This window comes from Acinetobacter rudis (assembly GCF_000829675.1).
In the GTDB taxonomy this organism is placed as follows: Bacteria; Pseudomonadota; Gammaproteobacteria; order Pseudomonadales; family Moraxellaceae; genus Acinetobacter; species Acinetobacter rudis.
Map to the genome: position 1 here is coordinate 1 of NZ_BBRX01000023.1, position 115,343 is coordinate 115,343.

At 40.4% G+C, this 115,343-nt stretch carries 114 protein-coding genes, 4 tRNA genes and 3 pseudogenes; 48 read left to right on the plus strand and 73 right to left on the minus strand.

What is annotated here, in order from left to right:
• On the plus strand, positions 1 to 329 hold a 329-nt coding region (locus tag Aru01_RS06040), incomplete at its 5' end, for a ClbS/DfsB family four-helix bundle protein (protein ID WP_042111220.1).
• Here Aru01_RS06040 and Aru01_RS06045 read toward each other — a convergent pair.
• From Aru01_RS06045 to Aru01_RS06055, 3 genes are all read right to left on the minus strand, one after another.
• A complete protein-coding gene (locus tag Aru01_RS06045; RefSeq protein WP_016654919.1) occupies positions 326 to 661 on the minus strand; it encodes a hypothetical protein in 336 nt (111 codons plus the stop codon). The two genes, Aru01_RS06040 and Aru01_RS06045, sit on opposite strands and share 4 nt — an antisense overlap.
• 114 nt (positions 662 to 775) lie before the next feature.
• The gene (gene purU, locus Aru01_RS06050; RefSeq protein ID WP_016654918.1) at positions 776 to 1,642 is read right to left on the minus strand and encodes a formyltetrahydrofolate deformylase; all 867 of its coding nucleotides are present in this window, start codon (positions 1,640 to 1,642) and stop codon (positions 776 to 778) included.
• 78 nt (positions 1,643 to 1,720) lie between these two features.
• Positions 1,721 to 2,413, minus strand: a complete 693-nt coding sequence (locus tag Aru01_RS06055; RefSeq protein WP_016654917.1) for a TetR/AcrR family transcriptional regulator — start codon at positions 2,411 to 2,413, stop codon at positions 1,721 to 1,723.
• A gap of 109 nt (positions 2,414 to 2,522) precedes the next feature.
• Between Aru01_RS06055 and Aru01_RS06060 the strand changes: the two genes are divergently transcribed.
• The 4 genes from Aru01_RS06060 (at position 2,523) to Aru01_RS06075 (ending at position 6,429) form a co-directional block, all read left to right on the plus strand.
• Complete coding sequence (locus Aru01_RS06060) at positions 2,523 to 3,971, plus strand: coniferyl aldehyde dehydrogenase (protein WP_040330974.1); 1,449 nt, start codon at positions 2,523 to 2,525, stop codon at positions 3,969 to 3,971.
• 163 nt (positions 3,972 to 4,134) lie between these two features.
• A complete protein-coding gene (gene rpmB / locus Aru01_RS06065; RefSeq protein WP_000048256.1) occupies positions 4,135 to 4,371 on the plus strand; it encodes a 50S ribosomal protein L28 in 237 nt (78 codons plus the stop codon).
• Between the two features lie 12 nt (positions 4,372 to 4,383).
• The gene (gene rpmG, locus Aru01_RS06070; RefSeq protein ID WP_001205031.1) at positions 4,384 to 4,539 is read left to right on the plus strand and encodes a 50S ribosomal protein L33; all 156 of its coding nucleotides are present in this window, start codon (positions 4,384 to 4,386) and stop codon (positions 4,537 to 4,539) included.
• Positions 4,540 to 4,716: 177 nt separating this feature from the next.
• Entirely contained in the window at positions 4,717 to 6,429 is a 1,713-nt protein-coding gene (locus tag Aru01_RS06075; RefSeq protein WP_016654915.1) for a cation:proton antiporter, read from the plus strand.
• A gap of 184 nt (positions 6,430 to 6,613) precedes the next feature.
• Here the strand turns inward: Aru01_RS06075 and Aru01_RS06080 are convergent, their stop codons facing one another.
• The 3 genes from Aru01_RS06080 to Aru01_RS06090 form a co-directional block, all read right to left on the minus strand.
• Positions 6,614 to 7,261 (minus strand): fumarylacetoacetate hydrolase family protein, encoded by a 648-nt coding sequence (locus tag Aru01_RS06080; RefSeq protein WP_016654914.1) that lies wholly within the window; start codon positions 7,259 to 7,261, stop codon positions 6,614 to 6,616.
• A 47-nt stretch (positions 7,262 to 7,308) separates the two neighbouring features.
• Entirely contained in the window at positions 7,309 to 7,809 is a 501-nt protein-coding gene (locus tag Aru01_RS06085; RefSeq protein WP_016654913.1) for a YcxB family protein, read from the minus strand.
• Positions 7,810 to 7,981: 172 nt separating this feature from the next.
• Positions 7,982 to 8,058: transfer RNA gene (locus Aru01_RS06090), tRNA-Arg, on the minus strand.
• A 201-nt stretch (positions 8,059 to 8,259) separates the two neighbouring features.
• On the opposite strand from Aru01_RS06090, the gene Aru01_RS06095 reads away from it, so the two are divergent.
• The gene (locus Aru01_RS06095) at positions 8,260 to 8,922 is read left to right on the plus strand and encodes a hypothetical protein (RefSeq protein ID WP_016654912.1); all 663 of its coding nucleotides are present in this window, start codon (positions 8,260 to 8,262) and stop codon (positions 8,920 to 8,922) included.
• Positions 8,923 to 8,995: 73 nt separating this feature from the next.
• On the opposite strand, the gene Aru01_RS06100 is transcribed toward Aru01_RS06095, so the two are convergent.
• From Aru01_RS06100 to Aru01_RS06110, 3 genes are all read right to left on the minus strand, one after another.
• Positions 8,996 to 9,072: transfer RNA gene (locus Aru01_RS06100), tRNA-Arg, on the minus strand.
• A 45-nt stretch (positions 9,073 to 9,117) separates the two neighbouring features.
• Positions 9,118 to 9,194 (minus strand) — tRNA-Arg (locus tag Aru01_RS06105).
• A gap of 13 nt (positions 9,195 to 9,207) precedes the next feature.
• A tRNA-Ser gene (locus Aru01_RS06110) sits at positions 9,208 to 9,297 on the minus strand.
• A 264-nt stretch (positions 9,298 to 9,561) separates the two neighbouring features.
• Here Aru01_RS06110 and rnr point away from each other — a divergent pair.
• From rnr to Aru01_RS06125, 3 genes are all read left to right on the plus strand, one after another.
• Positions 9,562 to 12,078: a ribonuclease R gene (gene rnr, locus Aru01_RS06115; RefSeq protein ID WP_016654911.1), complete on the plus strand. Its 2,517-nt coding sequence runs from the start codon at positions 9,562 to 9,564 to the stop codon at positions 12,076 to 12,078.
• 178 nt (positions 12,079 to 12,256) lie between these two features.
• Entirely contained in the window at positions 12,257 to 14,287 is a 2,031-nt protein-coding gene (locus Aru01_RS06120; protein ID WP_016654910.1) for a M3 family metallopeptidase, read from the plus strand.
• A gap of 48 nt (positions 14,288 to 14,335) precedes the next feature.
• Complete coding sequence (locus Aru01_RS06125; protein WP_370736880.1) at positions 14,336 to 14,545, plus strand: YheV family putative zinc ribbon protein; 210 nt, start codon at positions 14,336 to 14,338, stop codon at positions 14,543 to 14,545.
• A gap of 64 nt (positions 14,546 to 14,609) precedes the next feature.
• Here the strand turns inward: Aru01_RS06125 and Aru01_RS06130 are convergent, their stop codons facing one another.
• Positions 14,610 to 15,524, minus strand: a complete 915-nt coding sequence (locus Aru01_RS06130) for a DMT family transporter (protein WP_016654908.1) — start codon at positions 15,522 to 15,524, stop codon at positions 14,610 to 14,612.
• Between the two features lie 113 nt (positions 15,525 to 15,637).
• Here Aru01_RS06130 and Aru01_RS06135 point away from each other — a divergent pair, with 113 nt between their 5' ends.
• Positions 15,638 to 16,426, plus strand: a complete 789-nt coding sequence (locus Aru01_RS06135; RefSeq protein WP_016654907.1) for an AraC family transcriptional regulator — start codon at positions 15,638 to 15,640, stop codon at positions 16,424 to 16,426.
• On the opposite strand, the gene rrtA is transcribed toward Aru01_RS06135, so the two are convergent.
• The 3 genes from rrtA to Aru01_RS06150 all read right to left on the minus strand — a co-directional run bounded on the left by rrtA (position 16,423) and on the right by Aru01_RS06150 (position 18,153).
• Entirely contained in the window at positions 16,423 to 17,022 is a 600-nt protein-coding gene (rrtA, locus tag Aru01_RS06140) for a rhombosortase (protein WP_016654906.1), read from the minus strand. The two genes, Aru01_RS06135 and rrtA, sit on opposite strands and share 4 nt — an antisense overlap.
• A gap of 473 nt (positions 17,023 to 17,495) precedes the next feature.
• A complete protein-coding gene (locus tag Aru01_RS06145; RefSeq protein ID WP_155757916.1) occupies positions 17,496 to 17,909 on the minus strand; it encodes a hypothetical protein in 414 nt (137 codons plus the stop codon).
• Positions 17,893 to 18,153, minus strand: coding sequence for an FAD assembly factor SdhE (locus tag Aru01_RS06150; RefSeq protein WP_016654904.1), 261 nt, complete (start codon positions 18,151 to 18,153; stop codon positions 17,893 to 17,895). Before Aru01_RS06150 ends, Aru01_RS06145 begins: the two co-directional genes overlap by 17 nt.
• A gap of 186 nt (positions 18,154 to 18,339) precedes the next feature.
• Here Aru01_RS06150 and Aru01_RS06155 point away from each other — a divergent pair, with 186 nt between their 5' ends.
• The gene (locus Aru01_RS06155) at positions 18,340 to 19,512 is read left to right on the plus strand and encodes an acyl-CoA dehydrogenase family protein (protein WP_016654903.1); all 1,173 of its coding nucleotides are present in this window, start codon (positions 18,340 to 18,342) and stop codon (positions 19,510 to 19,512) included.
• Positions 19,513 to 19,552: 40 nt separating this feature from the next.
• Here the strand turns inward: Aru01_RS06155 and Aru01_RS06160 are convergent, their stop codons facing one another.
• The 31 genes and pseudogenes from Aru01_RS06160 to Aru01_RS06310 all read right to left on the minus strand — a co-directional run bounded on the left by Aru01_RS06160 (position 19,553) and on the right by Aru01_RS06310 (position 36,741).
• Complete coding sequence (locus Aru01_RS06160; protein WP_016654902.1) at positions 19,553 to 20,362, minus strand: alpha/beta fold hydrolase; 810 nt, start codon at positions 20,360 to 20,362, stop codon at positions 19,553 to 19,555.
• Positions 20,363 to 20,504: 142 nt separating this feature from the next.
• Positions 20,505 to 22,001: a flavin-containing monooxygenase gene (locus tag Aru01_RS06165; protein ID WP_016654901.1), complete on the minus strand. Its 1,497-nt coding sequence runs from the start codon at positions 21,999 to 22,001 to the stop codon at positions 20,505 to 20,507.
• Positions 22,002 to 22,185: 184 nt separating this feature from the next.
• On the minus strand, positions 22,186 to 22,563 hold the full coding sequence (gene rplQ / locus Aru01_RS06170) for a 50S ribosomal protein L17 (RefSeq protein ID WP_016654900.1): 378 nt from the start codon (positions 22,561 to 22,563) through the stop codon (positions 22,186 to 22,188).
• 18 nt (positions 22,564 to 22,581) lie between these two features.
• The gene (locus tag Aru01_RS06175; protein WP_016654899.1) at positions 22,582 to 23,589 is read right to left on the minus strand and encodes a DNA-directed RNA polymerase subunit alpha; all 1,008 of its coding nucleotides are present in this window, start codon (positions 23,587 to 23,589) and stop codon (positions 22,582 to 22,584) included.
• Positions 23,590 to 23,606: 17 nt separating this feature from the next.
• On the minus strand, positions 23,607 to 24,230 hold the full coding sequence (gene rpsD / locus Aru01_RS06180) for a 30S ribosomal protein S4 (protein ID WP_016654898.1): 624 nt from the start codon (positions 24,228 to 24,230) through the stop codon (positions 23,607 to 23,609).
• A 12-nt stretch (positions 24,231 to 24,242) separates the two neighbouring features.
• Positions 24,243 to 24,629, minus strand: coding sequence for a 30S ribosomal protein S11 (gene rpsK, locus Aru01_RS06185; RefSeq protein ID WP_001040166.1), 387 nt, complete (start codon positions 24,627 to 24,629; stop codon positions 24,243 to 24,245).
• Positions 24,630 to 24,648: 19 nt separating this feature from the next.
• Positions 24,649 to 25,005, minus strand: coding sequence for a 30S ribosomal protein S13 (rpsM, locus tag Aru01_RS06190; protein WP_016654897.1), 357 nt, complete (start codon positions 25,003 to 25,005; stop codon positions 24,649 to 24,651).
• Positions 25,006 to 25,110: 105 nt separating this feature from the next.
• The gene (gene rpmJ / locus Aru01_RS06195; protein WP_000867907.1) at positions 25,111 to 25,227 is read right to left on the minus strand and encodes a 50S ribosomal protein L36; all 117 of its coding nucleotides are present in this window, start codon (positions 25,225 to 25,227) and stop codon (positions 25,111 to 25,113) included.
• A 20-nt stretch (positions 25,228 to 25,247) separates the two neighbouring features.
• Positions 25,248 to 26,558, minus strand: a complete 1,311-nt coding sequence (secY, locus tag Aru01_RS06200) for a preprotein translocase subunit SecY (protein WP_171068151.1) — start codon at positions 26,556 to 26,558, stop codon at positions 25,248 to 25,250.
• Positions 26,559 to 26,603: 45 nt separating this feature from the next.
• A complete protein-coding gene (rplO, locus tag Aru01_RS06205; RefSeq protein ID WP_016654895.1) occupies positions 26,604 to 27,044 on the minus strand; it encodes a 50S ribosomal protein L15 in 441 nt (146 codons plus the stop codon).
• A 3-nt stretch (positions 27,045 to 27,047) separates the two neighbouring features.
• Positions 27,048 to 27,224 carry a 50S ribosomal protein L30 gene (gene rpmD / locus Aru01_RS06210; protein WP_016654894.1) on the minus strand — a complete coding sequence of 59 codons (177 nt, stop codon included), beginning with the start codon at positions 27,222 to 27,224 and terminating at the stop codon, positions 27,048 to 27,050.
• Positions 27,225 to 27,230: 6 nt separating this feature from the next.
• Positions 27,231 to 27,728 (minus strand): 30S ribosomal protein S5, encoded by a 498-nt coding sequence (gene rpsE, locus Aru01_RS06215; RefSeq protein ID WP_016654893.1) that lies wholly within the window; start codon positions 27,726 to 27,728, stop codon positions 27,231 to 27,233.
• Between the two features lie 2 nt (positions 27,729 to 27,730).
• Entirely contained in the window at positions 27,731 to 28,081 is a 351-nt protein-coding gene (gene rplR / locus Aru01_RS06220; RefSeq protein ID WP_016654892.1) for a 50S ribosomal protein L18, read from the minus strand.
• 14 nt (positions 28,082 to 28,095) lie between these two features.
• The gene (gene rplF / locus Aru01_RS06225; protein WP_016654891.1) at positions 28,096 to 28,629 is read right to left on the minus strand and encodes a 50S ribosomal protein L6; all 534 of its coding nucleotides are present in this window, start codon (positions 28,627 to 28,629) and stop codon (positions 28,096 to 28,098) included.
• Positions 28,630 to 28,642: 13 nt separating this feature from the next.
• Positions 28,643 to 29,038, minus strand: a complete 396-nt coding sequence (gene rpsH / locus Aru01_RS06230) for a 30S ribosomal protein S8 (RefSeq protein ID WP_016654890.1) — start codon at positions 29,036 to 29,038, stop codon at positions 28,643 to 28,645.
• A gap of 12 nt (positions 29,039 to 29,050) precedes the next feature.
• On the minus strand, positions 29,051 to 29,356 hold the full coding sequence (gene rpsN, locus Aru01_RS06235) for a 30S ribosomal protein S14 (protein ID WP_016654889.1): 306 nt from the start codon (positions 29,354 to 29,356) through the stop codon (positions 29,051 to 29,053).
• A 9-nt stretch (positions 29,357 to 29,365) separates the two neighbouring features.
• Positions 29,366 to 29,902 (minus strand): 50S ribosomal protein L5, encoded by a 537-nt coding sequence (gene rplE, locus Aru01_RS06240; protein ID WP_016654888.1) that lies wholly within the window; start codon positions 29,900 to 29,902, stop codon positions 29,366 to 29,368.
• Positions 29,903 to 29,917: 15 nt separating this feature from the next.
• Complete coding sequence (gene rplX, locus Aru01_RS06245; RefSeq protein WP_016654887.1) at positions 29,918 to 30,238, minus strand: 50S ribosomal protein L24; 321 nt, start codon at positions 30,236 to 30,238, stop codon at positions 29,918 to 29,920.
• Positions 30,239 to 30,249: 11 nt separating this feature from the next.
• The gene (gene rplN / locus Aru01_RS06250; protein ID WP_004725701.1) at positions 30,250 to 30,618 is read right to left on the minus strand and encodes a 50S ribosomal protein L14; all 369 of its coding nucleotides are present in this window, start codon (positions 30,616 to 30,618) and stop codon (positions 30,250 to 30,252) included.
• Positions 30,619 to 30,710: 92 nt separating this feature from the next.
• Positions 30,711 to 30,968 carry a 30S ribosomal protein S17 gene (gene rpsQ / locus Aru01_RS06255; RefSeq protein ID WP_016654886.1) on the minus strand — a complete coding sequence of 86 codons (258 nt, stop codon included), beginning with the start codon at positions 30,966 to 30,968 and terminating at the stop codon, positions 30,711 to 30,713.
• The gene (gene rpmC / locus Aru01_RS06260; RefSeq protein WP_016654885.1) at positions 30,965 to 31,162 is read right to left on the minus strand and encodes a 50S ribosomal protein L29; all 198 of its coding nucleotides are present in this window, start codon (positions 31,160 to 31,162) and stop codon (positions 30,965 to 30,967) included. The genes rpsQ and rpmC overlap by 4 nt, the downstream gene beginning before the upstream one ends.
• The gene (rplP, locus tag Aru01_RS06265; protein WP_016654884.1) at positions 31,162 to 31,575 is read right to left on the minus strand and encodes a 50S ribosomal protein L16; all 414 of its coding nucleotides are present in this window, start codon (positions 31,573 to 31,575) and stop codon (positions 31,162 to 31,164) included. Before rplP ends, rpmC begins: the two co-directional genes overlap by 1 nt.
• Positions 31,515 to 32,331, minus strand: a pseudogene (gene rpsC, locus Aru01_RS06270) (30S ribosomal protein S3). The gene rplP and the pseudogene rpsC overlap by 61 nt, the downstream one beginning before the upstream one ends.
• A gap of 1 nt (position 32,332) precedes the next feature.
• Positions 32,333 to 32,662 carry a 50S ribosomal protein L22 gene (gene rplV, locus Aru01_RS06275; protein ID WP_016654882.1) on the minus strand — a complete coding sequence of 110 codons (330 nt, stop codon included), beginning with the start codon at positions 32,660 to 32,662 and terminating at the stop codon, positions 32,333 to 32,335.
• A gap of 11 nt (positions 32,663 to 32,673) precedes the next feature.
• Positions 32,674 to 32,949, minus strand: coding sequence for a 30S ribosomal protein S19 (gene rpsS, locus Aru01_RS06280; RefSeq protein WP_004869548.1), 276 nt, complete (start codon positions 32,947 to 32,949; stop codon positions 32,674 to 32,676).
• A gap of 19 nt (positions 32,950 to 32,968) precedes the next feature.
• Positions 32,969 to 33,793: a 50S ribosomal protein L2 gene (rplB, locus tag Aru01_RS06285; protein ID WP_016654881.1), complete on the minus strand. Its 825-nt coding sequence runs from the start codon at positions 33,791 to 33,793 to the stop codon at positions 32,969 to 32,971.
• Between the two features lie 11 nt (positions 33,794 to 33,804).
• On the minus strand, positions 33,805 to 34,125 hold the full coding sequence (rplW, locus tag Aru01_RS06290) for a 50S ribosomal protein L23 (protein WP_016654880.1): 321 nt from the start codon (positions 34,123 to 34,125) through the stop codon (positions 33,805 to 33,807).
• On the minus strand, positions 34,122 to 34,724 hold the full coding sequence (rplD, locus tag Aru01_RS06295; RefSeq protein WP_016654879.1) for a 50S ribosomal protein L4: 603 nt from the start codon (positions 34,722 to 34,724) through the stop codon (positions 34,122 to 34,124). Before rplD ends, rplW begins: the two co-directional genes overlap by 4 nt.
• A gap of 11 nt (positions 34,725 to 34,735) precedes the next feature.
• Positions 34,736 to 35,374 (minus strand): 50S ribosomal protein L3, encoded by a 639-nt coding sequence (gene rplC / locus Aru01_RS06300; RefSeq protein WP_016654878.1) that lies wholly within the window; start codon positions 35,372 to 35,374, stop codon positions 34,736 to 34,738.
• 59 nt (positions 35,375 to 35,433) lie between these two features.
• Entirely contained in the window at positions 35,434 to 35,745 is a 312-nt protein-coding gene (gene rpsJ, locus Aru01_RS06305) for a 30S ribosomal protein S10 (RefSeq protein ID WP_004725677.1), read from the minus strand.
• A 264-nt stretch (positions 35,746 to 36,009) separates the two neighbouring features.
• On the minus strand, positions 36,010 to 36,741 hold the full coding sequence (locus tag Aru01_RS06310) for a type 1 glutamine amidotransferase (protein ID WP_016654877.1): 732 nt from the start codon (positions 36,739 to 36,741) through the stop codon (positions 36,010 to 36,012).
• A 233-nt stretch (positions 36,742 to 36,974) separates the two neighbouring features.
• Between Aru01_RS06310 and Aru01_RS06315 the strand changes: the two genes are divergently transcribed.
• The 5 genes from Aru01_RS06315 to yihA all read left to right on the plus strand — a co-directional run bounded on the left by Aru01_RS06315 (position 36,975) and on the right by yihA (position 42,511).
• The gene (locus Aru01_RS06315; RefSeq protein WP_040330973.1) at positions 36,975 to 38,159 is read left to right on the plus strand and encodes a PLP-dependent transferase; all 1,185 of its coding nucleotides are present in this window, start codon (positions 36,975 to 36,977) and stop codon (positions 38,157 to 38,159) included.
• A gap of 220 nt (positions 38,160 to 38,379) precedes the next feature.
• Positions 38,380 to 39,960: a helicase HerA-like domain-containing protein gene (locus Aru01_RS06320; RefSeq protein ID WP_016654875.1), complete on the plus strand. Its 1,581-nt coding sequence runs from the start codon at positions 38,380 to 38,382 to the stop codon at positions 39,958 to 39,960.
• Positions 39,961 to 40,229: 269 nt separating this feature from the next.
• The gene (locus tag Aru01_RS06325) at positions 40,230 to 40,991 is read left to right on the plus strand and encodes a globin domain-containing protein (RefSeq protein ID WP_040331029.1); all 762 of its coding nucleotides are present in this window, start codon (positions 40,230 to 40,232) and stop codon (positions 40,989 to 40,991) included.
• Between the two features lie 182 nt (positions 40,992 to 41,173).
• Positions 41,174 to 41,611, plus strand: coding sequence for an RrF2 family transcriptional regulator (locus tag Aru01_RS06330; RefSeq protein ID WP_016654873.1), 438 nt, complete (start codon positions 41,174 to 41,176; stop codon positions 41,609 to 41,611).
• A gap of 90 nt (positions 41,612 to 41,701) precedes the next feature.
• Positions 41,702 to 42,511, plus strand: a complete 810-nt coding sequence (gene yihA / locus Aru01_RS06335) for a ribosome biogenesis GTP-binding protein YihA/YsxC (RefSeq protein ID WP_016654872.1) — start codon at positions 41,702 to 41,704, stop codon at positions 42,509 to 42,511.
• Positions 42,512 to 42,704: 193 nt separating this feature from the next.
• Here yihA and Aru01_RS06340 read toward each other — a convergent pair whose 3' ends face one another.
• Positions 42,705 to 43,649, minus strand: coding sequence for a phosphatidate cytidylyltransferase (locus Aru01_RS06340; RefSeq protein WP_040330972.1), 945 nt, complete (start codon positions 43,647 to 43,649; stop codon positions 42,705 to 42,707).
• Complete coding sequence (locus Aru01_RS06345) at positions 43,646 to 44,329, minus strand: lysophospholipid acyltransferase family protein (protein WP_016654870.1); 684 nt, start codon at positions 44,327 to 44,329, stop codon at positions 43,646 to 43,648. The genes Aru01_RS06340 and Aru01_RS06345 overlap by 4 nt, the downstream gene beginning before the upstream one ends.
• Before the next feature lie 122 nt (positions 44,330 to 44,451).
• Here Aru01_RS06345 and Aru01_RS06350 point away from each other — a divergent pair, with 122 nt between their 5' ends.
• From Aru01_RS06350 to Aru01_RS06360, 3 genes are all read left to right on the plus strand, one after another.
• Complete coding sequence (locus tag Aru01_RS06350; RefSeq protein ID WP_016654869.1) at positions 44,452 to 44,850, plus strand: hypothetical protein; 399 nt, start codon at positions 44,452 to 44,454, stop codon at positions 44,848 to 44,850.
• 26 nt (positions 44,851 to 44,876) lie between these two features.
• Positions 44,877 to 45,572: a CDP-alcohol phosphatidyltransferase family protein gene (locus Aru01_RS06355; protein WP_016654868.1), complete on the plus strand. Its 696-nt coding sequence runs from the start codon at positions 44,877 to 44,879 to the stop codon at positions 45,570 to 45,572.
• A 226-nt stretch (positions 45,573 to 45,798) separates the two neighbouring features.
• Positions 45,799 to 46,749, plus strand: a complete 951-nt coding sequence (locus Aru01_RS06360) for a metal-dependent hydrolase (RefSeq protein ID WP_370736881.1) — start codon at positions 45,799 to 45,801, stop codon at positions 46,747 to 46,749.
• 61 nt (positions 46,750 to 46,810) lie between these two features.
• Here the strand turns inward: Aru01_RS06360 and Aru01_RS06365 are convergent, their stop codons facing one another.
• Positions 46,811 to 47,686 (minus strand): acyl-CoA thioesterase, encoded by an 876-nt coding sequence (locus Aru01_RS06365; RefSeq protein WP_016654866.1) that lies wholly within the window; start codon positions 47,684 to 47,686, stop codon positions 46,811 to 46,813.
• Positions 47,687 to 48,054: 368 nt separating this feature from the next.
• Between Aru01_RS06365 and plsB the strand changes: the two genes are divergently transcribed.
• Both plsB and Aru01_RS06375 read left to right on the plus strand, forming a co-directional pair.
• Positions 48,055 to 50,628: a glycerol-3-phosphate 1-O-acyltransferase PlsB gene (plsB, locus tag Aru01_RS06370; RefSeq protein ID WP_016654865.1), complete on the plus strand. Its 2,574-nt coding sequence runs from the start codon at positions 48,055 to 48,057 to the stop codon at positions 50,626 to 50,628.
• Positions 50,629 to 50,757: 129 nt separating this feature from the next.
• Complete coding sequence (locus tag Aru01_RS06375; RefSeq protein ID WP_016654864.1) at positions 50,758 to 51,666, plus strand: pyridoxal-phosphate dependent enzyme; 909 nt, start codon at positions 50,758 to 50,760, stop codon at positions 51,664 to 51,666.
• 39 nt (positions 51,667 to 51,705) lie between these two features.
• Here the strand turns inward: Aru01_RS06375 and Aru01_RS06380 are convergent, their stop codons facing one another.
• Genes Aru01_RS06380 through Aru01_RS06390 form a run of 3 tightly spaced genes read right to left on the minus strand, consistent with a single transcriptional unit; the run spans position 51,706 to position 54,705 of the window.
• Positions 51,706 to 53,373 carry a tetratricopeptide repeat protein gene (locus Aru01_RS06380; RefSeq protein WP_016654863.1) on the minus strand — a complete coding sequence of 556 codons (1,668 nt, stop codon included), beginning with the start codon at positions 53,371 to 53,373 and terminating at the stop codon, positions 51,706 to 51,708.
• Positions 53,374 to 53,799: a divergent PAP2 family protein gene (locus Aru01_RS06385; protein WP_016654862.1), complete on the minus strand. Its 426-nt coding sequence runs from the start codon at positions 53,797 to 53,799 to the stop codon at positions 53,374 to 53,376. It abuts the gene before it with no gap.
• A gap of 18 nt (positions 53,800 to 53,817) precedes the next feature.
• Positions 53,818 to 54,705, minus strand: coding sequence for a decaprenyl-phosphate phosphoribosyltransferase (locus tag Aru01_RS06390; RefSeq protein WP_016654861.1), 888 nt, complete (start codon positions 54,703 to 54,705; stop codon positions 53,818 to 53,820).
• A 19-nt stretch (positions 54,706 to 54,724) separates the two neighbouring features.
• Here Aru01_RS06390 and Aru01_RS06395 point away from each other — a divergent pair, with 19 nt between their 5' ends.
• The 3 genes from Aru01_RS06395 to Aru01_RS06405 are packed head-to-tail and all read left to right on the plus strand — an operon-like array spanning position 54,725 to position 57,194.
• Positions 54,725 to 55,144, plus strand: a complete 420-nt coding sequence (locus Aru01_RS06395; protein WP_016654860.1) for a GtrA family protein — start codon at positions 54,725 to 54,727, stop codon at positions 55,142 to 55,144.
• Positions 55,137 to 56,438, plus strand: coding sequence for an FAD-binding oxidoreductase (locus tag Aru01_RS06400; RefSeq protein WP_016654859.1), 1,302 nt, complete (start codon positions 55,137 to 55,139; stop codon positions 56,436 to 56,438). The genes Aru01_RS06395 and Aru01_RS06400 overlap by 8 nt, the downstream gene beginning before the upstream one ends.
• The gene (locus tag Aru01_RS06405) at positions 56,439 to 57,194 is read left to right on the plus strand and encodes an SDR family NAD(P)-dependent oxidoreductase (protein ID WP_016654858.1); all 756 of its coding nucleotides are present in this window, start codon (positions 56,439 to 56,441) and stop codon (positions 57,192 to 57,194) included.
• 95 nt (positions 57,195 to 57,289) lie between these two features.
• Here Aru01_RS06405 and Aru01_RS06410 read toward each other — a convergent pair whose 3' ends face one another.
• Positions 57,290 to 58,093 (minus strand): NAD-dependent epimerase/dehydratase family protein, encoded by an 804-nt coding sequence (locus Aru01_RS06410; RefSeq protein WP_016654857.1) that lies wholly within the window; start codon positions 58,091 to 58,093, stop codon positions 57,290 to 57,292.
• 35 nt (positions 58,094 to 58,128) lie between these two features.
• Between Aru01_RS06410 and recG the strand changes: the two genes are divergently transcribed.
• Positions 58,129 to 60,174 carry an ATP-dependent DNA helicase RecG gene (gene recG / locus Aru01_RS06415; RefSeq protein ID WP_016654856.1) on the plus strand — a complete coding sequence of 682 codons (2,046 nt, stop codon included), beginning with the start codon at positions 58,129 to 58,131 and terminating at the stop codon, positions 60,172 to 60,174.
• A 20-nt stretch (positions 60,175 to 60,194) separates the two neighbouring features.
• Here recG and Aru01_RS06420 read toward each other — a convergent pair whose 3' ends face one another.
• Together Aru01_RS06420 and Aru01_RS06425 are read right to left on the minus strand one after the other, a co-directional pair.
• The gene (locus tag Aru01_RS06420; RefSeq protein WP_016654855.1) at positions 60,195 to 60,626 is read right to left on the minus strand and encodes a bleomycin resistance protein; all 432 of its coding nucleotides are present in this window, start codon (positions 60,624 to 60,626) and stop codon (positions 60,195 to 60,197) included.
• 45 nt (positions 60,627 to 60,671) lie between these two features.
• Positions 60,672 to 61,508 carry a tetratricopeptide repeat protein gene (locus Aru01_RS06425; protein ID WP_016654854.1) on the minus strand — a complete coding sequence of 279 codons (837 nt, stop codon included), beginning with the start codon at positions 61,506 to 61,508 and terminating at the stop codon, positions 60,672 to 60,674.
• Between the two features lie 243 nt (positions 61,509 to 61,751).
• Here Aru01_RS06425 and Aru01_RS06430 point away from each other — a divergent pair, with 243 nt between their 5' ends.
• Positions 61,752 to 62,393 carry a ComF family protein gene (locus Aru01_RS06430; RefSeq protein WP_016654853.1) on the plus strand — a complete coding sequence of 214 codons (642 nt, stop codon included), beginning with the start codon at positions 61,752 to 61,754 and terminating at the stop codon, positions 62,391 to 62,393.
• Positions 62,394 to 62,466: 73 nt separating this feature from the next.
• Here the strand turns inward: Aru01_RS06430 and Aru01_RS06435 are convergent, their stop codons facing one another.
• Both Aru01_RS06435 and Aru01_RS06440 read right to left on the minus strand, forming a co-directional pair.
• Positions 62,467 to 62,865 carry an NUDIX hydrolase gene (locus tag Aru01_RS06435; protein ID WP_040330971.1) on the minus strand — a complete coding sequence of 133 codons (399 nt, stop codon included), beginning with the start codon at positions 62,863 to 62,865 and terminating at the stop codon, positions 62,467 to 62,469.
• Positions 62,865 to 63,461, minus strand: a complete 597-nt coding sequence (locus Aru01_RS06440; protein ID WP_016654851.1) for an LOG family protein — start codon at positions 63,459 to 63,461, stop codon at positions 62,865 to 62,867. The genes Aru01_RS06435 and Aru01_RS06440 overlap by 1 nt, the downstream gene beginning before the upstream one ends.
• 155 nt (positions 63,462 to 63,616) lie before the next feature.
• Here Aru01_RS06440 and Aru01_RS06445 point away from each other — a divergent pair, with 155 nt between their 5' ends.
• The 4 genes from Aru01_RS06445 to Aru01_RS06460 all read left to right on the plus strand — a co-directional run bounded on the left by Aru01_RS06445 (position 63,617) and on the right by Aru01_RS06460 (position 67,945).
• Positions 63,617 to 64,630, plus strand: a complete 1,014-nt coding sequence (locus Aru01_RS06445; RefSeq protein WP_016654850.1) for a CorA family divalent cation transporter — start codon at positions 63,617 to 63,619, stop codon at positions 64,628 to 64,630.
• A gap of 112 nt (positions 64,631 to 64,742) precedes the next feature.
• Positions 64,743 to 65,825 (plus strand): patatin-like phospholipase domain-containing protein, encoded by a 1,083-nt coding sequence (locus Aru01_RS06450; RefSeq protein ID WP_016654849.1) that lies wholly within the window; start codon positions 64,743 to 64,745, stop codon positions 65,823 to 65,825.
• A 102-nt stretch (positions 65,826 to 65,927) separates the two neighbouring features.
• On the plus strand, positions 65,928 to 66,710 hold the full coding sequence (gene hisIE / locus Aru01_RS06455) for a bifunctional phosphoribosyl-AMP cyclohydrolase/phosphoribosyl-ATP diphosphatase HisIE (protein WP_016654848.1): 783 nt from the start codon (positions 65,928 to 65,930) through the stop codon (positions 66,708 to 66,710).
• Between the two features lie 374 nt (positions 66,711 to 67,084).
• Positions 67,085 to 67,945 (plus strand): LysR family transcriptional regulator, encoded by an 861-nt coding sequence (locus Aru01_RS06460; RefSeq protein ID WP_016654847.1) that lies wholly within the window; start codon positions 67,085 to 67,087, stop codon positions 67,943 to 67,945.
• A gap of 38 nt (positions 67,946 to 67,983) precedes the next feature.
• Here the strand turns inward: Aru01_RS06460 and Aru01_RS06465 are convergent, their stop codons facing one another.
• The gene (locus tag Aru01_RS06465; RefSeq protein WP_016654846.1) at positions 67,984 to 69,981 is read right to left on the minus strand and encodes a PhoX family protein; all 1,998 of its coding nucleotides are present in this window, start codon (positions 69,979 to 69,981) and stop codon (positions 67,984 to 67,986) included.
• A gap of 257 nt (positions 69,982 to 70,238) precedes the next feature.
• Here Aru01_RS06465 and Aru01_RS06470 point away from each other — a divergent pair, with 257 nt between their 5' ends.
• The 8 genes from Aru01_RS06470 (at position 70,239) to Aru01_RS06505 (ending at position 79,648) form a co-directional block, all read left to right on the plus strand.
• Positions 70,239 to 71,747 (plus strand): UvrD-helicase domain-containing protein, encoded by a 1,509-nt coding sequence (locus Aru01_RS06470; protein WP_016654845.1) that lies wholly within the window; start codon positions 70,239 to 70,241, stop codon positions 71,745 to 71,747.
• 38 nt (positions 71,748 to 71,785) lie between these two features.
• Complete coding sequence (locus Aru01_RS06475; protein ID WP_016654844.1) at positions 71,786 to 73,153, plus strand: AAA family ATPase; 1,368 nt, start codon at positions 71,786 to 71,788, stop codon at positions 73,151 to 73,153.
• 299 nt (positions 73,154 to 73,452) lie between these two features.
• Positions 73,453 to 76,290, plus strand: coding sequence for a monovalent cation/H+ antiporter subunit A (locus tag Aru01_RS06480; RefSeq protein ID WP_040330970.1), 2,838 nt, complete (start codon positions 73,453 to 73,455; stop codon positions 76,288 to 76,290).
• 4 nt (positions 76,291 to 76,294) lie between these two features.
• A complete protein-coding gene (locus Aru01_RS06485; protein ID WP_016654842.1) occupies positions 76,295 to 76,660 on the plus strand; it encodes a Na+/H+ antiporter subunit C in 366 nt (121 codons plus the stop codon).
• A complete protein-coding gene (locus Aru01_RS06490; RefSeq protein ID WP_155757914.1) occupies positions 76,657 to 78,462 on the plus strand; it encodes a monovalent cation/H+ antiporter subunit D in 1,806 nt (601 codons plus the stop codon). The genes Aru01_RS06485 and Aru01_RS06490 overlap by 4 nt, the downstream gene beginning before the upstream one ends.
• Before the next feature lie 3 nt (positions 78,463 to 78,465).
• Positions 78,466 to 78,984, plus strand: coding sequence for a Na+/H+ antiporter subunit E (locus tag Aru01_RS06495; protein WP_016654840.1), 519 nt, complete (start codon positions 78,466 to 78,468; stop codon positions 78,982 to 78,984).
• Positions 78,981 to 79,256: a monovalent cation/H+ antiporter subunit F gene (locus tag Aru01_RS06500; protein WP_016654839.1), complete on the plus strand. Its 276-nt coding sequence runs from the start codon at positions 78,981 to 78,983 to the stop codon at positions 79,254 to 79,256. Before Aru01_RS06495 ends, Aru01_RS06500 begins: the two co-directional genes overlap by 4 nt.
• Positions 79,257 to 79,267: 11 nt before the next feature.
• Positions 79,268 to 79,648, plus strand: coding sequence for a Na+/H+ antiporter subunit G (locus Aru01_RS06505; RefSeq protein WP_016654838.1), 381 nt, complete (start codon positions 79,268 to 79,270; stop codon positions 79,646 to 79,648).
• A gap of 146 nt (positions 79,649 to 79,794) precedes the next feature.
• Here Aru01_RS06505 and Aru01_RS06510 read toward each other — a convergent pair whose 3' ends face one another.
• Together Aru01_RS06510 and Aru01_RS06515 are read right to left on the minus strand one after the other, a co-directional pair.
• Positions 79,795 to 80,298 carry a GNAT family N-acetyltransferase gene (locus Aru01_RS06510; RefSeq protein ID WP_016654837.1) on the minus strand — a complete coding sequence of 168 codons (504 nt, stop codon included), beginning with the start codon at positions 80,296 to 80,298 and terminating at the stop codon, positions 79,795 to 79,797.
• A gap of 126 nt (positions 80,299 to 80,424) precedes the next feature.
• Positions 80,425 to 80,778, minus strand: coding sequence for a winged helix-turn-helix transcriptional regulator (locus tag Aru01_RS06515; protein WP_016654836.1), 354 nt, complete (start codon positions 80,776 to 80,778; stop codon positions 80,425 to 80,427).
• A gap of 193 nt (positions 80,779 to 80,971) precedes the next feature.
• On the opposite strand from Aru01_RS06515, the gene Aru01_RS06520 reads away from it, so the two are divergent.
• From Aru01_RS06520 to Aru01_RS06530, 3 genes are all read left to right on the plus strand, one after another.
• A complete protein-coding gene (locus Aru01_RS06520) occupies positions 80,972 to 81,979 on the plus strand; it encodes a zinc-dependent alcohol dehydrogenase family protein (protein WP_016654835.1) in 1,008 nt (335 codons plus the stop codon).
• Between the two features lie 382 nt (positions 81,980 to 82,361).
• The gene (locus Aru01_RS06525) at positions 82,362 to 82,715 is read left to right on the plus strand and encodes a YcgJ family protein (protein WP_016654834.1); all 354 of its coding nucleotides are present in this window, start codon (positions 82,362 to 82,364) and stop codon (positions 82,713 to 82,715) included.
• Between the two features lie 51 nt (positions 82,716 to 82,766).
• Positions 82,767 to 84,092 (plus strand): flavin monoamine oxidase family protein, encoded by a 1,326-nt coding sequence (locus Aru01_RS06530; RefSeq protein ID WP_016654833.1) that lies wholly within the window; start codon positions 82,767 to 82,769, stop codon positions 84,090 to 84,092.
• A gap of 96 nt (positions 84,093 to 84,188) precedes the next feature.
• Here Aru01_RS06530 and Aru01_RS06535 read toward each other — a convergent pair whose 3' ends face one another.
• From Aru01_RS06535 to pilM, 11 genes and pseudogenes are all read right to left on the minus strand, one after another.
• On the minus strand, positions 84,189 to 85,610 hold the full coding sequence (locus Aru01_RS06535; protein WP_016654832.1) for a glutamate synthase small subunit GltD family protein: 1,422 nt from the start codon (positions 85,608 to 85,610) through the stop codon (positions 84,189 to 84,191).
• A gap of 71 nt (positions 85,611 to 85,681) precedes the next feature.
• Positions 85,682 to 90,154: a glutamate synthase large subunit gene (gltB, locus tag Aru01_RS06540; protein ID WP_171068150.1), complete on the minus strand. Its 4,473-nt coding sequence runs from the start codon at positions 90,152 to 90,154 to the stop codon at positions 85,682 to 85,684.
• A 438-nt stretch (positions 90,155 to 90,592) separates the two neighbouring features.
• Positions 90,593 to 91,447 carry a hypothetical protein gene (locus Aru01_RS06545; RefSeq protein WP_016654830.1) on the minus strand — a complete coding sequence of 285 codons (855 nt, stop codon included), beginning with the start codon at positions 91,445 to 91,447 and terminating at the stop codon, positions 90,593 to 90,595.
• Positions 91,448 to 91,460: 13 nt separating this feature from the next.
• Entirely contained in the window at positions 91,461 to 92,546 is a 1,086-nt protein-coding gene (gene aroB / locus Aru01_RS06550) for a 3-dehydroquinate synthase (RefSeq protein WP_040331021.1), read from the minus strand.
• Between the two features lie 83 nt (positions 92,547 to 92,629).
• Positions 92,630 to 93,172: a shikimate kinase AroK gene (gene aroK / locus Aru01_RS06555; protein ID WP_016654828.1), complete on the minus strand. Its 543-nt coding sequence runs from the start codon at positions 93,170 to 93,172 to the stop codon at positions 92,630 to 92,632.
• 36 nt (positions 93,173 to 93,208) lie between these two features.
• Positions 93,209 to 94,564: pseudogene (locus Aru01_RS06560) on the minus strand (type IV pilus secretin PilQ); the annotation flags it as partial.
• 314 nt (positions 94,565 to 94,878) lie between these two features.
• Entirely contained in the window at positions 94,879 to 95,433 is a 555-nt protein-coding gene (locus tag Aru01_RS06565; protein ID WP_016654826.1) for a pilus assembly protein PilP, read from the minus strand.
• A gap of 123 nt (positions 95,434 to 95,556) precedes the next feature.
• A pseudogene (pilO, locus tag Aru01_RS18950) lies at positions 95,557 to 95,724 on the minus strand (type 4a pilus biogenesis protein PilO); the annotation flags it as partial.
• A 12-nt stretch (positions 95,725 to 95,736) separates the two neighbouring features.
• Positions 95,737 to 96,159: a type IV pilus inner membrane component PilO gene (locus tag Aru01_RS18955; protein WP_016654825.1), complete on the minus strand. Its 423-nt coding sequence runs from the start codon at positions 96,157 to 96,159 to the stop codon at positions 95,737 to 95,739.
• A gap of 82 nt (positions 96,160 to 96,241) precedes the next feature.
• The gene (locus Aru01_RS06580; RefSeq protein WP_016654824.1) at positions 96,242 to 96,847 is read right to left on the minus strand and encodes a PilN domain-containing protein; all 606 of its coding nucleotides are present in this window, start codon (positions 96,845 to 96,847) and stop codon (positions 96,242 to 96,244) included.
• The gene (gene pilM, locus Aru01_RS06585; RefSeq protein WP_016654823.1) at positions 96,844 to 97,905 is read right to left on the minus strand and encodes a type IV pilus assembly protein PilM; all 1,062 of its coding nucleotides are present in this window, start codon (positions 97,903 to 97,905) and stop codon (positions 96,844 to 96,846) included. The genes Aru01_RS06580 and pilM overlap by 4 nt, the downstream gene beginning before the upstream one ends.
• A gap of 157 nt (positions 97,906 to 98,062) precedes the next feature.
• Here pilM and ponA point away from each other — a divergent pair, with 157 nt between their 5' ends.
• Positions 98,063 to 100,687, plus strand: coding sequence for a penicillin-binding protein PBP1a (gene ponA, locus Aru01_RS06590; RefSeq protein ID WP_016654822.1), 2,625 nt, complete (start codon positions 98,063 to 98,065; stop codon positions 100,685 to 100,687).
• A 481-nt stretch (positions 100,688 to 101,168) separates the two neighbouring features.
• On the opposite strand, the gene Aru01_RS06595 is transcribed toward ponA, so the two are convergent.
• The 4 genes from Aru01_RS06595 to Aru01_RS06610 all read right to left on the minus strand — a co-directional run bounded on the left by Aru01_RS06595 (position 101,169) and on the right by Aru01_RS06610 (position 104,188).
• Entirely contained in the window at positions 101,169 to 101,387 is a 219-nt protein-coding gene (locus Aru01_RS06595) for a DUF6500 family protein (protein WP_016654821.1), read from the minus strand.
• A 155-nt stretch (positions 101,388 to 101,542) separates the two neighbouring features.
• Positions 101,543 to 102,034: a flavin reductase gene (locus Aru01_RS06600; protein ID WP_016654820.1), complete on the minus strand. Its 492-nt coding sequence runs from the start codon at positions 102,032 to 102,034 to the stop codon at positions 101,543 to 101,545.
• Between the two features lie 119 nt (positions 102,035 to 102,153).
• The gene (locus Aru01_RS06605) at positions 102,154 to 103,182 is read right to left on the minus strand and encodes a methionine synthase (RefSeq protein ID WP_016654819.1); all 1,029 of its coding nucleotides are present in this window, start codon (positions 103,180 to 103,182) and stop codon (positions 102,154 to 102,156) included.
• Positions 103,183 to 103,210: 28 nt separating this feature from the next.
• Positions 103,211 to 104,188 carry a DUF1852 domain-containing protein gene (locus Aru01_RS06610; RefSeq protein WP_016654818.1) on the minus strand — a complete coding sequence of 326 codons (978 nt, stop codon included), beginning with the start codon at positions 104,186 to 104,188 and terminating at the stop codon, positions 103,211 to 103,213.
• Between the two features lie 592 nt (positions 104,189 to 104,780).
• Between Aru01_RS06610 and Aru01_RS06615 the strand changes: the two genes are divergently transcribed.
• From Aru01_RS06615 to Aru01_RS06635, 6 genes are all read left to right on the plus strand, one after another.
• Positions 104,781 to 106,388, plus strand: coding sequence for a purine-cytosine permease family protein (locus Aru01_RS06615; protein WP_016654817.1), 1,608 nt, complete (start codon positions 104,781 to 104,783; stop codon positions 106,386 to 106,388).
• A gap of 232 nt (positions 106,389 to 106,620) precedes the next feature.
• Positions 106,621 to 108,450: an allophanate hydrolase gene (gene atzF / locus Aru01_RS06620; protein ID WP_016654816.1), complete on the plus strand. Its 1,830-nt coding sequence runs from the start codon at positions 106,621 to 106,623 to the stop codon at positions 108,448 to 108,450.
• Positions 108,451 to 108,463: 13 nt separating this feature from the next.
• Positions 108,464 to 112,066: an urea carboxylase gene (gene uca, locus Aru01_RS06625; protein WP_016654815.1), complete on the plus strand. Its 3,603-nt coding sequence runs from the start codon at positions 108,464 to 108,466 to the stop codon at positions 112,064 to 112,066.
• 596 nt (positions 112,067 to 112,662) lie between these two features.
• Positions 112,663 to 112,788 (plus strand): hypothetical protein, encoded by a 126-nt coding sequence (locus tag Aru01_RS18625; protein WP_016654814.1) that lies wholly within the window; start codon positions 112,663 to 112,665, stop codon positions 112,786 to 112,788.
• Positions 112,789 to 112,863: 75 nt separating this feature from the next.
• Positions 112,864 to 113,769 (plus strand): aKG-HExxH-type peptide beta-hydroxylase, encoded by a 906-nt coding sequence (locus Aru01_RS06630; protein WP_016654813.1) that lies wholly within the window; start codon positions 112,864 to 112,866, stop codon positions 113,767 to 113,769.
• Positions 113,762 to 115,126 carry an ATP-binding cassette domain-containing protein gene (locus Aru01_RS06635; protein WP_016654812.1) on the plus strand — a complete coding sequence of 455 codons (1,365 nt, stop codon included), beginning with the start codon at positions 113,762 to 113,764 and terminating at the stop codon, positions 115,124 to 115,126. The genes Aru01_RS06630 and Aru01_RS06635 overlap by 8 nt, the downstream gene beginning before the upstream one ends.
• Positions 115,127 to 115,343: the final 217 nt, after the last annotated feature.

Sequence of the window (115,343 nt, forward strand, 5' to 3'; positions counted from 1 at the left end):
ATAAATGGAACAATCTAGGGGCACTTTATCAAGAGTTTTATCAGACATACGCTCTATTTACTCTCAATGAAATGATCACCTTGTTATCTTGTAAAGTAGATGAGCTTGTTGCTTGGATTGATCAGCTAACAGATGAAGAACTTTTTTTATTAGATCAGCGTAAGTGGGCAACAACTCCAGCTCAATGGCCAGTGTATAAATGGATTCACATCAATACCGTTGCACCTTTTAGCAGTTTTAAAGCAAAGATTAGAAAATGGAAAAAACTTCGAAACCAATCAATATCTCCTCAAAAACCTCAAGGTACGAATACTCAACTGAGTGATTAGGACACCATTAAATGGTATTCATTTAATGCATCTTGCCAAATATATGCTTGATTAAGTGCTATTAATTTAAATATAAGATGTTTTATATTCATCTGATTTAAAACATCTTTCTTAATTTCATGCAGGAATTTTTTTGACAACTCCACGTCTAAGCAATGTTCCTGATTTAAAATATTGCAGCAACCATACCCATCAAAGGATATTCTTTTTAAACAAATTCTACTTTCTTCTGTGCAATCAAAATCAAAAAATACAGCCCCGTCAAAACAACCTAAATAAAAATCAGCTTTTCTAGATTCAGGAAACATCGCTTTAAAAAAAATAAAGATCATCTTTCATATTCAAGAACTGTAAATACTGGCCATAAAAAAGCACTCTTCAAATTAAACCATAAATGTCTAACTTTAAGAGTGCAATTCACTTCGTAAGATTGACTTACTTAACGATTATTGAAAGACAACTGTTTTATTGCCATCAACAATAATACGATCTTCAAGATGCCATTTCACTGCACGTGCCAGTACATTACGCTCTACGTCTTGACCCAAATCACGTAACTGCTCAACAGTAAAGTCATGGTTGACGCGCTCAACGTCTTGCTCAATGATTGGCCCTTGATCGAGATCAGCTGTCACATAGTGTGCTGTAGCACCAATCAACTTCACGCCTTTTTCATACGCCTGTTTGTAAGGGTTTGCTCCCACAAAAGCAGGTAAAAACGAATGGTGAATATTGATAATTTGCATTGTCCACTTTGCTACAAAATCTTCACTCAAAATTTGCATATAGCGCGCGAGCACAAGTAAATCATTACCTTGCATGAGTTCATCAATTTTAGCGTAAGCTTCTACTTTATTGTCTTTGTTCACAGGTACAACTTCAAAAGGAATACCGAAGTTTTCAACCGATTCACGTAAGTCTTCATGATTAGAAATCACTTTGGTGATCTCACAGTCAAGTCCCCCACGAGCATGTCGCCAGAGTAACTCAAGCAGAGCATGGTCAACTTTAGAAACCAAAATACCGACTTTTTTACGATCACTGACCAGCGTTAAACGCCATTGCATGTCATAACGTTCCGCGACATTGACAGCAAACGTTTGCAATAAGCTTTCCTTACGTGTTTGTAAGTGCTCAAGTTCAAATTCAACACGCATGAAGTAACGCCCGCCTTGAGCTTCAGTCGCGTATTGATCAAGTGCGGTAATGTTGGCACCTTGATGATACAAAAAGCTCGATACAGCTTGCACGATACCTGGCTTGTCTTCACAAGTAATTAGTAGCCGTGCTGTGTTAGCGGTGGTCATATTCATGTTGAGAAAAATCACTTTTTGGTAGAAACAGCAGCATAGTTTAATGGTTTTTTTGTAGCTTTCAATCTTCTACCCATTTTATTGCGTTTTGACACTTGAAAGGCTAGCAAATAATTCGGAAGTTCCAAAACTTTCCAACAAGCGTTCATAGGTTTCTCGGCTCTCACCACGCAAATAAGGCCCTTCTAAAAACACCATCTGTCTTAAGGCTTGCCACACCCATTTTTCATCTAAATGATTAGAATCACTGAGATGGCCAGACATATATAAGAAGTTGGTCCAGTTGGTTAATACAATCCAAATGTTAATAATTAATGCCTCAATTTCAGAAGCAGTCATTTGCATCAATCCAGCATCAACAAATGCTTGATAGATTTTTTGCCCCTGCTGCATGACCTGACCGGCAAAATGTGGATAGACTTTTCGAAAATCGTGATTATTTTCAATTAAATGATAAACATCTCGATGCAAAAATCGAAATTCCCATAATTGACTGCTTAATACTTGAAAATAACGTATCTTATCATTTGCATTGACTGGCCGGTCATCTGGCAAAGCGAGCATTGCTAGCGTCTCACGCTGGTAGTGCTCCATTAGCTGTCTAATGATTTCTTGTTTATTTCTAAAGTGATAATACAAGTTGCCCGGACTAATACCTAACTCCGCTGCGATATGATTGGTGGTCACTGCACGCTCACCACGCTCATTAAACAACTGCAAACTAATCTGTAAAATCCGATCTTTTGTTTTAAGATTCTTTGTAACTACCATCCATACACCATCACTTTTCTCATCTTTACGCTGACGGAACCCGACTTGACTATCTAGAGTATTTACTCTAAAAATATGATTAAATTATTTTCCACTCATGGTGCGTATCATGAACAGCCAGACGAAAAACAATTCAATGACTCATTATCAACCAGAAGTGCAACATTTACAGCAATTGTTAGAACAACAGAAGTTTGCCTATCAACGCTACCCGATGCCAACAGCCAAGGAACGCATTGAACGTTTGGCACGCTTAAAAACCGTTCTAGTTAAATACCAAAATCAAATCGTTACTGCAATCTCTCAAGATTATGGCAACCGAGCAGCTGCAGAAACCAAGATTGGTGAGCTTCTCACTTGCCTTGAACAAATCAAATATTATAGTAAGCATTTAACACAGTGGATGAAACCCTCAAAACGTCATGTGAGTTTAATCCATCAACCTGCGAAAGCATGGGTACAATACCAGCCTTTAGGGGTAATTGGCATTATTGCGCCTTGGAACTATCCTTTATTACTCTCTGTTGGGCCACTTATTTGTGCTTTGGCAGCGGGGAACCACGCCATGATTAAAGTTTCAAGCGCATCATCTCATTTCGGTTTATTACTCAAAGATATGATGTCAGAGATTTTTCCTCGTGAATTGGTGGCTGTGGTCAATGGCGGTGGACCTATTTCCGATGCATTTAGTCACCTTGCCTTTGATAAAATCATTTTTACTGGCTCAACGACTATCGGTAAAACAGTCATGGCTGCTGCGTCTGAGAACTTAGTTCCTGTTATTTTAGAGCTTGGAGGCAAATCTCCAGCTGTTGTTCATCCATCGGTTGATTTATTTGATGTCGCACAGCGTGTTGCTTTCGGCAAACTTTGGAATGCTGGACAAACTTGTGTTGCACCTGACTATTTATTTTTACCACGCGGTAAAGTTGATGAGTTTGTTAGCCAATATCGACAAGTCGTCACAGCGATGTATCCAAGTCTTTCGCACAACCCAGACTATACCTCGATCGTAAATGACAAACAGTATCGACGCATCCAAGGTTACCTTGAAGATGCAATTCAACAAGGTGCAAACCTAATTGAGATCAATCCGAGCCATGAAGATGTTGATCACGTTCGAAAAATTGCACCAACATTGGTCTGTAATGTCACACCACAAATGCAAATCATGCAAAATGAAATTTTTGGACCTGTGCTTCCGATCATAGAATACGATCAAATTGATGATGTAATCGAGTTTATTAATCAGCGACCACGTCCACTTGCTTTATACTATTTCGACTTCGATCAAGCACGCGCTGACTATGTTGCGCAGCGCACTCATTCTGGACATTTTGGTCAAAATGCAGTGCTTACGCATGTCGCACAGGATGATCTCCCCTTCGGAGGCGTTGGTGCATCTGGCATGGGTAAATATCATGGACCTGAAGGCTTCTTCAACTTGTCTCATGAGCGTTCAGTCATGTCGATTCCAAAATTGTTTAATCTCAAATTTATTATGCCGCCTTTTAATAAAGCTGCACATAATCTGCTTGAGAAAACTTTCTTGCGCTAACTGATCAAGGCATGATCTTTTAGATAGATTCATGCTGTGTTTTATATATTTTCGCTTGTCTTTTAAGCGTATTTTTGATATAAAACGCCCCTTGAAAGAATTCATCGTTTTAATTTGACTGGCCAAACAGGTTTGCTGTTGGCTAAATCATTGGAGTTACACCATGTCTAAGGTTTGCCAAGTTACCGGCAAGCGTCCAGTCGTTGGTAACAACGTCTCGCACGCCAACAACAAAACTAAACGCCGGTTCGAGCCGAACCTGCACCACCACCGTTTCTGGTTAGAAAGCGAAAAACGTTTCGTACGTCTTCGTCTAACCACTAAAGGTATGCGTATTATCGATAAATTGGGCATCGAAAAGGTTGTAGCTGATCTTCGTGCTCAAGGTCAAAAGATCTAAGGAGACAGTACAATGCGTGATAAGATTCGCCTAGTTTCTTCAGCTGGTACAGGTTATTTCTATACTACGACTAAGAACAAACGCACAATGCCGGAAAAAATGGAAATCAAAAAATTTGATCCAAAAATCCGTCAACACGTGATTTTCAAAGAAGCTAAAATCAAATAATTTTAGCTTTAGAAAAAAAACGACTTCACACGGAGTCGTTTTTTTTTGTATTTTTTATACTAATAATTTAAAACTGAACGCTTTTAGTTATACCCTATAGCCTAATTTACAAACACACATCTTATATACCCCGATGCCACCCTCAATCAGCTCAACCTAACCCACAAGGAGCCTTGCGTGCCACATGATGTCGATCTAATTATCCTTCTTGCTGTAGGTTTTGGCTTCGCCCTAATTTTTGGCTACATTGCTGCACGACTGCGCCTCCCCCCCTTAATTGGTTATCTGATTGCAGGGATTATTATTAGCCCCAATACTCCAGGCATCACAGCAGATATCCACATTGCAAACCAACTCGCCGAACTGGGTATTATGTTTCTCATGTTTGGTGTAGGTATTCACTTCTCATTAAACGACCTTGTTCAAGTGAAGCGAATTGCAGTCCCTGGAGCGATCCTACAAATCGCTGTAGCCACTGTATTAGGGATGCTCGTTTCCATGCTCTGGGGATGGGACTTTGGCTCTGCACTGGTGTTTGGTCTAAGCCTTTCATGTGCCAGTACAGTTGTACTCTTAAAAGCACTGGGAGATCGCGGCCTTCTCGATTCCGTCAACGGAAAAATTGCTGTTGGCTGGCTTTTGGTTGAAGACTTGGTCATGGTCTTGGTTTTGGTGTTACTCCCTGCCACCGCAGTACTACTTGGCGGCACCACACCTGCTGAAATGAGCAGTGATCAAAGTATTGGCATGACGATATTGCTGACGCTGGTTAAGGTTGCTGGCTTTATTGCCTTTATGCTGATTATTGGTAAACGACTTGTACCCAAAATCATGCAGATTGTGGCACGTATAGGTTCTCGTGAATTATTTACACTCACTGTAGTTGCTTGTGCTGTATCTATTGCCTATGGTTCCTATGCGATTTTTGGCGTTTCTATGGCGCTTGGAGCTTTCTTCGCAGGTATGGTAGTACGTGAATCCGATTTTAGTCATCGCGCTGAACAAGAGACGTTACCACTTAAAGAAGTCTTCTCAATCCTATTCTTTGTTTCGGTAGGTATGCTGTTTGACCCTGCAATTATTGTTGAGCAACCCGTACATATCCTTGCTGTGATTGGCATCATTATGATTGGTAAAACCTTAGCTGCAATGGCGCTGGTTTTATTTTTCCGTTATCCACTCAACACAGCACTAACAGTTGGTGCAAGCTTGGCACAGATTGGTGAGTTTTCATTTATTTTAGCCACCATGGGACTCGCACTTGGTTTACTCGACAACGAAGCACAAAACTTGATTTTAGCGGGCGCTCTATTCTCCATTTCACTCAACTCGGTACTATTCTCAGCAATCGAGCCTGTACTGAACTGGATTCGTCAACGCTCACACTTGGCTCGCCTACTAGAACGTAGTAATGACCCACTCTCTATGCTGCCCGATGAGGTTGATCAAGACTACCTCAAAGATCAAGTGGTCATTATTGGTCATGGTGAAGTCGGTCGCCACATCACACAAACGCTGATGCAACAGGGCATTAAAGTGGTGATTGCCGAAGAAAATCGTGAAATCGTTGAAGCATTACGTGAAAAAGGTATTGCAGCAGTATCCGGCAGTGCTATTGAACCAGGCGTATTAATTCAGGCCCACATTCAACATGCCAGATTACTGGTGATTTCACCGATGGATCTCTTAGATATTCATAAGATTATTGATACAGCGAAGTTATTAAATCCATATATCCAAGTTTTAATTTGTGCCGAAACACGAGAACAAGCCAACTTAATTCGCCAAGAAAATTTAGGTGAAGTCTATTATGCAAAAGAGGAAATGGCGAAGAGTATGAGTGGACATATTTTAGGCCAAATCAAACTCGCCCACGATTCAAATCACTAAACCCACCTCAGATCAAGCGGGTCTCATCTTTTCAGGCCCGCCACATAATCAATTACTAAAGCAAACGGGTTTCAATCATATTATCACCCACACTTGGGTCTATTCCCCCATCAAATCACCAAGCTCAGGTAAAAAAAAGACCACAATGGGTCTTTTAATCGATCAGATCTCTACTGCGTGTACTTTAAGATACATACGTTTGCCAAACAAAATCCTGAGTCTTACCTTTTAGCGTCATTTTTAACTGATCACCGCTATGCAGTGCTGCCACTCCAGCAGGCGTACCCGTCATGATGACATCACCTTGCTCTAAGCTAAAAATATGACTAATTTCGACCAAAAGTGATGCAATATCAAAAATCATATTGGCACTATCACCGACTTGACGACGCTCATTATTTACATCAAATGTATATTCAACATGTTGCCAATCAGTAATCTCACTCACATCAACCCAATCAGCCAACACACAAGAACCATCAAAGGCTTTCGCACGCTCCCATGGCTGCCCCTTACCCTTGAGTTGATCTTGCAAGTCACGCAAAGTTAAATCTAGGCCCAAAGTCACCGCACCTACGGCAGCCAAAGCTTGTTCTTTAGAGGCAGCCTGACTCAATGGCTGATCAATACGCAGACTTAATTCACATTCATAATGACAATTCCCCCAAGCAGGATTCCAACGAATCGCTGTATTGAGGTCAATCAAACTACTTGGTGGCTTAATAAAGAGTACTGCTTGTTCTGGAATGGCATTACCAAGCTCTTTAGCGTGATCAGCATAATTACGGCCCACACAAATGATTTTTGATGGACGTTTAATTTCTTGAGTCATGTGTTTTCCTTAAACTTCTCTGGCAATATTATTTTTACAACATCAACTTAACGCTTAAAGGTATTTTCAAAAACAGTTTGATCCGCCTGACTTTCAAAGGCACGCTTAGGCACAATCACGACATAACGGTTTTTAAATTCAATCATATAGCTTAACTTGCCTACCGCAAAACGCTGTACATCACTATAAGGTGATTGTTGCTTCGCTCGACCACTACTAAAGAGCTCCACATAGTCTTGAAATAACTCAATCCCTTGCTCTGTTTGACCAAATTGATGCTTAACATATTGGCGCTTGAACATCATTGGTAAAAACCAATAACGCATCCCCAATTGCAAAGCGAGAAAAAATATACCCAGTGCCATGTAGTATTTACCAATACCATCCATGCCTAGATACACACCCCAAACAACGATAGCGACACTCACCAATGGTGTTAAAAAGCGGGTAAATTGACGTTTTCCCATGGTTGCAAGACTAAAACCATCTTGAGATTCTTCTAAATTTAAAAAATAACGCAACTTTAATGCAGGCTTACTGTCTGACATCAGGCTTCTATACCCTAGTTAATTTCAATAGCCCGATATTAGCAGAATAACAAACAATTATTTAAATGTTCTAACACTGTTTTTAATTCTCAATCACCCACAAAAGGACTCTGATTTGATCTTATTTTCAGACACAAAAAAACCGCAACATGTGCGGTTGATTTATTCAAGTTGGTGCGCTCAGAGAGATTCGAACTCCCGACCCCTTAGTTCGTAGCCAAGTGCTCTATCCAGCTGAGCTATGAGCGCTACACTTGATGGAGTCGCATTATACGCACTTTTGTAAAATTGATAAGTGCTAAATTGAAAATAATTTCCAACTGTTCGCTAATTGCACAGATTTTCTTAATTATTGAATCATTTCACAAAAATACCAAAACTTTAGACTTCTCTTAAAGAAAAAATCATCATAACCTCCACCTATCTATATTAACTATTCAAGTTCACACCATGAATAACCGTGATCATCCAACATCTAAGGCCGCTACTCGAATTGCAGCCGTAGGCTTTATGTTGATGATCACATATAGTGCACAGCAACAATTTGATCAAAAACTGGTAAAACTCAACGCACTCTCACTCGCCTCATGGAAAGTCGTGAAATTTGACTCACCCAATGAGCTCACTGCTGATGTTTTAGCATTTAGAACTGGCGAGCACCGACTCACCCTTTACGACCAGTATCGAAGAAGCCTAGAGTTTAAGTGTAGTGGCAATGGCTTGAGCGAGTTCTGTCGTGATCTAAACAACAAACAACTCACTCCGACTCAATTTGAGTTTTATGTTCGCTATAACCCTAAAAGCAATATTGAATACTATGATCAACACAAAATAAAACGTATTGATTTCTTAGATGCACAGCAACGTCCCCAATCTCTTGACGTTATGACAGTTGCTCCCAACTCCAGCCAATACATTGCAGCAGAACGCAAAAGCTTTCATCGCTTCTTTTTACTTTATGGCTTTTTATATGCAGCAATTTGCATTTCGCTTTTGATCTACGCTTTTAGTGAGCCACGTCAAAGCCACCCTATTCGCTTTTATACAGCGAACATTATTGCAGCAGCGATCATTCTGCATTATTTATATTTCATAGTCTTATTTCTGATCTAGAACCAAACCCAAAGTGATCCCACAAATTTCAGGCACAAAAAAACCGCGATATACGCGGTTAATTTATTCAAGTTGGTGCGCTCAGAGAGATTCGAACTCCCGACCCCTTAGTTCGTAGCCAAGTGCTCTATCCAGCTGAGCTATGAGCGCTAAACTTGTGTGTCATATTGACGTTTCGTTAATATCGTTTTAAATTGGTGCGCTCAGAGAGATTCGAACTCCCGACCCCTTAGTTCGTAGCCAAGTGCTCTATCCAGCTGAGCTATGAGCGCATCGTTTAAAACGTGGCGGTGAGAGAGGGATTCGAACCCTCGATACAGTTACCCGTATGCGTCCTTAGCAGGGACGTGGTTTCAGCCACTCACCCATCTCACCGTAACGAGCCGCCATAATACAAACTAAAACCCAATTCGGCAAGCGATCAACTAAAAAAAATCATGTTTTTTGCATCGATTAAATACTTTTTAAACAATTTTGCTGTTTTTGCCGATTATTTATACATAATTTCAAAAAAACCAATGCAACCAATTCAATAATTAGCCAGCAAACAACTTAAAAGTGGATTAATACAATCATTTTCGTGCAGTCTGACGCTGCATGTCTTATGCTAAAGCCATCGATTCATAAGAAAGTAAAGACATGATGAAAAACTGGGCTGATCCTGAAGCCAAATCTGAAGCGGAACGTTACGACAATCCGATTCCGAGTCGTACTCTAATTCTGGATACGATTGAGACAAAACAACAATCACTCTCTCATGCCGATTTGGTTGAACATTTCGGTATCGCTGATCAAAAAAGTATTGATGCACTTAGTCATCGCCTGATTGCCATGGTTCGTGATGGCCAACTCATGAAAGATGGTTTTAAATTTCAACCTATGCAAGATCAACCCATCTTAGATGCAACGGTTTATATCAACAACAAAGGTCTTGGTCTGGCGCAGATTGATGGTCAAGACAACATGCAACTGCCTGAGCGTGAACTACGCTTAGTGTTTAACGGCGACCGAATTAAAGTACAGCAAACTTCTGTAGACCGTCGCGGTAAAGCACTGGGTTATATCCGTGAAGTGACTCAACGTCGCGTTAAACAGATTATTGGTAAGCTTGAATGTTATGAGGGTGAATACTTTATTCAACCTGCAGCACCCAATGCACACCAACCGATTACTTTAGAAAAAGAACTCATCGAACACGCCAATGCCAAAACTGGCGAAATATTACGTGTTGCTTTAGATGATTATCCGACACGTGATGAATTTGCCAACGGACATATCGTGCAATCTATGGCAGATAAAGCAGATACCGAAGTCATTATTCCTCAAACTATTTTAGAGTTTGGTCTACCTTTTGAGTTTCCTCAAGAAGTTGTACAAGAAGCAGAAAGCTTTAAAGAGCCGACTGCTCGTGATCGTGCTGGTCGTATCGACTTAAGAGATTTGGCACTGGTTACCATCGATGGTGAAGATGCGCGAGATTTTGACGACGCTGTTTATGCAGAAAAACGTCCAGGCGGTGGTTATCGTGTAGTTGTCGCAATTGCAGATGTTAGCCACTATGTACGTCTAGGTAAACCTTTAGATGAAGAAGCGCAAGAACGCGGTACTTCTGTGTACTTCCCTCACTTTGTTTTACCGATGTTACCAGAAGCTCTGTCCAATGGCCTCTGCTCACTCAATCCAGATGTAGACCGTCTATGTATGGTCTGCGACTTAAATCTTTCTCGTGCTGGTCGTGTTACAGGTTTTCAGTTCTACCCATCTGTGATGCACTCACAAGCGCGTTTGACCTACGATCAAGTCTCAGAGTACTTCTCAGGAGACAGTGCTGCAATTACTGATAATCGTGCAGTACGCAAATCACTTAATACGCTATTCCAACTCTATCAAGTACTTAAAGAACTACGTCAACAACGCCATGCCATGGAGTTTGAGACTGTTGAAACATATATGACTTTTGATGAGTTAGGTGGCATTAAAGAAATCTTGCCTCGTACTCGTAATGATGCACACAAGCTTATTGAAGAATGTATGCTATTAGCAAACGTGGCAGCAGCTGAATATTCTCTTAAAAATGAAATTCCTATGCTGTACCGTGTACATGAGGCACCTGAGTTTTCTCGTATCCAAAAAGTACGCGATTTCGTTAAGCTACTCGGCTTAAGCTTCCCTGAACAACCAACGCAAGCGGATTATCAGCGTGTAATTGAAGCCACCAAAGACCGTATTGATGCGCCGAGTATTCATGCCGTATTACTTCGTTCGATGATGCAAGCATATTATGGCGCGAATAATTTAGGCCACTATGGTCTAGCTTATGAAGCCTATACTCACTTTACTTCACCAATTCGTCGTTATCCTGACTTGTTGTTGCATCGTGCAATCAAAGCGCAATTGGCGAAGAAAAGCTACCCTCTTTCTGGTGCGGCTTTGGACGATGCTGGTGAACACTTCTCAGCGACAGAACGTCGTGCTGATGAAGCTTCACGTTCAGTAACCACTTGGCTCAAATGCCACTATATGCAACAGCATTTGGGTGAAGAATTCCTCGGTACAATTTCCGCGACAACTGAATTTGGTTTATTCATCACCTTAAAAGATCTATATGTTGATGGTATGCTGCATATCAGCCAACTAGGTGATGACTACTTCGTTTATGATCAAGCCAGCCAAAGTTTGGTTGGACAAAATCGTGGTCAGGTTTTTGGCTTAGGTGATGAAGTTAAAATTAAAGTCGCTGCAGTGAATCTTGAAGAGCGTAAAATTGACTCTGAATTACTTCAACAGTTAACTCATGCAGGACGTGTCATTCGTAGTCGTGCTCCACGCGTCGCTAAAACTGAATCAACTGAGCAAGTTTTTAATCAGGAAAATAAACCGCGACGTGCTCCACGACGCCAAAATCCTGCACCTCAGGGTGAAAGAGTTCAAACTGAACAGAAAACAGCTCCAGTAAGTCAGGAAGTCGCAGCAGAACAGGCTGCTAAAGCTGCAGGTGAACGCCCACCGCGTAAAAAAAATGCGAAAGGCAAAGCCAGCTCTTATAGTAAAAAGTCTGAAAAAACTTCGAGCACTAAAAGCAAAACAAAAGATAAGGCCAAGAAAAAGGCCAAGTCAAAAAAAAGTAAGTCCAATGCAAAATCACGTAGCGAGTGATTAAACAAAGCCCTCTAAATTATAAGTTTAGAGGGCTTTTTTCTTATATCGATCACATAAAAATAAATAAAGTGCTCTTAAATACATTATTTCATGGAAAATTTGATGGTCTGACTTGATTTTGTGTCTGTTGAACCCGACATTTATTCACATCATATAAATAAAACGGCCAGTACACATGAATTTGGAACTTGCAACTTTACCTACGCCACAATTTGACCAAATCGAACTTGAAACACTCAAACAACAGATCAACCAAGCAATTCAAGATGGTCAAGCATTTCTAAAAGAGCTAAATAATGTTGTGCCAAATTTCCAGCAACAACTGACGGTACTTCAACGCATTGATCAATTAGAAAATCAAATGAGTGAATCTTGGGGAATCTTATCGCACCTCAATGCAGTCATGAATAACAGCGACACTCGTGAACTCTATCAAGCACTACTGCCTGCCCTCAGTGAATATTACACTGCGCTTGGTCAACATACAGTACTCTATCAACACTATCAGCATGTCCATGATGCCGCAGAGTTTAATCAATTAAGCCCAGCACAACAAAGTTCGATTAAACTAGCACTTCGTGATTTTCAATTGTCTGGAGTCGCTTTAATTGGTGCTGATAAACAGCGCTATGCAGAGATTTCTTCACGCTTATCTCAGCTTTCATCTGACTTTTCGAATCATGTCCTAGATGCTACCCAAGCTTTCTTCCAACCTTTAAGCGAAGCACAGCTACAAGGTCTACCACAAAGCAGTATTGAGCTACTCAAACAATATGGCCAACAACGTGAGCTTGAACAGGCAGTTGCAACCTTAGATATTCCTTCTTATCTTGCCATCATGACTTATGCTGATGACCGTGCACTGCGTGAACAGCTCTATCATGCCTATACGACACGTGCCTCTGAACAGTCAGCTCAACCAGAGTTCGATAACAGTGAAATTATGCAAGAAATCTTAGCCTTGCGACAAGAAATGGCTAGTTTGCTCGGCTTTAATAACTATGCTGAATATTCATTGGCCAGTAAAATGGCACCTGATGTTGCCACCGTTGAAAACTTTCTCATCGAACTGGCTGAACATGCACGTGGCCCTGCAGAACAAGAAATTGCGCAGTTGAAACAAATCGCTGCGGATGATGGTATTGACCAACTACAACCTTGGGACAGCAGCTACTATTCAGAAAAATTAAAGCAAAAGTTATTTAAACTTTCTCAAGAAGATTTAAAACCTTATTTCCCTGCACCTAAAGTAATTCAAGGCCTGTTCCAGGTGGTACAACGTTTGTATGATATTCAAATCATTCAACGCCAAGCCCCTGTTTGGCATGAGGATGTCAAATATTTTGAGATCGAGGATCAAGGTCAAGTCTTAGGTGGATTCTACTTCGACCTTTATGCGCGAAATGGTAAACGTGGTGGTGCGTGGATGAGTGGTTTCCGTTCACGTATGCAAACAGCGACTGGTTTACAAAAACCTATTTGCTATATGGTCGGTAACTTTACCCCACCAATTGGTGAACAACCTGCGCTACTCAGTCATGATGAAGTGAACACACTCTTTCATGAGTTTGGGCATGGTTTACACCATCTCCTGACCGAAGTGGACCAAATCTCTGTTGCAGGCACACACGGCGTGGCATGGGATGCTGTCGAGTTGCCAAGTCAATTTATGGAGTTTTGGACTTGGGACCAAGACAGCCTCAATAATTTAAGTGAACATATCGATACGAAAGAAAGCTTACCCGCTGATTTACTCAAAGCCCTACTCGATGCACGTTTCTTCCAATCTGGTATGCAGAGTCTGCGTCAAATCGAATTTGCACTTTTTGATCTTAATATTCACAGTGCAAACCCTGCACTCAGTATTGCTCAAATTCAAAGCACACTTGATGATATTCGCAATAAATACGCAGTACTCCCAAGCACACAGAGCAATCGCTTCCAAAACAGCTTTAGCCATATTTTTGCAGGTGGTTATGCTGCGGGCTACTACTCATATAAATGGGCTGAAGTCTTAGCCAGTGATGCTTTTGATCGCTTTGAACAAGAAGGAATATTCAATACTGCTACAGGTGCTGATTTCCGTAAAGCCATTTTGGCTGTTGGTGGTAAAGACAGTGCTTTACAAGCTTTTGTGAACTTTCGTGGTCGTGAACCTAAAATTGATGCGTTATTACGTCATCAAGGTTGGACGAATCACTCATAAAGCCTTTAAACTACCATGCAAATTGAATTAAATGGTGCGTATATGCAGATCAAACGTCGATTCATCGCCGGTGCGCGATGTCCAAAATGTGAAGCGATGGATCGTGTGGTCATGCTCAACAACGATACTGATGAGTGGATCGAATGTATTGAATGTGGTTACTCAGAAAACCGCCCTACTGAGGTTGAAGAACCACAAATACCAGAACCTGCCGATGAGGTTGGAGTGATTCAATTCAAACCACGTCCAGCCAAATAAATCACTCGGTGCTATCACATGTTAGCACCGAGTTTTTTTGACTCTATCAACAATACTCAATGTTCTAGTCTAAACTTGGATCTTGGCGCCAATTGAATCGAATTGGTTTTTGCAAGTTTTGTGCAAGTAAGATACCCAATAAAGTCAAACCACCACCCACCCAGTGGAAGGTATGAAGTTCTTCGCCCAACATAACAACAGCTATCAATGCTGTAAATATTGGCAATAAATTCATATACATGCTGTTTTTGTTTGGCCCCAAATGACGCACACCCTCCATCCATAAGTACGACAACAATACTGATGAAAAAATACTGGCATAAACAATCATCGGGATAGTCTGTTGATTCAACTGCATCTGAGAGGCAGGTAAGAATAGAAAAAATGGCAACACATAAATTAAAGCAAAAACACTTTGTACATAATTGGCTTGCCATGCAGGAATCGGCATTTTCCAGCGTTTAAGCAATACCCCATAAAGTGCGAAGCCAATTGCAGCAATCAGCATCAAGCCATCTCCGACATGAACCCCACCCTGTAATAACTGACTTGGCTGTCCTTGACTGAGCAAATACACAATACCAAAAAGTGATAAAAGACCACCGAATAGCATGCCATAACTTGCTTGATCTTTAAGCATTATACTGCTTAAAAACATGGTCAATAATGGAATCAAACATGTCACTATCGCCATATTGGTTGCACTGGTTGTTGCTGCCGCTTGATAAGACAACCATTGAAATAACGAAACAGATAAGAAGCCACCTAAAGCCAGATGTTTCCAATAAGGCTTAATCATTTCACGATTTTTCAGTAGAGGTATTAAGACAAATGTACTCATCACGACAAGCGCGAGGACAAGACGATAAAAAGTTATTGCGACTGGGGAAATTACACCACTTGCCATTTTTGACACGACGACATTACCCGCCCAAAACAAAATAGCCGTTAAAGGATAAAATGCTGCTTTTTGAAACATTGTCTGATACCTACACTTCAATCGAAACTTATGTTAAAAAATAATCAAACAGCACTTAGGCGACATATAGACATTCACTATCGCCAAATGGACAATTTTTTATTGAGGATGTCATGGCAACGTTATTAACACATGGATATGACGATTATGAGGTATTTGCATTCGCTCAATGCTATACACATGGTCATACTGAAACTTGGCATCAACACCCGTATATTCAATTAATTCATACATTAACTGGAGTTATTCGGGTTGAAACAACCGAGGGAACTTGGATCTGTCCCCCAGGCCGAGGACTGTGGATTCCAGCAGGAAAAAAACATGCTTTACATGTCAGCGGACAGGGAAATATACGTGGTGTTTGGATTAAAGCCAATGCGCGAAAAAACCTTGCAACGCACTGTTCTGTCGTCAATATCTCAGCTCTACTGCGCGAGTTAATTTGTGCTGCGTTAAACATTGACGAGCCCATCCAAACGAATAGCCGCAATGAACGGTTATTACAATTGATTCTAGATGAAGTCACTTTACTGCCAAGCCTAGCTTTTCATCTGCCTGAGGCGCGAAGTCCAGCCTTAATTCAACTTTGTCAGAAAATTCGTGACAACTTGGCTTTTGATTGGACCTTACATCATGCTGCAGCAACAGCTGCAATGAGCAGTAAGACATTGTCACGCCACTTCCAAAAAGAACTGAACATGAATTTTGCACAGTGGATTCGTCAAGCAAAACTACTTCAGGCCATGACTGAACTTAGCCAAAATAAGCCGATCTTACATATCGCTCTCGACCTTGGATATGACAGCCCTAGTGCATTTAGTGCAATGTTCAAACGTGAAACTGCGATGACGCCGAGCGAATACATGGCTCAATTCAGCCAACCACTAGATCATAAGCGTTAAAGTTTGGTCTTGTTCTGATGTGTAATGCGTTGTTTAAACCAAGTCCAAGACATAAACATGCCAGCAAAAACTGCACCCCAAACAGCACCTAATACATGTGCTTCAGTCAATACAGGACTACCAATCAAAGCTGCTGTCTGACTTGGGGCAAAAATGTTTTCTCCCACAAGCTTGATCAAAACCAATGCCAAAATCAGTAATGCAAACTTACGCTCTTTAGCAAACTGCAAATACAGCAATGCAACTGCGACATAAATTCCATGTAGCACTCCTGAAAAACCGGCATAGGCTTGAATTGATGGATAAATAAAATAAAAACTCAGGCTGATTGCCATCGGTAAAAATAAAATTAAGCTCAACAGATAACGATTTTTAAAACGAGGAAAAATAAAAGGTAAACATATGAATGCCAGCATGTTCAGTAGATAATGAATCCACCCAACATGCACCCAATGTGCCGTCCAGATACGCCAAGGCTCAACCCACAAATCATATCGCCAGTAAATAAAGTAAGGTTGAAACACCTGTAGTGATGCTGAAATCAACATACTACTTGCGATTAAGGCACTCTTCTTCTTTAATTCAATTTCTTGCATCTTCCCTTCCCTCTACACTGCGCTTAGAAGTTAAGTTTATTAATGAACAAACAAGTTTGTTCAAATAAAGATCAACACTTAGAATTATCCTTCTAATATTACTCAATTTTATTATTAAGCAGTACTTCTTATTACATAAATTTCAGACAAAAAAAAGTAGCACTGCGACGGTTCTGCACATGCTACTTGTAAAGCGGTAAATCCACGAGGGATAAATTTGATTTCAAACATTGGTGGCTTTTTATTGATGCTTCACAGCATATCTAACTAAAAAACCTAATTAATCCTATTAAGAACCAACTATGTGTTCGAATAGAAGTAATATACACCATAATTTAGTTCATATGTACTTTATTGTCTAACAATTGCATTAATTAATTAATTATTCTTAATTTTGAGATAAAAATCACACTATCTAGTTAATATGTAAAGTTTAATTTAATTTTTTTTATTTGAATGCAAAAAATCGCTTTTTAACTTAGCTTAGCTCGTGCTTTCATACTTTTTAAGGCAAGCCTTGATAACTGATCAACCCAAATGATCAGGTCTTTTTCCGATTTTTGTCGTGTCGTGATAATGAAGTACAACTGATAGTCTGTAATTTTTATAATTTCAATTGTTTGGATTGATTTTGTCCCAGCGTACTGAAGTGACCACAGCATTTGATCGAGGTGTGTTAATAGTACAAGTTGTTTTTCTTGAGAAAAATGTCGATATAAACAAAAAAAGCCAACCACAACAAAGAGCAAAAAGATGACACTATGCTGTAGTGCATAAAGTAAAACCAGTATTAGCAGTAGACATCCCCACCCAACAAGCTTAGCCAGACGACTAGGCTTGAGTGGGTAGTCAAAATGTACGTCAGATGGCTTATCCAGCATGGACATAGTGTTTTAACTTCAAAATTAACTGTTTTAGCTCTTCACGCGGAGGTTCCGTTACCTCCATAAACCAATCCAGTAAATCAGGATCTTCTTGTTCAACCAATTCTGCAAATAAAGCTTTTTCATGTGCATCGGCTTGTAAATAGTATGTCTTCACATAAGGATCGAAATAAACATCAATTTCTTTCAAACCGCGACGTGCACGATAAATCACTTTACGCTCTTCGATACTTAGATTCTCAAACATCTTTTATTTTCCTACACTAAACCAAGTTAAAGCACTGCATCAGCTCTGCTGCTCAATACATCACTCAAAATTGAACTGACCAAATCGATCAATATTGATAAAACAAATGAGCATTCATCATATTGAGCTCGCCGCATAATTTCCCTACTGTCATCACAACACAGAAAAAAATTTAGGATAAACAATATGCAAACCAGTCAAATTCGCCCCTTAGCCAATATGTTACCACGACAACTGTTTACAGCGGAACATGAGAGTTTCCGTGAAACTGTTCGGAAGTTTTATGCCAAAGAAGTTGTGCCCAATACTTCAAAATATGAGGCTCAACAACATGTAGACCGCGATCTTTGGTTAAAAGCAGGTGAACTTGGCTTACTGTGTTGTACTATGCCTGTCGAATACGGTGGTTCTGCTGTAGATCGGCTCTATAGTATGATTTTGATTGAGGAGCAAGCCTATGCGCTAGACTCAGCCACAGGTTTTTCGTTGCATTCCGATATCGTCGCAAACTACATCAACAACTTTGGTAATGAACAACAAAAGCAATACTGGTTACCACGTATGGCAACAGGTGAAACTGTGAGTGCCATAGCCATGACTGAACCAAGTACAGGATCAGATCTTCAAGCTATTCGAACAACTGCAGTACTACAAGATGACGAATATGTGATTAACGGATCAAAGATTTTTATTACCAATGGCTATCTTTGCGATCTTGCAATAGTTGTCTGTAAAACAGGGAATAACGAGAAAGGTTCTGCAAATTTATCATTATTGTTGGTAGAAGCAGATCGTCTAGGTTTTAGCAAAGGAAAGCCTCTACAGAAAATTGGAATGAAAGGTCAGGATACTTGCGAGCTTTTTTTTGACAATGTTCGTGTTCCTAAAGAAAACTTACTCGGAGCAGAAGGCTTAGGCTTTATGATGCTCATGAAAGAACTCGCATGGGAACGCCTAATTGTTGCCATTATCTGTCAATCTGGTGCAGAGGCTGCTCTAGCGCATACGCTTGAATACACCAAGCAACGTACTGCATTTGGTAAAGAAATCTCAAGCTTCCAAAATACACGTTTTAAACTTGCAGAAATGCGCACCGAAATAGATTTTTGCCGCGCCTACTTGGATCGTTGCATGGAACTTCAATTACAAGGAGAGTTGGCTGTCGATGCAGCTGCCGCAGCCAAATATAAAATATCAGAGATGTATTCCAAGGTGGTCGATGAATGCCTACAACTGCATGGTGGATATGGATATATGATGGAATACCCAATTGCACGCGCTTATATCGATAACCGCGCCAATCGAATTTATGCAGGAACCAATGAGATCATGAAAGAGCTTATTTCAAGAACAATGTAGTTTGAACGGCCTTACATGACTAAGCCAAGTGGCATAAAAATCACCCCAATTCATCTATAAAGTCCTGCACAAGTTCGATGACTTTTGCAGGTTTTTCTTGATGTGGAAAATGTCCATAATCCTCTAAAATGCATAGTTCAACAACACCCTGAACCTGTGTAGCGATTTGCTCAGGTTGAGCTTGTGTAGCATATTCATCTACCTTGCCGTGAATTACCTGCACAGGACAATTTACTTGTTTCAATACTTCAGATAAATCCCAAGTAGCAAAATGTGGTGCTAACCAAGTTTCAGTCCACGCGTTAAGCACCCATTTGGTTTTTTCGCCATGATATTTGGCTAAACGCTGAAAAAGTTTTTGGTCTTTAAAGTTTTCTTTTGCTGCCTCAATTCCATCTAAAGTCAGTTGTTCGACTTTGGCTTGAGCTGACATCGAAACTACCGCCAGACACTCGGTTTGATAGTTTGCTGCAATCGACAACGCCATCCCACCGCCAACACTATGTCCAAGAACAATAAATTTGTCTAAATCAAGTGCTTCAACCAGTGTAGCAAAAGCACCCTGTGCTTCAGCCCAAACAAAATCAGCGGGCAAAAAATCAAAGCGCTGACTCGAACGACCAAAACCCAAACGGTCATAAGCGATAACTTGACGCCCAGTTGCATTAGCCAATGCTTGAGGAAACTGTTTCCATAAAGCCACACTTCCCAAAGACTCATGTAATAAAACAATTACAGCTTTGCTCGATTGATGCTGTAGTGAGGCTGAATTTTCAGGTGAAAATTGCTGAAAATAGATTTGGCCTGATTGAAAATTGATATATTGTTCATTTTGTTCGAAAGCACGCAAAATATCATTCCTTGATCAATTATGTCTGTTCATTGAACAAGTTGAAGTAAATGAACTCAACTTACTAGCCTCATTGTAAATTCTACTGATATTAAAAAAGAGGGCTAGAAGCCCCCCCTTTTTTAAATCAACAAAAACAAACTTAAGAGACTAGTTTGATTTTACTTTGGCTTTTCGGCTGACTTTCTGCACGAGTAAATTGCAAAGTTGGGTCATCAAAACCTGCTTTCTTAAGATCTTTTTTATCTGCTAAATAGTTGTTGGTGATTTTCCAAGGTGCATGTTTACCTTGTTTAGGCATAACATTAACTGCACGTTGAATATAACCCGCAGATAAACTACCCATCACGGTATCTTCTAACATCTCACGCTCATCACCTTTAGCAACAACAACATCATAGTTATGTTGATCCATATGATTAAGCAAACGACAGATATAATCCGCTGCGATATCTACTTTTAGAGTCCATGATGCGTTGATATAACCAATAATCATTGCCATATTTGGAATATCACTGACCATAATGCCGTTATACAGCATGTGCTTAGAGGTATTTATTGCTTTACCATCCACACTCGCTTTAATCCCGCCCATAATTTGGATTTCTAAACCTGTTGCATATACAACAATGTCTGCATCTAGATGCTGACCTGATTTTAACTGAACACCAGTTTCGGTAAAGTGATCAATAGTATCCGTTGCAACACTCGCTTTTCCTTCACGTAATGCTTTAAATAAGTCACCGTCTGGCACTACACAAAGGCGTTGATCCCAAGGATTATAGTTCGGGGTAAAGTGCTTCATATCCACTTTACCTTGAAGCTGCATTTCTACAGCCTTTAATAATAATTTCCGCACCAGTTTAGGTTGTTTTTGTGCAATAGCATAAATCCCTCGTTGTACACCGATATTACGTGCACGCGTCAACTGATAAGCAACCTTCTCAGGCAAAATCTTACGCATCTTGTCATAAACTAAGTCTATAGATGGGATTGACGCAATATAGGTTGGTGAACGTTGTAACATGGTGACATGCCCTGCCCCTGTCTTGACCATTGCAGGCACTAGAGTAATCGCAGTCGCACCACTACCGATAATTACAACTTTCTTATCGCTATAATCCAAATTTTCAGGCCAATGCTGAGGATGAACAATCTGACCTTTAAATTGATCTTGCTGTGCAAACTCAGGCTGGAAACCTTGATCATGATTATAGTAACCCGTACAACCAACAATGAAGTTTGCCTGCCATGTTTGTTTCTTCTGATCACGATCAATCAGTTCAACAATCCATTTTTTGATTGAACTATCAAAGTTTGCAGAAACGACTTGATGACCGAAATGAATTTTTTCTTTGAGTTTATACTCATCGATCACTTCGCCAATATAGCCCTTAATTGCATTACCCGAAGCAAGAACACTGGTTTTTTGCCATGGCTTAAAGTTATAACCAAAAGTTGACATATCTGAGTCTGAACGAATCCCTGGGTATTTGAATAAATCCCAAGTACCACCATGAGCTTCACGACGTTCAATAATTTCAAATTGGCGACCCGGACAGTTTCTTAAAACATGCGCAGCAATCCCAATACCAGAAATACCAGCACCAACAATAAGAATATCTACATTTTTATCCATGTTGTTTTTATACCCTGTGTTTAACTATAACTTATTAAAACATAAAACTGACAATACACAATGTCAACTTCCAACTAATCAAGCTTAATTTATATCACTTAGGGACAAAACTGAATTTATATTTATTTTAGGCAAAGAAAAAGGCCAGTTTATTCAACTGACCTTCTTTTCAGAATAATAAAACTTATTCTGCTGAAGTTTTCACTTCACGATCTACAAGCTCAACATAAGCCATTGGTGCAGCATCACCTGCACGGAAGCCAGCTTTGAGCACGCGTAGATAGCCGCCGTTACGTTCTTTATAACGAGGGCCAAGTACGGTAAATAATTTACCAACGGTTGCAGCTGAACGGGTACGAGCAAATGCCAAGCGGCGATTTGCTACAGTGTCGTTCTTCGCTAGCGTGATTAAAGGCTCAGCAACACGACGTAATTCTTTAGCTTTAGGCACAGTCGTTTTAATCAACTCGTGTTCAAACAAAGAATTAGCCAAGTTTTGGAACATCGCTTTACGATGGCTGCTGGTACGGCCTAATTTCACACCACTATTACGATGACGCATGGTGATAGTCCTACTTAATTAACGGCTACGATAGGCGAAACGATCGTCCATACGGAGACTAGCCGGTGGCCAGTTCTCTAAACGCATGCCGAGTTGTAAGCCTTTAGAAGCCAGAACATCTTTAATCTCAGTCAACGATTTTTTACCGAGGTTAGGAGTTTTCAACAACTCAACTTCAGTACGTTGTACGAGATCACCGATGTAGTAAATATTTTCTGCTTTCAAACAGTTAGCAGAACGAACAGTTAGCTCTAGATCATCTACTGGACGAAGCAAGATAGGGTCAACTTCTTCACGAGGTTCTTGAGCAACAGGTGCTTGATCTTTCTGAAGATCAACAAAGATTGCAATTTGTTGTTGCAAGATTGTTGCCGCTTTACGGATAGCTTCTTCTGGATCAACAGTACCATTGGTTTCAAGATCAATAACCAGTTTATCAAGGTCAGTACGTTGTTCTACACGCGCATTTTCAACGGTGTAAGAAACACGTTTGATCGGGCTATAAGATGCATCTAACTGTAAACGTCCAACTGGGCGTGTTTCTCCTTCAGGAAAACGAGAGTCAGAAGTTTCATAGCCACGGCCTTGAGAAACTTTCAAGCGCATTTTAATTGCGCCTGAAGCACTTAGGGTGCCGATTAAATGTTCAGGGTTAACCACTTCAACATTATGCGGTAAACGAAGATCCGCAGCGGTAATATCGCCAGGACCTTGTTTTTCCAATGTCAAATATGCTTCGTTCTGATCGAACAGCTTAATAGACAACCCTTTAAGGTTCAGCAAGAGCTCGACGATGTCCTGCTGCAAGCCTTCTAAAGTACTGTACTCGTGTTCGACACCTTCAATCTCAACTTCAACCGCGGCAGCGCCTGGTAAAGAAGATAGAAGGATGCGACGTAAAGCATTACCTAAAGTATGACCGAAGCCACGCTCTAAAGGTTCCAGAATCACTTTTGCCGAGGTCCCGCTAGCCGCTTCGACCTTGATCGCTTGCGGTGTTAGAAACTCGTTTGCAGTACGCGTCATTATTGCTACCTCAAGGATTATTTAGAATACAATTCTACAATCAAGCTTTCGTTGATTTCAGCAGGTAAGTCAGAACGATCTGGTGCAGCTTTGAATGTACCTTCAAGTTTTGAATGGTCAATTTCCATCCAAGACGGAGTACCACGTTGAGCAGCTAATTCAATTGCGTTTTTAATACGTAATTGTTGTTTAGCGCCTTCGTGAACTGCAACTACGTCACCAGCTTTAACTTGAATTGACGCAATGTTAACACGACGACCATTCAATGTAATGCTACGGTGAGATACGAGCTGACGAGCTTCTGCACGTGTAGAACCAAAACCCATGCGATAAACAACGTTATCGAGGCGGCTTTCAAGCAATTTCAACAAGTTTTCACCAGTTGCGCCTTTAACACGAGCTGCTTCTTTATAGTAGTTACTAAATTGACGCTCTAACACACCGTACATACGACGTACTTTTTGTTTTTCACGTAATTGTAGCGAATACTCAGATTGTTTCGCGCGGCTTTGACCATGTTGGCCAGGAGCTTTCGCATGTTTTTTTGTTTTGACGTCAAATGGTTTAACGCCAGATTTAAGCTGCAGGTCTGTCCCTTCGCGACGAGAGAGTTTGCATTTTGGACCAATATAACGAGCCATGAATGTTTCTCCTTACACGCGACGTTTTTTAGGTGGACGGCAACCGTTGTGAGGAATCGGCGTCACATCGGTAATGCTGTTGATTTTATAACCCACTGCGCCTAATGCACGAACCGCAGATTCACGACCAGGACCAGGACCTTTTACAAGGACGTCCAAGTTTTTCAAACCGTAATCTAAAGCTGCTTTACCAGCAACTTCAGCAGCTACCTGAGCAGCAAACGGAGTTGATTTACGTGATCCACGGAAGCCTTGTCCACCTGAGGTAGCCCAAGCCAATGCATTACCTTGACGATCGGTAATCGTAACAATGGTGTTATTAAAAGAAGCGTGAATGTGAGCAACACCTTCAGAGACGGTACGGGTGACCTTCTTGCGTGTGCGAGTATCTTTTGCCATCTTTTAGCTTCCAGAAATCTTACTTTTTAATCGGTTTGCGCGGACCTTTACGGGTACGTGCGTTAGTTTTGGTGCGTTGTCCGCGAACAGGCAAGCTGCGACGATGACGAAGACCGCGGTAGCAGCCTAAATCCATTAAACGTTTAATGTTCATGGAAATTTCGCGACGTAAGTCACCTTCGGTAGGAACCTTAGCAACTTCAGCACGAATCGCATCAAGCTGAGCATCATCTAATTCACGGATTTTAGTTGTTGGAGCGATACCAGCAGCAGCTAAGATATTCTTAGCAGTGTGACGACCTACACCAAAAATGTACGTGAGAGAGATAACAGCATGCTTGTTATCCGGAATGTTTACACCGGCAATACGAGCCATTCAAATTCTCCAAAAAGGCAGTAGAGATAATCAACCGCCCCACAAAATCTTGAGGGGCGGATATTAACCTAATTTGCCTACTGAAATCAACAGGTCTTAATTAAATTAACCTTGACGCTGCTTATGACGAGGTTCAGCGCTGCAAATTACGCGAATCACCCCATTACGACGGATAACTTTACAGCTACCACAAATTTTCTTTACAGAAGCTTGAACTTTCATAATGAAACCTCTAAGTGCGCTTATCCCTTAGGATGAGCAGTCGTTTTTTTCATTAATGATTGATTATCATACTGATGTGAAGTTAAGTGTGCTTGAAGCTGAGCCATGAAGTCCATAACGACCACGACAACGATCAGCAAAGAGGTACCACCCAAATGGAATGGAATACCAAATGAACTTTGCAAAATCATAGGCATCAAGCAGATCACTGTAATATAAATCGCACCAATGAATGTCAAACGATTAAGAATATGATCTAAGTAACGAGCAGTTTGCTCACCTGGGCGAATACCAGGTACATAAGCTCCGCTGCGTTTCAAATTCTCTGATACTTCCTTAGGACTGAAAACCAGCGCCGTATAAAAATAGCAGAAAAATATAATTAACGCACCAAAGAGCACCAAATAAAAAGGCTCTCCAGGTGACAATTTTAAAGACAACTCTTGTAAGAAACGCTTTGTGAATCCAGCATTTGGATCAGCACTTCCTACCCATTGTCCTAAACTTGCTGGAAAGAGCAGTAACGAACTGGCAAAAATTGCAGGAATCACACCCGCCATATTAATTTTTAATGGCAAGTGCGTTTGCTGCGCAGTAAAGACACGACGTCCTTGCTGTTTTTGCGCATAGTTAACAGGTATACGACGCTGTGCTTTTTCAATAAAAACAATAGCTGCAAGTACCGCAATTGAGAGTAGACCGAAGACCACTAAACCAATCATGTTTACATCCGGAGAAGTAACTGATTGGATAACTAAATTTGGTAAACCTGCCACAATACCCGCAAAAATGATCATGGAGATACCATTACCAACACCACGTTCGGTAATTTGTTCGCCTAACCACATCAAGAACATTGTCCCAGCAATTAACGATGTTAATGCAGGAATGTAAAATGCGAGGCCACTGGTCAAAGTAATACCTTGACTAATCAAGCCTGCGCACATACCAACGCCTTGAACGAATGCAAGTAGAAGTGTGCCGTAACGCGTATATTGATTGATCTTACGCTTACCCTGCTCGCCTTCTTTTTTCAATGCCTCTAGCGAAGGAACAATAGACGACATCAACTGCACGATAATCGAAGCAGAGATGTACGGCATGATCCCTAACGCCAAAATAGACATTCGTTCTAATGCTCCGCCTGAGAACATGTTAAACAAGCCTAAGAAAGTACCTTCATTAGCCTTAAAAAACTGTGCTAGGGCGACATTATCAATACCTGGTAACGGAATATGCGCTCCTAGTCGAAAAACCACCAACGCACCAATTAAGAACATTAATCGACGGATAATTTCACGATATTTAACATGAAACGGCTGGCCTTTCATCATGTGGACATGACCTGAAGAACTAGGAGACATACTCACTCGCAATTACTCCTCGACTTTACCGCCAGCAGCTTCAACAGCAGCTTTAGCGCCTTTAGTCAATGCAACACCTTGTACAGTGAATGCACGAGTGATCTCACCAGAAAGAACAATACGTGCACGTAACATATCTTTACGTACTACGTTCGCAGCTTTCAAAGTTTCGAGGCTAACGATATCGCCTTCTACTTTAGCAAGTTCAGATAAACGTACTTCAGCAGTTTTCAAAGCGATTTGGCTAGTAAAACCGAACTTAGGAAGACGACGGTAAAGTGCAGTTTGACCACCTTCAAAGCCTGGACGAACGCCACCGCTTTTACGTGATTTCTGACCCTTAACACCGCGACCACCAGTTTTACCAACACCAGAACCGATACCACGACCTACGCGAAGATTTTCGCGCTTAGCACCTTCAGCAGGTGCAAGTTCATTTAAACGCAGAGTCATGGCTTATTCCTCTACACTAACCATATAGTAGACTTTGTTGATCATACCGCGGTTAGAAGGCGTATCTTGCACTTCTACAGTATGACCAATACGACGCAGACCCAAACCTTGTAGGCAAAGTTTGTGATTTTTCAAACGATGCGAAGAAGATTTGATCTGGGTAACTTTAATCGTTTTCATGATTGATTACCCTAAAATTTGTTCTACAGAAAGGCCACGTTTAGCAGCAACTTTCTCTGGAGTAGTCATGTCACGCAAACCATTGAAAGTTGCGTTCACAACGTTAGCAGCATTGGTAGAACCATAGCATTTCGTCAACACGTTACGTACACCAGCAGCTTCAAGTACAGCACGCATAGAACCACCAGCAATTACGCCAGTACCTTCTGAAGCAGGCTGCATGAATACACGACTAGCGCCATGACGAGCATGAACAGTATGTTGTAGAGTGCCATCAACCAAGTCGACAGTGATCATGTTGCGACGAGCAGCTTCAAGTGCTTTAGAAATAGCAGCTGGAACTTCACGTGCTTTACCACGACCAAAACCTACACGACCATTACCATCGCCTACCACAGTCAATGCTGTGAAAGAGAAGATACGACCACCTTTAACAACTTTGGCTACACGATCAACGGCAACCAGCTTTTCAACGAGACCTTCGTTTTGTTCAACTTTCGCCATGATTAGAACTCCAAGCCGTTTTCACGGGCAGCATCAGCCAAAGCTTTAATACGACCATGATATTTAAAACCAGAACGGTCGAATGCAACTTTTGTAACACCAGCTGCTTTAGCACGTTCTGCGATTAAAGCACCTACTTTAGTCGCTGCTTCGATATTACCAGTTGTACCAGCACGTAAAGTTGCATCTAAAGTTGAAGCTTGCGCTAAAACTTTGCCACCATCGGCTGAGATAACTTGAGCATAGATGTGACGCGGTGTGCGGTTTACACACAGGCGAGTCGCACCCAATGCACGAATGTGCAAGCGTGTGCTTTTCGCACGACGCAAACGGGATTGTTTCTTTTCGTTCATAAGAACCTCGCGCCTTATTTCTTCTTAGCTTCTTTACGAAGTACAACTTCATCCGAATAACGTACACCTTTACCTTTATATGGTTCAGGTGAACGGTAAGCACGGATATCTGCAGCAACCTGACCTAACAATTGCTTGTTAGCTGACTTAAGAATGATCTCAGTCGCAGTTGGAGTTTCCGCGGTTACACCTTCAGGAAGTGAGTAATCGATTGGATGTGAATAACCAAGGTTTAAGTGTACAACTGTACCTTTGATCGCAGCTTTATAACCTACACCAATAAGTTGTAGTTTGCGTTCAAAGCCTTCGCTAACACCTTTTACGAGGTTGCTGATTACAGAACGAGCAGTACCCGCTTGCATCCAAGCGTCTTTCGACTCTTTAGCTGGAGCAAACTGAAGCGTACCATCTTCCTGTTTGAGCTCGACCAGCGCATGCAGGTTGAAAGACAAAGTACCTTTGCTGCCTTTCACTTCGACCTGCCGGCCGTTCTGAGTAACTGTTACGCCGTTAGGCACAGTTACTGGGGCTTTAGCCACACGAGACATGAGGAATCACCTATTAAGAAACAAAAGCAATAACTTCACCACCGATACCTGCAGCACGTGCAGCGCGATCAGTCATGATGCCTTTGCTTGTAGAAACAATTGCAATACCTAAGCCTTGCTTAACGCTTGGCAGTTCATTTTTACCGCGATACTGACGTAGACCTGGACGGCTTACACGTTTCACAGTTTCAATAACTGGTTTGCCTTCGAAATATTTTAGGGTAATCGTCAAAGTAGCTTTGCCTTCAAGATCAGCAACTTCTACATTTGAGATATAACCTTCTTGTTGAAGTACGTTCGCAATAGCGACCTTCAACTTAGAGTTTGGCATAGAAACTGTTTGTTTCTTAGCCATTTGTGCGTTACGAACACGTGTTAACATGTCGGCAACGGTATCTTGCATACTCATTCTAGTCGCCCCTTACCAGCTTGCCTTAACAACGCCAGGTACATCACCTTGCATTACTGTATCGCGTAATTTGTTACGGCTTAAACCGAACTTACGGAAGTAACCATGAGGACGACCAGTCAAACCACAACGGTTACGAAGACGTACTGGAGATGCATTACGTGGCAATGCTTGAAATTTCATCATCGCTTCAAAACGCTCTTCGTCGCTCGCATTTACGTTTGCAATAATTGCTTTTAATTCAGCACGTTTTGCAGCGTATTTAGCAACGGTTTTTTCGCGTTTCAATTCGCGATTAATCATACCTTTCTTAGCCATATCGACCTCTTATTTGAACGGGAAGCCAAATGCACGCATAAGCGCACGGCCTTCGTCATCGGTGCGAGCAGTGGTAGTGATAGTAATATCCATACCACGAATACGATCAATCTTGTCGAAATCGATTTCAGGGAAAACGATTTGTTCTTTCAAGCCCATAGAGTAGTTACCACGACCATCAAATGATTTCGCTGAGAAACCACGGAAGTCACGGATACGAGGGATTGCGATTGAGATCAAACGGTCCAAGAATTCGTACATTTGGTCGCCACGTAAAGTTACTTTACAACCAATTGGCCAACCATCACGGATTTTGAAACCTGCGATTGATTTGCGTGCAAGTGTCAACACTGGTTTTTGACCAGCGATTGCTTGCATATCAGATAATGCGCCATCCAATAATTTCTTATCAGCTGCTGCAGCACCAACACCCATGTTTAGAGTGATTTTAGTGATGCGCGGAATTTGCATTACATTCTCAAGAGCTAAAGTTTCTTTCAACTGAGCTTTGAGTTCTTCGTTATAGCGTGTTCTAAGTCTGGCCATTGCCTTTTCAACCTATTACTTCGCTGCCGCCACTGATTCACCATTTGATTTGTAAACGCGAGTTTTCACGCCTTCAGCATCAATCTGGTAACCAACACGATCAGCCTTTTGGGTTGTAGCATTAAAAACTGCCACGTTCGAGATATGAAGCGAAGCTTCTTGTGTAACGATACCACCTTCGGTACCAGTCGCACGATTCGGCTTTTTATGCTTCGTTACCAAGTTAAGGCCTTCAACCTTAACTCGATCGTTAGAAATAGACAGTACAGTACCCTGTTTGCCTTTTTCTTTTCCTGCAATAACGATCACTTGATCGCCTTGTTTAATCTTAGCCATGATTGCCTCTATTATAGAACTTCAGGAGCTAGTGAAATAATTTTCATGAACTGTTCTGTACGAAGTTCACGAGTCACTGGTCCAAAAATACGAGTGGCAATCGGAGCCTTGTTATTGTTCAAAATAACTGCAGCGTTATCATCGAAACGGATCACAGAACCATCTGGACGACGAATGCCAAATTTTGTACGAACAACAACTGCATTCATCACGTCACCTTTTTTAACACGGCCACGTGGAATTGCTTCTTTTACAGTAACTTTAATAATATCGCCAACAGAAGCATAACGACGATGTGAGCCACCTAGTACTTTGATACATTGTACGCGGCGTGCACCACTGTTGTCTGCTACGTCGAGCATACTTTCGGTTTGAATCATTGCCCTACTCCAAAACCGAGCATCACCGGTCGCAATTTCGAAAGGCTCAAAGAGTACTCGAAATTGACCGATGATGCAACAAGAACGTCTAATTACTCAGCAGCTGCTTCAACTACTTCCACCAAAGTCCAAGCTTTAGTTTTAGAAATTGGGCGGCTTTCTTTAATGGTCACAACATCGCCTAATTTAGCTGTGTTGTTCTCATCATGAGCGTGTAATTTAGTTGAACGGCGGATTAATTTGCCATACAACGGGTGTTGAACGCGGCGTTCAATAAGAACAACAATAGACTTGTCCATTTTGTCGCTTACGACTTTGCCGGTTAACGTGCGGACTACATTTTCACTCATTGTCCGTTCCCCTGTTTTTCGGTAAGGAGTGTCTTGATACGAGCAATTGATTTACGAGCAACTTGCACTTCGTGTGATTTGCCCAATTGACCAGTCGCTTTCGCCATACGAAGACGGAATTGGTTAAGCTGTTGCTCATCAAGCAAAGCTTTCAACTCTTCTACCGATTTTTCACGTAGATCTTTAGTTTTCATTACATTACCGTCCGAGTCACGATAGTGGTTTTAAACGGAAGCTTAGCAGCAGCAAGCGCAAATGCCTCACGTGCCAATTCTTCGTTCACACCTTCCATTTCGTACAGGATCTTACCTGGTTTGATTTCGCAAACCCAGTATTCCACGCTACCTTTACCTTTACCCATACGCACTTCAAGAGGCTTTTGAGTAATTGGTTTGTCCGGGAATACACGGATAAAGATTTTACCACCACGTTTAACACGACGGCTAATGGTACGACGTGCAGCTTCAATTTGACGCGCAGTCATACGACCACGTTCAACTGATTTAAGCGCAATTGTACCAAATGATACTGTACTGCCACGATGTGCTAGACCAGTGTTACGGCCTTTCTGCACTTTACGGAATTTAGTACGTTTAGGTTGCAACATGGATTATTCTCCTTTTTCAGCAGAACGATCATTGCGACGACCACGACGCTCTTGACCTTCACCACGACCGCGACCGCGTTTAGCTGGACGTTCTTCAGCTGGCGCTGGGTTCATGACTTGTTTCATGCCACCCAAGATTTCACCACGGAAGATCCAAACTTTAACGCCAATCGTACCGTAAGTTGTTTCTGCACGCATAGTAGCATAATCGATGTCCGCACGAAGTGTATGTAAAGGTACACGACCTTCACGATACCACTCAGTACGTGCAATCTCTGCACCACCTAAACGGCCTGAAACTTCAACTTTGATACCTTTAGCACCAGCACGCATTGTGTTTTGAACCGCACGCTTCATAGCACGACGGAACATTACACGTTTCTCAAGTTGAGAAGCGATAGCTTCAGCAACAAGACGCGCGTCTAAGTCTGGGCGATCGATTTCGTTGATGCTTACTTGCGCAGGAACGCCCATAATTTTGGTAAGTTCGCGCTGTAATTTCTCAATATCTTCGCCTTTTTTACCGATAACGATACCTGGACGAGCAGTGCTAATCGTAATTTTAGCAGCGCCTGTAGGACGTTCGATAAGAATATGGCTTACCATTGCACTTTTAAGTTTCTTAGTTAGAAACTCACGTACTTGCAAATCTTTAAGCAAATATTCAGCGTATTGTTTCGGATTCGCATACCAGTTAGCGTTATGACGTTTCACAACACCTAGGCGGATACCGATTGGATGAACCTTCTGACCCATATCAAACCCCTACCTTAACGGTGATGTGACAAGTACGCTTAGTAATACGATCTGCACGGCCTTTAGCACGTGGCATAATACGTTTAAGGCTCATGCCTTCATCAACGTAAATCGTAGACACTTTAAGGTCGTCAACATCTAAACTGTTATTGTGTTCAGCGTTTGCAATTGCAGATTCGAGCGCTTTTTTAACTAAAACTGCAGCTTTTTTATTGCTGAAGTTCAAGATATTTAAAGCGTGAGCAATAGACTTGCCACGAATTAGATCTGCAACCAAACGTGCTTTTTGTGCCGAGATAGCGGCACCGCGTAATTTAGCAGTTACTTCCATCATAGCACCTATTAACGTTTAGACTTCTTGTCAACACCGTGACCACGATAGGTACGAGTTGGCGCGAATTCACCTAGTTTATGACCGACCATATGTTCAGATACAATTACCGGAACATGGTTACGACCATTATGAACAGAAATTGTTAGACCAACAAAATCCGGGAGAATCATCGAACGACGCGACCAAGTTTTGATCGGCTTGCGAGAATTACTTGCTACAGCCGCTTCAACCTTAGCGAACAAGTGCGCATCGACGAATGGGCCTTTTTTCAGAGAACGAGGCATTGTCAGATTCCTTTACTTGTTACTTAACGCGACGGTCGCGAATAATCATCTTAGTCGTACGCTTGTTGGTACGTGTCTTGTACCCTTTAGCTTTTTGACCCCATGGGCTTACAGGTTGAATACCTTTGTTACGCCCTTCACCACCACCATGTGGGTGGTCAACTGGGTTCATCGCCATACCACGAACGGTAGGACGAACACCACGCCAGCGTGAAGCACCTGCTTTACCAAGTGAGCGTAAGTTGCTTTCTTGGTTAGAAACTTCACCAATTACAGCGCGACATTCAACGTGTACTTTACGCATTTCACCAGAACGAAGACGGATGATAGCGTAAGAACCGTCACGACCCAACAACTGAACTGAAGTACCAGCAGAACGTGCAATTTGCGCGCCTTTACCGATTTTCAATTCGATATTGTGAAGTGTAGAACCGATAGGCATGTTGCGTAGTGGTAAGCAGTTACCGGTACGAATTGGAGCATCGTTACCAGACTGAACTTTATCACCTGCACGCAAACCTTTAGGTGCAATAATATAACGACGTTCACCGTCAGCATACTTCAACAATGCGATGTGTGCAGTACGGTTAGGATCGTATTCGATACGTTCAACGATAGCTGGAACGCCATCTTTGTTACGTTTGAAGTCAACTAAGCGGTAGTTCTGTTTATGACCACCACCTACGTGACGAGTCGTAATGCGACCATTGTTATTACGGCCACCAGTACGTTTTTTAGCTTCTACCAACGGTGCATAAGGCGCGCCTTTGTGAAGATGGTCATGAACCACTTTCTCTACAAAGCGACGTCCTGGAGACGTTGGCTTACATTTTTGAATCGGCATAATTTTCGTCCTTATTCCGCTGCGCTTTCAGCGGTATCGCCCAAGTCAGCCATTTCAACATCTTGGCCAGCTTTCAGGGTGACGTATGCTTTTTTAACATCAGAACGACGTCCTAATGTACGACCAAAGCGCTTAGTCTTACCTTTAGTGATTGTTGTATTTACTTTCACAACTTCAACACCGAAGAGTTGTTCAACTGCTTTTTTGATTTCAAGTTTGTTTGCGTCTAGCGCAACTTTAAAAACTTGAACACCAGCAGTTTCACCTAACACTTGTGCTTTTTCTGAGAAGACAGGTCCTTGTAGGACTTGATAGATACGTTCGTTGTTCATCCGAGTTCTACCTCAATTTTCTTAGCAGCAGCAACAGACATTACAACTTTATCGAACGCGATCAAACCAACAGGATCGATTGCAGTCGCATCAACCACATCAACGTGTGGAAGGTTACGTGCCGCAAGGTACAGATTCTCATCAACAGCATCTGTAACGATCAATGCGCGAGTAGCGTTCAAGTCGTTAAGTTTTGCAAGCAATTCTTTAGTTTTTGGAGCAGCAACAGCAAACTCTTCAACCAATACAAGACGATCTTGGCGAACGAGTTCAGCTAAGATACATTGCATTGCACCGCGGTACATTTTGCGGTTAACTTTTTGAGACCAATCTTGTGGACGAGCGGCAAAAGTCTTACCACCACCAACCCAGATTGGGCTACGAATAGAACCAGCACGAGCGCGACCAGTACCTTTTTGACGGAATGGTTTTTTACCACCGCCAGATACATCTGCACGTGACTTTTGAGCGCGAGAACCTTGACGTCCACCAGCTAAATAAGCTGTAACAACTTGGTGTACAAGCGCTTCATTAAATTCACGGCCAAATGCAACTTCTGACAATTCAACAGCAGAGCCGGAAACAGTTTTTAAATTCACGTTATTTCCCCTCAGGCCTTGATCGTAGGACGAACGATAACGTCGCCACCTGTAGCACCAGGAATCGCACCTTTAACAACTAGAACTGAACGTTCTGCGTCGATAGATACAACTTCAAGACCTTGTACTGTTACGCGTTCGTCACCTAAGTGACCAGCCATTTTTTTGCCTTTGAACACGCGTCCAGGAGTCTGGTTTTGACCTGTAGAACCTAAAACACGGTGAGAAACTGAGTTACCGTGTGTTGCGTCTTGAGTACGGAAATTCCAACGCTTAACACCACCTTGGAAACCTTTACCTTTAGACTGACCAGTTACGTCAACAATTTGACCAACTGTGAACAAGTCAACACCGATAGTACCGCCAACTTCACGACCTTCAAGGTCAGCTTCAGCTGCACGGAATTCTTGTACTAAACGACCAGCAGCAACACCAGCTTTCGCAAAGTGACCTTTTTGAGCGTTAGTTACACGAGATTCGCGACGTTCGCCAGTTGTAATCTGAATCGCCTGATAACCATCAGTTTCAAGCGTTTTGATTTGAGTGATACGGTTTGGATCAACCTCAATCACTGTAACTGGCACAGAGACGCCGGCATCTGTGAAGATACGGGTCATACCGCACTTACGACCGACTAAACCAATAGCCATGTGTGTAAACCTCTTAAAAAGCGGCTTAATTAACTTAGAGTGTTAATTAACCGAAAGCCTTAACCCAATGCGATCTGAACATCAACACCAGCTGCTAGATCTAATTTCATCAATGCATCAACAGTTTTATCTGTAGGTTGAACGATATCGATCAAACGTTTGTAAGTGCGGATTTCATACTGATCACGCGCATCTTTGTTTACATGCGGTGAAGTTAGAACGTTGAAGCGTTCGATGCGAGTAGGCATCGGGATTGGACCACACACTTGTGCGCCAGTACGCTTAGCGGTTTCTACGATCTCTTGAGAAGATTGATCAATCAGACGATGATCAAAAGACTTAAGACGGATACGGATTCTCTGGTTAGACATACCAGTAAACTCCAAGCCAAATATATAAAGAATCACCCTTGACGCACCTTACCCATAGGTAAGTGTCAAAGGCAGTGAAAATCACTAAGGTCATGATCGATGCCATGACTGTAACGATCTAAACAACTTTCTTCGCTGTTTAGCCCCTACTATTTAGGGGTCGCTCATTATAGCGATTGCTTAAGCATTAAGCAACCCAAATTTCTGCTTTTTCTCTGGTTTTTATGGTGATGTGTTTCTTTATTTTATTCAATACCCAAAGGCTTAAGACTTCGGGGCTAAGACATAGTCAATTGCAGATTTTAGTATTTGATTTCCTTCAACAAATTTCTCAGATTTACTCTTTTGCAATGCATGTAAGTATTCAAAATCCACTTGCATCGTTATGGGCTGATCTTGTGTATGCTCAACAAATAATTGCAGTGCTGTTGGTGTAATTTCTGGATGAAATTGAAAAGCCAAAACATGCTGGCCAATTTGATAAGCTTGGTTGGCGCATGCTAAATTTCCAGCCAGTTTAATCGCCCCTTTCGGCAATGCAAATGTCTCTTCATGCCACTGCATCACCTCAAATTCTTCTGGCAGTGCAAAGCTACTTGAAGGAACCTCCTTTGTGGCATGAACCTTAGTCCATCCCAGTTCAATAATTGTATTTTTTTCAACCGTAGCACCCAATGCACTGGCAATTAACTGCCCACCTAAACATAGGCCAATCACTGCTTTTTCTGTTGCTAGATAGCGGCGAATCCAACGCTTTTCCACCTTCAACCAAGCATAATTGACTTCATCATTTACACTCATCGTGCCGCCCATAATAATCAGCAAATCCACCTGATCAACACTAGGCAACGCTTCGATATCTAAAGGAAAATCTGGAGGTAAGGCAAAAAATTCTGTTGCTGTAATTTCAGCACCCATCGCCTTTAAATACGCATAACAACTACCAAAACCTTCTTGGGCGATATGCTGAAAATAATGCACTCGTAATTTTTTCATCACCAACAACCTTAATGCTAATTTATGTTCTACACAGCAAAAAGGGCGCCAACTTATGGAGTTTTTATTTTTATATACAAATTAAAACTTTGTGTTTGTTGTGTATTATATTTTGCTTAACTAGGATTTGATGACAACTCAGAATTGAATTGCGTTATCGACAAAACTCAACCAATCGCAATCACTCTGAAAGATCCCCTCCTTTTGTATTTGCACTTTTGTTGAGTATGTCCGTGAAACTTCTACCACAAACTGCGTTAATCCATGCCCCTCGCAAAGCACCCCAGTTACTTAATTCGATCCAACCTCCGGTGTATCGTGCATCAACCATAATTTTTAATAATACAGATGCCCTATTTAATCGCCATTGGACGGATGACTATGACTATAGTTATGGTACACACGGCACGCCAACAACTTACACTTTAGCCGATCAGATTGCGCAAATTGAGGGTGGATTACATAGCTTGCTTGCACCAAGTGGATTGTCTGCAATCAATTTGGTTAATAGCTGCTTACTGGCAAAAGGTGATGAAGTTTGGGTCGCTGACAATATCTATGGCCCAAACATGGAGCATCTACAGTACTTACAAAAACAATATGCCATTCAAGTGAAAGTTTATGACCCAACCAATGCAAATACCTTTCGACCGAGTGCAAAGACCAAGCTCCTTTGGTTAGAGGCAGCAGGTTCAGTTACGCTTGAATTTCCTGACTTGGTCAATCTGGTCAAAAAAGCCCAACATGCTGGTGTTATCACCGCCTTAGACAATACCTGGGGAGCAGGCCTAGCATTTAACGCTTTTGACTTCTCTGAACAACATCTAAGCGTAGATTTAACTGTACATGCCCTCACTAAATATCCAAGTGGTGGGGGTGATATCTTAATGGGCTCAGTAGTGACTCGTGATAAAACGCTTTATCACAAACTATGGCAAATGCATGCCTTACAAGGTGTATCTGTATCAGGTGATGATGTTGCTCAAGTGCAACGAAGCCTTTGCTCTATGCGCCTACGCTACCAACAACAATCGCAAACCACGCTTGAACTCTTGCCATGGCTGAAACAGCAACCACAATTTGCTCAAGTTCTTCATCCTGCTGATACAGAAGGTCACGGTTACCAATATTGGCAAGAGGTATGTGAAAGTGGCTTAAGTGCAGGTTTAGTAAGTGTTATTTTTAAATCTGAATATGACCTGCAGGCTGTTCGTAATTTTTGTGATCAACTGCAACTCTTTAAACTTGGTTTTAGCTGGGGTGGGCCAATCAGCCTTGTCATGCTCTATCAACTCAAACACATGCGTCAGCTTCCACACAACCATCTTGAACAAGGTATCTTAGTCCGTTTCTGTATCGGACTGGAGCAGCGAGAAGACTTGCAAGCCGATCTAGAACAAGCGCTATCTATACTCTAATCCCCTGTAAACACTCAAGCGAATCAATGCCACTATTGCTGGCATTGATTCGATCTAACACAATCAAAAATAAAGCATTAAAAATTAATTTAGCAGCCAAATCATGATTTACAAGTCCTATATTTCATGTAAGGCTGTACAAAAGATCTACAACTTAAAACTACATATGCCCTGCTGATTGATAGCAACCACTCAATAACGATGAAAAGGTATAAAAAAGATGACAGCAATTACCATCGCAAAAAAATCATCCGATCCAACACAAGATGTCGTTTTATACGCTCAATTTGCAAATCGCCATGGACTAATTGCGGGTGCAACAGGTACAGGAAAAACGGTAACACTCAAAGTATTGGCTGAGAGTTTTTCACGCATAGGCGTTCCTGTATTTTTAGCTGATGCTAAAGGTGATGTATCGAGTATTGCTAAGGCTGGCAGCAGCAACCCAAAATTTGAAGCACGAATTCAATCTCTTGGCATTGCCTCTATCGATTTTGCTGCTTCTCCAGTCACATTTTGGGATCTATTTGGTGAGCAAGGGCATCCAATTCGTACCACCATTACCGAAGTTGGCCCTTTATTACTTGCACAAATGCTCAATTTAAATGACACACAACAAGGTGTTTTATCCGCAGTTTTCCGTGTGGCTGATGACCAAGGCCTGCTATTAATCGACTTTAAAGATCTAAAAGCAATGTTGAGTTATGTCAGTGAAAATGCGGGTGAACTTAAAGCTGAATATGGCAATTTATCACCAGCCAGTTTAGGCGCTATTCAACGTAACTTATTGGCACTTGGCGATCAAGGCGGTGAACAATTTTTTGGTGAACCCAGTTTAGATATTTTAGATTTCATTCAAACTGACGCAAATGGTCATGGCTATATCAACCTACTGGCTGCAGATAAGTTGATGAATACTCCAAAGCTATACGCCACATTCTTACTCTGGATGCTTTCTGAACTATTTGAAAAACTTCCAGAAGTAGGCGATTTAGATAAACCTAAATTGGTGTTTTTCTTTGATGAAGCACATTTACTTTTTAATAATGCCAGCCCAACATTGCAAGAGAAAATCCAACAAGTGGTTCGTTTGATTCGATCTAAAGGTGTAGGAATTTACTTTATCTCACAAAGTCCTCTAGATATTCCAGAAGACGTTCTAGGGCAACTCGGTAATCGAGTTCAACATGCTTTACGCGCATTTACACCTAAAGATCAAAAGGCAGTAAAAACTGCAGCAGATACATTTCGCGCCAATCCCGAGTTTAAAGTTGATGCAGCAATTACTGAATTAGCAATTGGTGAGGCTTTAATCAGCTGCTTAGATGAAAAAGGCACACCGCAAATTGTAGAACGCGCCTTAATCATGCCACCCTACTCTTCTTTTGATGCAATATCATCTGCAGAACGTCAGGCATTGATGCAACAAAGCCTGGTGGCTGGTGTATATGAACAGGCGGTAGATCGTGACAGTGCTTATGAAATGCTGCAACGCAAGGTGATCGAAAATACCGAGCAAAGACAGCGAGAAGCCGAAGCTACTGCCCAAGCAAAACAAGATGAACTGTTAGCCAAGCAAAATGCGAAGCAACAAGAAGTACTCGAACGCCAACAGGCCAAGGAGCAAGAGCGTCTACTTAAAGAACAACAAAAAGAAGTCGAACGTCAAGCACGAGAGCGAGCAAAAATGACGCAAGATATCGTAGGCACTTTTGCCAAAAGTGCAGCGCGCAGTCTTGGTGGAAGTAGTGGTCAAAAACTCGTTCGTGGCATTTTAGGCTCATTATTTGGAAAACGTTAAAAGCATATCTTCACTATTTTTAATTTAAATATTTCAGAATCTTACTTACATGTATACTCAGGTCATAAAAGCAAAACATACAGTAAGTAAGATCAACTCAATTGACTTTTCTTCCAGCTAAAAATATATCCACATAGTGCATAAAAAAGGGTATTCTAAAAATCCCATAAAATAATTAAGTATTTTTTTAACCTAGCTATTTACAAGCCACTCTTTAAAATGTATTTTAAATACATCTTATAACAAACATAGCAGTTCTAGCCATGACCATGACTCCACAGCAAATTGAACTTGTAAAAAGTACTGTCCCTGTTTTACGTGAAAACGGTGTTACATTAACCAGTTATTTCTATAAGCGCATGCTTTCCAACAACCCTGATCTAAAAAATGTATTTAACATGGATAGCCAAACGTCTGGTCGTCAACCTCGTGCTCTTGCCGCTGCTGTATTGGCTTATGCTGAACACATTGAAAACCCAGCAGCTTTAGCAAAAGCAGTTGAACGAATGACGACCAAACACGTCAGTCTAGATATTCAACCAGATCAATACTCAATTGTTGGTGAAAACTTACTCCATTCAATCAGTGAAGTTCTGGACGTACCATTTGAATCAGATTTAATCGAAGCATGGAAACAAGCTTACTTACAACTTGCTGATATTTTAATTGGTGTAGAAAAACAGAAATACCAAGCACTTGCAGCTAAAGAAGGGGGTTGGGCTGGCTGGAGAGGCTTTGAAATTGCCAACATCGAGAACAGTGATGCTGGGCAACTCTTTACAGTGAAAGCATCTGATCAACAAGCGACAATTCCAGCAGTTGCCGGTCAATTTATTTCAGTAAAAGTTAAAGTTCCGGGTCATGACTTGCATCAACCACACCAATTTGTGTTGAGCAATGACCAAGACCAAACTTATCAATTTTTGGTTAAACCAGAAGAAAATCGTACTGAATTTTCAGTCTCAAACATTTTACTTGATCACTATGCTGTAGGTGATCGAGTTGAACTCAGTGCACCACTAAGCAAATAAGTTCTCTGCTAGCACCTTATGGACCCACAATTTATCCATAAGGTGCTCTGTTGAACATCAAGCGATTAAAATAACTAAAACTAAAAAATCCCCGCCCCCTTCACAGGCGATCAATTCATTCCTTTCTTTGCCTAATCACGTTATGATCACCACATCTTGCCCAGATAAAATGATGCAATCTCATGCAACTTAACAAGTTTACTGATTATGCTTTGCGAATATTGGTCTACATCTCCAAACCCAGAGATACGCCTTATACCATTGCAGAATTAGCCAAGAACCTAGAAGTTTCACAAAATCATTTAGTTAAAATCGTACATTTCATGTCGAAACGTGAGTGGATCACAACCATTCGTGGAAAAGGTGGTGGCATGTATCTCAACAATGCAACCTTAGAATTAAAACTGGGTGAGATTGTTCGCACCTTACAAGGCGACCAGCAAATCGTTGAATGCAATAACCCACCCTGTGTATTGCGCCCAAACTGCCAATTAAAAGGTATTTTAAATCAGGCCTTAGAACAATTTTATCTTTCACTTGAACAATATAGTCTAGGCCAAGTACTCAATATGAGTCCTGAAGATCAGGAAAACTCACCCATTAGTTTTATTACACTATGATTTTTCTTGACCATTACAGGTTTAATTCGCCTGAATGCCTCGCATCCTTTATAATAAGCAATAATTGTTTATGTTGAAAAGTTGAGTGCTATGCATCGCAATAGTGGAAAATCTAGAAATAGTCGGGTCTCGAACACGCCAAAGACAAAAATTAGCTATGAGAAAAAAGCCGACCCTGCGATTTCAGAATATTCAACAGCTTCGCTGAACTGGTTACGCCAAGCTGAATTCTTAATGAGTGCCCCTAAACTTAATCTTTGTGTTGAAGACACTGGATATGAGATTGCTTTTGCCGGTCGTTCTAATGCAGGTAAGTCCAGTGCAATCAATGCACTCACCAATCAAAAACAGCTAGCACGTGCCTCTAAGAGACCTGGTCGTACTCAAATGATCAACTTCTTTAGCTTAGGCAACCCAGACCAACGCTTAGTTGACCTTCCTGGTTATGGCTATGCTGCGGTTCCAGAAGCAATGAAAATTGTTTGGCAAAAAGAATTAGAAAACTATCTTATCCACCGTAAAAGCCTACAAGGTCTGGTGCTGTTAATGGATATTCGTCATCCACTACAACACTTTGATGTGATGATGTTAGAGTGGGCCTACTCACGTAAACTGTTTGTACATGTTTTACTGACCAAATCAGATAAGCTCAATCGTGGTCCAGCAAGCAAAGCGCTTCTTGATGTACAACAACAATTGAAAAAGATGAAACTTCAGTTCTCTATTCAACTGTTCTCATCCTTAAACAGACAAGGCTTAGAAGAGCTTGCTAGTGTAATGGCAGGACGTTTGAATTATACCTTGGAACAAACAGCTGAATTTGATCTAGATGCAATTCCAACAATCTCTGAAGATGATGTTGAAACTGAGACTGAGGCTGACCAGAGCACTGAACAATAATCTATTTATTGAGTAAGCCAGTACATCATAGCTGTACCGTTTTATGGTGAGTATTGCTCAAATGCCTTACTTTAGAACTCAAGGGAATGTTCCCATTTCTCCAAAGTAAGGCAGCATCTGTTTAAAAATATATCATCTAAAAGCACAGTTTGAGTGCAGTTTTATCTCTCAAGCCAAGAGTATGTCTTCGGGCTTAACTCCACCAATAACGTAAGATATGGAAGAAAATTGGTGCAGAGAAACAAATAGAATCAATACGATCTAACATTCCACCATGTCCCTGAATTAAATTCCCCCAGTCTTTTACGCCACGATCACGCTTAATTGCAGACATCACTAAGCCACCGAAAAAGCCAAAGATACAGACAATAAAGCCGATAACAGCAGCCTGAAGATAGCTAAATGGCGTTAACCATGACATCGCCACCCCTAAGGCCGTTGCCAAAAGTATCCCACCCAGTAGGCCTTCTATAGTTTTTGAAGGTGATAAATTTGGCGCAACCTTATGTTTTCCAAATAACTTCCCACATACATACTGCAATACATCAGATGTTTGCACCACCATAATCAGCCAAATCGCCAACCAAATTTTCTCACCCTGAAAACCTGGAATGTTTAAGTTAAACAATGCAGGTACATGTGAAATACAGAAAACACTGATCATCAAACCCCATTGGATTTTGGCACTACGCTCCAAAAAGTGTGTCGTATCTTCGGCCTTTAAACTTGCAATTGGGACCAATAAAAAAACATAAAGTGGAATAAAGAGTGAGTAAAGGCCATACCAGTTGCTATAGACCAAGTAGTACTGATAGGGAATAACAAAATAAAAAGCGATTAATAATGGAAAATAATCACCTCTACGAGTAGGTAGGAGGCTAACAAACTCACGTAAAGCAAAGAAAGAGATAATCGCAAATAAAATAATAAAGACGGTTTGCCCCATAAATACAGCGATTGCAAGTACGATGAGCATCACCCACCATGCATTTATACGAGCGTTAAGATTATCAATTACTGGGGAGTCTTTATCACCAGCACGACGTTTCAATATGAAGCCAATACTTGAAGCGATCACCAAAATGACAGAGAAGATCCCAAAAAGTAAGTAAGTTTGTTGAAAATTATTTAGCATTATTTTAACTCATGTCCTTTTAAGTCCAATAAGCGCTGTTTCGCAAAACTTAAAAACTCAGCCTTATTCCAATCTGAATTATGAGGCAGTGGTTCACCAAAAATTACCGTAGAAAGTAAAGGCAATGGCATCAGTACACCTTTTGGCATCACACGTTTTAAGTTGGAAATCCACACAGGAACAAACTCTACATGCGGATACTGTAAGCTCAGATGATATAAGCCACTTTTAAAGTCTAAAAGCTCAGTATCATCACTTAAATTACGCGTACCCTCAGGGAAAAAAATAATCGAATCGCCCTGATCCAATGCTTCTTTAATTGCGGCCAATGGGTCAGCAGAACCCGCTGCATTACGTACAATGGTAATTCCCGAAAATGTATCCTGAATCAGAAAGCGACGAAAACCATCCTTTAACCAATAATCGGATGCAGCAACAGGTCGAGTTTTCTGACGAATCTCTTTGGGTAAAGATGACCACAACAAAATAAAATCAATATGGCTATTATGATTAGCAAAATAAATTCGTTGTTTTTGCTCAGGTTGACACCCTACCCATAAACTACGTGCTCCCGTTAGCGAGCGTGCGCCACGTCGTACGCAAAAAGAAAGAAACCGTGCAAGTTGTTTAGAAATAGCATGATCACTTGGGTCTGTTGGAGAAGATGATGGTGTATTATTCATTGCTACAACCCAATTCCCTATTTTTCATATTGACTGCTCTACAACAGCAGCAGCGTAGATTTGATATATAGGAAAATATCCCATAATATTCAGATATTTTACACATATAATTTCCTTTGCCTATGAAACAGACAATTAAAAATACTCAACGCTATAATTTTCTGTCTGCTTTTTTTGCACTCGTGCTCTGGGGCTCATGGTCATTTTATGTAAATAATCAGCAGGCGGGCTTTGAAGCAGGATTAATTTCAGGTATTGCACAAGGACTCTGTAGCTTTTTAATTACTCTATTTATGACCTTCCTGATTGAGAAACAGTTTAATTTCTATCGAAGCAATTTCACAAAATTAATCCTCCCTCCAATCATCACCGTACTGTTCACTGGCTCATGTTTAGTCACCGTTCATTTACTTATTCACACCCCAGATATTGTTAAAACAATATCTCCAGCATTAACAGTTGCGCTAATCTTTGCGTTCTTTACAAACATTAAACTCTATAAACAAATGCCAGCACTGTAAAACCTTTAGCAAATGCGAAGTACATAATGAAGCCAAACTCTCAATCAGATGCTCAACAAACCAATCTAGACTCTTCACTTGATAATCGTCGTCCACTGAAAGTTCGTGATGTCGGCCTTGTAACACGCTTTGCGCGTTGGTTAAGTCAAAAGTCAATTACCCCCAACCATATTTCTATTGCCAGTATTTTCTTTGCTGCCTTAGCCGCGATATGTTTATTTGCTGTACCTCAATTTTCAGGTATCACCCAAGTTGCACTCTATCTCCTCGCAGCATTATTTATACAAGGGCGTCTGCTGTGTAATTTGTTTGATGGTTTAGTGGCTATTGAAGGAGGTAAGTCAACTGCCTCAGGTGAACTATTTAATGATATTCCAGATCGAATCTCTGACCCATTGATTATTGTCGCTGCAGGTTACTCATTAATCTGTGTAGGATACGGTGATACTTTAGCTTGGTCAGCAGCATTATTGGCTGTATTGACTGCTTATATTAGAACCCTAGCCGTTTCCATTGGCGCTCCTGCAAACTTTACTGGACCGATGGCAAAACAGCACCGCATGGCCTTATTAACCTTCGCGTGTATACTCAGCGCGATAGAACAATATATCTGGCAACACGATTATGTCATGCTCATTACACTCATTATTTTAAATATTGGTTGTGCAATTACTGTATGGCGCCGCGCGTATATTGCTTATTGTTTTTTAGAAAAGAAATAAGTCACGTCATATCAACATAGTCGTGAGATTTAATATTTAAGCCACAACCTATTAAAACAAATTATTTTTCATCATAAAGCTGATATCTCCATGAGGTATCAGCTTTATTGTCTAACAAAATACATCATCTATTGACAGTAGAATGTCCCCAATTGATTGGCTGCTTTACATTCACCTTTTTAAACTAAATATAGGCAAGTTATTTGCACCTAACAACAATAAGGATATGGTCTTGAATATACTCTCGATATTTAAAAGGCGTAAAGTGGGTTCTTCTACCCAATATGACATTAAGCCTCGTAAAGTAAAATTTGAATGGCAAGAAACACCTATTGACTGGGTACCCAATCAACCATTTGTTAGCTATTTCATCAATGAAATCAATATGATTTTGCCTGCTGGTGAGTTCTGGTTCTGTCGTCTTTACAATAAAGTTTTGCCACAGATCACCGATGAAAAACTTAAAGCTGATGTACAGGCCTTTATTCGCCAAGAAGCGATGCATGCCCAAGCACATAGTTCAGCAAATAAAGAGTATCTAACAGAACGTCACATTAATATTCAACGTAATCTTGATCTGATGAACTTTGTGTTTACCAAGATATTGGCTGATCGCCCAATGGGCGCTAAACTTCCTAAAGTCCTTGAAGGGCAATGGGATCTGTTTAGACTCGGTATTATTGCAACTGTCGAGCACATGACCTGCGTAATGGGTAAATATGCGCTTTATAATAAATACTGGGAAGAACTCGGCGCTGATCCTAATATGCTTGATCTTGTTAAATGGCATGGTGCAGAAGAAATAGAGCATCGAAGTGTTGCCTTCGATCTGTATCGACACTTAGGTGGAAGCTATCTTGGTCGCTACTATCAGAGCGTGATTGTGATTGCTTTAGTACTCGGTTTATGGGTCGATGGTGCAGCCAATATTCTGCAACAAGATCCACGCTTTCAAGCACATAAACCTGCAATTTATAAACCTTGGATTTGGTTAGAATGGCATCGTATTGCGCAAAAAGATAACCGCTTATTGCCACATCCGCTTTGGTTGGTTTCACAACAGCTCGGCTATCTGATGCCTTGGTATGATCCTGTACATGAGGCAAAAACTGAAGATGCTTTGGCTTATTTAGAGCGCTCACCTGCGGCAAAACGCGCATTGCCAAAAGTTGCATAAATACGCCCGAATCAAATCAAGCTTAGGCTGCAATACAGAGATATTGCAGCCTAATTTTTAATTAAGGTGCATTAATCTCACGTACACGCATCAAGCCCTCTTGAGTGGTACTACACACCAACTCACCATTTTGCCACATCCGTCCAAAATTCAAGCCGCGAGAACTGGCGCTAATCGTGGCTTCCATGTCATACAACATCCAGTCATCTGCACGTAATGGCTTATGGAAGTAGATTGCGTGATCAATACTGGCACATTGCAAACTCGATGAAAAATAACTTAAACCATGTGGACGAATTGCTGTGCCCATAAGCGTGTAATCCGAATAAAAGGCGACAATAGCTTGATGTAAACTAACATCGTCTTGCAGTTCAGCAGGAATAGGTTGATAAGTTCGTAGATAATGCGCTGTCGATGGTGCCTCTGGCTGTGGCTGAAAAGGATTGGCCACATTAATCGGACGAATTTCCACTTGGCGTGGACGCATAAATGCAGGACGTAGGTTTTCTGGAACGAAATCAATCACATTTGATTTAAGATCTTGCTCTGGAACCAATTGCTCTGGATCAGGATACTGTGGAGCATCTATTTGATATTCTAGCCCCGCCTCAGGATGTGCAAAAGAAATCATGGCTGAAAAGATAATACGACCATGTTGAATCGCATGGACTTGACGGCTTAAAAAGCTCTTACCATCTCTCAGCTTTTGCACTTCATAGATGATAGGTGCATTAATATCACCTCCAAATAAGAAATAAGCATGCATTGAATGTGCTGGACGGTCAGTCGTATAAGAGGCTGCACGTAAAGCTTGACCTAATACTTGCCCACCAAAAACACGTTTACCCACCAAATTACGACTTTGTCCACGAAAGATATGTTCTTCCAGTTTTTCAAGTGTTAATAATTCAATCAGCTCTTGGGTTAGATCACTCATATGGTCTTGATGTCCTTTTGACTTACTTAGCAATAATACGCTTTTTAATTATACGCATTCATTTACAATTGCTTTTGCACAATTTTTCCAGATATTCGTCACAATGATATTTGCTCACCTATATGAATCATATTTTTTCATGTAACTGAAACAGCGCTATAACAGCTGTTTGACGAAATCTGCTCTTGACATACTATATTGTCATAATCGTTATTTGATATAATCTTGCAAGTTTTATTTCTTACCACGCAGATTCAACGTTTTTTATATGACCGACTCAACATTGAATCCCGGTCAAGGCTTAAATTTTAGTAAAAATAACTGCCTAATAATGACTGAATTCGTTGCATCATTCGCTAGGAGCCCATATGTCCAAGAGTAGTTTTGGTCAAATTTATCGCCGTCTTTCCAGTAAACTCCTCGATCTCGTCGTGACTCCACACGTACTGGGCGAAGTTCCTAGTGAAACCCCTATAACAACAAATGCTGAGCAGGCTCCGATTCAAAAAGTCGTTTGCTATGTACTACAAAATCATTCACGTAGTAATGCACTCGTCGTTGATGGCGAAACACGTCGTTTAAAACTTCAAGCAGCACTTGATCCATTTCAACTTGCTGGACATCAAGAAAAAACTGCCTTGTTATTTTTACAACATCAAGATGAAACCAATCTTGTTAACCCACCCCCTTATGCTTATCCACCTCGCCTACTGCGTCTGATTGAGTTTTTACAAAAGCATCCAGAATGTGACGTAGAGTTGGTACCTGTAACCGTGCTCTGGGGACGTTCACCGGATAAAGAAGATTCATTATTTAAGTTGTTATTTACTGATACTTGGGCAACACCTAGTAAAGTCAAACAGTTAATGAATATTAGTCTACACGGCCGTCAATCATATTTAGAATTTCATCCTGCACAGTCTTTACAAGCGCTCATTGCAGAAGCATCAGAAAAACATCCAAACCTATCACCAGCAACCTGTATTACCAGCCAACTCAATAGCTATCTAGATCGTCAGCGTGAAGTCGTACTTGGGCCTGATTTATCGGATCGACGTAATGTTATGCATTCTTTGATTAAATCTGAAGAAGTGCAAGATGCGATCCGCAAAGAAAGTGTACGTTCAAAAATCAGCTTAATTGAAGCAGAGCGTCGTGCCATCGGTTTTGTAAATGAAATTGCTTCTGACTATTCGTATTCAGCAGTTCGTTTTGCAGAAATGGCTTTGACTCGTCTTTGGACTCAACTCTATGATGGTGTCGAAGTACATAACTTTAGCATGGTGCGTGAACTCGCTAAAGATTATCAAATCGTCTACACCCCGTGTCACCGCAGCCATATTGATTATTTATTATTATCTTATGTAATCTTTAGACGTGGAATGATGGTGCCTTACATCGCTGCTGGCGATAACTTAAACCTACCCTTTGTAGGACAGTTGCTTCGTGGCGGTGGCGCGTTCTTTATTCGTCGTTCGTTCCGCGGTAATGCACTCTATACTGCAGTATTTAAAGAATATCTATACAGCATTTTGTCACGTAATACGCCACTTGAATATTTTATTGAAGGTGGCCGTTCACGTACTGGACGCCTCTTACCTCCGAAAACAGGTATGTTGGCAATGACCATTCACAGTCATTTACGAAATGGTAACAAATCCAAGCCGATTGTATTTGTCCCAACTTATATTGGTTACGAGCGTCTTATGGAAGGCTCAACCTATGTAGGTGAAATGCAAGGCAAACCTAAAGAAGCAGAATCAATTTTTGGTTTAGTAAAAGCACTACGTAAAATCGAACGTATCTTTGGTAAAGTGCACGTCAACTTTGGCGAACCAGTCTTTCTCAACGACTTACTCAAACAGCATAATGCTCAAGATTTTCGTATCGAGCACAACGATGACCCTATTCCTCCTGAGATCTCAAATGTTGTAAATAGCTCAGCAGTTGCGATCTTAGAAAATATTAACCGTGCAGCAGTTATTAACCCTGTATCACTGTTATCGTTGATCTTATTGGGTACGCCAAAACATACTTTGGACGAAGAAATTTGCATTAAACAGCTGGATACTTACCGCAACTTACTGCAAGCACTACCTTATGATGCACGCATGCAAGTGACGCCATTGTCAGGCAAAGAAATTATTCGCTATGGCTTAAAGCTCAAGTTAATCAAACGTGTTCCGCATGTGCTTGGTGATATTATTGCGATCGAAGATGGTCAAGCAGTATTACTCACCTACTTCCGTAATAACATCTTACATGCATTTATATTGCCGTCACTGATTGCTGCCTTGGTTGAGCACAATGGTAAGATCTCTCAAAAAGATCTGATCAATGTAATTTGCACACTCTATCCATTCTTAAAAGCTGAGCTCTTCTTAAAATGGCAAGATGAAGAATTACCTGAGCAAATTAATCAATATGTTACAGCACTGGCTAAAGCCAAACTGATTGATATCGATGCTGATGGTTTACTCAACAGCCCAGTACGCAATACTGAAGATCACAATCAGCTCGCTGTGCTTGCTGCTCCTGTGATTCACAGTTTAGAGCGCTATTGCATGATGCTTGCACTGATTACTCAACGTGGCCCTGGCAATATCTCTACACGTCAGGTTGAAGAACTAAGTCATTTACTGGGTCAACGCCTGTCGGTATTACATGAATTCAACTCACCTGAATTCTTTGATAAAGCATTATTTCAAAGCTTTATGAAAGTATTAACACAGCGCGGCTATATTAGTACCAATGAAGATGGTGGATTAATCTTTGATGAGGAATTCCGTAATATTGCTAAGTACGCTAATTTAGTTTTGGATGATGCCACCTTACAAATGTTACAACACATCACTTCATTTACTGATGAAGAACTCAAAGAGGCACTCGATGCACTTGCTGCTCAAAATGCGAAAAAGCGTTTAAAACGTAAGAAAAAATAAGTCAAAGAAATGCCTTACTCAATTGAGTAAGGCATTGTTTTAAGTTCAATTCCACAGCTTTTTCACTTGACCAAAGAATCATAATTACGGCATGCTGCTTGACCCTCTACTTTCCTCTGCACCAGCATTATGACCCTCAGTATCCAAACACCTCTGCTCTATAGCAGCAAACTCAGCCAACTCAATCAATGTCAAGTTTGGTTAAAAATGGAATCGAGTCAACCGACAGGTTCTTTTAAACTCAGAAGTATTGGCCGTGCTTGCGAAAGTCATGCCCGTCAAGGTGCTCAACATTTTATTTGCTCGTCTGGCGGGAACGCGGGTATAGCAGTGGCCTATGCCGCTCGCATGCTCAACCTTAAAGCAACCATTGTTGTTCCTGAAACCACCTCAGCCAAAGCAAGAGACTTAATTGAACAACAAGGGGCGCACCTGATTGTCCATGGTGCATCTTGGGTGGAAGCTAACAACTTGGCACTATCTTTAGTTGATGCTGATAGTGTTTATATTCATCCTTTTGATGATCCCTTACTTTGGGATGGTGTCGCTGAACTGATTGATGAAGTGATTGCAGAAGGTCTAACACCTGATGCTGTCGTTCTCTCTGTAGGTGGTGGTAGCTTACTGTCAGGGGTCATCCAAGGTCTGGATCGCCACCAATTGGCAATTCCAATTTATGCAGTAGAAACCGAAGGTACAGCATCACTTCATGCTGCCATGCAGGCAGGCCAACATGTCAGCTTAGATCAAGTTACAGGCATAGCTACAACTTTAGCAGCCCGACAAGTGTGTAAGCAGGCTTTTGAACTGAGCCAAAATCATGATGTACACAGTTTAAAAGTAACTGACCAAGACACCGTTACAAGCTGTTTAGCATTTCTAGATGACCAACGTATACTGGTTGAACCTGCCTGTGGTGCGTCTTTGTCTGTGCTTTATCAACAAAAAATTCAATTTAAACCGACCGATCGCGTTTTAGTCATTGTTTGTGGTGGTGCAGGTATCGATTTAAAACAGTTAATGGACTATCAAGCCTAAGTCATAAAGCGAGCAAAATCATTTTGCTCGCTTTAAATATTATGTTTTCACTTTATTGACTGCTGGTTTATATCCTAAAGATGCAGCTTTTTTAAACCAAAGCTGAGCATCAACTCGGTCTTTATCTAAGCCATTTAATCCACGTAGATAGCTTACTCCAATATTATACATTGCAGCCGGATCTCCTTGCTTAGCGGCTTGAAGATAATAAGACAATGCCAACTTTCCATTCGCTTCAACACCAAAACCATTGGCATACATCACGCCTAGATTATTGCTTGCATATGGATATTTTATTGGGTCAATGGACATAAATAACGCCAAAGCTTTTTTATAGTCAATTTGAATTAGACCACCTCGTGTATATATCAAAGCCAAATTATTCTTGGCCTGAGGATTGCCCAGTGCTGACTCTATTTCATACCATTTCATGGCCTTTTCTATATGTTGATCTTGAATGAAATTAGTTTCCATAATCCAGCCAGCATTATCTACGTTGACTGTAAAAAGTTGACCCTTCGTAGAAGGCTCCAAATTAAGCTTTAGTAAAATCTCAGTGGGCAGCTGTGATGTCGATAAACCACCAGCATTAACGTTATATATATTGGGTAAAAATCTCACTACACCAAATGGACCCACCACTAAGCAAATCAGCGCATATGCAATAAAAAATCTCTTGTGTCTCTCAAGATAATGCTTAGCATCTGTCGTGTTTACTTGCTCAGAGTTTATTAAGTAAAAAATGACAACAGTGATGTTAAAAATAACCAGTGCAATCCAACGATAATAATCAAAAGCAATCAGCGACAATATGATAGGAGTAGATACCGAAAAAATAACGAATATATTTATTTTCTTATAAAAAACTTGTTTAAAAAAATCCAAAACAGGATAAACAAATATCAAACTCAAAAAAATAGGTACATATGTTTTATTATCAAGCAATGAATAATAACTCGATAAAACATTGTCCCACACACTGAGCATCGTTGTCCTTACTGCATATAAATTAAGTTTTTTATTTCCCTCATAAAACTCTATAATTTTATTTGATTGCACTGTTGAAATTTGACCAAATTTCACAATCAATATAATTGAGAGCAATAGCGTAATAATTAAAAATATTAACAACCCTTTCCTTCTAAATTCCATATAAAAAATCAAAATTAGAGTGGGCATAAATATAATCAATGATGCTTCATGGATTAAAGCAGAAAATAGAATAAAAATAAAAATACAGAGAAAAGATAAAATTGAATTTTTACTTTTCAGAATCACAGTTAAAGTAATCAGACTAAATATCTGAACAACCTGATCAAACCTCCCCAACTCCAATAACCACTGTGATGTTAAAAATGAAAAACACAAAATACAAGCCATATACAAATACAAGTTTTCTATTTGTATTTTTTTTAGTGACTTTAATAACAAAAAACAAAATAAGGAAAATAAAATAAGATAATTTACTAAAGCAATAAATCGAATTGTTTTATAATCATTTCCAATATTAAAAAAAGAAATGACCTCTCCAAGGAAAGCTCTGCGCATAAAACCATGATCATAGTTAAATAGCCATGAAGTATATAAATACTCATCAACACCTATTCTAAAATCAAAATTAAAGCTATTACTATGAATAAAAACAATCACCAAGAGTACAGAAAACAAAAACATCGGAAGTTTAAGAGCACTTATAGATAATCTCATTTATATACCCAAAGAAAAACTATAAATCATAAAAGCAACCGAGATACCGACCATGATCCCTGCCAAAATTTCAATTTTGTTATGCCCCATCCGCTCACGAAGCACCCTCACTTCAGGATCTTGTTGCGTTAATCGATTAATGATGACCGCATGCTGACCTACTGCTTGTCTTAAACTATTTGCATCTAATAGCACGATAAATGCGAGGGTGAATGCCACGCCGAAAGCAGGGACATTGATACCATCATTTAAGGCAATTAAAGCCACCATACTGCTAACGATTGCACTATGATTACTGGGTAGTCCACCGTAACCAATTAAAGCAAATGCGATTTTTTTTGTTCTAATTGAATTAATTAAAAACTTTAAACATCCTGCTACAAACCACGCCAACAATGGTGTGATCAAATAAGTATTATTCTTCACAAAAATTTCCAAAAAAAATTAAATATCCAATAAAACCCAAGCGCAAATGCCAACCCACAGAAGGACAGTCAGGATAATTTGCCAATCCTGTAAAAGCACATCTGTTGGAGACTCTCCACCTTTTAAGGTTTCAACGATAAACCAATAGCGAAATAGGCCGAACATAACGAAAGGTATGCTCATAATTAATTTGGGTTGAACTTGCATCACATAAAGGCTGTAGAACACAATTGAGCTAATCGCAGACATTTCTGCAAAGCGATCGATTAATGAGACGGAATAATACTCAAGTACACCACGCCCCTTAACCCCACTTCCCACCAGTTCTTGACGGCGTTTAATCGATGCTAAATACAAAGAGATACTTAAAGTTGTAATAAACATCCAATGTGACACTGGCACACTCAAGGCAACAGCACCAGCATAAACACGCAGTACAAATCCGAGTGCAATGACAAATATTTCAATGACAGGCTCATGCTTCAATTTAAAGGTATAAGCAAAATTTAGTAATAAATATAAAAAAATCACATAAATAATTTTAGGAAAATAAAACCATGCCAAAGCCAATAGCATATAAATCAAAACTAATAATACAACTGCACTCATTGGGCTGACCATACCCGAAGCAAGTGGACGATGTATAGATTTTTGTGGATGAGCTCTATCTTTTTCAATATCTTTGAGATCATTAACAATATATACAGCAGAAGCTGCCAAACAAAATAATAAAAATGCAAATAATGCAGAAATAACAGCATTAATATTTAAAAACTGATTAGAGAAAACTAATGGCGCTAAAACAAAAAAATTCTTCACCCATTGCTTCATTCTTACTAGTTTTGTTAATCCATTAAGCTCTACTAGAAAAGAACTTTTCTGTACTATATTATGTATCCGTTTCATAAAACTCTTAAACTACAAAATGATTAATTCAATTAAAATTGCGACATGCTACGGGTTATTTGCCCTAGTAGCCACAATCACAAATATATTTACACAGGTTGTTTCTATTTACTTTTATACTGGATTACTCCACATTCAGATCTCAATTATTATGGGAACCGCCACAGGTCTTATAATTAAATACCTGTTAGATAAAAAGTTTATTTTTAAATACCAAACTAAAAACTTAAAACATGAAACCCGAACATTTATACTGTACTTAATCATGGGAATACTTACTACACTTATATTCTTAAGTTTCGAGCTTGGTTTCCACATTATATATCAAAGTGATGCAATGCGATATTTAGGAGGCATAATTGGTTTAATAATTGGCTATATTTTAAAATACTTTCTAGATAAATTATTTGTTTTTCAATCGGTTTATTTATATGAATAAAATTCAATCATGGGGAAGATTAACAAATCATAAACATAATATAATTCAACTTAGCACACCAAACAGCGTTATTAATCAAATAAGCTCAAATTTAAATCTAGGTATTTCACATGGTATGGGTCGTAGTTATGGTGATGTCGCATTAAATAGAGATCGTACCTTATGGTTAACAACTCATTTAGATCATCTAATTTCTTTTGATTCATCTACTGGCATATTACATTGTGAGGCAGGTGTGAGCTTGCAAGAAATTCATCGCTGTTTAATCCCTCAAGGCTGGATGCTTCCGGTTAGCCCCGGAACTCAAATGATTACTGTAGGCGGTGCAATTGCAAATGATGTGCATGGAAAAAATCATCATCGCTATGGTTCATTTGGCGACCATCTCATTTCGATTAAAATCGTGCGTACTACTGGAGAAACAATTGAATGTTCCAGAACCAACAATGCTGAGTGGTTCTTTGCAACATTGGGAGGGATTGGTTTAACAGGCATTATAGTTGAAGCAATCATCCAACTTCGTGCTGTAGAAGGCCCTTGGGTCCATGCTGAAACAATTCCCTATAATCATTTAGACGACTTCTTTGCCTTATCTGATACCTCAGAAGCTGCTTGGGAACACAATGTCTCTTGGATTGACTGTATACGTGGAAAAGATGCTCATGGTCTGTTTATACGTGGCAACTTAAAGAATCCGCAGCATAAACGCATACCAATCATTCAAGATCGTAGCTTTCCAATAACCCCTGCATTTTCTATGGTCAATCGGTTGAGTTTACCGGTATTCAATTTTGCTTATTTTTATGCCAACGCTCTCAAGCGTCAGCCTAAATTCATTCATTATGAAAAATTTTTCTACCCGCTAGATGCCATACAGCAATGGAATAAAATCTATGGGAAAAAAGGGTTCTACCAATACCAAAGTGTCGTCCCGCGTGAAGTCGCTAAAGAAGCAACCCATGAAATGTTAAAAGTAATCAAAAAATCAGGTGAAGGTTCATTTTTAGCAGTGCTCAAAATATTTGGTGAACACGAATCTGGAGGATTACTCAGTTTTCCACGTGCTGGTGTGACCTTAGCGCTAGATTTTCCCAATCGGGGTACAAAAACTTTAAAACTTTTCAATGAACTTGATCACATCGTTACAGAAGCTCAAGGCCGACTTTATCTCGCCAAAGACACGCGCATGCCTCGTGCTTTATTTGAATCAGGTTACCCACGCTTTCATGAGTTTTTAAAATATAGAGATCCAGGCATGAGTTCAGAAATGTCTCGTCGTTTATTAGGTAGTTAAATGTCACAAAAGTTAAAAATATTAATTGTAGGCGGCACATCTACAATCGCGGAACATTGTGCTCGGCAATGGTTAAAACAATACGATTGTGAAATCATTTTGTGTGGACGTAATCCAGAGAAACTACAACGTCTGTGTCAAGATCTCAAAGTCAGATACCCCAAAGCAGAATTACAGCTTAAAACACTCGACTTTTTAGATGCCCATGCTATTGAGCAATATATCAATACGCTCTACCAGCACAGCATCATTGATATTGCACTTATCGCTCACGGCGTACTCCCCAACCAAGAACAATGCCAGACAGATCTCAAGCTATGCCAACAAGCAATGCAGATTAATGCGATTTCACCATTACTCTTTGCTGAGACGATTGCCAAACATATGATTGAAAACAATCATGGCAAACTGGCTGTCATTGGTTCAGTTGCAGGTGACCGAGGTCGTCGCTCTAATTATATTTACGGTGCAGCAAAGGCAATGATCGACAAGTATATGCAAGGCCTACAACATCGCCTCGCGTTATCACACAGCGTAGTACAAGCGATTTTAATTAAACCCGGCCCCACTGCTACAGCAATGACCGCTGAACTTGCCCATACTGCTCAACTCGCTCCAGTCGAAGATGTGGCCAAAGACATTATTGAAGCCATTGAAGTGGGAAAACCAATACTTTACACCCCTAGCAAATGGAGGTTGATTATGCTAATAATTCGTCATATCCCTTTCTTTTTATTTAAGAAAATAGATATTTAATTCATTAAAAAAACAACTTGTGATGCACTGAGTCTCACCCATAATTCTTTGATAAACATGAGTACTTTTTGCGCTCATGTTTATCAATAGATGATCTACAGCGCAATTGCTGCCTGATAGTCAGCAAAACAATCGTTATGCTCAAGTTTAAAACCTAGGTCACGTAACCGTGTCGCATAGATCTTTTTACCACTATAGATCTCGCTGTCTAAGACCAGCAGTGGTTGTGCCAATTGTTGTTGAAACCATTGAATGATTTGATGTAATGGCATGGGCTGCTGATTAGAGGCAATATAACTTGCTGCAAAGGGTTCCACGTGAAGTAAATACGCAAGAAATGCAGCTAAATCTTCAATATGAATTCGGTTTGACCAATGAATATTGGGATAATGTTGGGTCGTCTCGGCCAGTTTCAGCATACGTTGAATAGAGCTTCCGTAGATCCCACTCGGACGAACAATAATGCTTCGCTCTGGGTAAGCCCGCTGCCAAGCTTGCTCCATGTTCAGTAAAATTTGCCCTTGCTGGTCTATAGGCACAGCAATCGTATCATCATCGATCATCCCGCCCTGATTTTCACCATATACGCGTGTAGATGAAACGACAATGACTCGTTGTACTGGGTGTGATGCCAATGCAGTGACGATAGGTTCAACACTCTCAACAAAGCAGTGCTGATAGGCCTCTGCACTTGAATCGGCTGGGGTCAGTAATACATAAACTGCATCTATGGGTGAAAGTTCGGTTAAATCAAGTGAATGGACATCTTGAATCAGATGATTTGCTGTATCTTCAGCTTTCGGGCTACGGCTGATTGTGCTAATTTGATGGCCTTGCCTAATAAGATGTTTGGCAACGCGTTGTGATGTTTTACCATAACCGATAAATAATATATGCATTGCATTCCCTAAATGACATACGAAGATGAGAGGACATGGCAGCAGTCCATCAATTAAAAGGCGTTGGTTCAGCCTCTGCAGCTTTACTTGAAAAGCTGCATATATTTAACACAGATGACTTACTGTTTCATCTACCCCGTGACTACGAAGATCGTAGCACGATTATTGCCATGAACCAGCTTCAAGTTGGTCGTAGTTATCTGCTTGAAGGGATTGTTAAATCTACAGACTTTCCACCAGGAAAACGTAAGTCGATGGCAGTTGCGCTACAAGACGAATTTGGTAGCATCACTTTACGTTTTTATCATGTCTATCAAGCACTCACTGAGCGCGCAAAAGTAGGTAATCGTTTGCGCGTATTTGGAGAGGTTCGTGTTGGTGCGCGTGGTTTAGAAATGTATCATCCAGAAATACAACTCATAACTGCACATACGCCCTTGCCAGATACGCAGCTCACGGCAATTTACCCTTGTACAGAAGGTTTAACACAACCGAAACTGCGAAGTTATATCGACCAAGCACTCGAACAATATAGCCATGAACTTGATGAGTTATTACCACAGCGTTATTGCAATGGATATGCGCTCAAACAAGCTCTGCACTATATTCATCACCCCCCTGTTGATGCCAATATGTTACAACTGGCACAAGCAGTACACCCTGCTCAACAACGTTTAATCTTTGAAGAACTTGTTGCTCACCAACTCAGCCTTTTGACACGTCGTGCTTATATTCAACATATTCAAGCACCTGCTTTTGCACCTAGTAAAAAATTTAGTCGACAATTATTAAAAAGCTTACCTTTTGAAATGACTGGAGCTCAAAAGCGAGTCAGTCAAGAGATTGCACATGATCTTTCACAAAACAAACCGATGTTACGTTTGGTACAAGGTGATGTTGGTGCTGGAAAAACTTTAGTCGCTGGAGTCGCGGCTTGTCATGCTTTAGAGGAAAATTGGCAAGTGGCTTTGATGGCGCCTACTGAGATTTTAGCTGAGCAGCATTATCTTAATTTTAAAAAGTGGTTTGAACCCTTAGGGCTAAATGTTGTTTGGTTAGCTGGGAAGCAAAAAGCAAAACAACGCGCTGAAGCAGAAACACAAATTAAAACAGGTGATGCACAACTTGTTGTCGGTACACATGCCCTCTTCCAAGAACATGTTGAGTTTCGCAAGTTAGGACTGGTCATCATTGATGAACAACATCGCTTTGGTGTAGATCAACGTTTGGCACTGCGTAACAAAGGACAGGACAACACCACGCCACATCAGCTTGTCATGACTGCAACCCCAATTCCTCGAACGTTGGCTATGTCTGCTTATGGTGACTTAGATACTTCCGTCATTGATGAGTTGCCACCGGGTCGTACACCGATTCAAACCGTAACGATTCCTTTAGATCGTCGTGAAGAGGTATTGGCACGTATCGCCACTAACTGTAGCGAAGGTAAACAAGCTTATTGGGTTTGCACCTTGGTTGAACAATCCGAAACCTTAGATGCTCAAGCCGCTGAGGCCACTTTTCAAGATATTCAAACGCGTTTTCCTGAGTTAAAAATTGGCTTAGTCCATGGCAAAATGAAAGCGGATGATAAACAAAATGTCATGCAACAGTTTAAAGACAATCAACTTCAGCTGTTGATTGCAACCACTGTGATCGAAGTGGGTGTAGATGTTCCTAATGCTTCTATTATGGTAATTGAAAATGCAGAGCGCCTCGGTCTATCACAGCTCCACCAATTACGTGGCCGTGTTGGACGAGGTGCGCAGGCCAGCTTCTGCGCTCTACTCTACAAACATCCTTTATCGCAGAATGGCCAAGAACGCTTACGCATTTTGCGCGAAAGTAATGACGGTTTTGTAATTGCAGAAAAAGATCTAGAGATTCGAGGGCCGGGTGAATTACTTGGAACCAAGCAAACTGGGGATTTAGGGTTTAGAGTTGCGAAGCTTGAACGTGATCAGCACCTGCTTGATCAAGCACATCAAGTTGCAGGCAAAATCTTAGCTGAACACCCTGATCAGGTTGAAGCGCTACTACAACGTTGGCTGCCTCAAGCCCCACGTTATGCTTATGTTTAATTGCTTTATTCCTTCTCTTATTAGGGAGAAGGTGAAGCAGAAATCGGCCGCTCACCCAGTACTTCGACCAAGCGTAATAAGTAACCATCAGGATCTTGAACCAGAAACTGTCGTTGACCATGTTCGATATGGTCCGCACGATACCAACGCTCTTCAGGCTCTGCAAATAAAGGCCAATTGGCTTGTGCCAAACGTGACAGTATAGGTGCTAAAGCTGTCACTTCCATTTGAAAATTAATCCCTCGTCCAAAAGGTACACTCAACTCAGCCGTCACCCATTGATCTTCCTGAACTTGCTCTAGCATAAACTGTACACCGGCTAAATCCAGATAGACAAACCCCTCTTCCACTCGCTCATAACTTAAATCAAACCCCAGATAATCGATCCAAAAACGTCGACTAGCAACCAGATCACTCACAATCAATTCAGGAACAAGTTTGTTATATTGCATAATGATATTGCTCTTTAGCTCAGTAATTTAAGGCTATGTCATGGCTTAGGGCTGATCAGTACATAACTTGATATTGCGCTGTAATTCTTTGACCAGTTTTTGTGCATCAGAATCGCCCTGATCTGCCGCTTGCTGCAACCACTGTTGAGCTTTAGCTCGATTGGGACTAAAGCCATTTTTGCCATAACAAGCATTTAGACCGAGGTTTAACTGGGCATCTTTATTTCCTTGTTTTGCAGCTGCCAGATACCATTGATTAGAAATTTCAGGATTTTTTTCTAGACCCATGCCATCTTGATACATCACACCAAGATTATACTTAGCTATAGCTTCACCATTTTCGGCAGCTTGCTTATACCAATAAAAGGCCTTTTGATAATCCTGCTTGACCTCTCGCCCCTGATCATAAAGAAAACCGAGCTTTAGACGTGCATCATTGGAGCCCAATTCTGCAGATTTTTCTAGTAAGGAAATTGCTTTAGGAATGTCTTTACCACCCCCCATGCCTTCCTCATACAGATAGGCCAAAGCGCGCATTGCTTCACGTTCGCCTTGATCCACAGACTTTTGTAAGTAATATCGAGCCTTAACATAATCCACAGCAGCACCTTGACCTTGCTGATACATCAGTCCAAGGTTCAATAAAGCTATCGCATCATCCTTTACTGCAGCCTTTTCAAACCACTTCAGTGCCTGCGTATAGTTCTGCTTTACACCATTACCCGTGTAATAACGTCCAGCTAAATCAAACTGTGCCGACAGACTGCCTTTACGTGCTTTATGCTGGAGTTCAACTACTTCCCAATCTGGAGCAGCGATACTGTATTGAGTCAATGTATATAAGCATATGATCACTAACGATTTAAATATTGTTCTCTGCATACTCTAGTTGTCTTGATCGATCTGGCATTCATAAGTAGATTATGGATATTAAACTAACAAACCTTTTTTTGCGCTGCATTTTTTTAAAGTTGCTTTTAACTCTTGGCATCAAAAATATTCCTTTAGTCTTATTTGACATAAACAGAACAGTTTTAGCGCTAGCAATAGCGCAGCATAATTTAAGTTTATTCGGCGCCTACCCATCAAACAAATCAAAAATAAAAAGACATTTGAGATATAAAAATGCTCGCAAAATCTCTCAATCATCTCATCAGCAAATTTAAAGGGTTGATGCCTTGTCAACTTTGCGGACTAGACCCGCAACAAGCTCACTCTCTTTGCCATGACTGTTGGCATGACTTACCGTGGTTTAATCAATATATACAGCGACGACATTGTCGTATTTTAGCGGCGTGTTGTTATCGTTTTCCGATTGATCGTATTATTCATCAATACAAATATGAACAGCAGCTACACTATCAAACTGTATTGAAACACTGTTTACTTCACTTGGCTTTGCCTCAAGTCGATGCAGTCGTTGCCATGCCTATTTCACGACAACGCTTAGTACAACGTGGCTACAATCAAATGCAAATTATTGCTCAATCTATCGCAGCCCAACATCAGCTTGCACTGTGGCAACCGGTCATTCGAACAGCACAACATTCACAAAAAGGTTTATCCCGCCTAGAACGATTGCAAGCAATCGACAAGCAGTTTCAAATTAAGGCCAGTGAATATCGACGCTATCAACGTGTACTGGTTTTAGATGATGTGGTGACCACCGGAAGTTCCTTTGCGGCCATGCAGCAGGCACTGCAACGCTTAGGCTGCACTCAAATTGAATTGGCCTGCATCGCTGTTGCGAGTCCTAAAATACGCTAAGTCGATGTACGGTTAAACCCTAAAGCTTTAACTGTACATCGACTTAGACATCTATCCTTGGCATCAAAAGATGCTACACGGTCTGTGTGTGTTGACGATACCAAGGGATTACGATCTGTTTGGTCAAGGGAGCTAAAGGAAGCTCTTGCTCATCTAAATCTATCCACTGCATTTCAGCAATTTCAGCGGCAATCTTTGGTGTGCCCATCAAACGGACTTGATAAAGATAACTGACTAGCAGATGATCGGCCTCATTGGCAGCTGGTGTTTCAAAGCGACCAATAAATTGTTCAATTTCAGCCTGCACTCCAATCTCTTCTGCAATCTCGCGCAGCATTGTTTGCTGCGAAGACTCGCCAAGCTCTAATTTGCCACCAACTTGCATAAAGTATTGTGTTTTATGTTTGCGCACCAAAAGTAATTGCCCAACAGCATTACTAATGACTGCTGCTGCAACAGTAATTGTCTTCATCAGTTCGCCGTCGAATATTGTGGGCGTTCTTGTTGTCCCCATTTTGGCTCAGGTGCAACAAAACGATCAAATGCAGATAAGATATCTTCTACGTGCTCAGCACAAATCAAATGATCTACAAACCGCTGTTTAGTAAACTCTTTCTCAGCTGTCAGTTGAATGAAACGAATTAAATCATCATAAAAACCATCAACGTTTAAAAAAGCACATGGTTTTAAATGAATTCCAAGTTGTGCCCAAGTCCATTGCTCAAATATCTCTTCTAAAGTTCCTGCACCACCTGGCATAGCGATAAAACCATCAGATAGCTCAGACATTTTTGTTTTACGCTGATGCATATCATCCACCACATAAAGTTCAGTCAAATCTGGATGAGCCAGCTCAGCATCTACCAAATGTTTGGGAATAACACCAATCACTTGACCACCAGCAGCTAAGGCACTATCAGCAACCACTCCCATCAAACCTGAACGACCACCACCATAAACTAAGGTTTTACCTTGCTTTGCGATCATTTCACCAGTTTGTCTTGCTTGTACAGTAAACTCAGTTGCTGAACCAAAAGAAGAGCCGCAGTAAACTGCAATAGACTTCATAAATCACTACCTTTTCGAGATGTTATGTTGAAAAATTATCAAGCATGCAAATTTTTTAATCATTTAACGATACAATTTGTGCTTTTAGGCAATTCCTTGTCTAAAATACACTCGTCCCATTAAGAACCAATACTGCGCTGGGGAGAGAAGCCACTATGCTCGAAGCCTTTTATGCCACTGAACGCGGTAGTCTAGTAGATGCCACCATAAATGGCGGCTTTGACTTACACCCAGAATTAGTATGGGTGGACTTAATTGCGCCTACACAAGAAGAACAACAATGGGTCTTAGATGCTTATCAACAAAATTTGCCAACGCTCAAATCCCTTGAAGATATTTCATCCTCAGCACGTTTTTATCGTGATGATGATGGTATTTTGCATATCAGCACGTATTTTCTAACGAAAAATAAAAACTATCAAGTTGATACCGATAGTGAAGACCATAGCAATATGTTAGCTACAGTGCAAACAGTTGCATTTATCTTACATAAGGATCGTTTGTTTACCTTAAGAGGTGAAAAACTTGTAGCCTTCCGTGCATTTCGTGCCCGTACTCGACGCAATGATTATGATATGGATTATAAAGATCCTGTCTGGTTGCTTTTAGGTTTACTTGAAGCCAAATTAGATGAATTATCAGATATTTTAGAAGACATTCACAAAGATTTAGAAATCTACTCCACCGAAGTATTGAACAACCGTCATCGTGAGCAAATCTTAGACTTAGACGACATGATTACCCGTTTAGCACAAAAAGAAGATATGTTAGGTAAAGCACAGCTCTGTCTGATCGATCTACGTCGGGTGCTCACCTTTTTATCTCGCCCACGTGCGCTGGGTAGTCATATCTATGATGCGGATATTCGAGAATTGAGTGAGGATGTACGCTCTTTAGTTGAACATGACGCTTTCTTATTTCAAAAAGTACGCTTCTTGCTCGACACCACCTCTGGATTTATTAATACCGAACAGAATGATACGATTCGTCGCTTCTCCATTTTACCGAGTATGTTAGCCCCGCCGATGCTGGTTGCCAGTATCTATGGTATGAACACTGAGATTTTGCCTTTTGCCCATGGTGCAACCAGCTTTATGGTCGTCATCTCGATTTTGGTGATCTTTTTTGTTGGCCCTATTGTTTACTTTAGATGGAAAAAATGGATTTAAAACATTCATTTATAAAGATTTGACTGTTCAGTCACCCAGCGTTGTTTTTCGCCATTGTGAGCATAAAGTGCTTTGTTAACATGCATACGGATTCTTTTTAAAGTGATGTATCATGTTCCAAATCTTGCAAAAATCCCCACCAGCTCTGGACATCCGTGCCGGTTCAACAGCAGCACGTCTCATTCAACAAAATGGTTTATACGCTGAACACGTTGATGTCATCCCTGGTGCTGCGGGCGGTCCTAAAGGCTTAGGGCTACAGGGCTTGGATCGTGCTATTTTCACAGATTTTTTACCCCAAAGTCCGCGCCGTCGTACTCTAATTGGTTCATCGATTGGCAGTTGGCGCTTTGCAAGTATATTGGCTTGGGGAGCGCAAGAAGGGACTGAACGTCTCGCTGAACTCTATACCCACCTAGATTTCCCAGTCAAAGCCAAACGTCAGGAAATCAGTCAAATTTGTGCGCAAATGCTGACTGACTTGCTTGCAGACCGTGCCGATCAACTCTTACAGCATCCAGATTATCATCTTACGGTAATTTCAGCCAAAGCCCGTCACCTCTTTCAAAGTGATCAAAATCTTGCCCTGCTCACTTCAATTGCGGGAATTGTCGGTAGCAATGCTGTCGCACGTAAACATTGCCAACACTTTATGCAACGCGTTATTAGTCAGCCTGCACATGAGCAACAATTTAGGCTTACACCTGATGATTTTGAAACCCACTACCAGACACTCAATCATGACAATTTGCAAGCATGGTTAATGGCTTCTGCATCAATCCCTGGGGTTATGAATGCGGTCCGTCATATTCCTGGCGCACCAGCAGGCAGTTATCGCGATGGTGGGCTGATTGACTACCATCTCGATCTAGACTTTCATAGCCAAGGCATTGTGCTCTATCCACACTTTAGCACTCAAATTGTGCCCGGTTGGTTCGATAAAATGTGGAAATCACGACAGGCCAACCCAAATCACCATGCGCGCACATTATTACTTTCACCATCAGCTGAATATCTCAAACAATTACCACTTGGACGTCTACCAGACCGTAAAGACTTTACTCAAAAAGGGCTGACAAGGCAGAAACGTATTCAGTTATGGAAACAATGTATTGCTGAAAGCCAACGTATGGGTGATGAGTTTTTACAACTACAACATCAACAAAAATTTGCTGAACGGTTGCAAGCGCTTTAAGTTCCACGCAAAATTGGTTGGGTAAATACAACACTTTGCCTTACACTTGAACACTGGTGTAATCGGATACCGCTTTTTATCAATTTTTTTGGTGACATTTCTATGAACAATCTGCAATGGCTTGATGAAGTAAAATTTAACTCACAAGGTTTAATCCCTGCAATTGCTCAAGAGCATCATACTGGGCGAGTTCTGATGGTCGCTTGGATGAACCGTGAAGCATTACAGCTCACAGCTGAAAAAAATCAAGCGGTCTATTTTTCCCGTTCACGCTCGAAGCTATGGCATAAAGGTGAAGAATCTGGTCACTTCCAAACAGTTCATGAAATTCGTCTAGACTGTGATGCAGACGTAATCGTATTACAGGTTGAACAACATGGTGGTATTGCCTGTCATACAGGTCGTCACTCATGTTTCTATCGCAAGCTCACCCCACAGGGTTGGGAGATTGTCGATGCTCAAATTAAAGATCCTGAACAAATATATGCTGAGAAATCAACAAATCCCCATACGCTTGCAATGCAAAGCTCAACGACTAAAGCCGAAGCTGTTGAAGTTCTCGACTACTTAGGCAAAATGATGAGCGAACGTAAGCAAGCTAATCCAGACTCATCTTATGTGGCCAAGCTTTATCACAAAGGCTTAAATAAAATCCTTGAAAAGGTCGGTGAAGAAAGCGTAGAACTCATTTTGGCGGCAAAAGAATACCAACATGAAAAAAATGCTGACCACAAAAATGATTTGATTTATGAAATCGCAGATCTTTGGTTCCACTGCATTGTGATGATGGGTTATTTTGATCTTGAACCACAAATTATTTTAGACGAATTAGCACGTCGTCAAGGCCTCTCAGGTCTGATTGAAAAAGCTAACCGTAGCCACTAAATTCAAGTTTTTCTCACCTCTGCTTAAAGTTATTCTTCAGAGGTGAGACTTCCCTAATGCAACGTTCTAGTTGCCATCGTTTCTGAGTATTCACAGCGAGTTCTGTCTGACTTGAGTATCTGGTTAAGCAAAAGCCACAGCTTAATTTATAATTTAACGAATTGATTGTTTTATCATTCTAGATAAGAGCACACTCAATTAGCCATCGTCTGATAACGATGTGACATACAGCTTTAACGTGAATGACACGCCACAAGCTATTCCTCTACAAGATTTTCAAAAACCACGCCAATTCGAGCTAAAAACTAACAGTGCCACACAGACGGTTCAAGCTAGATTGAGGCCTTGCTTCAGGTATAGGCTGCAACAGTATTATGGCTTTAAAATTTTCCCAGCTCGCTATCTTCTGTGCTTTAGTTGAAGAAGGCACAATCTATGCTGCTGCCGAGAAGATGTACTGTGTACCATCTAATATTACTTCACGTATTAAAGATTTAGAGCAAAGTTTAAATGTTGCCTTATTTTTTCGTGAACATCGTAAACTCAATATTACCCCCGAAGGTCGAGCATTTTATTTCAAGGCCAAGGCGATTCTCGAACAAACTCGACAATGTCAAAATCTATTTCGCCAACCACACCCTATAGGGACATTAAAAATTGGTGGGTTGAGCACACTGTTCGAACACTATATTCAACCGCAAAGTCTCACTTTTTTGCAGCAACAAACAACTGCACAAATACATCTTCTTAGCGCCAGTACTGAGGACCTACTCAATAAATTACAAAATGCCGAAGTTGATCTCATCGTTATCGATCATCCCATCCAACAAAACACCTTAGTCTCGCAAAAAATCGCCACTGAAACATACTACTTCGTCAGTCGAACAGAACAGCTTATCGAGCCACAACAGCATGCTTACACTGATACTTTATTGAGCTGTCAGCAATCCAATCAACAACAAGCACTCCAACATGACTGGTTAGAACAACAACACATTGAATATCAACGCCACTGTCAACTGCAGTGCTATGGTCATATTTTAGATGCCATACAACAGGGTGTAGGTTTTAGTATTATTCCGTCCACATATTTAATAGAAGCACGACGGCGTCAGCTCTATACGTCTGCAATCCCAGCATTGAGTCAAAATATTTCTATGTTATGGCAACCACACCATCCTTCAGCTTTACTTCATGCTTTTATCGAGTTATTTCAAATTGAAAAATCCCCCTGATGAACACTCAAACAGGGGGATTCTTTATTCTAAAAATATTACTTAGTTGCTTTATGTTCAAGCGATGGTGCGATAGGTTCAGCAGTCAAATAACCCACTTCAGCCGCGAAACGATCATTAAAGTTTGAGCGGATGAGTGGATCAAGTTTATCTTGTACCTTGTTATGTAAACCAGTCCAATCACCTGGATGCTGGAAGTTACTCATGATATAGGTCCAACCATTGATCGAGTCAACTGCATGTAAGCCTGTAGACTCTGCCCCTGCTGGACAAGACAATAAACGATCTAGTTTTTTACTGTCTACGTTATAAGCCCATAAGTAGTTATTGACGTGGTTACCACTGTCCTCACCAATAAATAGGGTACGCAATGTTTCAGAGAACTTTAAGTTGTCTGCGCTGGCAATTTTGTCTGGATGCGCCGTGTTACCAATATTCAGCGGATCAGTCTCAGCCGGAATATCTTGACCCATCAACAACATATTTGATTGATATGGAACCCACTCACTACGAATTGCTGAGTTTTTATCGTCAAATATGCCACCTTTTAGATCATGTGCCATGATCCCGCCTGCTTTAATGGTGTTAGCAAAAGCAACATTGTGCGCTTCAACCCACCCCTTACCATTTTTAACCATTGAATCTTGAATATTGGCCAAAGCAGAATAAGCAACTTTGTCTTTGATATTGACCGTTGTGCCTTCCATTTTGGTAAAGGCCATACTTGCACCTTTAAGTGCAGCATAACGATGAGTTTCTAAGAATGCTGCTGCTTTTTCCATACCCGGTTTTACTTTTACCCAGAGTTTGATTTTATTTAAAACAATCTCAGTAAAGCTGGCATCATTAGGATTAACAGTCGTACTTTCCATGATGTCTTCAGGTTTAATACCATTTTTAACGAGGTCTTCAATCTCTTTACTTGTTGCATGACCTAAATGAATCCACTTCATTGTCGCAGTTGAAATTTCATCTAGTTTAGTCGTGTATTTCGCAACATACAGATTACCTGCTGATAAGTCTTTCTCTTTATCAGCAACAAACATGAATAGACCACCATTGGTATAGTCATCACCCATCAATGCTGTACGTTGGTCTGGCATGACCTGAATGAGCTCGTGTGAAATACGTCCCATACAGTAGTGCTTGATAATACTGCCTGTACCATCTTTATTGACAATAACTTCTGGCATATGTCCATAGTTATATGGATTTGCTTTGTTCTCGTCACCGTATAGGTTTTTACTAAATGCCTTGAGTAACTTTAAACCTGTACCAATATCTTGGTCAAAAGCATCAGGCTCGTACTCTTCACTCGATAAATGAGTACCCCACGGCGATAGACTCGCACCACATGTAATCCATAGTCCATTGACCTTAGATGTATCAACGTTGTGGTATTTTACCAAGTCTAAATGACCGGTTTTAGGATCTTGATCTAAGCTTAAAATGGCGATCGGTGATGGCAATTTACCATACATGTCATTGCCACCCTGATCACGCGTAGCATACTCAAACTGTACTACAGCAAAGACTGGATTACCTTTAACACCAGCAACTTTCGCATCCTTCACTGTGAGCATTGAGCTACCGTCTGGACAGTCAGAGAAGAAATGACGCTCTTTACCTGCTACAGATTTATCAAAAATAGGTTGATTACGAATATCAAAATAACCACCAGCGAGTACCTTAGCACCCTTATGGTCATTAACTAACTCACCTGTTTTAAAGAAGGTTTTATGTGCTAGTTCGAATTTAGTTGTACTATTATCATCCCAAGTCAAAGCCAGAGCAGATGTTACAGCAGTCATTGCCATTGCTTCAGGCTTTGCCAGTGTTGGTGCATCCATTGGAATAAAGTTTGCTGATTTTAATTTTGCAGGCTTAATTGGCGGTGCGACTACACTTGAGTCTTTATCATCACCACAGCCAGTTAGAGCTGCAGACGTTGCCATTACCCCAAGTGGTAAAAAAGGAATACTGGCTAACCATTTAATCACTTCACGGCGCGTATGTTGGTTGGCTGGTTGAGTCATAATTTTGCCTAACGGAAAGAAATACTTAAAGATAGAATGCAATCTAAGAAATTTAGATGACATTTCAATTGCAGCAATCCTTCAATTTAAAGACAATTTCAGCGCATACTAAAATTTACTCTTTAAATCACAACTTATTTTCTCTCAATAACTTGCTTATATCTTGCCCATCGGGTTTCAGATAAAGACTTGCTCAGGCTTCAGCTTCTTTAGCCAATCTTTGCTATACTCGATGCGCCTATAACGACACCAATATCATGACTGCTTCTGATCTCTTACATCCCACAGCCGAACAAGCACTTGCAATTAACCAAGCGCAACAAGGACAATCCTTTAAAGTGATTGCCTATGCAGGTACGGGTAAAACGACGACTTTGCAAATGGTCAGTGCGGCCATGCCTCAACGTCGCGGGATGTATTTGGCCTTTAACAAAGCCATAGCCACAGAAGCCCAACAAAAGTTTCATCGCAATGTGGACTGTCGTACATTTCACTCTCTAGCGTATCGAAGTGTTCCACGTGGGATTACTGACAAGCTTCGTCTTCCTCGTCTAAGTCCAAGTTTTATGGCCAAAGCCTACCGACTTGAACCCATTACATTGCGTCGCCTCATGGGTGGACGTTATGAGAAATTTGTACTGATGCCAAGTCGCTTGGCAAGTCTGGTGGCCAATGCAGTGAGCTATTTCTGCTCAACCAGCTCTCAGTACCCTGCACCTAGACATATTCAAGCACCCTCATGGTTACATGCCGATGATATTGCAGTCTTACAACAGTACTTATACCCTGCTGTCGAGCGACGTTGGTTAGAATCAACTGATTCACAACATCAAGCAGGCATCGGGCATGATGTCTACTTAAAGCTCTGGGCACTCTCTGATCCGAATATTCCTGCTGACTTTGTGTTATTCGACGAAGCGCAAGATGCTGATCCTTTAATGCTTGGAATTTTATTACGTCAACGTAATACTCAAGTGATCTATGTTGGTGATGCACATCAGCAAATTTACGCATGGCGCGGAGCGGTTAATGCCATGCAACAACTGCCCTTACCAGAGTCACGTCTCACCACATCTTTTCGTTTTGGTGAAGACATTGCCGATGTTGCCAATCTCCTTTTAACTGCACTTGATGAAAGTGTGCCATTATTAGGCAACCCTGAGCTTAAATCACGCGTGGTCAACAAGCCACATACTAAAATGCGTGATGCAATCCTATGCAGGACCAATGCTCGGGCAATGGAGCTTCTGCTTTCTGGACTGGTTCAAGGGGATAAGGTCAGTTTGCAGGCCGATCATGCCAAGCTCAATCGCTTTGTCGATGCAGCCAGTTTATTAAAACAAGGCAAACGAGTGATCGATGTTCCTGAATTGGCTTGGTTTAATTCTTGGCATGACGTGCATGAATATTGCGAAACAAATGATGGTAGTGATATCAAACCTTTGGTAAAGTTAGTCGATGAACATGGTACTGATCCATTGAAAAAGGCCCTCGCTAAAATTACTCCCATCACTGAAGCTGACTACGTCATTTCAACTGCACATAAAGCCAAGGGACTCGAGTGGAATCGTGTTCATTTGGAAGATGATTACCAATTTAAAATTAATGGTTTAGAACATAAAATTAGTGATGAAGAACTTAGGCTGTTATATGTGGCCTGTACTCGTGCCAAAGCCAGCTTAAACATCCACCATATTTATGATTTAGTACAACAACTTAAAGTCAAAGCGGCATCTGATCGTTTAAAAAATAAAGTCACAGCCTAAATAAAATAAGTTAGCTGTGGCTCTCATAAGGTGAATTTATGAAGCTCAACAGCATACAGTTAAAACAAACTTATTGCTTTCAAGATATTAAAATTGATTTTCAATATGATCAGCACGCTATTACTGCGATCTTAGGCACTCAAGCCAGTGGAAAGACGGCAATTCTTAAAAATATTTATCATGCGCTAAGTTGGTTTCCTGCCCGTTTTAAAGACCTACGCACGCCAGGCATTGTTATGCCGGACCAAGATATTCGTAGTAATGCAACCTACTCTAAAATTGATATTTGCATTGAAATACCCAATGAAATTGGCAAACTCCCCGAATCGAGTCATGCACAGTCACATCCACTCAATCAATGTCAGTGGCAGCTATTTAAAGTATTACGCCAAGATGGGCTTGGCATCAGTAAAGTTGAGTGTGCTCAATTAGAACAATGCGTTACACTCTACCATCACAGCCTAAAACAAGACCCTTTACAGGGCATGCCACTGATTGCTTATTATCCGAGTGAACGTTTTATTCATGACATCAACTTATTGAATAAAAACAATCCCAACATTTGGCAAACACATTCAGCCTATGAGCTCGCCTCCATCCCCTACACGACTTTTACCCGTTTTTTTGAATGGTTACGTGAAAGCTCAGATATAGAGAATGCGCAAAGTACCTATCTATTACAGCAGCTGCTGAATATGCCGCAAACTGGTGGACACTCTGAAACACAGCTTGAACAGAAGCTGATGCAACTCAAATCACAACAGCATAGTTCTGGCTTATTTATTTTAAAAAATGCCTTAAATCAGATTTTCCCTGAACTCACAGATATTTATCTGGAATATCATCCCAAACTACAATTAATGGTTTGTTATCAACAACACACTCTTAATTATCTGCAATTATCGAGCAGTTTAAAAATCTGGATTGCATTGATTGGTGATGTTGTACGACGTCTTTGTTTACTCAACCCAATGAGTATTACTCCTTGTCAGGAGGGTGAAGGTATTTTACTCATAGATCAAATAGATGCTGAACTTGACCCTGAATTATGTTCAGTGATCCTTGACCGCCTACATTTAACCTTTCTTCAATTACAAATTATCGTCAGTGCGCAGCAACCTGCCATATTGGACAATGCCGCACATTTTCAATATTTCAATTTAAACCAACATGGTCTAAATGAAATTCAGCGACAACAAATTCTGCTACAACATCAACATACTTATGATCAAATGATGCAATTAGACAGCAGTGCTAACATCGAACAGTTGAAAGACCCGCTGGAATATTCCAAAGCACAAGCCATCTTTGAGCAAATTCAAAAATTAAACCATCAAGAACAAGCTGAATTACAACGTCTATTACAATCTGATGATGATTGTTCTACAGAAATAAGCACTTATTAGTTGGTATTTTGTACAAATTAAGGTTGTTTTGCTAGATACCCCACATTATCGGCATATAATTTAAAACCGTGCGCAAAAACATTTGATGTTGTTTTCCCCCTGTAATAAGATTTGGTTACCTAATTCATTCTCTATGGGGGTGGATTTGTTTATTTGTTTTTTTACAAGTCGCGCAACACAACTTGTTATTTTGCTGTAGAAAATGATTCTTTTTCAGCAGCAATTTTTTGGACCTCTCATTGAGCTCCTCTTACAATCGAAAATTAACATTCATTCTAGGTTTCGGCCTATACACGACATTGGATACGAGTGTGCTACCCATTATTATCTTGTTACCGTTAATACTCGGTACAACCTTAGTCTCGTGGCTAAAGAACGCTTCACGTGGGGTAATGGCTATAGCGGCAGTTGGCGTAAGTCTCAGTTCGTTTTTATTATTACTTAGCCAAGCGAAATCAGTTTTTCAAGGCAATAGCTTAAGTCAAAGTTGGCCTTGGTTTAGTCAGGTTGGTATTGATCTTAGTTTTAGGCTCGATGCTTTAGGCTTAGTTTTTGCCCTATTAATCACAGGTATTGGTACATTAATTTATATTTATGCCTACTACTACCTGAGTCCTAAAAACTCACTGAGTAAACTTTATCTATTACTGATGCTGTTTATGGCCGCCATGCTCGGCATCTCTTTGTCAAATAACTTAATTATTTTATTGGTATTTTGGGAACTCACCAGTATTTCGTCCTTCTTGTTGGTCGGATACTGGAGCAATTATGATGCTGCCCAACAAGGTTCAAGGATGGCGCTGACCATTACAGGCATGGGCGGTTTAGCCATGCTGGGGGCCTTTATTTTACTGGGGCAGATTACAGGCACCTATCAGATAGACCAAATTTTAACTTTAGCACCACAGATCCAACAAGATCCTCTATTTGTTCCTATTCTTTTATTGGTTCTACTCGGTGCATTCACCAAAAGTGCTCAGTTTCCTTTCCATTTTTGGCTACCCAATGCCATGGCGGCACCGACACCTGTTTCAGCCTATCTGCATTCTGCAACAATGGTCAAAGCAGGAATATTCTTATTAGCGCGTTTATTGCCAATCTTTGCTGGGGCCGCACTTTATCACAACATCGTGACCAGCATTGGTTTACTGACGCTTTGCATGGCAGCATTCTTTGCGATTTTCAAAGAAGATCTAAAAGGACTATTAGCCTATTCAACGATCAGTCACTTGGGTTTAATTGTCTGCCTATTAGGAATCGGTTCACCACTTGCAGTCGCCGCAGCGATTTTCCACATCATCAACCATGCTACTTTTAAAGCAGCCTTGTTTATGATCGCGGGAATCATTGATCATGAAACTCAAACCCGTGATCTCAGAAAACTCAGTGGTATCTGGCAACTGCTGCCCTTCACAGGCACCTTAACCATGATCACCGCAGCCAGTATGGCCGGTGTTCCTCTGACCAATGGTTTTATCTCTAAAGAAATGTTCTTTACTGAACTGTTATCGAGTCTTTCAGGTCCAACTGTCGTCTTGGCTGCTGTTGTTGCAACCTTGGCTGGTCTTTTTGCAGTGGCCTATTCAACTCGTTTAGTTCACGGCGTATTTTTTGATGGTGAAGTGGGTAAACATGTTCCAAATAAAGCTGCTCACGAACCAGCATTTGGGATGCGCGCACCCGCTTTACTACTGGCAACCTTATGTATTTTAGTGGGTATTTTGCCTGCTCTTATGGTTGAACCTATCGTCAATGCAGCTACGCTGGCCAGCACTCAACAAGCCGATTTTGCTGGTGTACATTTGGCGATATGGCACGGATTTAACTTGCCCCTGTTAATGAGCTTGATTGCTTTAGCCGGTGGTGTACTGTTTTATTTTGTCTTGGCGCGCGATGGCCGTATCCGTCGTATTGATCTCGACCCGAAACTCGGTCCTTTACAAGGCAAATTGATTTTTGAAGCGATCCTTCAACAGCTGTCTCGCTCTGCCCTGAAGCTGAAAAAGTTCACTGAGTCAGGTTCATTACAAAACTACTTTTTCTGGATTATTATTTTCAGTATTGCCATTGTTGCAGCACCCTTATTTAATCAAGGGATCAGCGCAGGTGGACGTGAGCTAACCCAAGCATCTTGGGTCGCAATTGTTCTCTGGTTGTTATTGTTCTCTGCATGTTGGATGTTGCTTTGGTTCCATCATGAACGCATCAAAGCTGTCCTGATCAGTGGTGCAATTGGCTTAGTCGTTACTATGGCCTTTTTAACCATGTCAGCACCAGACTTGGCACTTACCCAGATCAGTGTTGATGTTGTAACAACTGTCTTGTTATTAATGAGCTTATCGCTATTACCACAGCTTACACCTTATGAATCACAACGTACTCGTCGTTGGAGTGATGCCAGTATTGCGATCTTAGCAGGTCTGGGTATCGGCTGGATCACTTGGATGATCTTGACCCGTGACCACGACTCTATTTCTTGGTTCTTTGTTCAACAATCCCTGCCTCTTGGTGGCGGTAGTAACATCGTCAACGTGATTTTAGTCGATTTCCGTGGCTTCGATACCTTTGGTGAGATTACTGTACTTGGCATCGCCGCAGTCGGTGCAATGTGTATGATGGATGGTATGCGTATCCATGGTACAGCCATCACTCCAGGTCTTACCTATCGTTTCAACCCATCCCCATTGATGTTCCGTATGACGGCATCTTGGATATTACCGTTAGCCCTCATGGTCAGCTTGTACATATTCCTTCGTGGTCACAATGCACCAGGTGGTGGCTTCGTTGCGGGTCTAGTTACCGCAATGGCATTAATTATCCAATATATTGCACTAGGTCAAGATCGTGCAGAACAACTATTAAAAGCCAATTCTGGTCGACTCTATGAATCATGGATTGGTATGGGACTATTAATTGCAGGTGGTACAGGGATCGCCTCATGGTTCTGGGGACGACCATTCCTGACCAGTGCGCACATTTATGTCGATCCACCGTTATTTAGTACCATGCATTTGGCTTCTGCTGCTGCATTTGACCTAGGTGTATATTTCACTGTGGTTGGTGCAACGATGTTGTTGATTTCGGTACTGGGTGACTCACGCCATTCCACCATGTCTGGTCCATTACCTAAGGAGTAATTCAATGAGCTTAGAATTTTTAATGGCATCAGCAATTGGATTATTGGTTGCTACAGGTGTGTATCTGATTTTACGTGCACGTACTTTCCCTGTTGTACTGGGACTTGCGGTTATTGGTTATGCAGTCAACTTATTCTTGTTTATGACAGGTCGTATACAGGTCAATGCACCTGCACTTCTTATCGATGCAGTACAGGTCACAGACCCCCTCCCTCAAGCCTTGGTATTGACCGCAATTGTGATTGGCTTTGCTACAACGGCGTTTATTGTACAACTTGCATTACGTAGTCGCTTTGAAACTGGCTCGGACCATGTTGATGGTAAAGAACTTCCTACTCAAGACAACACCAATGAGGATGAGGATCAATAATGAGCTTTTTCGATTTTTGGTATAGCCATGCTCCAATTTTTGCCATCCTGATCCCAGCCATTACTGCATTTATCATGGTGTTATTGGGCAATCCAGGTGCTGGTGCACTGACACATGATTGGCGCCAGCCGTGGCGTCGTGGTTTAAGTCTAGTCTCTGTCGGATTGGGTTTAGCTACTGCAATCAACTACTTGCTTTTAGCTAATACAGGGCAAATCACAGTTTATCAACTCAGTGAATGGTCTGCTCCCTTTGGTATCGTACTTGTTTTAGATCGCCTATCCGCCATGATGCTGGTGCTGACCTATACGCTTGCTGCGCCTGTACTTTGGTTTGCAAGTAAGGGCTGGGATTCACGTGGACGTTATTTCCATGCCATGTCCCACTTCTTGTTAATGGGATTAAGCGGTGCTTTTCTCACCGGAGACTTATTTAACTTATTTGTCTTCTTTGAAATATTGCTAATGGCATCATATGTATTGTTGATCCATGCACAAGGTAAGCCACGTTTTCAGCTGGGCATTCACTATGTCAGTATCAATTTGTTGGCATCTGCACTGTTTTTAATTGGTCTTGGAATTATTTATGCCAACGTCGGCAGCCTCAATATGGCTGATGTTGCACGTATTATGCCAACGCTACCGACAGACCAACATCGTCTTGCCACAGCAGGCAGCCTGTTACTCTTTGTGGTCTTTGGGATTAAAGCGGCCATTTTACCTTTAGGTTTTTGGTTACCTAAAACCTATGCAGTTGCCAGTACACCAGTAGCTGCCTTGTTTACCATCATGACTAAAGTCGGTATTTATGCGATTTTACGTGTCAACGGTACTGTATTCCAAGATGACTTAAGTCGAGATATTTTTAGTACGTGGTTACTCCCCATCGCACTAATGACTTCTTTGTATGGTGCAATTGGAGCCTTAGCCGCTGCGCGTTTACGTCGCTTTGTTGGCTTTATGGTCTTGTCTTCAGTTGGTACGATTTTAATCGCTATTGCGATGATGAACACTGCTGCTTGGGCTGCTGCACTTTATTATTTAGTGCACAGTACTTTGATTGCAGCTGCTTTTTATCTGCTGTGCGGTTGGATTACCTCTCAACGTGGCCAACATACCGACCACCTCTTGGTTGCACCGAGGATGAAACAAGCCCATGTGGTCTCAGTTTGCTTTTTTATCATTGCATTAATGATGGCAGGCCTACCACCATTTAGTGGTTTCTGGGGCAAGGTGCTGATTTTAGGAGCGACTGCTCAATTCCATGCACAAGCTTGGGTGATCGCTGTAGTCCTCTTGGTCAGCTTGATCAGTATTATCGCTTTTACTCGCGCGGGTTTCGTGTTGTTTTGGCAGGCAACCGCGCCTGAGGATGATCCTAAAGAAGAAGCTTATAGTGCGTACCAAAAACTACCTGCTATTGCACCGCCACGTAACGATAAAGCAATTTATCTTTTATTGACTGGTTTAGTGATCTACGTGGTCTGTGCTTCACCCATCTTTAACTATGTTGAGCAAACAGCCGTTCAACTTAAAGATACTCAGCAGTATATCGATACGATTTTAAAGCAAGATCAGCAAGGACAGGTGATTTCAGTTCAACCATTTGATCCGAACTATGTTCCTGAAACTAAATATAATGGTGAGCAAGCAGATCCATATGCTCAACTTGTTCCAGATCTGGTGAGTGAAGATGTTTGGCAAGGTCCACATATTTCACCGTATAAGAAACAACAAGCTGAGCTGCAAAATCAGCAGGCAAATACGCCTGATCAAGCACTGCTCAACGCCGTGGAGCCCTAAGTTATGATGCAAAGCCAATTTAATCGCCTCTTGCCACATCCCTTTGTCAGTTCCTTGGTAACGGTAAGTTGGTTGATGCTGAACCACAGTCTAGACCCATTTGATATTACGGTCGCATTACTCTTGGGCCTAATTATTCCCAAGTTGGTACAGCCTTTTATTATTCATACACCTAAGATTCAATGGTCTAAAGCGATCATGCTAATTTTAGTGGTGCTCAAAGACATCATTATTTCTAATATTCGGGTTGCTAAACAGGTTTTAGGGCCTATGGATAACCTACATCCCAAATGGTATCGCGTACCACTGGATACTGACCATGATTACGTCAACACCTTGTTGGCGATGATCATTACGACAACCCCAGGTACGGTAACAGCAGGGATTGACCAAGAGCGTGGAGATATTTTGGTCCATGCGCTCAGCTGTGATGATATTGAAGCGGATATCTTAGATATTAAAACACGTTACGAAGCACCTTTACTTGAGATTTTTAATGTTAAACAAGGAGATAACGCATGATCATTTTGCCTTATGCCTTGGGTATTTGTACTCTCGCCATTACGATCTCGATGTTTTTGTGTTTGATTCGTCTGGTCATGGGACCATCGATTGTAGATCGACTCCTAGCGCTTGATACCCTGTTCTTAAATGCGACCTGTCTCATCATCGTGTTGGGGATTTATTGGACGACAACTTCATTATTTGAAGGTGCTTTACTGGTCGCGATGCTTGGTTTTGTCTCGACTGCCGCTTTAGCACGCTACTTCACCACTGGACATGTCATCGACTAGGAGTACAGCTTATGCAACTTGCTATGGAAATTATTGTTTCGTTTTTCCTGCTCGTCGGTGCATTTTTTACACTCGTCGGCGCTGTAGGGATGATTCGCTTACCAGACTTGTTCATGCGTCTACATGCACCGACCAAATCCAGCACTTTGGGACTTGGTAGTTTTTTAATTGCAGCAATGATCTATTCGGCTTTCCATGGTCGTCTAGGTTTTGCTGAATTACTTATCACCTTCTTGGCTTTTGTTACCGCACCAGTGTCGGCCAATCTAATCGCGCAAGCGGCTATGCATTTACGACTACGCTCCTTGAGTGGCGAAGTTCCTGAATCGATTGACCGTTTATTGCCTTGGCAAAAACAGCGCCGTGTTCCTAAATATAAAGATGAACTCTAAACATGATGTGCTACAACAGCACAAGTAAAACATTCGTTGCAAAAACAACAGCCCTGATCCTTTGGATTAGGGCTGTTTTTTTACAATCTAATCACTTGATTTAAATAATAAAATAAAAAGCATTCCGCATAAGCTGTCAGATAATTTTACTCTTTATTCTGCAAACAAAGTTCTAAAATTTCACCTGGTAATCCATCAAAATCTTTAAACGCTTTGGAGTAAAATCCATTTTTAAGCAATATCTTACGAGATGCTATGTTGTTTGGATCAATAATTGCGATTAATGATCGTAACTTGGGTTCTTGTAAAGAAATTTTAAGAAGCGCCTGAGCAATAATATAACCAAGTCCTTGCCCCCAAAAATGAGGCAACAACATATAACCTAATTCAGCCTCAGTATCATCGATACTTTTTAACTCAAGTTTCGCTAAACCTAAAAAATCATGACTTGAATTAAATACTTTATAAGTACCTAAGAATGGATGGATAGAATTATTTTTTAAAACCTTATTAAAATCATCATCAGCTTCTTTTTCCGTTAAGCTTTTCTCAGTAATCATCTTCATGACTTCAAAATTACTGACGAGTTTAAAGTAAAGTTGGAAATCATTTACTGTGAATTTTTCAAAGAAAACTGTCTGATCTGGCATTTATTAACCTTTGATTGATTTATAAATTACAATTTTTCAATGTAAAAGAAAAAATACTTACATCTAAAACTATAATTTCAAATAACGATGTGTATTTTTGCTTACATCTACTGAGATGCTACACTGCTAAGTAATATCCAGATTGTCATTAGACACTTCATTAATTTTTTGATAATTCCTGCCCCAATCATTCATCATTTCCAGTATAGGTTGCAATGAAAAACCTAATTCGGTCAGCTCATATTCCACTCTAGGCGGAACTTCTGGATAAATTGTTCGTAAAATCACACCATCACACTCTAACTCACGCAGTTGTAAAGTGAGCATTCGCTGGGTTACAGAAGGAATTGAATGCGCCAATTGCATAAAACGCATCTTTCCTAAAAGTAAACGGAATAAAATAATCGGTTTCCAAGTTCCGCCAATAACACTCAACGTTGTTTCTACTGCACAACCACTTTTACTGGTTATTTTTTTCATTCATTTACCTGAGAGTTAAACTGGATAATTTAAGATTAATTTATCGCGTTACTTACATTTTTGATAGTACAAGCTAAAAATGTACGTTCTTGTGACGAAGTAGCTAAAGTGCATAATAGTTACTTAGTATTCATATTACAGTCGTAGTCTGATACTAATATTTTAGATGACTCAGTGATAATAGGCCTTATTTATGAAAGCAATAAAGTTAAAAAAACCAGGTGGCTTCGACAATCTACAATCGGTAGAAATTCCTTCGATTGCAGCGCCCCAAGAAGGTGAAATTCAAGTCAAAATACATGCCAATTCCTTAAACTTTCATGATTTACTCGTTGTTCGTGGTGATTCTCCTTCAACAGATGGCCGAATTCCAATGTCAGATGGAGCTGGGGTCGTCACTGCAATAGGCACAGGTGTTACAGAGTTTTCCGTAGGGGATCATGTGGTCTCGTGTTTTTTCCCGACATGGCAAAATGGTCCAGCAACATTATCTAATTTTGAAACAGTACCAGGTGACGGTATAAATGGTTATGCCGTAGAAAGTATCAATGCTCCAAGCACCTCATTTACACATGCACCTAAACATTATAATCATGAGGAAGCCGCTACACTAACCACAGCGGGTCTAACCGCATGGAGAGCATTGGTTGTCAATGGGAAAATAAAAGCGGGTGATACAGTCTTGATACTCGGCACGGGAGGTGTTTCTATTTTTGCATTACAAATTGCAAAGTCATTGGGCGCAAAAGTGATTGCAACCACATCTACTGAACATAAAAAAGAAAAATTAATCGCTCTTGGAGCAGATCATGTCATTAATTATAATGATGAAAAAAACTGGGGAAATGCCGTACTCGCACTCACCCATGGTTCTGGAGTAGATGTTGTTGTTGAAGTGGGTGGACCTGCTACATTAGCCCAATCCATTCGTGCATGTAAAGTTGGTGGTCATATTGCGTTAATCGGTGTTCTCACTGGCCGTTCTGGCGAAGTCCCAACAATGGAGTTAATGGCGAAACAAATTACGCTGCAAGGTATTATTGTTGGGAGTAGAGAACAACAGCAAGAGATGATCAATGCTTTAAATACCTTTAACTGGAAACCGATCATTGATTCTACATTTTCAATTGATCAACTTTCAGAAGCTTTTAAATATCAAGAGTCTGGCAAGCACTTTGGAAAAATTTGCGTCCGTCATTAAATTGTTTTATTTCTCGATCAATCAGCGAGTTATTTTTACATCACGAAGTAAAATTATTTTCTGATTTCTCGAAATTGATATTCTTCTGAACACTTCTCCATTAAGCAGTACCCTTCAAATTAGGCACTAGGCTTCTCATTTGAAGGGTACAGATTTTATTCGTACAGATCGAACTTTAATGTAGCTGCTATTTTTGGCTAGGAATCACACATTGCTGCAATAGATAAAACGCTAAAGTAGAACGTTTCATCAAGCACCTCTAACACTCAGCCTCAAAAAACTAACAATTCAGCACAATATCCTGATATTCCTTGACAGTTTTTCCATTTTTATCACTTATGCTTGGTACTATTATTACTTAATTACTAAAAGCGTGATCCAAATGAAAAAATTATCTCTAATTCTTGCTAGCGGTTTAGTTCTAATGAGTGCTACAAGCTTCGCTAAAACTACAAATGCACTCAAGTCTCCTGCTACGGGAGTGGTCTGTGACAAATATATCTGTGCTGATCAAAAAGGTGTTTCTAAAACCTTAACAACTCAATATCTTGGTAAAAAACAGGCCAATAAAGCCTTTTCACAAGGCGAATTTGATACTACTCAATTTACCTTTGCCAATGGTGTATTTTGTGACACCAAAACGCAACTTTGCCACGTTGACCGTTATTTTGAAGGCGAAAATCAAAGAAGTGCTGTTGAACCGAAAACAACTAAACTTTTATTCCCTAAAAAATAATGCCCAATAACAATTGAAGTTTTTATTCTATAACAGATAGTTGGCATATTTATGAGTACATTAATTTCTTCAACCACTCATGAACAATTACCTATTATTGTTGTGGGTGCTGGTACAGCCGGTCTAAGCTGTGCCAAGACATTACAAGAAGCGGGTAAAAAGGTTCTTATTCTTGAAGCCCGATCACGTATAGGTGGCCGTATTCATTCAACCCAACAACATGTGGCATTTGATCTCGGTGCCTCATGGATTCACGGTATTGAAGAAAATCCAATTTGGGACATCACCCAACAAAATCATATCAATACAACGGTGTTTAACTACATTGATTCTGATTTTTATCATGCAGATGGCCGTATTTTTTCGGAACTTGAACAACAGACTGTGGTGCAATACTTAGAACGAATTGAACAAGGTTTTAGCACCAGTCAGGCTGCTAATGCTGCTCTTGCACTCGAAGAAATCCTGATTCAATTACAAGCACCGAATAACAGCTTCACTAAATCACAGCTAGATGATTTGGCTCGAATTTATTTTGAACGTTTTGCCAATGATCCTTTTGCGACGACACTTACCCAGCTCTCTACACATTTTGCTGATTACGAAGGCTATTTTTCTGGGGATGAAGTTATTTTTCCAGCAGGCTATAGCCAAGTTATTGATGTACTTGCTAAAGATCTAGAAATTAGCTGCAACGTACAGATTCAACAAATTATTCGCCATGCTGAATATGTTGAGTTGATCAATCAACATGGTCACGCATATCAAGCAAAACAAGTCATTGTTACTGTTCCCTTAGGTGTTCTCAAAAAAAATGTGATTGATTTCCAACCTGACCTACCTCAGTCATTGCAGCAAACGATTGCACAATATGGTTTTGGCTCGTTCAACAAGGTTTTTATTGAGCTTGAACATGCACTCCCCTTGCATAAGAACTCTTTGCAAGAACAGAAAAGTATTTTCTACTTCCACGATCAAGTTTGTTATAACCTTTTAGATCTTTTCTTTGTTTATCAAAAGCCTGTTTACCTACTTCTGTTCGGTGGTCCACAATCCGAATGGATTGATCAGGCTACAGATGAAGCAGTATGGCAACTTATTCGCAGTAGTCTTGTGGATAACTTCGCAGATATCCCCACACAGCCAAAAACACTGCACATCACACGTTGGGGCAGTGACCCTTATAGTTATGGTAGCTTTAGCTTTCCAATGCCAGAACATAATGCAAGCTTGAGCCAAACATTTCAGCAGTCAATTGACCAACAATTATATTTTGCAGGTGAGCACTGCCAGCATAGCTTTGCAGGTACGGTACATGGCGCCTATATCAGTGGCCAAGAAACGGCGCAACTGTTATTGCAAGATTTAGTAGATTAAAAATAGTGTATTGCCTTTCGCAGCATATGTTTTTCATTTCTATAGATAAAAAAACCCACTACATGATGTAGTGGGCTTTTTTAAAGATTAAATGAATTAAACATCTAGATAATCTAAAATACCTTCTGCTGCCTGACGACCTTCCCAAATTGCAGTAACCACTAAGTCCGAACCACGAACCATATCACCACCAGCAAAGATCTTTGGATTTGAAGTTTGGAACTTATAGGTTTGCTGTTCTTTTGCGACTACACGACCTGCTCCATCAAGCTCAATCTTCGCATTGCCAAACCAATCAGCTGGACTTGCACGGAAACCAAATGCCAATAATACAGCATCAGCTTCGAGCACTTCCTCAGAACCCGGAATAGGTTCAGGGCTACGGCGACCACGACTATCGGCTTCACCGAGTTGGGTTGTCACCACTTTTACGCCAGTAACTTTGCCATTTTCACCAATAATCTCAATAGGTTGTCGATTAAATAGGAATTCAACACCTTCTTCACGTGCATTGGTCACTTCACGACGTGAACCCGGCATATTCTCTTCATCACGACGGTACGCACAGCTAACTTGAGCAGCACCTTGACGAATCGAAGTACGGTTACAGTCCATCGCAGTATCACCACCACCGAGCACAATCACTTTTTTGCCTTCAACACTGATATATTCGCTTGGATCTTTTTCCCAACCTTGGCAACGGTTCACATTGGCAATTAAGAAATCTAAAGCATCATATACACCATCTAAATCTTCACCAGCAAAACCACCTTTCATATAGGTATAAGTTCCCATACCCATAAAGACCGCATCATAGTCTGTAAGTAATTGCTCAATACTGATGTCTATACCAATTTCAGTATTCAATTGGAATTCAACGCCCATGCCTGCGAAAATTTCACGGCGACGTTTCATGACATCTTTTTCCATTTTGAATTCTGGAATACCAAAAGTCAGTAGACCACCAATTTCAGGACGCTTATCAAAGACAACGGGTCTTACACCATTACGTACCAAAATATCAGCACAGCCTAGACCCGCTGGTCCTGCACCAATAATAGCGACTTTTTTATCTGTCCATTTGACATGAGACATATCTGGACGCCAGCCCAAAGCAAAAGCCGTATCATTGATATACTTCTCTGCATTACCAATGGTCACCGCACCAAAACCATCATTTAAGGTACATGCTCCCTCACAAAGACGGTCTTGAGGACAAACACGACCACAAACCTCAGGTAAGGTATTGGTTTGATGGCATAACTCAGCTGCTTGAAAGATACGTCCTTCAGTAATCAGCTTTAACCAATTTGGAATGTAGTTGTGTACAGGACACTTCCATTCACAGTAAGGGTTACCGCAGCCGAGGCAACGATGGGTCTGATGCGCGACCACTTCTGCAGTAAAAGGTTTGTAAATTTCCACAAACTCAGCTTTGCGGACAGTAACATCTTTTTTTTCTGGATCTTGGCGTGCGACGTCCAAAAATTGAAAATCATTGTTTAGGCATTCTGCCATTTCTCTCTCCGTAGGTGAGTGTGGATAAACAAAAAGTTATCCACACCTGCCTGAAATTTTGAGTCGTAAAATTATTGAGGATCGGCCTGAGTAGTTTTTAGCAAAGTCTGTAAATTTGCCGCTTTAGGTTTGACTAGCCAGAACTTACGGCTGTAATAGTCAAATTCATTGCGGATTTTATACGCCCAAGCACTGCCCGTTTCAGTAATATGTTCATCCAAAATACGACCCAAGAATTCTTTATGCTCTTCCATCGCTTCAGTCGAAATACGATTCAGCTCAATCAATTCATGGTTGTAATGATCTACGAAATCATTGTCTAAATCGAGTACATAAGCAAAACCACCGGTCATGCCTGCACCAAAGTTATGCCCCACTTTACCCAGTACAGTTACAATTCCGCCTGTCATATATTCGCAGCAATGATCGCCTGCACCTTCAATGACCGCAAAAGCACCAGAGTTACGAACTGCAAAGCGTTCACCTGCTGTACCCGCTGCAAATAATTTACCGCCAGTTGCACCATATAAACAGGTATTACCAATAATCGCAGTCAATTGTGTTTGGAATGGTGAACCTTTTGGTGGGAAAATTGAGACACGACCACCCGCCATACCTTTACCGACATAGTCATTGGCATCGCCTTCAAGTTTGATGTGTAAGCCACCAGCATTCCACACCCCAAGTGATTGACCTGCTGTACCCATCAAGTTCATTTTGATTGGATGTGCTTCCATACTCAGGTTGCCATAACGACGTGCGATCTCACCTGAAATACGTGCACCAATCGAACGATCACAGTTACTTACACGATAATGAAACTCCCCACCTGAACTTGATTCAAGTGCAGGTAACATCTCAGCAACCATCTGTTCAGCTAAGACACCTTTGTCAAATGGTGCATTGCCCTGAACTTGACAATACTGTGCTTTACCTTCAGCAGCAGGATGCGATTGCAATAATGCTGATAAATCAAGGTGTGCATGTTTTTCAGTGTCGCCTGGCAGGATTTCCAATAAATCCGTACGACCAATTAAATCTTTAAGGCTTGATACACCTAAGGCAGCTAACCATTCACGTGTTTCTTCTGCAATAAAGTGGAAGAAATTAATCAACATTTCAGGTTCGCCAATATAGTGGCTATCACGCAGATGATCTTGCTGTGTTGCTACACCAGTGGCACAGTTATTGAGGTGGCAAATACGTAGATATTTACAACCCAAAGCAATCATTGGTGTTGAACCAAAACCAAAACTTTCCGCCCCTAAAATCGCAGCCTTAACGACATCAAGACCAGTTTTCAAACCACCATCGGTTTGTACACGTACTTTGCCTCGTAAGTCATTGACACGTAAAGCTTGATGCGCTTCAGATAAACCAAGCTCCCAAGGTGAACCCGCATGATGAATCGAAGACAATGGTGATGCAGCTGTACCGCCGTCATAACCTGAAATCGTAATAAAATCAGCATATGCCTTAGCTACCCCAGCAGCAATGGTTCCCACACCAGGTTCAGACACGAGCTTCACAGAGACCATAGCTTTAGGATTGACTTGTTTTAAGTCAAAGATAAGCTGAGATAAATCTTCAATCGAATAGATATCATGGTGTGGTGGTGGAGAAATGAGGGTCACTCCAGGCACTGAATAACGTAAACGCGCAATCAGACCATTGACCTTACCACCCGGCAACTGACCACCTTCACCCGGCTTAGCCCCTTGTGCGACTTTAATTTGCAATACTTCAGCTGAAGTTAAATAAGCAGGTGTCACACCAAAACGGCCTGAGGCAATTTGCTTAATTTTAGAATTACGAATCGTGCCATAACGCGCAGGATCTTCGCCTCCCTCACCAGAGTTAGAGCGGCCACCGATGGTGTTCATCGCAATCGCAATTGCTTCATGTGCTTCAGGTGAAAGTGCTCCCAAAGACATCCCCGCTGAGTCAAAGCGCGGCAAGATATCGTCAACAGACTCAACTTGATCAAGTGCAATCGATTGATCTGTTTTAATTTTAAATAAATCACGAATCGTAGCAATTGGACGTGTATTGACTAACTCTGCATAAGCTTTAAAGTCAGTGTAGTCGCCGCTGCGCACTGCTTTGTGCAATGCATTGATAACTTCAGGGTTAAATGCATGATATTCCTTGTCAAAGACAAATTTAAGCAATCCGCCCTGATCAATAGGCTTACGTAATTTCCATGCAATTTCAGCTAATTTTTTCTGATCATTTTCAAGATCTGTAAAAGTCGCACCTTGAATTCGGCTCGGCACACCACTAAAACACAAATCAACGACTTCTGAAGATAAGCCGACCGCTTCGAATAACTGACCGCCACGATAAGATGCAACAGTCGAGATCCCCATTTTTGATAAAACTTTAAGCAGCCCTTTTTCAATGCCTTTACGGAAGTTGGCCTGTGCATGGATTGGATCACCCAATAGCTCACCTTTGGCAATCAAATCATTGATCACGTCATAAGCCAAGTATGGATAAATCGCAGTCGCACCAAATCCTAAGATCACAGCAAACTGATGCGGATCACGTGCTAAAGCTGTTTCAACAATGATATTGGCATCAGTACGCAGCCCCTGTTGAATCAAATGATGATGCACAGCCCCTGTTGCCATCAAAGCATTGGCTGGTAAATACCCTTCACGGATTTTCTTATCAGATAAAACCAATAAAGTTTTACCATCACGAATCGCTTGAGCTGCTGTTTGACAAATGCGTTGAATCGCAGCTTGCAAGCCTTCGTCTTCTGCATAGTTCAAATCAATATCAGCAATTTCATAACCCGCACGCCCTAGTGTACGAATCTGGTGCATTTTTGAATTAGACAGTACAGGACTAGAAATAATTAGACGATCTGCATGTTCTGGACCTTGTTCAAATACATTTTGCTCACGGCCAAGACAGGTTTCTAAAGACATCACGATCGATTCACGTAAAGGATCGATTGGTGGGTTGGTCACCTGTGCAAACTGTTGACGGAAATAGTCCGATACATGACGAACTTGGCGTGAAAGCACAGCCATAGGTGTGTCATCGCCCATTGAGCCTACAGCTTCTTGACCGCTTTCTGCGATTGGACGTAATAATTGATCACGTTCTTCAAAAGTGACCATGAACATTTTTTGTGCAGACTTAAGTGCATCGCCTTTTAAGCCTTGATCACATAAATATTCTTCAAGTTCTGGACTACCTTGCACGCGAATCGAATTCAATCGAAGCCATTCACGATATGGACGCATTTTTTTCAGGTGATTGCTGACATCTTCAGTATCCAGCATTTTCCCAGTCAGTGTATCAACCACCAAGATTTGACCTGGACCGACACGACCTTTTGAAATCACGTCTTCAGGCTCATAGCCCCAAACACCAATTTCTGAAGCCAAGGTAATATAGCCATTTTTAGTGATTACCCAACGTGCAGGACGTAAGCCATTACGGTCAAGCATACAAATTGCATGACGACCATCTTGAATCACTAAACCCGCAGGACCATCCCATGCTTCCATATGTTTAGAGTTAAACTCATAAAATGCACGCAAGTCAGCATCAAGTGTTTCCACGTTTTGCCATGCTGGTGGAACTAACATGCGAAGGGCACGAAATAGATCCATACCCCCACCAACCAAGATTTCAAGCATATTATCTAGACTTGATGAATCAGAGCCAGTACGGTTAACGATTGGATTTAACTCAGTTAATCCTGGTAATAAAGGGTTCGCAAATTTTGGTGTACGCGCCATCGCCCAATTACGGTTTGCAGTAATTGTGTTGATTTCACCGTTATGCGCCACATAACGAAACGGCTGAGCCAAAGGCCACCGTGGCAAAGTATTGGTAGAGAAACGTTGATGAAACACCACAATATGTGAAGCTAATCGCTCATCAGCCAAATCAGTATAAAAATCTGCAATTGCCTCAGGCATCATCAAACCTTTATAGCTAATCACAGTTGAACAAAGCGTTGTCACATAAAAAAGTGGATCTTGTGTCAGTTGTTGTTCTGCACGACGACGTGCAAGGAATAACTTACGGTTGAACTCAACCTCAGTCACACCCATTGGACAATTTACAATGATTTGCTCAAAAACAGGCAAAGACTGTAAGGCAATTTCACCTAAGGCAGCATTATTTGTTGGCACTTCACGCCATGCCAATACTCTTAGACCTTCAGTCTCAATTTCTTTATTTAAAATAGATTTTGCATGTGCAGCAAGTGCTGGGTCTACATTTAAGAACACCGTACCCACTGCAAAAATTTCACTTAAGGTAATATCGCTAAGCTTCTTGGCCTCTTCACGGAAAAATGCTTTTGGCATCGCCAACAGCAAACCACAACCATCTCCGGTTTTACCATCAGCAGCAATTCCGCCACGGTGGGTCATACAACTGAGACTGTGAATCGCCGTTTTAACCAAGTGATGACTCGCATCCCCTTGCATATGGGCGATTAATCCAAATCCGCAGTTATCTTTAAATTCATCCGGTTGATATAAACCTTGGGGGGCTATAGTATTCGGCGATGGCATGTGCATAGCGTACCCTTATATTAGAGGCCCTAAAATAGAGCAAATCGTTTAGTATTTTACTTATGTATCATTACAGCGACAGTGAGACCGCTAAGTTTTAGTAAAGCATGAGTCGGACACTTTGCTGTAGTTTACATTCACTTTAATTGCAAACAGATTTTTCAAATTTTGCACTTATTTAAAGCAAGTAAAACTTCTTTAATTACACACCAATAGGCTTGACCGCGCCAAAACAGGGAGATTTCAGTCTATTAGCATTTTATAAATGCAAAATTGATGCCAACAAAATTAATCAATAAAGTCCGTTATTTTTTCGATATTAAATTGATTGAACACGATTAAATTTAAGTTATATCCAAAAAAATTGCACTTAGAAAGTGCAATTTAATAAAATAAGATAAATATGATGCGCTATTTTAGTACTTGAGAAATACGCACTCAGTTAAATGGATCGATCGAATCTTGATTTCGTGGTGCAGCAGGTTTATCAGGACTATGTGACACGCTTGGTTTTGGTTCAGTTTTCGCTTTAGGTGCATCAACCACTGGAGCTGGTTTAGCTGCAGGCGTCGTTGCTGGTGCAGGCGCTGGCTTGGCTCTTACAGCCTCTGTCACGATCGTTGGTGCAGCGCGTATTTGAGCTAAAACAGACTCATCAATGACTGGTAATGGTGCATTTCTTAAGTTAATTTCATAGATTTTCTGATGATTACCCATCTCTTCACTACCTAAGTCATTCACTAAACTTACGTATTGCTTGAGTTGACGGACTTGAGGACGTACAGAACCTGGTAATTTCACATTAAGTTGATCCATTAACGGCTTAAAATCAGCTTGTTTCTTAAATAGACCATAGGCTAAGACATATTGTTCAGCCTGATTTTCACCACTTAAACGAAAATAAATAAAGTTCTTACGTTCAGGCTGACGCAGTAAAAAACTTTTAATTACATCTTCTTCAGTTGCGCGGAACAACTCAATAGTCCAGCTTTTCTGATTGTCTTCAATAAAGCGTGTACCACGAAACTCTGGATCATGATTACCAGAAGCCACCACTCTGGTGGTGGTTTCCAATGGTCGAACTTCATCGCTGAGCACACCCAAGTCAGTACTTGCTGCAACCTTTTCAGGTTGAATCTGAACTTGAACCTCTTCAATCGGCTCACTAACTTCAACTAATTTTGATTTATCTGTTATTGCCCAAAATATTAGTGCGCCGAATAGACAGCCCACGCCCCCAATCAACCATACTGAGGATCTAATATTTTGCCAAATTGAATGAGATGCCAGCATGAAATAAAGATCCTTAACTTAAGTTCTGATTGGCTAATATAGCTTGATGCATATGTTCAACATCAAAGTCTTTATAGATTATAGCTTGACCAAGTCGTTTCAACAAAACTAATCGCAATTGACCATTTAATACTTTTTTATCATGTGACATATAAGCTAAAAACTCTGTCAATGGAATAGCCGGACAAGTTATCGGTAATTGTGCACGATTAATAATATTTTTAACGCGGTCTAGTTCTGCTTGACTAATCCAGCCCATACGCATCGACAAATCAGCTGCCATCACCATACCTGTTGCTACAGCTTCACCATGTAACCACTGTCCATAACCCAGATATGACTCGATAGCATGACCAAAAGTATGACCCAAATTCAATAAGGCACGTTCACCTTGTTCTTTTTCATCTGCTGCAACAATTCGTGCTTTATGTGCACAAGAGCGATAAACCGCTTCTGCCAATAAGTTGAGGTCACCTGCAACCAATTGTTCCATATGTTGTTCAAGCCAAACCAGAAAATCTAAGTCACCTAAAAGTGCATATTTAATGATCTCAGCCAAACCTGCTGAAAGTTCTCGTTTGTCTAATGTTTTTAGGTGCGACATATCGGCCAGCACCACTTGTGGTTGCTTAAATGCCCCAATCATGTTTTTACCAAGAGGATGATTGATTCCTGTTTTTCCGCCAACACTTGAATCAACCTGTGATAACAATGTCGTTGGAACTTGCACAAAATATACACCACGTTGGAAACATGCTGCAGCAAAACCAGCCATATCACCAATCACACCACCGCCCAGCGCCAATACGGTGCAATCACGGTTAAAACCCGCGCCAAGTAAGGCATCAAAAATCAATTGTAAATGTTCTATGTTTTTATATTTTTCACCATCAGGCAGCACACATGTCGCCAGATCCTTACCTAAACCTTGTAATGCACTGCTGTATTGGTCTAAATAAAGTGAAGCCACTGTTGTATTAGTCACGATCATCACTTGCTTGCCCTGAATATAAGGTGCAAGTAATTGTGCAGTATCTAATTCACTGCCAATGAAAATAGGATAACGACGATCGCCGAGTTCAACATGAAGTGTTTGCATGAGGTGTTGTGCCATTTCAAAAAATCCAAACCGTTCTCTAGATTAAACTAAAGAACGGTTGTTTAAAAACAGATCATCACAGATTATTTAATTTTCTTGTCAATGATCAGTTGCAAAATGCGCTGCGCTAAATCACGTGCAGCACCTTGATTTGTTTCAATAATATAATGTGCCACATCACGATAAAGCGGATCACGTACAGTAAGTAGACTGCTTAACTTTTCTGCGGGGTTCTCGACTTGCAATAATGGTCGATTTTTATCACGATAAGTTCTTTGTAGTTGAATCTCTACAGGCGTATAAAGGTATATCACGATACCACGTTGTTTTAAGAACTCTCGATTTGCAGCTTGGGTTACAACCCCACCACCTGTTGCGAGTACAATACCACTCTTATTGGTTAACTCATCAATCACGGTGGTTTCGCGTTGCCTAAAACCGACTTCACCTTCTTTCTCAAAGATCCAAGGAATATTTGCCCCAGTTTTACGCTCAATTTCGTGGTCACTATCTAGGAACTGTCGGTCCAAAAAGTCAGCCAAATGGCGTCCTACCGTGGTCTTCCCTGCACCCATAGGTCCGACCAAATAAATATTGGGCAGACTGTTAAACTCTTTGCTTGGCAAGGAGTCACCTATTCTATTGCTATGTTGAAATCCATCTTAATGATTTATCAGCAAACTGTCATTAACAATTCTTGGTGTCACAAAGATCAATAACTCACTTTTTTTATCAATTTTCTCTGTGCGCCTGAATAATCCACCGATTGCGGGAAGATTCCCAAACACTGGAACTTTAGTCTTAGTATGTCGACTATCTTGTTCAAAAATCCCTCCGAGCACAACTGTTTCACCATTTTTTACCAGTACATTGGTATTAATTTGATTCTTATTTAAAATAAATTCACCGTTTGGTGCAATTTCTCCAGGCGAATCACTGGTGATTTGCAACTGCATTTGCACCCGACCATCAGGCGTAATACTGGGTGTAACTTCTAGGCTAAGTAAAGCATCCTTAAAAGAGGTCGATGTCGTTGCGAGTCCCCCTGTATTTTCCCGCGTTTGATAAGGAACTTGTCGACCTGCCGCCACATTGGCCTTTTGTTTATCCGCAGTCAGTACCTTTGGCGTAGAAATCACTTCTGCAGAACCATCAGCTTGTAAAGCAGATAACTCTAAGTCGAGTACTGCATCCGTTAAATTGATTAAACCAAAGGCAATTTTGCTAGCACCAGCACCACTGACACCCAAATCAATATTTAAGTTACTGCTCAATAAACCGTTGTTACTGCCTTTGGTCATTGCTCCCCATTTCACCCCAAGCTCTTTGGTAAAATCTGTTGATGCACGAATTACCCGTGCTTCGATCATCACTTGACGTACAGGTACATCAAGTAAGGCAATCATTTTGCTAATTTGCTCTAGTTTTTCTGCACTATCCATGAGCACAAGTGTATTGGTCCGTTGATCTACTGCAATACTGCCACGATAACTCAATAGACTTCCCCATGCTTCATCTTGCTGTTCTGTCGATTTTTTCTTTACTTCAACTGCCTGATGATCATCAAGATTTTGCTTAGACTGCTGTATTAGTTTTTGGATATCACTTGCTTTAGCATATTTAAGCTGTAAATAGACGGTATGAAGTACCGCACTTTTTAAATGCTGTGCTTGGGCCTGTGCTTCTTCTGCCTCTACTTTACTCAGCTCAGCCATGGGGGCAATCCAGATCGCGTTGCCTTGATGACGTTTGGCCAATCCCTTACTCTTAAGCATGAGATCAAGTGCTTGATCCCAAGGCAAATCTTTTAGGTGTAATGTAATATTGCCCTGTACCGAATCTGCAGCAACCAAATTTACTCCTGTGTAACTCGCTAAAAGCTGTAGCACACGGCGTATTTCAATATCCTGAAAATCAAGAGATATTTTCTTACCTGAATAAACTGGCTTGTTGTCTTCTACAGCAGCATTTGCAGACTTAGATACATCTAAAGCAGACTGTTGACCCTTTTCAGCTTGTTGCACTGATGTAGTTGCATCAAGCGGTTGTGGTTGTGCAGCCTTTAATGCTGTGGGCTGTGAATCTATTTTGTCGAATACGATGGGTTTAGGGTTAACCAATGGAATATCTGCGACTTTTGGCTCGATAACTTTTTCTGGTGCTAATGCTTTGACTGTTTGCGGGTTTAGATCAGTTTCTATTGATTTGAATGTTTTAGGCTGTGCCCCCGCCTGAAGGCTTAAAAGTAAGTAAAGTAAAATCCACAGCAATTGCCTCTTCATCACATTGACCTCCTGATTATTATTTTTAGTTTTTTCATCAACAGACTTTTTTACTTGGGCTTGTCTAAAATTGGCTTGTTACTCAACTCACTTCCAGCGACAGAACGTAATAGACGACGGCGTTTTGTCACATAGCCCCGCTCTCCATCTAAAACCATTTCAAGCAACTGGATTTGAAATGCATTAATCTGAATGACCTTGCCTTGGTAAAGCCCCATATATGAGCCAAGCTGTATACGTTCTAGACGGCCGTCGGGAGTCTGCACTAAGCCAATATATTTTCCTGATTGAGTGCGAAAACCACCTTTAAAACTCAGATCATCTAAAGAAAACTGCTCCAAGGGTTGTCTTAACCGTAGTTGTTGATTCCTCATTAAACGGCTACTGAGATGAAACTTAGACTGTAGTGAATCTGGCACAAAGGGACTCTTCAAATGATGTGCACTATATTTAAAGCGTGGTACAGGGTGAAATATTGGCCGCTCTACAGTTTTTGTAGATTTTAACTGTCTGATCTTAGACATTTCCTGACTCACTACATCAATCTGTGAATCACAAGCCAACATGAATAGTGGCATGATATAAACGAAGCCTGTTTTCTTCATAGTGCATGTCTCAAAGGACTTATTCGTCACTGAACTTTTTTTTAGTCATCATATTTTTTTGTTTACTCAGTTCTCACATCATTATTGTTCTGTCCTAACTCTAATCTTATTTGACCTTATTTTTCACTGCGACTTCTGAGCAGTAGACAGATACGTTTTCGCGTGCAATTGATAATGGAGCAAAGGCGTCTGGGTTGTACTTCTTTGTGCTGTATCCACCTCGATATTAAAGTCATGTAAGGTGACTAAATAAGATAACTCAGCGATCTCACTGACAAAATGTCCAAGAGCATGATAATCACCTTAAACCTCGATCTCTATTGGCTGTTCTAATAAAAAGTTGTATTGCGTAGTCGGTTCAAGATGGATGTTGATCATATTTAATCCCAACTTCTGCCCAATTTGATGCAAGGCAGTTAAAAGTGATGGAATCTGTTGTTGCTGAGGTAATTGTTTAAGTTGCTGTCTAAAGTAAGCATTTAATTGTTGTGTATGTTGCTGTTGATACTTAAGCTGCGTCAATTTCTCGTGTTGAGTACGAAAGTCTTTCAGTAATTTTAGCTGTTGCAATTTTGCTTGTTGATAGGCTGTAACTTTAGGATCAATTAGCACAACATAACCAAAACTCAGCACAACGATAAAAAGTAAGATCCAACAAAGTAACTTTACTGCGATGGGCCATCTTGCATAATGCTGTAGATCAAACTGTTTTAATTGTTGAATCAAGCGAATAACTCACTATCTAGAAACATTCAGCATAAAGAGATCATTAAATCGATCAGACTTGGCTTCGTTCATCGTGTTCTCCCTATGGAGATTGCGCTTTAGGTTGATCAAGCGCGATATTGCCCAAATCTACAGTAACCACAAAATGACCATAACGTTCCTCATGTCGCTCAGATACAGGCTGTGGCAATGTTGCTGGAGCATGTAAATCAAATGAGCGCATCAATGCATGTTGAAACCAAATTGAGCTTTCAAGTCGATGCAACAACGTAGCAACAGCGTGCGGATGAGCAGCACGCCCTTCAAGAGTGAGTGTATTGGCGCTACGATGTAGTTTATTTATATAGATGTCAGTAGGCAGTAAGCGCACCAATTCATCCATTAATCGTGCCGTCACGGGTCTTTGCCCCTGCAAGGTATGAAGCAATTGCATCTGTTGGAGCTGCACTTGGTGTTGCGTATTTAAACGCTCTGCATGTTTAAGCTGTAACTCAAGCTCCTGTTGAGTGCTCGAAATCAATTGATTGGACTCTACCAAATCCTCTAACTTATAAGTCTGATATGACCAGATGAGCAGTAGTAAAAACAATGCAAATAAGGTGACTGTACTAGAAATCACGATGAACTGTTTTTTTAGTTGCTGATGATATTGTTCACGCCAAGGCAGTAAATTAATCTCAGCTTTCATATTGCACACCTTAAAGCTAAACCACATGCCAACAATAATGTAGGTGCATCACGCTGTAACTGCTGAAGATTTACTTGTGCAGACATATTCATTTGAATAAAAGGATCCACAACTGAAACCGAATAAGCGAGTTTTTGTTGTAATAATGCAGCGAGACCTGTGATTTTGGCACATCCACCAGCAAGCCATAAATGTTCAATAGGACATGCAACATGGGATCTTTGAAAAAGCTGTAATGAGTTTGCGGCTTGCTGTGTCACGGCATCAAGAAAAGGGCTTAACACTTCTACAAAATAATCATCTGGTAGATTCCCTCGATGTTTTGCATGCCCTGCCTCAACCCACGATAGTCCATAATGCGTCTGTATATGCTGGGTGAGTTGTTGACCACCAAATAAATGTTCTCGACTATAAATCGTGCTGCCTTGAACAAATACGGTTAATGTTGAGGTGTAATGTCCAATATCGAGTAGTGCTACAGTGTCGCCTTGCTTCATCATCTGATCTGCCATATACCCATAGACACGCTCTAGGGCATAACGTTCGACATCAACAATTTGCGTATTTAAACCAGCCAACTCCAATAACTCCACCCGAGCATCAAGATGTTCTGTTGGTGTAGCGACCAATAAAAACTGACATAAAGCGGATGATGTTGCATCATTTGCAATATAAGTAAAATCCAAACTCACTTGATCTAATGGAAAAGGGATATATTGTTCTGCCTGAATACGGATCTCTAATTCTTGTTGTTCTTCTGACAGGTTTTTATCTATTTCTATCAATTTATCAATAACTAAGGCTGTTGGTATCGCTAATGCAGCGCGCAAACATCGCGGGTTAGCCATGTGTAATGCGCGCATCAGTGCATCAATGACGGCGTCCTTGTTGAGAATATTTTTTTCAAGCACACAGCCTTCATCTAAAAGGCTTACACCATAGCTTTCAACTTGATACCGTCCATTTTTTTTAGAAAGTTCTAGTATTTTGACAGCTGTAGAACTAATATCTACACCTATTAGTAGCCGCTTGTTTCGCCTATAGAATAGTCCAAGCACGGTTTTTTCCTATTTTTTTTGCCCAGTAACCTAAACGCAAAGCTGTTGGTCTTATTTTTGTCTTAGACTGGCACCTTCATCTAACAATCAATTAGATGAGAAGTTATACTGACCAGCAATTATGCTTGCCAAGAGCTCATATTAAAACTTACTTGTTATGAAAAAGCTATCCAGTTCAGGTTCAGTCCATCCGTTTTTTTTGCTGATCATCATCTTGTTGATTGCGATTCCTATGGGCTTTTATGGGATGTATTTATACATCGCCCCATCGCTCCCAGATATGAAATCACTCAAAAAAGCGCCGTTGATTAAACCACTGCAAGTTTACAGTGCTGATAATCAATTGATTTCCGAGTTTGGCGGTAAATTGTCAGTGCCTGTGGAGTATGAGCAGATCCCCCCACATTTTATTCATGCATTTCTAGCTGCTGAGGACTCATCATTTTTTGAGCACAGCGGTATTAGCTTTAAAAGCCTAGGGCGTGCACTGAGTGAAAGTTTGTCTGGTTCTGATGTACAGACAGGTGGTTCGACCATTACCATGCAGGTGGCAAAAAACTATTATCTGAGCCCTGAAAGAACATTAAAACGTAAATTAACAGAAGTATTTTTGGCACGTAAAATCGAACAAAGCCTAACAAAACCAGAAATTTTATCTTTATATGTCAATAAAATTTTCTTAGGTAAAAATGCCTATGGTATCGCTGCGGCAGCCAAAATTTACTATAACAAAAACCTAGATGAACTCAGCATTGCTCAAATGGCCATGATTGCAGGCCTACCCAAAGCACCATCAAAATATAACCCTGTGGTAAATCCTGAACGTGCGCTTGAGCGTCGTAACTGGATCTTAGGTCGTATGTTGCAATTGGGTTATATCAATCAAACCGAATATCAAAAAGCTGTTGCAGAACCGATTAACCTTGATATGCCAGACCGTGGTATTAACAATCGATTTCTCTATGTAGGCGAAATGGTTCGTGCTGAAATGGTCGATAAGTTTGGTGAACAAGCTATTGATTCAGGCTATAAAGTTTATACAACCATCGACTCTAAACGTCAGGAATATGCTGAAGAAGCGGTACGTAAAGGTTTAGAAGCTTACGATCAACGTCATGGTTGGCGTGGAGCAGAAGCGCATGACAAACCACTAGAAGAATTTATTCCTTATGCAAACACTTTCCCTGCCAAAGTCGTAAAGGTCAACAGCAGCAGTTTTGAAGCACTCATGCAAAATGGCAAAACTGTGACTGTGGGCTGGTCAGGGATGTCTTGGGCACGTCGCTATATTAATGCCAACAGTGTAGGTGGTGCGCCAAGTAATGCATCACAAATTGTGAAAGTAAAAGATATAATTCGTCTTCGTCCAAATGCTGATCAAAGCTCTTGGGCGCTAGTGCAAGTACCAAACGTTCAAGGTCAATTGATTTCCATCAACCCAAATGACGGTTCAATTGTTGCGATTGTTGGGGGATATAACTTCCACCAATCTAAGTTTAACCGTGCAATCCAAGGCTGGCGTCAGCCTGGTTCGATCATTAAGCCTTTCGTTTATACCCTCGCTCTTGAACGCGGTATGACACCTTATACCATGCTTAATGATAGTCCAATTACCATTGGTGGTTGGTCACCTAAAAACGCTGATGGCCGTTATCTAGGGATGATTCCATTACGCCGTGCATTATACTTATCGCGTAACACAGTATCGGTACGTCTACTTCAAGATGTCGGTATTGAACGTACACGCCAGTTATTCATGGACTTTGGCTTACAAGAAGATCGTATTCCACGTAACTATACAATTGCATTAGGTACACCTCAGGTATTACCTATTCAAATGGCAACGGGTTATGCATCTATTGCAAATGGTGGTTATCGAGTTCAGCCTTATTTCATCAACAAGATTGAAGATGCTTATGGGAAAGTCATTTATCAGGCTAAACCAGAATATGCATGTATTCAATGTATCGCCCAAGATGCAGCTGAGAAAAAAGAACAAGTGAGTGCAAGTAGTGCAACTCCAGATGATGAAGTGTTCCAAGAAAATAAACCTTCTTCTGCACCAGCATCTGCAGCTGTAGCAACGACCCGTGAGTTAACCAAAGAAGAGAAGAGCCAATATCGTCAGGCACAACGCATTATTAAATCCAGTTCGGCATTTGATATGGCCAATATCTTACGTGATGTAATTGTGCATGGTACAGGCCGTGCTGCACTAAGAATTGGACGAAATGATCTTGCAGGTAAAACAGGAACCACCAACGATGCCAAAGATGCTTGGTTTGCAGGCTTCAATGGTAAACTAGTGACCGTTACTTGGGTCGGTTTTGACCGTCCGACCACATTAGGTCGTCGCGAGTATGGTGGTATCGCTGCCCTTCCAATTTGGATTAACTATATGGACCAAGCATTGAAAGGTACACCACCAGCTTGGGTCAGTTTAGATATCAATGCAAAAGCCCCACTATCACGTGAAGAACGTGGGAATGCTCCACAACAAGTGACAGAAGGCCAGAAGGACGAATATCGCACCTCACCTCCTTTAGCTCGTCCATTGTATCGACCTGCACCAGTCACACCGCCACGTAATCCGTCAAATGACTTTGCCGACTTACCTGCACCTAAACCTGTTGTACGTAATAACACCACGACAACAACCACCAACAACACCACGACAAGTATCACCACTCGTCCTGCAAACAGTGGTAATAACAGTGGTTCAGCGCGTAAACCTGCAGCTGCTCCGGACTCACTGGAAAACTTGATTAATGAAATTCAATAAAGCGGGCTGATGAGTCCGTTAAACACTAAAAAAGCCAGCTGACGCTGGCTTTTTTAGTATTAGTGTAGATCGATTAGGTCAAGGTCTTAAAGCTCATTAGATGCTCATTTTTAACACATGTTATAGTTCTAGATCATTTGAGCCCTTTCCACAGCGAAGCCCAATGCACAGACTTTTCTATGGTTTTTTAATCTCATTCATGTTAATTCTATTAAAATATTGAGTACCTTAAACCAATTCATAACGATGAAATATTTAAACTTTAGATATTTTTTAAAATCTTACATAGTATTTTTTTCAGCACTGGCGATCTTCAGTGCTGGATTAATTGCCCAGCAACTTATTGAATTTAACTTTGAAGAAATGTTTAAGCGGTTAAAAAGCCTCTGTGTATTTCTAATATTTCTATTACTCGGCATACATTATCAAAAAATTCAGAAATGGCTAGAATTGAACTGGAAATAGATATCAATATACAACCTCAAATCTCATTGAGAACAAGTTGTTTGATCCGAGTAGCTTTTTCAAAATGATCTAGTTTATGTTGCATAATCCACCAATGCGCGGCTTCCATTAATAATTCAGGATCATCATTTTTATTTTTAAAAAAAGCATAAAAAGAAAGGCCAACGTTATCGCCTTTCTTCTCAATTTTGGCGTCACAGCCACGAATAAAAACTTCTTGTAACTCTTTTCTCATATTGGGGATAACCTGAACTCATGCTATTCATTGAATAGACTGAGTCTACTCAAAGCAATATCACGATTCAATTTTCGCTGAGATTATTTTTTATAAATATATTCAATCAGGATCTTTTCTCACTCCTTTTAAAGGAATGAGAAAATAAAGTGACTTTAAGCGATTTTGACTTGCCCTACAGGATGATAAGCACGATTAAAATAAACTAAACCTTGCTCATGCTGGTTTTGTTGTATATCGACAATACGACAAATAAAAATAGCATGCGTACCCACTTCTTGAATTTGCTCAATCTGGCAATCAAAGCTGACCAAGGAGTCTTCTAAGACTGGGGCGCCAGTGGCTAGCTCAGTCCAAGTACCATTTTCAAACCGTTCTTCGGCAGTCATTTTTGATGAAAATGCTTGGGAAATATGTTGATGCTGAGCACCTAAGACATTTACTGTCAAAACTTTATTTTCAATAAAATGTGCATGTGAGCTAGAAGCTCTATTCATACAAACCAATAATGTTGGAGGCGTATCAGTGACACTGCATACAGAAGATGCAGTGAATCCATAACGACCAGACATGCCTGCCGTGGTGATCACATTTACTGCACCCGTTAACAAAGACATCCCATTTCTAAAGTCTGTTACTTCAATCATCACTTTATTCCTAAAACCAACTGACCTTTTCTCTTCTTTGAACTTAAAAGTTATCTGTCTGATCGCAAATACCCGATTGGAGCAAACAGATAACCCTTTATACATCACACGGCTATTGATTAACCTGCGAGTTCTTTACGAATGATTTCCGCACCTGCACTCAGGGCATTGAGTTTGCCTCTCGCCACTTGGCGAGCCAAAGGTGCCATACCACAGTTCGTTGAAGGATAAAGCTTATCAGCATCTACAAATTGAAGTGCTTTACGTAATGTATTCGCAACTTCTTCTGGTGTTTCAATATCGTTGGTTGCCACATCAATCGCACCAACCATCACTTTTTTACCACGAATTAATTCAATTAAATCCATTGGAACGCGAGAGTTTTGACATTCTAGCGAAATAATATCGAGATTAGACTTTTGCAATTTTGGAAAAGCTTCTTCGTATTGGCGCCACTCTGAACCCAGTGTTTTTTTCCAATCAGTATTAGCTTTGATACCATAACCGTAGCAAATATGTACGGCAGTTTCACATTTAAGACCTTCGATTGCTCGCTCTAAAGTCGCAACACCCCAGTCGTTAACTTCGTCAAAGAATACGTTAAATGCAGGTTCGTCGAATTGAATAATGTCAACACCAGCAGCCTCTAACTCTCTAGCTTCTTGATTGAGAATCTTGGCAAATTCCCAAGCCAATTTTTCACGGCTTTTATAATGATTATCATACAGCGTATCAATCATGGTCATTGGACCAGGTAAAGCCCATTTGATCGGTTGATCAGTGAGTTGACGTAAAAACTTTGCATCTTCGACAAAAACAGGCTTTTGACGTGCAACAGCACCAACAACTGTTGGAACGCTCGCATCATAACGATCGCGAATACGTACAGTCTCACGTTTCTCAAAATCAACACCACTGAGGTGTTCGATAAACGTGGTGACAAAATGTTGACGTGTCTGTTCGCCATCACTCACGATATCAATGCCTGCTTGCTGTTGTTCATGTAAAGCTAAACGCAAAGCATCTTGTTTACCTTCAAGCAATTGTTCATCTTGTAATTTCCAAGGTGACCAAAGTTTTTCAGGTTCTGCAAGCCAAGATGGTTTTGGTAGGCTGCCAGCAGTTGAAGTCGGTAATAATATTTTCATGTTCAATAATCTTATCTATTTGGATGAATTAAAGCGCGTAATTTGCAGCCCACTGTTCAAGAATGTTTTGGTATGGCTTGATAAAGCACTCTTCAGTGAACTTACCTTGCTTAACCGCCAACTGACTACGTTCTTCTCGATCATAAACAATTTGAGTCAGAGAAAAATCTGAGTTTTTCAAACTTGGTTGATAGCACTTACCTGCCGCTGCATTGGCATTGTAAATCTCTGGGCGATAAATTTTTTGGAATGTTTCCATGGTACTGATCGCACCAATCAGTTCTAAATTAGTGTAATCAGCAAGCAAATCACCACGGAAATAAAATGCCAAAGGTGCAACACTGTTCGCAGGCATGAAGTAACGAACCTCTAAACCCATTTTCCCAAAGTATTGATCAGTCGAAGAAAATTCATTTTGCTGATACTCAACACCTAAGATAGGATGTACGTTTTCAGTACGGTAATAAGTTTTGCTACTAGAAACACTGAGGCAGATTACAGGTGCTTTACTAAAGTTTGCTTTATAGGCATCAGAGTTCACGAAGTACTTAAACAACTTGCCATGCAAGTCACCAAAGTTCTCAGGAAGGCTAAATTTCGCTTGATCTTTATTATGTTCTGAAAGCAATACACTAAAATCATAATCGCGAACATAAGAAGAAAAGCTATTTCCTACAATACCGTCAATGCGCTGATTATTTTTATGATCAATAATATTGGTCTTTAAAATTTCGATAATTGGGAAGCTTTCACCTTTACCCTCAATATCCATGTCTACAGAAACGATCTCAAGCTCAATCGCATAACGATCACCATTCGGGTTGTCCCAATCAGCCAAATCATTGAAACGGTTGTTCATCATTTTTAGAGTATTACGCAAGTTTTCTTGGCGACTTTCTCCTCGTGCCAAGTTAGCAAAGTTAGTCGTAAGACGTGTGCTGTCTGCAGGATGATAATTTTCATCGAAACAAATGCTCTTAACTGAACATGTAAACTCTGTACTCATGGTGATCTAATACCCTAATTTCTGAGAAAAACTCTAAATTTATTTCGCGCTCTTTCTGGACTTTCCAATTTCTTTGTGGTCCTCCCAGTCAATAATATTCTCAGCTGTTTGATTGTTGGGCCAGCGGGCCAACTCAAAATCAACGATCATATTGTCTATGTCTAAGAGCTATGCTGAGATTTATACCCGAATCACTACATGAATAAAAACGAGTTAATTTCACAAAAAAGTGAGCTAAATTCATGATGAGCTTTTTGCTATGTTAGAAATATTCAGTTTTCTATTTGATGACAGTGAGCAAGTAGGCTCAAATCTTCAGTTACAGATTTTTTGAGAAGGTAATTTGCATTTAGATCCTAAAATTTTTTAATCTAAATAAATGCAAAAATAATTTTATAAAACAAAAGCATAAAATCTGATAGCTATATGACCATAAATATTCAGCGCGGTGCATGCTCTGACCCAGCATCTAAACCCATTAATTTTTTATATGCTGACTATGTTACCCAGAGCCACTCACCCACTGATTAGCTCAAATTGCTTGGCATATAATTTGCTCCCTTGTATACAAGACCAACCTTGAGGTATCCGTATGCAAGATGTGACTTTAAATCCACCCAAAGAAAAACACCCAGATAAAGCCACCAATGAAACACTTGAAGATTATACGCTCAGATATACCCCACATAGCTTTCGGCGTTGGAGTCCTCGAGTTGTTGCAATTACTGCGCTAGGAGGAATTGCCTATCTCGCTGACTTCTCAATTGGTGCAACAATTGGAATGGCTTATGGTACAAGCAATGCAATTTACGCTATTTTATTTGCAGCAATCATCATCTTTATTACCGGTATTCCACTCGCCTACTATGCTGCTCGTTACAACATCGACCTTGACCTCATCACACGTGGAGCGGGTTTCGGCTATTTTGGATCAGTGATTACAAGTATTATTTTTGCAAGCTTCACATTTATCTTTTTTGCGCTTGAAGGTTCAATTATGGCGCAAGGCTTGCTACTCGGATTAGGGATACCTTTGTGGGCAGGCTATCTGATTTCTACCATTATTGTCATTCCGTTAGTTGTTTACGGTATGAAAGCACTGAGTACACTACAGGTTTGGACAACCCCAATTTGGTTGATTTTAATGATTAGCCCTGTCGCTTATCTCATTTTCAAAGAGCCAAATCTTATCAGTTCGTTTACACACTATTCGGGTGAAAATGGCTATGCGACTTTAGATATGGCAGCGATCATGCTTGGTGCTGGAGTTTGTTTATCCTTAATTATGCAAATTGGTGAACAAATTGATTACTTGCGGTTTATGCCAGCTAAAACAAAAGAAAATAATCGTTCATGGTGGATAGCTGTTATTTCAGCTGGCCCAGGTTGGGTTGTTCTTGGTGCTATTAAGCAAGTTATTGGTGCATTTTTAGGCTTTTATCTTATTACAAAAATACCCGGTATCAATTCGACCGAGCCTGTCCAACAATTCAATACTGCATTTCATGAGATGCTACCTGGTTGGTTAGCATTGAGTTTAGCAGTCATCCTTGTGGTCATTTCCCAAATTAAAATCAATGTCACCAATGCTTATTCTGGGTCTTTGGCTTGGACAAGTGCATATACACGAGTCACGAAAAAATATCCTGGTCGAATTGTCTTTGTCATACTGAACTTGGTTGTTGCATTGGTTCTAATGGAAGGAAATATGTTCGCAATGTTGGGTAAAATATTAGGATTTTATTCAAACTTTGCAATCGCTTGGGTTGTTGTCGTTGCTACTGATATCACTGTGAATAAATACCTATTAAAACTTTCTCCTAAACACCCTGAATACCGACGTGATATGTTATATGACTTTAATCCAGTAGGTTTAGTTGCATTTGGTGCTGCTGCGGGCTTATCTATTGCTGCATTCTTTGGTTTTCTTGGTGATTTTCTCTCTTCCTATTCGCCTTTAATTGCTTTAATTGTTGGATTCATTTTAACGCCTATTATGGGAATCCTCACCAAAGGCAAGTATTACATTAAGAAATCTGATGATGGTATTGCAGAACCACGTTTTCATGATGAAGGCACACCTGTTGCCACGGTTTATGCCTGCGTATCCTGTCATCAAGATTATGAACGCCCTGATGTGATGTTTTCGAGCCAGCATAATAATATTATTTGCTCTTTATGCAAAACTTTAGAGAAATAATCAAATAAAACAACATCATAAAACAAAAAAAAACATCATAAAAAGATTGATTAAAAATATCACTTAGCGTGATATTTTTTATTTTGAACTGAACAACATTGAGTCACTTATTAAGTTTTTTTACACCACGCTAATCAATATTACGCAGCTTTTTATATTTTTATAAAATTTTGAATTGGTACGAATTGTGCATTTATCAATTCTGACCTGCATACAATATTGGATTCAAACAATGTTTCTAGAAAAAACTTATGGTTGGACGATTCACCATTGGCAACAAGCTTATCAAAATAATGAAATAGTTATTGAGCAGCTCATTGATCTGGTCAGTGAGTTGGATCAAGAAGATAACGCATGGATTTCAATTGCAAATATTTCACAAATTCAACAACAAATTGATCAAATTCATTTAAATACAAACCACGCTCAGAGTATTTACCAACAGTATCCACTCTATGGAATTCCTTTTGCAGTGAAGGACAATATTGATGTTAAAGGTTTTGTAACTACAGCAGCATGTCCACTTTTCACTCAACCTGCAAAACAGGATGCTACGCTGATTCAGTTACTTAAACAGGCCGGAGCAATTGTTATTGGCAAAACGAATCTGGATCAGTTCGCGACTGGGTTGGTTGGCACCCGATCCCCTTATGGTGCTGTGAAAAATAGCTTTAATCCTAAGTTTATTAGTGGGGGGTCGAGCTCTGGTTCAGCAAGCGTAGTTGCTCGTGGTATTGTCCCATTTTCTTTAGGGACAGACACTGCTGGATCAGGCCGTGTTCCAGCTGGATTTAATAATATTGTTGGGCTCAAGCCAACTAAAGGTCGCTTTTCTAATTACGGTTTACTGCCAGCATGTAAAAGTATCGACTGCATTTCCATTTTTGCTTTAACTGTTATCGATGCCGAATTTATTGCTAACCTTGTTGAAAAGTATGATGAAAAAGACAGCTATTCGAGAGTAAATCCAAATACTGCTCCTGCCCGCTTTTCATCTAAAGTTCATTTTGCACTTCCCTCAAAGCTACAGTTCTTTAATGACCAATACTCCGAACAGGCATTTGAGCAAGCAATCAAATTATTAGAAGATTTCCAAGTCACGATCACACAGATAGATTTTAGTGCCTTTGAGAAACTTGCGAATCAACTGTATCAAGGTGCTTGGGTTGCAGAAAGAACAGCTGCTGTAGAAGATTTTTTAAACCAAGATGAGCACCAATTTGACCCAACTGTTTTAGAGATTATTAAACAAGGTCATCAATATAGTGCTGTTGATGCTTATAACGCTGAATATTTAAAACAGGATTTAGCACGTGAGATTCAGCAAGCACTGCTAAAGTTTGACGCATTAATTGTACCAACATCGCCAACCATACACAGCATCGAAGAGATGAAACTTGAGCCGATAAAGTTTAATTCTCAATTCGGCACTTATACCAATTTCACCAATTTAGCCGATCTAAGCGCACTGGCCTTACCCGCAGGATTTAGAGCCGATGGATTACCATTTGGTATTACCATAATTGCACCCGCATGGCATGACGCCGCATTGGCCCACTTTGGTAAACTTTGGCAGAATTTTATTGATATACGATTGGGTGCTACAGATAAGAAAAATTCTTCAGCTTGCTTGAAACCAACCTCTTCAAATCACCATATTCGAGTTGCAGTTGTAGGTGCGCATTTGACAGGTATGCCACTTAATTTCCAACTGATTACGCGCAATGCCGTGCATATCGAAACAACAAAAACAGCAAGCAAATATTCACTCTATGCATTAAATGGAACTAGCCCACCAAAACCAGGTCTGGCTCGAGACGAAACTGAAGGTCGGTCGATTATCGTTGAACTTTGGGATATTCCGACTGCACGATTTGGAGAGTTTGTAGCTGAAATACCACCACCGCTTGGCATAGGCAATATAGAACTTAAAGATGGTCGCTGGGTAAAAGGGTTTATCTGTGAACCCTATGGTTTAGAAGATGCCGAAAATATCAGCCACTTTGATGGATGGCGTGCATATATCCAACATTGCAACAATCTAGCATCAGCAACTCATTAAAGGGGTGATCATCATGTTTCATACTGTACTTATTGCCAACCGTGGTGAAATTGCTGTCCGAGCGATTCGAACCCTAAAAAAATTAGGCATAAAAAGTGTTGCTGTTTATTCTGATACCGATCGTTATGCACAGCATGTACTTGATGCAGATGTATCTGTCTCACTAAAAGGCATAAAACCTATAGATAGCTATTTGAGTATCGAGAAATTAATTCAGGCAGCAAAAGATACAGGCGCACAAGCCATTTTCCCAGGCTATGGTTTTCTTTCAGAAAGTGCGGATTTCTCACGTATATGTGAAGAAAATAATCTTGTATTTATAGGCCCAACTGCACAGCAGATGACTGAGTTTGGGCTTAAACATCGCGCAAGGGAACTTGCTGCTTTAGCCAATGTGCCAATGACACCGGGAACGGGCCTACTCGATAGTTTGGAGGAAGCTTTAGACGCTGCTCAAAGCATTGGATATCCAGTCATGTTAAAAAGTACTGCTGGAGGTGGTGGTATTGGTTTAACTCGATGTGACTCTAAAGCAGCATTAGCTGATGCCTATAGCAGTGTGAAGCGTTTGGGAGAACAATTCTTTAAAGACGCTGGTGTTTTTCTTGAGAAATTTATCGATAAGGCACGTCATGTTGAAGTACAAATACTCGGAGATCATCAAGGCCGAGTAATTGCTTTGGGGGAACGCGATTGTACTCTGCAGCGTCGTAATCAAAAAGTTGTTGAAGAAACACCTGCGCCAAACTTACCTGCTGCAACCCGAAAAAAACTACATCAAGCAGCTATACAGTTAGGACAATCTGTTCATTATCGCAGTGCAGGAACGGTTGAGTTCATCTACGATGCTGCGACGGACGAGTTCTATTTTTTAGAAGTAAATACTCGATTACAGGTGGAACATCCAGTGACAGAGATGGTTACTGGATTAGATTTGATCGAGTGCATGCTCAAAATCGCTGCACATGATGCATTAGATTGGGATTATTTGGCCAGTATTCAGCCACAAGGTGCTGCTATCGAAGTTCGAATCTATGCAGAAGACCCCGTCAAGAATTTTCAGCCGAGTCCTGGCGTTTTAACAGATGTTTATTTTCCAGAAAATATCCGAGTAGATACTTGGGTGGCTACAGGCACTGAGATTTCCCAGTATTTTGATCCAATGATTGCCAAACTCATTGTGCATGCTGAAAATCGAGAAGCTGCCATCGAAAAGCTCAAAAGTGCCTTAGCTGAATCTCGCCTCAATGGTATCAGCACGAACCTTGATTATGCTCATGAAATTATCTCTGATCCACGTTTTGAAAGCATGCAAATTTGGACAAGAATGCTCGATAATTTTAGCTACACAGCTAAAGTTATTGAGGTCATTCAAGCAGGTACATTGAGTACAATCCAAGATTACCCTGGTCGAGTTGGCTACTGGAATATTGGCGTACCACCTTCTGGACCCATGGATGATTTTTCTTTTCAATTGGCCAATAAAATCGTGGGGAACGATGCTAAAGCCGCAGGATTTGAATTTACACTCATCGGACCAACATTAAAATTCCATGTCGAAACGATAATTGCCTTAACAGGTGCACCATGCCGTGCATTACTCGATGGACAAGAGATTCAGTTTTGGCAACCTATTCATGTCAAATCAGGTCAGATCCTTGAGCTCGGCCAAGTAGAATCAGGTTGTCGTACTTATTTGGCTGTACGAGATGGATTGAATGTTCCGTTATATCTAGGCAGTCGCTCCACATTTGCACTTGGTCATTTTGGTGGACATGCAGGCCGAACGCTTCGGGCTGGCGACACCATTAAAATGGTTAACCCATCTTTACCCACCGATCAGCTACCCGTTGCAGTTCGTGAGCCACAATCTGTATCGAGCCAATTGATTCCAACTTACAGCAATGAATGGAAAATTGGTGTGCTTTATGGTCCTCATGGCGCACCCGACTTTTTTAAACAAGAATATATAGAAGAATTTTTTGCGTCCCAATGGACTGTTCATTTTAACTCAAACCGTTTAGGTATACGCTTATCTGGGCCGACACCAAGTTGGGCACGGGAAAACGGTGGTGAAGCTGGCTTACATCCCTCCAATGTGCATGACTGTGAATATGCAATTGGTGCAATTAACTTTACAGGTGATTTTCCTGTCATCTTAGCGAAAGATGGGCCAAGTCTTGGCGGTTTTGTTTGCCCTGTCACTATTGCAAAAGCTGAGTTATGGAAAATTGGACAGCTCAAAGCCGATGACAAAATTTCGTTTTATCCGATGAGCGTAGAGCAAGCCAATCAATTAGAACAAGAACAGTTGAATTTGATTGAAAATTTTTACAATGCAGCTGCAACACCTATTGCTATATCAAGTGAAAATATAGGCACAACTATACTTGCACAAAGAGAAGCGACTGCGCTTTCACCCAAAACAGTTTATCGTCAAGCAGGTGACAGTTACATATTACTCGAATATGGCGAAAACATCCTCGACCTCTCTCTTCGTTTACGTGTCCACAAACTTATCGAAATGATTCATGCCCAGCACATCTCTGGAGTTTTAGAGTTATCCCCTGGAGTCCGATCCCTGCAAATCAAATACGATGGTTTACGTATTTCACAAAAGAATTTAATCGCTCAACTCCTAACACTTGAACAAGAAATGGGGGATCTCAGTCAAATCAAAATCCCATCTCGTATTATTCATTTACCTATGGCCTTTGAAGATAGCGCCACCTTAGCTGCTGTTGAACGCTATCAAGAGAGTGTCTGTGCTAAAGCGCCTTGGCTGCCCAATAATGTTGACTTTATCCAAAGAATTAATGGCTTAGAACATCGTGATCAAGTTAAAGATATCTTATTTAATGCTCACTATCTCGTGCTTGGATTAGGGGATGTTTATCTGACTGCACCTTGTGCTGTACCTATTGATCCACGTCACCGCCTATTAAGCTCCAAATACAATCCTGCCCGTACATTTACAGCAGAAGGTACTGTAGGTATTGGCGGTATGTACATGTGTATTTATGGTATGGACTCACCTGGTGGCTATCAGTTGATCGGTCGTACGCTTCCAATATGGAATAAATTCAAAAAAAATAAACAGTTTGGCGATAAAGAATGGTTTTTAAATTTCTTTGATCAGATCAAGTTCTATGAAGTCTCAGAGCGTGAACTAGAACAATTGCGTTTAGACTTTGCTCATGGACAGGCTCAGATTAAAATCGAACAATCTGAATTTGATTACGCGCAATATTGTAAATTTTTAGAGGATGAAGCACAGAGCATTTCAGCCTTTAAAGAGAAACAACAGCTGGCCTTTCAAACCGAGCTGCAACGTTGCAAAGAAGACTTTATCAATAGCGAAGAAAAAGAAAAGGATCAAACTGAACAACAAGATTTGAGTCATCTTGTCGCATTAAATGCCTCAATGACTGGCAATATCTGGAAAATATTGGTTGAACAAAATCAGGTGGTAAAAAAAGGAGAAACTATCGCGATTATTGAAGCCATGAAAATGGAACTTCCTGTGCAAGCCTCTGAGGATGGCATCATTAAAGCAATAACTTGTCGTGCTGGTCAGACTGTGCATAGCGGTGAGCCTTTGGTCTATCTGGGGTAATCTATTGCTGCACATTCAGTTTTCCCAATATACGATGTATGATCTATTAGCTGTACTAGTTTCTCAATGAGATGGATAACTTAATATTTATAAAGTGATCATCATTTTTTATAAAACAAAGCCAATATAAAACTACTTAATCCCCTGAAAACTCACATCAGGGGATTAATTTTATATGCATAAGTTTATTTTGATCCAAGATAGGGCAAAAAGATAAAAAATAGTGCACACATACTTGTTGAACTTTAAATTTAATCATTCACTTCCAAGTCATCACCCGAAAAAATCAATCCTCAATTACCTATAAAGTTATTATTAACAAATAATCAAACCAATAAGTTTCCCACCTTATTAATAACAATACTCACCAACCAAATATCAAACAAAGAACCATAACTTTGTAATTAACAAATAATTTTTTAATTTAAATATTAAATTTAATTAATATATTAAAATAATATTGATTAAAATAAGTATTAATCAAAGCATAATCATATTCAAATATATTTTAATGTTCTTTAAATGGCATGAAGTTTGCTTTTATATTTATAGTGAAAATCAATTTCACTAAAAACTCAATATACGAGGAAATACATATGCAAAATTTAGATAACCTAGTTAAAAAATTAAGTATTAATTTCACACAAGTAGCAATTAAAACAGAAGATGAGCAGCTCGGAGGTGTTTATGCATCCTTTGGCCAACAAATGGTTGCAATGTAATATATAAATAAGGGACAGGATAATTCTATATCCTGTCCTTTATATATTAATATATAACAAGATAGGTGAATCATTATGATATTTTTATTATCTATAGATGAGCAAATTAAAAACACCATGGCACTCGTTCAAAAGTTTCATAAAAAAAGCCCCGAAAGCTATGATGAATTGAAATACTTTTATATTGAGTTTTTAAAGAAAAGACACCCAGATATCTCTAACTTATTTTCAGGAAATGATGTTGAATTTATCACCGATAGAACACTGGCAGAACCTTTCTTAAATAAAGCGACAAAACATGATAATTCATTAATTGACGATTTAAATCAGGGTCATATCATAGATGTTGGTATTTCCGAAGTACACGAAACTCAGATATCACTCATGAAGGATGCATTAGAATCATTAAAAAAATCGTACTCTGAATTTTATAACTCAATCAACTTAGTCATCCCATCAGTCGTATTTCTAGGTTCAACTAGAGCACGTGGTGGATCATTTTCAGGCTTGTTGGGAATAATTTGGTGTGGAATACATGAAGGCTGGACCATTGAGGATTATGAAGAATTCTGGATTCATGAATCTACGCATCAATTTTTATTTTTAGATGAAATTGTACATGAACATTATGATTATGAGACTTTCGCCAATAAAGAAAATTGGTCTCAATCAGCGATATTAAACATGAGACGCCCACTCGATAAGGTCTTTCATAGTATTGCTGTTGCAATTGAGATCATTGCTTATCGACTTCATATCACCAAGACAAACAATAACTTTAGAACCAAGCCACACCAAGACGTAGCCACCCTGTTTAAACAAGTTGAAGAGTCTTTAATTTCTTTAGATGAGGCCTTAAGCCGCACACCTCATATGTTAAAAGAAAGAGGTTATCACTTACTGGATTTATATAAAAAAAATATTAAGTCATTAAAAGATACATGGTTAATGAATTTACAGGATTCTAAAGAAATTGCCTAATTTAAAATTTATTTTATTACAAGCTATACTGAGCAAGTATGGCTTTTTAACCACATTACTTATTGTTATACAACAACTATTATCTGCGAGTTCAGTTTATTTCTTAACAAAAGCAATAAACTCAATAAGCAATCCATCAGAAGTAATCAATAATATTATTATATTTTTTATATTAATAATTTTACCCTACATTCCAGTGTGTATTGCCCAAGTTACTATGTATAAAGTCGTTAATGGTACACACTCTATGATTATCAATAAAAATATAGAGCCTCTACGATTTCAAACCAACTTACTTAACAATCACATCAAAGAAAAATATATATCTAATCTTTCCAGAAATTCCTTTATGATAATCAATGATTATTTTACATATATTTATAGAGTTTTCAGTCTCATATTAAATGTATTTTTTACAATCATCATTATGGCCACTTTAATCAGTATCGAATACTTATATTCATTCATTTTCAGCCTCATCTTAAGTTTTTTATTTTTCAACTATATAAAGAATAAAATAGAAGTATCATCCATCATGGTTGAAAATAATCTTTCTTCTTATGCTTCAACAATTGAAAGATCATGGAGTAATTTTATATTAGGGTCTAAAACAAATTTAATATTATATAAACAGCATTTAAAACTCAACTCAGATGAATATTACACATCAAAATTAAATAATGCATTTCTTCAGCAAGTCAGTAACCTAAGCTCTGCAATCATTGCACTATTACCTTTAGCAATAGTTTCAATATATCTTGTCAACAAAAATATCGACAATCATTTTATATTATCAGCAATACTGGTCAACTTAACTCGAATGGTCGGGCTTTTTAGTTTTCTTGGTACTCTAATATATGACATAACCAACTTTATCAACATAAAATCAAGAATACAAAATATGGTTGAAAGCCTAGATATAACAAAAATAATTTCGCCAGCACGAAATTCAAGTATGAAACCAATTTATGCAAATGGCATGATCATTGAAAAATATCATGATGTTCTAGACTTAATCACAACAAACAGTACAGGTCGATTTACCATAACGGGTCAAAATGGATCAGGAAAGACCACCTTATTATACTACTTACTCGAAGAACTTAAGGAGCAGGCTATATTTGTCCCCACATCACCTAAAGAATTAGATTGGATCACCAAATTAGAAAATCTATCTACAGGACAGCAAATATATAATATTCTTTCAACTGAAATCACCGCTGAGAGTACAAAAGTTATTTTACTAGATGAATGGGATGCTAACTTAGATTATAAAAATAAAATAGAAATTGACAGCTTGATTGATCAGTTGAGTCAACATCAGGTGATTATTGAGGTTATCCATAAAAAAAGCTGATAGCTTTCTATAGAGTTAAACCTTATTAAAAATTCAGATGTTTCCACATCAATTTTCTGTATACAATCAGTCGTGTTTACTCACGTAATCTTAAAAAGAACCTCCAACGTTTTCCTTAAACCTCATCCTTATAACGAATGAAAAATCGATATGTTAAAGTCCAAAAAATTGATAGCGATAGCGCTCTCGCTTATCGGGCTTGGTATATTTCTATTCT

Bases quoted from the DNA above. Each gene is read 5' to 3' on its own strand.
- uca (WP_016654815.1), top strand. From the start codon at position 108,464: ATGTTTCATACTGTACTTATTGCCAACCGTGGTGAAATTGCTGTCCGA.
- Aru01_RS06430 (WP_016654853.1), top strand. From the start codon at position 61,752: ATGCTCGCAAAATCTCTCAATCATCTCATCAGCAAATTTAAAGGGTTG.
- Aru01_RS06435 (WP_040330971.1), bottom strand. From the start codon at position 62,865: ATGAAGACAATTACTGTTGCAGCAGCAGTCATTAGTAATGCTGTTGGG.
- Aru01_RS06535 (WP_016654832.1), bottom strand. From the start codon at position 85,610: ATGGCAGAATGCCTAAACAATGATTTTCAATTTTTGGACGTCGCACGC.
- Aru01_RS06420 (WP_016654855.1), bottom strand. From the start codon at position 60,626: ATGCAATATAACAAACTTGTTCCTGAATTGATTGTGAGTGATCTGGTT.
- Aru01_RS06095 (WP_016654912.1), top strand. From the start codon at position 8,260: ATGAATAACCGTGATCATCCAACATCTAAGGCCGCTACTCGAATTGCA.
- Aru01_RS06525 (WP_016654834.1), top strand. From the start codon at position 82,362: ATGAAAAAATTATCTCTAATTCTTGCTAGCGGTTTAGTTCTAATGAGT.
- Aru01_RS06145 (WP_155757916.1), bottom strand. From the start codon at position 17,909: ATGTCCATGCTGGATAAGCCATCTGACGTACATTTTGACTACCCACTC.
- Aru01_RS06390 (WP_016654861.1), bottom strand. From the start codon at position 54,705: ATGAAACGGATACATAATATAGTACAGAAAAGTTCTTTTCTAGTAGAG.
- rplO (WP_016654895.1), bottom strand. From the start codon at position 27,044: ATGACTCTGCGTTTAAATGAACTTGCACCTGCTGAAGGTGCTAAGCGC.
- Aru01_RS06475 (WP_016654844.1), top strand. From the start codon at position 71,786: ATGAAGCTCAACAGCATACAGTTAAAACAAACTTATTGCTTTCAAGAT.
- Aru01_RS06175 (WP_016654899.1), bottom strand. From the start codon at position 23,589: ATGACGCGTACTGCAAACGAGTTTCTAACACCGCAAGCGATCAAGGTC.
- Aru01_RS06465 (WP_016654846.1), bottom strand. From the start codon at position 69,981: ATGACTCAACCAGCCAACCAACATACGCGCCGTGAAGTGATTAAATGG.
- Aru01_RS06495 (WP_016654840.1), top strand. From the start codon at position 78,466: ATGATGCAAAGCCAATTTAATCGCCTCTTGCCACATCCCTTTGTCAGT.
- Aru01_RS06595 (WP_016654821.1), bottom strand. From the start codon at position 101,387: ATGAGAAAAGAGTTACAAGAAGTTTTTATTCGTGGCTGTGACGCCAAA.
- rplR (WP_016654892.1), bottom strand. From the start codon at position 28,081: ATGAACGAAAAGAAACAATCCCGTTTGCGTCGTGCGAAAAGCACACGC.
- Aru01_RS06365 (WP_016654866.1), bottom strand. From the start codon at position 47,686: ATGAGTGATCTAACCCAAGAGCTGATTGAATTATTAACACTTGAAAAA.
- hisIE (WP_016654848.1), top strand. From the start codon at position 65,928: ATGAACAATCTGCAATGGCTTGATGAAGTAAAATTTAACTCACAAGGT.
- rpsK (WP_001040166.1), bottom strand. From the start codon at position 24,629: ATGGCAAAAGATACTCGCACACGCAAGAAGGTCACCCGTACCGTCTCT.
- rpsM (WP_016654897.1), bottom strand. From the start codon at position 25,005: ATGGCTCGTATTGCCGGTGTAAACATTCCGGATAACAAGCATGCTGTT.
- rpsH (WP_016654890.1), bottom strand. From the start codon at position 29,038: ATGAGTATGCAAGATACCGTTGCCGACATGTTAACACGTGTTCGTAAC.
- rpmJ (WP_000867907.1), bottom strand. From the start codon at position 25,227: ATGAAAGTTCAAGCTTCTGTAAAGAAAATTTGTGGTAGCTGTAAAGTT.
- Aru01_RS06485 (WP_016654842.1), top strand. From the start codon at position 76,295: ATGAGCTTAGAATTTTTAATGGCATCAGCAATTGGATTATTGGTTGCT.
- Aru01_RS06135 (WP_016654907.1), top strand. From the start codon at position 15,638: ATGGCAACGTTATTAACACATGGATATGACGATTATGAGGTATTTGCA.
- Aru01_RS06380 (WP_016654863.1), bottom strand. From the start codon at position 53,373: ATGAGATTATCTATAAGTGCTCTTAAACTTCCGATGTTTTTGTTTTCT.
- yihA (WP_016654872.1), top strand. From the start codon at position 41,702: ATGCATCGCAATAGTGGAAAATCTAGAAATAGTCGGGTCTCGAACACG.
- rpsD (WP_016654898.1), bottom strand. From the start codon at position 24,230: ATGGCTCGTTATATTGGTCCAAAATGCAAACTCTCTCGTCGCGAAGGG.
- Aru01_RS06400 (WP_016654859.1), top strand. From the start codon at position 55,137: ATGAATAAAATTCAATCATGGGGAAGATTAACAAATCATAAACATAAT.
- Aru01_RS06500 (WP_016654839.1), top strand. From the start codon at position 78,981: ATGATCATTTTGCCTTATGCCTTGGGTATTTGTACTCTCGCCATTACG.
- rpmG (WP_001205031.1), top strand. From the start codon at position 4,384: ATGCGTGATAAGATTCGCCTAGTTTCTTCAGCTGGTACAGGTTATTTC.
- Aru01_RS06360 (WP_370736881.1), top strand. From the start codon at position 45,799: ATGGTCTTGAATATACTCTCGATATTTAAAAGGCGTAAAGTGGGTTCT.
- Aru01_RS06600 (WP_016654820.1), bottom strand. From the start codon at position 102,034: ATGATTGAAGTAACAGACTTTAGAAATGGGATGTCTTTGTTAACGGGT.
- Aru01_RS06355 (WP_016654868.1), top strand. From the start codon at position 44,877: ATGAAGCCAAACTCTCAATCAGATGCTCAACAAACCAATCTAGACTCT.
- Aru01_RS06055 (WP_016654917.1), bottom strand. From the start codon at position 2,413: ATGGTAGTTACAAAGAATCTTAAAACAAAAGATCGGATTTTACAGATT.
- Aru01_RS06580 (WP_016654824.1), bottom strand. From the start codon at position 96,847: ATGAAAGCTGAGATTAATTTACTGCCTTGGCGTGAACAATATCATCAG.
- rpmC (WP_016654885.1), bottom strand. From the start codon at position 31,162: ATGAAAACTAAAGATCTACGTGAAAAATCGGTAGAAGAGTTGAAAGCT.
- aroB (WP_040331021.1), bottom strand. From the start codon at position 92,546: ATGCAAACACTTCATGTTGAACTCGGCGATCGTCGTTATCCTATTTTC.
- Aru01_RS06325 (WP_040331029.1), top strand. From the start codon at position 40,230: ATGACTCCACAGCAAATTGAACTTGTAAAAAGTACTGTCCCTGTTTTA.
- rpsJ (WP_004725677.1), bottom strand. From the start codon at position 35,745: ATGTCTAACCAGAGAATCCGTATCCGTCTTAAGTCTTTTGATCATCGT.
- Aru01_RS06345 (WP_016654870.1), bottom strand. From the start codon at position 44,329: ATGAATAATACACCATCATCTTCTCCAACAGACCCAAGTGATCATGCT.
- Aru01_RS06130 (WP_016654908.1), bottom strand. From the start codon at position 15,524: ATGTTTCAAAAAGCAGCATTTTATCCTTTAACGGCTATTTTGTTTTGG.
- Aru01_RS06505 (WP_016654838.1), top strand. From the start codon at position 79,268: ATGCAACTTGCTATGGAAATTATTGTTTCGTTTTTCCTGCTCGTCGGT.
- rpsS (WP_004869548.1), bottom strand. From the start codon at position 32,949: ATGCCTCGTTCTCTGAAAAAAGGCCCATTCGTCGATGCGCACTTGTTC.
- rplF (WP_016654891.1), bottom strand. From the start codon at position 28,629: ATGTCTCGTGTGGCTAAAGCCCCAGTAACTGTGCCTAACGGCGTAACA.
- Aru01_RS06515 (WP_016654836.1), bottom strand. From the start codon at position 80,778: ATGAAAAAAATAACCAGTAAAAGTGGTTGTGCAGTAGAAACAACGTTG.
- Aru01_RS06060 (WP_040330974.1), top strand. From the start codon at position 2,523: ATGAACAGCCAGACGAAAAACAATTCAATGACTCATTATCAACCAGAA.
- recG (WP_016654856.1), top strand. From the start codon at position 58,129: ATGGCAGCAGTCCATCAATTAAAAGGCGTTGGTTCAGCCTCTGCAGCT.
- rplB (WP_016654881.1), bottom strand. From the start codon at position 33,793: ATGCCGATTCAAAAATGTAAGCCAACGTCTCCAGGACGTCGCTTTGTA.
- Aru01_RS06460 (WP_016654847.1), top strand. From the start codon at position 67,085: ATGGCTTTAAAATTTTCCCAGCTCGCTATCTTCTGTGCTTTAGTTGAA.
- Aru01_RS06425 (WP_016654854.1), bottom strand. From the start codon at position 61,508: ATGCAGAGAACAATATTTAAATCGTTAGTGATCATATGCTTATATACA.
- Aru01_RS06375 (WP_016654864.1), top strand. From the start codon at position 50,758: ATGACCCTCAGTATCCAAACACCTCTGCTCTATAGCAGCAAACTCAGC.
- Aru01_RS06080 (WP_016654914.1), bottom strand. From the start codon at position 7,261: ATGACTCAAGAAATTAAACGTCCATCAAAAATCATTTGTGTGGGCCGT.
- Aru01_RS06330 (WP_016654873.1), top strand. From the start codon at position 41,174: ATGCAACTTAACAAGTTTACTGATTATGCTTTGCGAATATTGGTCTAC.
- Aru01_RS06120 (WP_016654910.1), top strand. From the start codon at position 12,257: ATGAATTTGGAACTTGCAACTTTACCTACGCCACAATTTGACCAAATC.
- Aru01_RS06510 (WP_016654837.1), bottom strand. From the start codon at position 80,298: ATGCCAGATCAGACAGTTTTCTTTGAAAAATTCACAGTAAATGATTTC.
- Aru01_RS06320 (WP_016654875.1), top strand. From the start codon at position 38,380: ATGACAGCAATTACCATCGCAAAAAAATCATCCGATCCAACACAAGAT.
- Aru01_RS06630 (WP_016654813.1), top strand. From the start codon at position 112,864: ATGATATTTTTATTATCTATAGATGAGCAAATTAAAAACACCATGGCA.
- ponA (WP_016654822.1), top strand. From the start codon at position 98,063: ATGAAAAAGCTATCCAGTTCAGGTTCAGTCCATCCGTTTTTTTTGCTG.
- plsB (WP_016654865.1), top strand. From the start codon at position 48,055: ATGTCCAAGAGTAGTTTTGGTCAAATTTATCGCCGTCTTTCCAGTAAA.
- Aru01_RS06520 (WP_016654835.1), top strand. From the start codon at position 80,972: ATGAAAGCAATAAAGTTAAAAAAACCAGGTGGCTTCGACAATCTACAA.
- rpmD (WP_016654894.1), bottom strand. From the start codon at position 27,224: ATGAAAACGATTAAAGTTACCCAGATCAAATCTTCTTCGCATCGTTTG.
- gltB (WP_171068150.1), bottom strand. From the start codon at position 90,154: ATGCCATCGCCGAATACTATAGCCCCCCAAGGTTTATATCAACCGGAT.
- rplW (WP_016654880.1), bottom strand. From the start codon at position 34,125: ATGAACAACGAACGTATCTATCAAGTCCTACAAGGACCTGTCTTCTCA.
- Aru01_RS06530 (WP_016654833.1), top strand. From the start codon at position 82,767: ATGAGTACATTAATTTCTTCAACCACTCATGAACAATTACCTATTATT.
- Aru01_RS06310 (WP_016654877.1), bottom strand. From the start codon at position 36,741: ATGAAAAAATTACGAGTGCATTATTTTCAGCATATCGCCCAAGAAGGT.
- Aru01_RS06545 (WP_016654830.1), bottom strand. From the start codon at position 91,447: ATGCTGGCATCTCATTCAATTTGGCAAAATATTAGATCCTCAGTATGG.
- Aru01_RS06445 (WP_016654850.1), top strand. From the start codon at position 63,617: ATGCTCGAAGCCTTTTATGCCACTGAACGCGGTAGTCTAGTAGATGCC.
- rpsE (WP_016654893.1), bottom strand. From the start codon at position 27,728: ATGGCGAAAGTTGAACAAAACGAAGGTCTCGTTGAAAAGCTGGTTGCC.
- Aru01_RS06605 (WP_016654819.1), bottom strand. From the start codon at position 103,182: ATGAAAATATTATTACCGACTTCAACTGCTGGCAGCCTACCAAAACCA.
- rplN (WP_004725701.1), bottom strand. From the start codon at position 30,618: ATGATTCAAACCGAAAGTATGCTCGACGTAGCAGACAACAGTGGTGCA.
- Aru01_RS06165 (WP_016654901.1), bottom strand. From the start codon at position 22,001: ATGGATAAAAATGTAGATATTCTTATTGTTGGTGCTGGTATTTCTGGT.
- Aru01_RS06450 (WP_016654849.1), top strand. From the start codon at position 64,743: ATGTTCCAAATCTTGCAAAAATCCCCACCAGCTCTGGACATCCGTGCC.
- rplV (WP_016654882.1), bottom strand. From the start codon at position 32,662: ATGGAAGTAACTGCTAAATTACGCGGTGCCGCTATCTCGGCACAAAAA.
- Aru01_RS06610 (WP_016654818.1), bottom strand. From the start codon at position 104,188: ATGAGTACAGAGTTTACATGTTCAGTTAAGAGCATTTGTTTCGATGAA.
- secY (WP_171068151.1), bottom strand. From the start codon at position 26,558: ATGAAAGGCCAGCCGTTTCATGTTAAATATCGTGAAATTATCCGTCGA.
- Aru01_RS06405 (WP_016654858.1), top strand. From the start codon at position 56,439: ATGTCACAAAAGTTAAAAATATTAATTGTAGGCGGCACATCTACAATC.
- Aru01_RS06565 (WP_016654826.1), bottom strand. From the start codon at position 95,433: ATGAAGAAAACAGGCTTCGTTTATATCATGCCACTATTCATGTTGGCT.
- rplE (WP_016654888.1), bottom strand. From the start codon at position 29,902: ATGGCCAGACTTAGAACACGCTATAACGAAGAACTCAAAGCTCAGTTG.
- rrtA (WP_016654906.1), bottom strand. From the start codon at position 17,022: ATGCAAGAAATTGAATTAAAGAAGAAGAGTGCCTTAATCGCAAGTAGT.
- Aru01_RS06440 (WP_016654851.1), bottom strand. From the start codon at position 63,461: ATGAAGTCTATTGCAGTTTACTGCGGCTCTTCTTTTGGTTCAGCAACT.
- rpmB (WP_000048256.1), top strand. From the start codon at position 4,135: ATGTCTAAGGTTTGCCAAGTTACCGGCAAGCGTCCAGTCGTTGGTAAC.
- rplC (WP_016654878.1), bottom strand. From the start codon at position 35,374: ATGGCTATTGGTTTAGTCGGTCGTAAGTGCGGTATGACCCGTATCTTC.
- rplP (WP_016654884.1), bottom strand. From the start codon at position 31,575: ATGTTGCAACCTAAACGTACTAAATTCCGTAAAGTGCAGAAAGGCCGT.
- Aru01_RS06395 (WP_016654860.1), top strand. From the start codon at position 54,725: ATGATTAATTCAATTAAAATTGCGACATGCTACGGGTTATTTGCCCTA.
- rpsQ (WP_016654886.1), bottom strand. From the start codon at position 30,968: ATGAGTGAAAATGTAGTCCGCACGTTAACCGGCAAAGTCGTAAGCGAC.
- Aru01_RS06085 (WP_016654913.1), bottom strand. From the start codon at position 7,809: ATGTCAGACAGTAAGCCTGCATTAAAGTTGCGTTATTTTTTAAATTTA.
- Aru01_RS06155 (WP_016654903.1), top strand. From the start codon at position 18,340: ATGCAAACCAGTCAAATTCGCCCCTTAGCCAATATGTTACCACGACAA.
- Aru01_RS06470 (WP_016654845.1), top strand. From the start codon at position 70,239: ATGACTGCTTCTGATCTCTTACATCCCACAGCCGAACAAGCACTTGCA.
- rnr (WP_016654911.1), top strand. From the start codon at position 9,562: ATGATGAAAAACTGGGCTGATCCTGAAGCCAAATCTGAAGCGGAACGT.
- atzF (WP_016654816.1), top strand. From the start codon at position 106,621: ATGTTTCTAGAAAAAACTTATGGTTGGACGATTCACCATTGGCAACAA.
- Aru01_RS06615 (WP_016654817.1), top strand. From the start codon at position 104,781: ATGCAAGATGTGACTTTAAATCCACCCAAAGAAAAACACCCAGATAAA.
- Aru01_RS18625 (WP_016654814.1), top strand. From the start codon at position 112,663: ATGCAAAATTTAGATAACCTAGTTAAAAAATTAAGTATTAATTTCACA.
- Aru01_RS06150 (WP_016654904.1), bottom strand. From the start codon at position 18,153: ATGTTTGAGAATCTAAGTATCGAAGAGCGTAAAGTGATTTATCGTGCA.
- rplQ (WP_016654900.1), bottom strand. From the start codon at position 22,563: ATGCGTCATCGTAATAGTGGTGTGAAATTAGGCCGTACCAGCAGCCAT.
- rpsN (WP_016654889.1), bottom strand. From the start codon at position 29,356: ATGGCTAAGAAAGGTATGATTAATCGCGAATTGAAACGCGAAAAAACC.
- Aru01_RS06410 (WP_016654857.1), bottom strand. From the start codon at position 58,093: ATGCATATATTATTTATCGGTTATGGTAAAACATCACAACGCGTTGCC.
- Aru01_RS06350 (WP_016654869.1), top strand. From the start codon at position 44,452: ATGAAACAGACAATTAAAAATACTCAACGCTATAATTTTCTGTCTGCT.
- Aru01_RS06045 (WP_016654919.1), bottom strand. From the start codon at position 661: ATGATCTTTATTTTTTTTAAAGCGATGTTTCCTGAATCTAGAAAAGCT.
- rplX (WP_016654887.1), bottom strand. From the start codon at position 30,238: ATGGCTAAGATTAAACAAGGCGATCAAGTGATCGTTATTGCAGGAAAA.
- purU (WP_016654918.1), bottom strand. From the start codon at position 1,642: ATGAATATGACCACCGCTAACACAGCACGGCTACTAATTACTTGTGAA.